This is a genomic window from Klebsiella sp. D-Nf1 (genome assembly GCF_002810515.1).
Taxonomy (GTDB): domain Bacteria; phylum Pseudomonadota; class Gammaproteobacteria; order Enterobacterales; family Enterobacteriaceae; genus Klebsiella; species Klebsiella variicola.
In genome coordinates, this window is sequence record NZ_PIOK01000003.1 from 113,566 (window position 1) to 226,174 (window position 112,609).

Genomic DNA, 112,609 nt, shown 5'->3' on the forward strand with positions numbered 1-112,609 from the left:
GCGTCCAGACTTACAACGATCCACTCACAGAAGGATGGTGCGATGAAAATAACCTTACTAATGACCCTACTGTTTGGCTTGATCTTTATCAGCGCGGTTGGCGCGGCAGAAAAAACGCCCACTCCACAGCAGCAAAAGATGACGGACTGCAATCAGCAAGCGTCAGCCAAAGCGCTGAAAGGAGATGAGCGCAAAACGTTTATGAGCCAGTGCCTGAAAAAAGAGACCACCACGTCGCAAGGAAAAGCGCTCACCCCTCAGCAGCAGAAGATGAGCGACTGCAACAAAGCGGCCTCGGCAAAATCGTTGAAGGGTGATGAACGCAGTACCTTCATGAGTACCTGCCTGAAGAAAGCCTGAAAAAAAGGGAGCGCTTATCCGCTCCCTTCTTCTTTGAACACTCAGGGCATTGCTGCCTACCCTCTCAGGCTCAGGAGCGGCTCAGTTTCTCTGATTTCTCCATACACTGCGTGATGGCTTCGATCACCGCGGAGCGGAACCCTTTCTCTTCCAGCACGCGGACGGCTTCGATAGTGGTCCCGCCAGGCGAGCAGACCATATCTTTCAGCGCCCCCGGATGCTCGCCGCTCTCCAGCACCATTTTGGCGGAGCCCATTACCGCCTGGGCGGCGAATTTATAGGCCTGGGCGCGCGGCATTCCACCGAGGACGGCGGCATCGGCCATCGCTTCGATAAACATAAAGACATAGGCCGGCGCGGAGCCGCTCACGCCCACCACCGGATGGATCATCGGCTCGGCAATTTGCTCCGCCTGGCCAAAGCAGCGGAAAATGGTCAGCACTTCGGCCACATCTTCGCTGCTCACCAGCGCGTTAGGCGTGACGGAGGTCATACCGGCGTTGACCAGTGACGGCGTATTGGGCATCGCGCGAATAATTTTGCGATCGTGACCGAGGGCGCGCGCCAGTTGCTCAAGCGTGACCCCGGCGGCGATGGAGACTACCAGCGACTCTTTATTCAGGCTTGAGGCGACGTCGCCCAGCACTTTGGTCATGATCCCCGGCTTCACCGCGCCGAAGACGATATCGGCAATCTGCGCCACTTCCTGAGCGCTCCCGGCCGCGTTAATGCCATACTGGTCGCGCAGAGCCGCAACCTTGTCCGGCGACGGGGTGTAGACCCAGATTTGTCCCGGCTGTACCTGGCCGCTGGCGATCAGTCCACCCAGAATGGCCTTACCCATATTGCCGCAGCCGATAAAGCCAATTTTCTTATCCATCACCATTCCCCTCTGCTTTTTTCGTTACGATCTGATTAGCTTACCATCCTGGCGCTTTCATGGGGGAGAAAAGCAGGTAACATTGGCGTCACTTATTGCAGGTAACAGGAGCTGGCATGGCTATTTGGGTAGATGCGGACGCGTGTCCGAACGTGATTAAAGAGATTTTGTTCCGCGCGGCAGAGCGAACCCAGATCCCGGTGACGCTGGTGGCGAATCAGCCGCTGCGCGTACCGCCGTCGCGTTTCATCCGCACTCTGCGGGTTGAACAAGGTTTTGACGTGGCGGATAACGAAATCGTCCGCCAGTGTGCGCCGGGGGATTTGGTGATCACCGCCGATATCCCGCTGGCGGCGGAAGTGCTGGCGAAGGGCGGTGCGGCGCTGAATCCGCGCGGGGAACGCTACAGTGAGGCGACGATCCGCGAGCGGCTGACAATGCGGGATTTTATGGAGACATTGCGGGCCAGCGGCGTTCAGACCGGCGGCCCGGATAGTTTATCGCAGCGCGATCGGCAACAGTTTGCCGCCGAGCTGGAGAAGTGGTTGCTGGCGGTTAAACGTCAGCAGGGTTAGACCCAGCTATCGTCGTCGCTGCCAACATCATCGTCGCCAAAGCCGGCGTCGAAGTCGTCGTTCCAGGTATTGTCGGCAAGGAACTGATCGTCTCCCTGGCGGAACGGATCGTCACCTGCGGTGGCGTCCTGCGCGGGAGTGGCATCAGGCTGCGGCTTCTCTTCGATGATATTGACGATCTCCTGCGGGTGCGAGCCGCTGAACATATTGGTCAGCATATTGCCCAGCACCACGCCGCCTGCTACGCCTGCGGCCGTTTGCAGCGCGCCCGCCATAAAGCCGCCGCCGCGTGCGGCTGCCTGCGGGGCATAGTTCTGCTGCTGTTGCGGCGGGGCATACTGCGGCTGGGCGCTGGCCTGCGGGCGTCCGTATTGCTCCGCGCCCGGGATGGGGTCAGAACCGCGTGACGAGCCGCCTCCGCCAAACAAGCCGGAGAGGAATCCGCCGCTGCTGGGCTTCGCCGCCTGTAGCTGGCTGACCTGGCTTTCCAGCGCCTGGATGCGATCGTTAAGCTGTTTAATCGCGGCTTCCTGGATAAGAATGGTTTGCGCCATATAGTAGGGTGCCGCCGGCTGCGCGCTCACATGTTGGGCAATCCGCTCCTCGGCGCTGGTATCGCGCGATGCACTGTGTGTCTCAGCCTCTTTCAGCCGGGAAAACAGCCCATCAATAAGGCGTTGTTCTTCAGATTGCATGTTACATTCCTCTGTCACACTGTTGAATTGGCATCAGGGTGCGTCTGAAACACGATGTTGTAAATATGTTGCTTCGTAAAGCTATGCATAAATGTGTTACCGTTTACGCCAGCGTTGGATAAAAAATAACGCCCAGCCGAAAGTAAAGCTGGTTAAACACTTAATGCAATGATAAGTTTACATCAAGAGCCCCTTTTCTCACTGTGGTAATAGGGGTGTAAAGAAGTTGTGTAACGTTTAATTTACGCATGCGTTGCGGAACAAACAGCGATAATACGTTCTTTCGTTTTCATTTTTTACGACAGGCGGAACCAGGGGGTCTTCGGTCATGACACAGCCAATCTTTCTCATCGGGCCACGCGGCTGCGGTAAAACCACCGTCGGCCATGCGCTGGCGCGAGCGCGGCATTTTCAGTTCTCCGATACCGATCATCGGCTGCAGGCTCATGAGCAGCGGACGGTAGCGGAGATCGTGCAGGCAGAAGGGTGGGCGCGTTTTCGCGAACTGGAAACCCTGTCGCTGAAGGCCGTGACCCTGCCGAATACGGTGATCGCCACCGGCGGCGGCATTGTGCTGGCGGAAGGTAACCGCCAGTTTATGCGGGAGAATGGCGTGGTTATCTATCTGCAGGCCTCGGTGTCGGCGCTGATTGATCGTCTGGAAGCTTACCCGAAAGCCGAGCAGCGTCCGACGCTGACCGGGAAGCCGGTGCGCGAGGAGGTGGGCGAGGTGCTGGCGCAGCGCGAAGCCTTATACCGTGACGCCGCCCATCACATCGTGGATGCCACGGCCTCCCCGGATCGGGTGGTGGAGCAGATTATGACCATGCTGTGTGGCGTGACGGCGACCCCGGTAAGTTAAGAATTTACTTACATTAAGACGGTGAGGGGCGCCTATACTTGATAGTTCTGACGCCAGAAGAAGGAAGAACTATGCCAAACAGGCCCCCTTATCCGAGAGAAGCCCGCGTTGTGGCGGTAGAGAAAGGCCCGCAGGGTCAGACCGTCACCTGGTATCAACTCCGCGCGGATTATCCTGAACCCAATTCGCTGATCAGCGAACATCCTACCGAGCAGGAAGCCGTGGATGCCAAGCGGCGCTATGAAGATCCTGACAAGTCGTAACCCCTGAGCCCGGATTGCCTGCCATACTGGCAATATCGGGCGTATCTCACATTTTTTATTTATCAGTCGTACTAATGAATATCTAACACACGGATTTTTCAGGCACGCCGCTGTCGCCCGGCAATCTTTACATTCAACGGCGGCGCGGAGCTGCTACGCTTCTCGACGGTTGATTTTTACTCAACAGGGGGGCGGATGCTGTGTGTGGTAAGTCTGTCTTGAAGCAGTGGTAGTGAAAAGGTACATGATATGAGTAGTGCAACGATGGCAATTTTGACCATCGGCGTTGTGCCGCTGGCGGGAGTGTTGCCGCTCCTGACCGAACATATCAGGGAAGAACAGATCACCCACATTAGTCTGCTGGGCGATATGACCCATGCTGAGGTAAGCAAAGAGTACACGGTGGGTGACGGCGAGCAGGGCCTGCTGACCTTGCTCAGTGATAACCAGCTGGTGATGATATCGCGGCAGAAAATTGAACGGGATATCCGCAGTGTGATCGCGATGCTGGATCGGCAGAACTATGATGTGATCCTGTTGCTCAGCTCCGAACAGTTGAGTGGTTTTACGACCCACCATGCGATCCTTCTTGAGCCGCAGCGGATCATCCCGCCGCTGGTGGCGTCGATCGTCGATGGGCATCAGGTGGGGGTGATCGTGCCGGTGGAAGAGATCATGCCCATGCAGCGGCAAAAGTGGCTCTCGCTGGAAAAGTCGCCGTACTACGCGCTGGCCAACCCCTTTACCGGCAGCGACAGTGAGCTATTAAGCGCCGGTAAAGCGCTGCTGGATCAGGGCGCCGACGTCCTGGTGCTCGATTGTCTCGGTTACTATCAACATCACCGCGATGTGTTACAAAAAGCCCTGGACGTCCCGGTTTTGCTGTCGAATGTGCTGGTTTCCCGACTGGCGGCAGAACTATTGGTCTAATGTGTTAATTTCACGTGACAGGGGCAAGGAGCGCCCCCTATATTGAGCCTTTAACCGACGATCAGAAGGGCTTGTTTATGCTTCAAAGCAATGAATACTTTGACGGAAAAGTGAAATCCATTGGCTTCACCAGCAGCAGTACCGGTCGCGCCAGCGTTGGCGTGATGGCGGAAGGGGAATATACCTTTGGTACGGCGCAGCCGGAAGAGATGACGGTGGTCAGCGGGGCGCTGAATGTCCTGCTGCCGGGTGAGACTGAGTGGAAAGTTTACGCTGCCGGCGAAGTTTTCAATGTGCCAGGCAACAGCGAATTTCATCTGCAGGTGGCTGAGCCAACCTCTTATCTGTGCCGCTATCTGTAAGCCAGTGTGACACCCGGCGCCTGCCGCCGGGTTGTTTTTTCCTTCCTGCCTGGCAGGAAGGAAAGCGGCGCTTAGTGCTGCGCTTCGCCGCCGAGCCCTTCTACCAGGCTTTGGATCAGGGCGGCCAGCTCGCCGGTCATTAAGATAAAGTCGGCGTCAAAGCGCTGGGCGAAATCTTCCCGATCGATATCTTCGTTTTGGTCACGTAATTCATCGCAGAACTTGAGGCGCTTAATTGATGCGTCGTCGCAGATCACAAACTGAATACGCTGCTGCCAGTCCAGCGCCAGCTTGGTGACGACCTTCCCGGCCTCAATGTGCACGGCGATTTCGTCGCTGACCAGATCCTGTTTCTTGGCGCGGATCACGCCGCCATCTTCCAGCATCGCTTTCAGCTCGGCTTCATCCAGCAGCTGGAAGCCCTGCGCCACGGTGCCGGAGCGGACCCACTCGGTCAGCGTCAGCTCAATCGGATTCTCCAGGGTCAGCGGCACCACCGGCAGCGAACCGAGGGTTTTACGCAGCAGAGCCAGGGTGTCTTCCGCTTTCTTCGCGCTGGCGCAGTCCACCATGATCAGGCCGTTAACGGTGTCGATCCACATCATCGTCTGGCTGAAGCGGCTGAAGGCGCGCGGCAGCAGCGAGTGCAGTACTTCATCTTTCAGGGAATCTTTCTCGGTCTTCTTCAGCTTGCGGCCCTGATCGGCTTCCAGCTTCTGGATCTTCGCTTCCAGCGCCTGCTTGATCACCGGCGACGGCAGGATCTTTTCTTCTTTACGCGCGCAAATAACGATCTGGCCGTTTGTCGTATGCGTCAGCGCGTCGCTGTGCGATCCCATCGGCGACACCCAACCGGTTTTCGCCATATCCTGGCTGCCACAAGGGGTAAATGTCAGCTCGGCCAGCTGTTTTTCCATCTCCTCGGCGCGCAATTCGATATCGCGGCTGAGACGGTAAACCATTAAATTTTTGAACCACAGCATGATAATTTCCACGGCTTTGTCGTTAAATCAGGCGGGCATGATAGCGAATTGTCGCTATGCTTGCATTGTTAATCGGGGTGAGGAGCTGAGCGTGCGTATTGGTATTGATTTAGGTGGAACAAAAACCGAAGTGATAGCCCTGAGTGACCAGGGAGAGCAGCTGTTTCGCCACCGGTTACCCACGCCGCGTGAGGACTACCGGCAAACCATCGAGACTATCGCCACCCTGGTGGCGATGGCCGAGCAGGCGACCGGACAGCAGGGTACCGTGGGGATGGGCATTCCTGGCTCAATTTCGCCCTATACCGGGGTGGTGAAAAACGCCAACTCGACCTGGCTCAACGGCCAGCCCTTTGATAAGGATCTCAGCCTGCGCCTTGAGCGTGAAGTCCGGCTGGCCAACGACGCCAACTGTCTGGCGGTGTCGGAAGCGGTGGACGGCGCGGCGGCGGGGGCGCAAACGGTGTTCGCGGTGATTATCGGCACTGGCTGCGGCGCCGGGGTGGCGCTCAACGGGCGGGCGCATATCGGCGGCAACGGTAATGCCGGCGAGTGGGGGCATAACCCGTTGCCGTGGATGGACGACGATGAGCTGCGCTATCGTGCGCAAGTGCCCTGCTACTGCGGTAAACAGGGGTGTATCGAAACCTTTATCTCCGGCACCGGCTTTGCCACCGACTACCAGCGGCTGAGCGGCAAGGGGTTAACCGGCAGCGAGATTATGCGCCTGGTGGGTGAAGGTGATGAAAAAGCCGAACTGGCGCTGAGCCGCTATGAACAGCGGCTGGCGAAATCGCTGGCTCACGTGGTGAATATCCTCGACCCGGACGTTATCGTGCTGGGCGGCGGGATGAGCAACGTCGAGCGACTGTACCAGACGGTACCGGACCTGGTGAAGCAGTGGGTCTTCGGCGGCGAGTGTGAAACGCCGATCCGCAAAGCGTTGCACGGTGACTCCAGCGGAGTACGCGGCGCGGCCTGGCTATGGCCGCTCCAGGGGACCTGAACCGTTTCCCTCACCCCGGCCCTCTCCCTGCAGGGAGAGGGAGAAAAGCGGTACGGTGCGGGTGGTTGAGGCAGTAGCCGGGAACCCCTCACCCTGCAGGGAGAGGGGAATCGCAATAGCGTGCGAAACTACAGACCGGCGCCGGACGGTTCCCTCTCCCACCGGGAGAGGGTTAGGGTGAGGGGACATCGCAATGACTCAGACCTCACTCCACGGCAAACGCTCTGTCCAGCCGACTGTAGCCCAGGCCATTTATCTTCTTCACTTTGATCTGTACCGGAATACGTTCCTTCATCGCCTCCACGTGGCTGATCACCCCGATAATTTTGCCGCTGGCGTTAAGGGCATCCAGGGCGTCCAGCGCCGTATCCAGCGTTTCGCTGTCGAGGGTGCCGAAGCCTTCATCGAGAAACAGGGAGTCAATCCGCGTTTTATGGCTCACCAGGTCAGACAGCGCCAGGGCCAGCGCAAGGCTGACGAGGAAACTTTCGCCGCCAGAGAGGGTGCGGGTGTCGCGCACGGCGTCGGCCTGCCAGGTATCGACAACCTCCAGCTCCAGCGCCTCGCTGGCCTTGCGTTGCAGCAGATAGCGGCCGTGCAGGCGGTTGAGCTGCTGGTTTGCCAGCCAGACCAGATTATCGAGGGTCAGCCCCTGGGCGAATTTGCGGAACCGGTCGCCGGTGCTGGAGCCGATCAGCGAATTCAGATAGCCCCAGTCGTCCGCCAGCTGCGTCGCCTCTGCAATCTGCTGTCCCAGCGCTTGCTGATGCTGGCGGCTTTCATTGTCCTGCCTGAGCTGCTGGCGGATCTCACCCTGGCGGGTGGTATTGTCCCGCAGCCGCTGGGCCAGGGCGTGCAGCTGCGTTTGCAGGGTGGGCCCGTCAGCGTCTGATCCTTGCGGACGCAGCGCCAGATGCGCCTGTTGTTGCTGGGTCGCTTGCTCGCAAAGCGCCGTCGCCTGCTGAAGCTGCTGCTCCAGCGTCTGTTTTAACTGCGTCAGCCGCTGGGTGGTCTCGTCATCCAGCAGCGCGGCGAGGAACGCCTCCCGATCGTTAAAGCGGCTGGCGGCCAGGGCAGCCGTGAATTGCGTCTGTGACTGGTGCACGCGCGCCGTTTCTTCAGTCTCCAGCTGCTGCTGGGCGACGAGCTGGCTGTGCAGCGACAGGCATTCCTCGTGTATTTCGCGCCAGTTGTCCGGGATAACCGGCCCAGCCTCCGCGTCATCCTCGTCACCGGGCGGCAGCGTATCGAGCAGCGGTTTCAGGGCGGCGATCTGCTCCTGAATCATGCCATGCTGCGTCTGTTGCGCCTGCCACTGTGCAAATTCGCTTTCGCGAGCGTGCAGCCAGGCGGTTTCTGCGCCTTCTTCCGGCAGGTTGAGTGACAGCGTCTGCAGGGCGTTCTCCAGTCCCTGGCGCGTGGTCTCCAGCTGCTGGTGAGCCTGGCGTTCCAGCGCCTCCTGATCGTTGAGCTGGCTCTGCAGCATCAGATGCTGACTGAGCTGATAGAGCTGCTGCTCGTAGCGCTCCTGCTCCTGCATCCAGTCGTTTATCTCTTGCGCAATATCCCGCGTGACCTGCAGCGAGGCGCAGGTTTCTTGCCACGCTTTAGTGAGCGCTTGCTCTTCCTCTGTGAGCTGCCGGGTCTCTTCGGTCTCACGCTGGATCTGCTGCGTCAGGGCGTTGACCTGCCCGAGGATCAGCAGGCCTTCTTCTTTCAGTGCAGCGACCTCTTTTTCCAGCGCATCGCGGCGACGCTGGTTATCCGTGACCGTCAGCGAGGCGTATTGCGCCATCGCCGGGTGTTCACAGGAGCCGCACAGTGGGCAGGGTTTACCCGCCTCGAGCCGGGTGCGGTAACCTTCCAGATCTTTAATCGTTTCTTCCCGCTGGCAGAGCGCCTTCAGGTCGAGATAGTGCTGGTTTTTGTCTTTATACTGTTCCCGACGTTGCGTCAGGGTGGCGTTGAGTTTTGCCTGCTCCGTCTGCGCCTGCTGGATGCTTTCGGCGTGCTGACGCAGGCGTTTGTGCAACTGCTGATGCTGTTCATGCAGGGAGATCAGCCGCTGGCGCAGCGGCCGCGACTGCGTTTGCTGCGCCATCGCCGCCGTGACTTCCTCTGCGGACAATGAGAGGGAGCTGGCCGGCAGAGCGCTCAGTTTCTGGCGCAGCGCGGCCAGGCGGGTGGTCTGAGCCGTCAGCTGTTGTTTATCCCGCGTCAGTTGCGAGAACTGCGCTCGCCAGCCGGCAATCTCCTGACCCCATAAGCGGAATCGATCATGGGCGGCCAGCCACTGCGCCAGCTCCGTCAGCTCTGTCTGACGCTGCTGCTGAGCGTGCAGGGCGCTGCGGCGGATGCGCGCGCGCTGCGCGGTGCAGGCAAGTAAGCGAGCATTTACTTCGTTGATCCGTTGCCGGGTTTGCGCCAGACCAGCCACCTGTTCCTGCTGACGCTCCCACAGGGGGCGCAGCTGGGCGGCGGGCTGAGCCAGCTCAAGCTTCGCCAGCGCCGGGGCGGCGTCGGTCAGCGCCTGGCGGGCCTGCTGCTGCCGGGTGACCGCCTGCTGGTGCTGTTGCGTCAGCTCGTCGCGGCGCGTCAGCCACTGAAGCAGCTGCTGCTGGTTTTGCTGCTGCGTCAGCAGGGTTTTCTCTTCGTCAGTGAGTACCTGCAAACTTTCCAGCAACGCCTGCTGCTGCGCTTCCGTCAGCAGGACGATGCCCGCCGCCTGGGCTTCGAATTTCTCCAGCGCGTGGCGAGCGGCTTTGTGCTGTTCGTAGACCATGGCCGAAATCTGGCCGTAGATTTCCGTGCCGGTCAGCTCCTCCAGCAGCTCCGCGCGGTCGCTCGGCTTCGCGTTCAGGAAGGCGGCAAATTGCCCCTGGGAAAGCAGCATCGAGCGGGTGAAGCGGCCATAGTCGAGGCCGGTGAGCGTCGCGGTTTGCTCCAGCTTGTCCGAGACCTTATCGGCGAGGATTTTGCCGTCTGCGCAGCGCGCCAGCTCGACGCGGGGCGCCTGCAGATTGCCATCCGGCTGGTTGCGCGCCCGGTTCTGGCTCCAGAAAGCGCGGTAGGCGATGCCTTTTACTTCAAACTCGACTTCCGCCAGACACTCGGCGGTATCGCGGGTCATCAGGTCATTTTGCGACTGGGAGACTTTATTCAGGCGCGGCGTCTCGTGATAAAGCGCCAGGCAAATGGCATCGAGCAGGGTGGTTTTGCCGGCGCCGGTAGCACCGGTAATGGCGAACAGGCCGTTGCTGGCGAACGGCTCGGCGGTAAAGTCTATCTTCCATTCACCCTTCAGGGAGTTGAGATTTTTCAGACGCAGGCTGAGGATTTTCATGCGTTTTCGTCCTCCGCGGTAAGCGTATGCAGCGTATGGGTGAACAGCTCGTGCAGCCGGGCGCGCTTGTCATCGTCAATCTCGGTCAGCGCCAGCCGGCGCTCGAACACCTCTTCCACCTTCAGTTCGCTGAGGGTCTCCCGCTGGGCGTTGAGCAATATTTTCTCGCGCTGCTCACGGCTGCGGCGCACCAGCAGCACTTCCACCGGCAGATCCTCCGTCAGCGCCTGAATATGACGCTGAATATCGTGCAGGTAGTCCTCGGTGGTGATTTCGATATCCAGCCACACCGGCGGGTCCTGCTCGACGCCGCGCCACTGCTCCAGCTGGGCGGTGATGGCGGCCAGATCGCCTTTGATCACCGCCAGCGGCTGGGTCACGGGCACCTCCAGGGTTTCCACGGCGCTGAGTCGCCCGCCGTTAAAGCTCACCAGGTGCACCGATTTCGCTTTGCCGGTTTCATCGAAGCTCAGCGGCAGCGGCGAGCCGCTGTAGCGGATGTGTTCGCAACCGCCGACCACCTGCGCGCGGTGAATATGGCCCAGCGCAATGTAGTCGGCAGGCGGGAAGTGTTGCGCCGGAAAGGCATCCAGCGTGCCGATGTAAATGTCGCGGACGGCATCGCTTTTGCTGGCGCCGACGGTGGTCAGGTGGCCGCTGGCAATGATGGGCAGCGGCCGATCGCCGCGCAGCGCGCAGGCCTGCTGATACTGCTCCTGATAATAGTCGCTGATGGCGTGCAGTAGCTGTTGCTGTTTTTCCCGACCGGAGTGGCCGGCCTGACTGGTAACCAGCTCGCGGGGGCGTAAAAACGGCACCGGGCAGAAGATGGCGCCCGGGGTGCCGTCGCGCAACGGCAGCTCAATGGGCGCGTAGCCGGCATTCGCCACCACGGTGGTGTGTAAAAAGGCGAGAATATCGCGGGACTCATTGAGCATCGCCACCGAATCGTGATTGCCCGCCAGCACGACCAGGCGACAGCCGGCCTGCTGCAGCTGGACGACAAAACGGTTATACAGTTCGCGGGCATAGCTCGGCGGCGAGCCGGTATCAAAAATATCGCCAGCCACGATAATGGCGTCGACTTCATGCTCCTGCGCGCGGTCCAGCAGCCAGGTAAGAAAAGCGTCGTGTTCGGCCGCACGGCTTTTGCTGTAAAAATTCTGGCCCAAATGCCAGTCGGAGGTGTGAAGGAGGCGCATAAATCTTCCCTAGCGAAAAAAGCATGGGCGGCAGTATATCATTTGTCGGCGGGGGGTAAGTCCGCGTCATGCTTCAAATTACCCGATCATCAGACCGTCATTTTTTTCATAAATCTGTCACAAAAGTGACGCATAATGACGCCGCACTTCTATACTGATGGCTAAAAAACACAGGGTAAATAATGGCGAGAAGAATTCTGGTCGTTGAAGATGAAGCTCCAATCCGCGAAATGGTCTGCTTTGTTCTGGAGCAAAATGGCTTTCAGCCTGTCGAGGCGGAAGATTATGACAGCGCGGTGAATCAACTCAATGAACCCTGGCCTGATTTGATTCTCCTTGACTGGATGCTGCCGGGTGGTTCGGGGCTGCAGTTTATTAAGTTGCTCAAGCGCGAGGCGATGACGCGGGATATCCCGGTCGTGATGCTGACCGCGCGTGGAGAAGAAGAGGATCGCGTTCGCGGCCTGGAGACCGGGGCGGATGATTACATTACCAAGCCTTTCTCACCGAAAGAGCTGGTGGCGCGGATCAAGGCGGTGATGCGCCGTATTTCGCCGATGGCGGTGGAAGAGGTGATCGAAATGCAGGGTCTGAGCCTCGACCCTTCGTCGCACCGGGTGATGACCGGCGACAGTCCGCTGGACATGGGGCCGACGGAATTTAAGTTATTGCACTTCTTTATGACCCATCCTGAGCGAGTGTACAGCCGCGAGCAGCTGCTGAACCACGTCTGGGGAACCAACGTCTATGTGGAAGACCGCACGGTGGACGTCCATATTCGCCGCCTGCGCAAAGCGCTGGAACACAGTGGCCATGATCGTATGGTGCAAACGGTTCGCGGCACGGGGTATCGTTTCTCCGCCCGTTTCTGAATTTTGACAGGAGTGTGACCCGTGCTGGAACGGCTGTCATGGAAAAGGCTGGCGCTGGAGCTCTTTTTAGCGTGTATTCCGGCCCTGATTCTGGGGGCATTTTGGGGGCATTTGCCGTGGTTTTTACTGGCGGCAGTGACCGGTTTGCTGATCTGGCATTTCTGGAATTTGATGCGCCTGTCGTGGTGGCTGTGGGTGGATCGGAGCATGACTCCTCCGCCTGGCCGTGGCAGCTGGGAGCCGCTGCTGTATGGTCTGCATCAGATGCAGATGCGTAATAAAAAGCGTCGACGCGAGCTGGGAAGCCTGATTAAACGTTTTCGCAGCGGAGCGGAATCGCTGCCGGATGCGGTCGTACTGACCACGGAAGAGGGGGCCATTTTCTGGTGTAATGGCCTGGCGCAGCAGATTTTAAACCTGCGCTGGCCGGACGACAGTGGCCAAAATATTCTCAACCTTCTGCGTTATCCCGAGTTCGCCAACTATCTGAAACAGCGTGATTTTTCTAAGCCACTCAACCTGGTGCTGAATAACGCTCGCCATCTGGAAATTCGCGTGATGCCTTACACCGACAAGCAGTGGCTGATGGTGGCGCGCGACGTGACGCAGATGCATCAACTGGAAGGGGCGCGGCGGAACTTTTTCGCCAACGTCAGCCATGAACTGCGTACCCCGCTGACGGTGCTGCAGGGCTATCTGGAGATGATGCAGGAGCAGGTGCTGGAGGGGGCGACGCGGGAAAAAGCCCTGCACACCATGCGGGAGCAAACTCAGCGTATGGAAGGGCTGGTGAAGCAGCTGCTGACACTGTCGCGCATTGAAGCCGCGCCGGTGCTGGTGATGAATGATCGCATTGACGTGCCGATGATGCTGCGGGTGGTGGAGCGCGAGGCGCAGACCCTCAGCCAGGAGAAACAGACGCTGATCTTCACCGTTGACGAGCAGCTCAAGGTGCTGGGTAATGAGGAGCAGCTGCGCAGCGCGATTTCTAATCTGGTCTATAACGCGGTGAACCACACCCCGCCGGGGACCGAAATCCGCGTCAGCTGGCAGCGGACCCCGCAGGGGGCGCTGTTCAGCGTTGAGGATAATGGACCGGGTATTGCGCCGGAGCACATTCCCCGTCTGACCGAGCGCTTTTATCGGGTGGATAAAGCCCGCTCCCGGCAAACGGGGGGCAGCGGCCTGGGACTGGCGATCGTCAAACACGCGGTCAACCATCATGACAGCCGGCTGGAGATCGCCAGCACGGTGGGCAAGGGAACCCGTTTTAGCTTCCTGCTCCCGGAACGATTAATTGCCAGAAACGACGCCTGAACGGCGTGCTGTCAGCTTATCTTGCCAATGACCAGCTTCGGCTGGTCATTTTCGTTGGCATCCTTTTTTTCTCGCCTATTTAATGAACGCATGCTGCTTTTTTGTTCGCATGATAAGCCACGGGTTTTCCAACAATATGGTAAATGATTCTGGGCTGTAACTGATAACCAGCATAATCATCTGCTTTTACGATCGTGCCTTGCTTTAAAACGTTATAAGCGTTTAAATTGCGCCTGCGTAGTCGATGACAGACTGCTTTTGCGTGGTAATACCAAAAACAATTCTTTCCCACGCCGCTTCGGGAGCATATCTCGCTGAGTTTACCGGCAATAGCCGCTGTATCGTCCCTGAGAGGGGAGCGCGGTATTTTTCCATTTTTTTACAACACCACATCCACAGGCAGTAATGAATTTATGACCCATCAGTTAAAATCTCGCGACATCATAGCGTTGGGCTTTATGACCTTCGCGTTGTTTGTTGGCGCAGGCAACATTATTTTCCCTCCGATGGTTGGCTTACAGGCGGGCGAGCACGTCTGGACGGCGGCGATCGGCTTCCTGATCACTGCGGTGGGTCTGCCGGTGCTGACGGTGGTGGCGCTGGCGAAAGTCGGCGGCGGCGTTGAAAGCCTGAGCACCCCCATTGGTAAAGTGGCGGGTATCCTGCTGGCTGTGGTGTGTTATCTTGCGGTGGGGCCGCTGTTCGCGACCCCGCGTACCGCGACCGTCTCCTTTGAGGTCGGTATTGCGCCGCTGACCGGCGATGGCCCGCTGCCGCTGCTGATCTACAGCGTTATCTACTTCGCGCTGGTGATTCTGGTCTCCCTCTATCCGGGCAAACTGCTGGACACCGTGGGCAATTTCCTTGCGCCGCTGAAAATTATCGCCCTGATTGTGCTGGCGGTAGCGGCCATTGTCTGGCCAGCGGGCCCGATCAGCGACGCGCTGGAAGCGTATCGCACGGCGCCATTCTCCAATGGCTTCGTTAACGGCTACCTGACCATGGATACCCTCGGCGCGATGGTGTTCGGGATCGTGATTGTCAATGCGGCACGCTCCCGCGGCGTCAGCGAAGCGCGTCTGTTGACCCGCTACACCGTCTGGGCTGGCCTGATGGCAGGCGTTGGCCTGACGCTGCTGTACCTGGCGTTGTTCCGTCTGGGTTCTGACAGCGCCACTCTCGTGGACCAGTCCGCCAACGGCGCGGCCATTCTGCACTCCTACGTGCAGCATACCTTCGGCGGGGCAGGCAGCTTCCTGCTGGCGGCGCTGATTTTCATCGCTTGCCTGGTGACGGCGGTGGGCCTGACCTGCGCCTGCGCCGAGTTCTTTGCCCAGTATCTGCCGTTCTCCTATCGCACGCTGGTCTTTATCCTTGGCCTGTTCTCGATGGCGGTCTCCAATCTGGGCCTGAGCCATCTGATTCAGGTGTCAATTCCGGTGCTGACCGCTATCTATCCGCCGTGTATCGCACTGGTTGTATTAAGCTTTACCCGCAGTTGGTGGCATAATTCGTCCCGCGTTATCGCGCCGGCCATGTTTATCAGTCTGATGTTTGGTATCATTGACGGGATTAAGTCATCGGCGTTTGCCGCGATTCTGCCGGCCTGGACCGCGCGTCTGCCGCTGGCGGAGCAGGGCCTGGCCTGGCTGATGCCCACCGCCGTGATGGTGTTCCTCGCGGTGATCTGGGATCGCGCAGCCGGACGTCAGGTGACTTCCAGCGCCCATTAACAGGCGTTAAGGAAAAGCGTTTAACCACGGGACTTCGGGTTCCGTGGTTTTTTATTTTTTGTGTTAAACGGCATTGAAAAAACCACGATGGAAAGTAGTAACAAGCTTAAGCGCGGGCTAAGCACCCGGCACATCCGCTTTATGGCCCTGGGTTCCGCCATCGGCACCGGGCTTTTTTACGGCTCAGCCGACGCCATTAAAATGGCCGGACCCAGCGTGCTGTTGGCCTACATTATCGGTGGCGTCGCGGCATATATCATTATGCGGGCGCTCGGTGAGATGTCGGTCCATAACCCTTCCGCCAGCTCATTCTCCCGCTATGCCCAGGAAAACCTCGGCGGACTGGCGGGCTATATCACCGGCTGGACCTACTGCTTCGAAATCCTGATCGTCGCTATCGCCGACGTCACCGCCTTCGGTATCTACATGGGCGTCTGGTTCCCGACGGTGCCGCACTGGATCTGGGTGCTCAGCGTGGTACTGATCATCTGCGCCGTCAACCTGATGAGCGTCAAGGTGTTTGGTGAGCTGGAGTTCTGGTTCTCGTTCTTCAAAGTGGCCACCATTATCATCATGATCCTCGCCGGGTTCGGCATTATTATCTGGGGGATCGGCAACGGCGGCCAGCCGACCGGCATTCATAACCTGTGGAGCAACGGTGGCTTCTTCAGCAACGGCTGGCTGGGGATGGTGATGTCGCTGCAGATGGTGATGTTCGCCTACGGCGGCATCGAAATCATCGGTATTACCGCCGGTGAGGCGAAAGACCCGGAGAAATCCATTCCGCGCGCGATCAACTCGGTGCCGATGCGTATTCTGGTGTTCTACGTCGGCACGCTGTTCGTCATTATGTCCATCTATCCGTGGAACCAGGTGGGAACCGACGGCAGCCCCTTTGTTCTGACCTTCCAGCATCTGGGCATTACCTTCGCGGCCAGTATTCTTAACTTCGTGGTCCTGACGGCTTCGCTGTCGGCGATTAACTCCGACGTGTTCGGCGTAGGCCGTATGCTGCACGGTATGGCTGAGCAGGGCAGCGCGCCGAAGGTGTTCGCTAAAACGTCGCGTCGCGGTATTCCGTGGGTGACGGTGATGGTGATGACCATTGCGCTGCTGTTTGCGGTGTATCTCAATTACATCATGCCGGAAAACGTCTTCCTGGTGATCGCCTCCCTGGCCACCTTCGCTACGGTGTGGGTGTGGATTATGATCCTGTTGTCACAGATTGCCTTCCGCCGCCGTCTGTCGCCCGAAGAGGTCAAGGCGCTGAAATTCAAAGTCCCCGGCGGAGTGGTGACCACGGTAGTCGGCCTGGTGTTCCTGGCCTTTATTATCGCCCTGATCGGCTATCATCCGGATACCCGTATCTCGCTGTATGTCGGTATGGCGTGGATCGGCCTGCTGCTGCTGGGCTGGGTCTTTAAGACCCGTCGCGATCGCCGCCTGGCGCAGGCTCAGTAAATGACACCGCCCCGGTCAGCATCACGCGACCGGGGCGGCTTGCAGTCCCGCGTCCTCCCCCGTTATCCTCCCCCAAAAAATCTTGTGATGATGAGTTCTGCGCCTGACGGCTATGGCAAGGTGTGCCCATTCTGCACAATGAGGATTCACGATGTTGAAGGCATGGCACCTTCCGGTTGCACCTTTTATCAAGGTGCAACAGGACCGACTGTTTATTACCCTGTGGTTAAGCGGTGAGTCGCTGCCGCAGCGGATCACGCTGCGCGCGGAAGAAGATAACGAAGAGCTGTCGCTGCCGATGCAGCGGCTCCGCCAGGCGCCGCAGCCAGGCGTGGTAGCATGGCGCGGTGAAATCTCTCTCGCCAGCGGCCAGCCGCGCCGCCGCTACAGCTTTAAGCTGCTGTGGGCTGACCATCAGCGCTGGTTTACGCCACAAGGTTTCACCCGTTTCCCGCCGGCCAGGCTGGAGCAGTTTGCCATTGACCTGCCGGACGCCGGCCCGCAGTGGGTGGCCGATCAGGTTTTCTATCAGATTTTCCCCGATCGCTTTGCCCGCAGCGCCGCACGTGAGGCTGACCAGGATGCAGTCTATTACCATCACGCGGCGGGACGGGAGATTGTGCGCAAGGCGTGGGACGAACCGCTAACCGGCGAAGCGGGCGGGTCGACGTTCTACGGCGGCGATCTCGACGGCATCAGCGAAAAACTTCCGTATCTGAAGCAGCTCGGCGTCACCGCCCTCTATCTGAACCCGGTTTTCGCCGCCCCCAGCGTGCATAAATACGATACCGAGGATTATCGGCGCGTCGATCCGCAGTTTGGCGGCGACGCGGCGCTGCTTCGGCTACGCCACAATACGCAGCGGGCGGGGATGCGTATGATCCTCGACGGTGTGTTCAACCATACCGGCGATTCCCATCCCTGGTTCGACCGACACCAGCAGGGCAGCGGCGGCGCCGGCCACTATCCGGACTCCCCGTGGCGCGACTGGTTCACCTTCTCAGAGGAGGGGCAGGCGCACAACTGGCTGGGCTATGCCAGTCTGCCGAAGCTCGACTATCGGTCGACCAGCCTGGTCAACGAGATCTATGCCGGCGAGGACAGTATCGTACGCCACTGGCTGAAAGCGCCGTGGAGCATGGACGGCTGGCGTCTGGACGTGGTGCATATGTTGGGCGAAGGTGGCGGGGCGCGAAATAACCTGCAGCATATCGCCGGCATCACTCAGGCGGCAAAGCAAACGCAGCCAGAAGCCTTTGTCTTTGGCGAACATTTTGGCGATGCGCGACAGTGGCTGCAGGCGGATGCCGAAGATTCGGCGATGAACTATCGCGGCTTTACCTTCCCGATCTGGGGATTCCTCGCCAATACTGATATTTCCTACGATCCGCAGAAGATAGACGCCCAGACCTGTATGGCGTGGATGGATAATTATCGCGCCGGGCTGTCGCATCAGCAGCAGCTGCGGATGTTCAACCAGCTCGACAGCCATGATACGGCGCGCTTTAAATCTCTCCTTGGCAAAGACGTAGCACGCCTGCCGCTGGCGGTGGTGTGGCTGTTTAGCTGGCCGGGCGTACCGTGCATCTACTACGGCGACGAGGTGGGTGTGGATGGCAATAACGATCCGTTCTGCCGCAAACCGTTCCCGTGGGATCCGGCGCTGCAGGATACCCAACTGCTGGCGCTGTATCAGCGGATGGCAAAACTGCGTAAGGCCCAGCAGGCGCTGCGCTACGGCGGCTGCCAGGTGATTTACGCCGAGGATAACGTAGTGGTGTTTGTCCGGGTCTACAAACAGCAGCGGGTGCTGGTGGCAATTAACCGCGGGGAAGCCTGCGAGGTGGTTATCGAGGATTCCCCACTGCTGAACGTGGCCGGGTGGACGCTGCTGGAAGGCGCCGGCGCCTTCCAGCACGGGGTACTGACCCTCCCGGCCATCTCCGCCAGCGTCTGGTCCGGCCGTTAACGGTAGAGCTGGCTCAGCAGGTCGTCGCGGAGGATCGCCTCCCGCCACCAGTGCTGAGCCAGCCCGTCATTCCCGCTGCGCCAGGCCATGTAGGTGATATCTTTTTCCCGCCAGCAGGCGACGCTTTTCTCCACCAGACTGCCTTTTTCCAGCCACGGGCGAGCGATATGGCGCGGCAGAAAGCCGCAGCCCAACCCGGCGCACAGCAGTTCGACTTTACTGGCGAAATCATCGACGCCGATTTGCGGCTGCTCGTCGAGGAGATTGCTGTTTAGCGGATGGCAATAACGGGCGCTGTCGCGGATCACGATGGCCCGATGTTGGCTGAGCTGTTTATTGGTCAGTGGCTCCTTCGCCTGAGCCAGCGGGTGGGCGGGGGCAACCACGAAAATATTATCCAGTGCGCCGAGGGTTTGCCATGACCACTCTGCAGAGGTCGGAGGCTCATTGATGGCGCCGAGGATAATATCCGCGCCATGGTGGGTCAGCTCTTCCCACGAACCAGCGAGGGTGTGATGACTGAAGTTCAGCCGCGTCTGCGGGTTTTGCGCATAAAATTCGGCGATCAGCGGTAGCAGGGCAGAAAAGGGAAACGAAGCATCGAGAGCGATCGCCAGCTCTCGCTCCCAGCCCGCGCTCAGCTGCTGCGCCTGCTTTTCCAGATCTCTGGCGGCGCTCAATAGCTGCCGTCCCTTCTCCAGCATCAGCCTACCGGTATCGGTAAACTTCGCCCGGTGGCCAGAGCGATCCAACAGCACAATATCCAGATCGCTCTCCAGCTTCTGGATCATATAGCTCAGGGCAGCGGGGGTTTTATACAGCGACTCCGCGGCGGTGGCGAAGGAGCCGTGTCTGTCCAGGGCATCAAGGATCATGAGTACATCAAAGTTCACGCGCATAGGGGAGCTATCCATTAATTTATTTTCCCTTGTTGTACCTAAGCGCAATAATCAATGCCAGTGAATAAATCAGAACAGTTTGGCGTAAAAATTTGATTAATACGGATGCGAGCAAATCCTTGCTACGGGCAAAAAATAAACCACAAAAAAACTTTAATAACTTGTTAGAAATAACTGGCTATACTCACCATGCTTTATCAGTCAGGATCTACACGACGCATTAACCATCATGTCATCTTTTTAACTCATTGATTAAGAAGGTATTTAATGTCTATTCGTGAACTGCTCGATCCCACTAATTCCGCACTTATCTTTATTGACCATCAGCCGCAGATGTCATTTGGCGTGGCGAATATCGATCGCCAGACCCTGAAAAATAACACCGTAGCGCTGGCGAAAGCGGGCAAAATTTTTAATGTGCCGGTGATTTATACCTCCGTAGAGACCAAAAGCTTCAGCGGTTATATCTGGCCGGAATTATTGGCCGTGCATCCTGACGTCAAGCCGATTGAACGTACCTCAATGAACTCCTGGGAAGACGACGCGTTTGTGGCGGCGGTGAAAGCGACCGGCCGTAAAAAGCTGGTGATTTCCGCCCTGTGGACCGAAGTCTGCCTGACCTTCCCGGCGCTGATGGCGCTGGAGGCGGGCTACGAGGTCTATGTGGTGACGGATACCTCCGGCGGCACCTCTGTCGACGCCCATGAGCGCTCCATTGACCGGATGGTGCAGGCGGGCGCGGTGCCGGTCACCTGGCAACAGGTGCTGCTGGAGTACCAGCGCGACTGGTCACGCAAAGCGACCTACGATGCGGTGATGGACCTCGTACGCGAACACAGCGGCGCCTACGGGATGGGCGTGGATTACGCTTATACCATGGTGCATGGCGCGCCGGAGCGCAAAGCGTAAATCACTTCATCCTTCAGGCTGCCTCTTTGTTGGCTGCGTTTGCCCGTCCCCGGTCACTGCCTCAGCTCAGCTCCGGGGACGTACCACTCTGTCGCCTCGACGCAGCATGAATGATGTTGTGTATATCATTTATGGCCAATGGCAGGGGCAATCCTGTCATTCCCCTGAAGTAAGGAACGCTTTATGGCGCAGCAAAAATCGGTAACCCTGGTCATCAGCCATCTGCTCGATCCTCAACACGGCCAGCGCTACGAAGAGTGGCTCGGTAAAATTATGCCCATTGCGGCCGAGTTTCCCGGCCATCTTGGCGCGAATGTGATCCGTCCCACCGCGGGGCAGAATCTGTGGAGCGTGATAATCCGCTTCGATACCCTGGAGCACCTCTACGCCTGGACGCAGTCGGAAACCCGTCGGCAGCTGGTGGCAGAGATTGCGCCGCTGCTGACGGAAGGCGATCGGACGGAGGTGCGGACCGAGCCGGCCTTCTGGTTTACCCCGCCGGCGGCGAACGTGCGCCAGCCGCGGCGGTGGAAACAGTTTCTGATCACCCTGCTGGTGATTTTTCCCAGCACCAACCTGGTGCCTGCTGTCACCGGCATGCTGTTGCCGTCGCTCAAAGGGAGCCTGCTGCTGCACCTGATCAATGATGCCTGCGTGGTTGCGCTGGTGGTCTGGTTCTGGATGCCCATCGTGACCCGCCTGTTTGCTGGCTGGTTAAAGAAAAACTGAGTCAGCCTCCTCAAGGAGTGCGTTATGTCGCAAACTGCCACACTGATTCTGACCCACGGTCAGATTCATACCCTCGATCGTGCGAATCCCCTGGCGGAAGCCGTGGCCATCGCCGACGGAAAAATTGTTGCTACCGGAAGTCACGATCGGATCATGAGCTTTGCCGCCGAGGGGACGCAAATCGTCGATCTCAAAGGGCATACGGTGATCCCTGGGCTCAACGATTCTCACCTGCACCTGATCCGCGGTGGGTTGAACTACAACCTTGAGCTCCGCTGGGAGGGCGTTCCCTCGCTGGCCGATGCCCTGCGAATGCTTAAGGATCAGGCCGATCGCACACCCTCCCCGCAGTGGGTGCGGGTGGTCGGCGGCTGGAGCGAATTCCAGTTCGCCGAGCGGCGGATGCCAACCCTGGAAGAGCTGAACGACGCGGCGCCCGATACACCGGTGTTTGTGCTGCATCTCTACGATCGCGCGCTGCTGAACCGCGCGGCGCTGAAAGCCGTGGGTTATACCAAAGAGACGCCGGATCCGGTGGGCGGAGAGATCGTCCGCGATAGCCGCGGCAACCCGACCGGGATGCTGATCGCCAAGCCGAACGCCATGATCCTCTACGCTACGCTGGCCAAAGGGCCGAAGCTGCCGCTGGATCTGCAGGTGAACTCTACCCGCCAGTTTATGCGCGAGCTGAACCGACTGGGGCTGACCAGCGCCATCGACGCCGGGGGCGGTTTCCAGAACTATCCGGAAGATTACGAAATTATCGAACAGCTGCATGCGAAAGAGCAGATGACCGTGCGCATCGCTTACAACCTGTTTACCCAGCGGCCGAAGCAGGAGCTGGAGGACTTCGAACGCTGGACCGATATGCTGAAGCCGGGGCAGGGCACCGACTTCTATCGCGCCAACGGCGCCGGCGAGATGCTGGTGTTCTCGGCGGCGGATTTTGAAGATTTCCTGCAACCGCGGCCGGATCTGCCGCAAGGCATGGAGGATGAGCTGGAGCGGGTGGTGCGCCATCTGGTGGAGCATCGCTGGCCGTTCCGCCTGCATGCCACCTACGACGAATCCATCAGCCGGATGCTGGACGTGTTTGAGAAGGTGAACCGCGATATCCCGTTTAATGGTCTGCACTGGTTCTTCGATCATGCCGAGACCATTACCGAGCGTAACATTGAGCGGGTGAAGGCGCTGGGTGGCGGTATTGCGGTGCAGCATCGGATGGCCTTCCAGGGCGAATATTTTGTCGATCGCTACGGCAAAGAGGCGGTGAAACATACTCCGCCGGTAGCGAAAATGCTGGAACTGGACGTGCCGGTGGGGCTGGGCACCGATGCGACCCGCGTCGCCAGCTATAACCCGTGGACTGCGCTGTACTGGCTGGTCTCCGGGCGCACCGTTGGCGGGATGGCGATGTATGACGACGACAACCGCCTGCCGCGCGATGTCGCGCTGGAGCTGTGGACGGCGGGCAGCGCCTGGTTCTCCAGCGAGCAGGGCAAGAAAGGCCGTCTGGCTGCCGGTCAGCTTGCCGATCTGGTGGTGCTGTCGAAAGACTACTTCAGTGTCGCGGAAGAGGAGATCAAAGGCATTGAGTCCGTGCTGACGGTGGTTGATGGCAAAGTGGTGTACGCCGCCGGTCACTTCTCGCCGCTGGCGCCGCCGCCCATTCCGGTGCTGCCGGAGTGGTCACCGGTGGTGAAGGTCCCGGGTCATTACCGTTCCGCTCCGCCGGCGGCGGCTAAAATCGGCGCCATGGTCCAGATGCACCAGTGCTGCGGCAGCTGCGGCGTTCACGGCCACCAACATGATATTGCGCGCAAGTCGTCGATTCCGGTCTCCGATGAGCAAGCTTTCTGGGGCGTGCTGGGCTGCTCCTGCTTTGCCTTCTGATACCTGACGCCTCCGCCCCGGCAGCTTCGGGGCGGAGGTTTCAGCCGCAGGCCCGGCGTCAATAGCGCTGCTGTGAGCCAAAAAGCGCCATGCGGCGGGCAATCATCTCGCGTACTGGCTGCAGTCCCTGGGTGATGACTTTCCGCGGATCGTTCACATCGTGCCCGGTATCGGCGGCAAAGATCGCTTTCACCTGCTGACACCAGGCGTACATGTTTTCGGTATTGACGTTAATCTTGGCGGTGCCGCAGGCAATCGCCCGGCGCATATCCTCATCGGCAATACCGGTGCCGCCATGCAGCACCAGCGGGACCTTCACGCGATCGGCAATGGCTTTCATCTCAGTAAATCCCAGCCGGGCTTTACCTTTATACAGACCATGGGTGGACCCCAGCGCGGCGGCGAGGCAATCCACCTGCGTTTCTGTCACCAGGGTGTAGCACTCTTCAGGATCGGCGTAAATGACCTCGGAGTTAACGATACCGTCTTCACTGCCGGCGATGGTCCCCAGTTCGGCTTCCACGGAGATGCCCTTGCTGTGCGCCAGCGCCACCAGGTGGCGGGTGATGGCCAGATTTTCCCTGAACGGCAGATGTGAACCATCAAACATAATGGAACTGAAGCCGGCAGCGATCGCGGCTTCGCAGGCTTCCTGGGTGGTGCCGTGATCCAGATGCAGGGCCACCGGAATATCAATATGTAAATAATCTATGGCATTAACCACAATATCATGAATACATTTTAGCCCGAGCATATGCTTAACCGTGCCGCCGGACACGCCCAAAATAACCGGTGAGCGGCACTGCTGGGCGGTGCTTAATACGGCGCCGACCCATTCCAGATTATTAATGTTGAACTGACCGACGGCGTAACCGTTCTTTAGGGCATGCTGAAGCATGTCCTTCATCGACACTAACATATTCACCTCTTGATATGTATTAAACGCAGTTATTCTTCAAAATATTGCTTTAAGTTTCTCTCGTAGCTATTTAGCGAGTGGTGGACGACCGCCAGATCCGGCATCGATTCCCGTACCCCTTTTTTCTCAATAGAAATAGCGGCGGTCAGGCTGGCAAATAAAATAATATTATCAATATGCCACGAATAATGGACGCCATAGGTAAAGGCGCCGTGAAAAACATCCCCGGCACCGGTGGTATCAACGGCATTGCACAGCCAGGAAGGGACGATCTGCAGCATACCGCTCTTTAAGAAGGCACAGCCTTTTTCACCAAGGGTGATAAACGCCTCGCCGCGGCAAATTTTATTCAGCTCAATCAGGGCTGCTTTAATTTCTGCTTCGGTGCTCAGTGAACGATAGCTCATATAATCGCGGGCGAAATGTTCGCTTACGACAAAATAGTCGGTCCAGGCCGCCAGTTTAATATTGCTGGCACGCAGTGAACCCCCGTCCATCACGACTCTGGCGGTGGGAAGTTTCTTAATTAAATATTCACTGATTTCTGCCTCGTGGCCGTCAATTAAAATGGTGACCGGCTCCTCGCTGGCAATCAATCGCTCGGCGAGGTCGTCCAGTTTGAGCTTTTGATCGTAGGTCAGGGAAGGTGGTGTTTGCATCTTGCGGGTAATAATCGTCCGCGAACCCGTTAAGCGATTGACCAGCACCGAGGCCAGCGGGGTGATCATGTCATCGGAGAAAACCACCTGGCTGGTATCCACGCCCGCCTCGGCAAACTCATCAATAATGCGCTGGCCGTAAAGGTCCTGATGCAGATGACCAATGTAATAGACCTCCTCACCCCATAATCCCAGCAGCCAGGCCGCATTGGCCGCTGGGCCGCCGCCGCTTTCTATAAAATCATGACAAAAGTTTTTGGTATTCTCCTGGGGCCATTCATTGAGAAAGAAAAACTGATCGAAACAAGCAAATCCAATGGACAAAATAGCCATAACCACTCCTGATTATTGGTCAGCGGCGGGGAGCGTGACCTCCCCGCCGGGAAAAATGACGTCGCTTATTCATTTTTCTGCTTCGCCGTGAGCTCCTCATAGCTGAGCGTATCGCCCACCACCCGTACGTGACGGAAACAGAAAGGCGCCAGCAGCGCGACGAGCAGCACCAGACAAATCAGATAGATAGTGACCTGGCCAAACTGGGTGAACGCATTGCCGATGATGATGCCCCATACCGCGAAGTCGAAATCGGCGAAGGTGCTGTTTTCAAACCCGAGATTGCCGAGCGCCGGCAGCAGCATCGCCGGCAGGAAGGCGAGGAAGATCCCACCGATAAAGGAGGCGATGATACATCCGCGCTTACCGCCCAGCTTGTCGGCGAAGACGCCGGACGTGCCGCCGCAGAAGAAGTGCGGCACCATGCCGGGAATAATCAGCGCCATGCCCAGCCCGCCGAGCAAGAGCATCCCGACCAGCCCGCCCACGAAGGAGCTGATGAATCCCACCACCACGGCGGTGGGGCTAAAGGTGAAGAATACCGCGCAGTCAACGGCCGGGATGGAGTCCGGGATCAGCTTCTGGCTGATGCCCTGGAATGCCGGCACCAGATCGCCGAGGATCAGCCGCACACCGTTGTACACAATGGCCACGCCAACGGCGAACTGCAGGCCGGTCAGCACCGAGAAGATCAGCATGTTTTGGTCGGTGATGGTGCTCAGGTATGCCGACCCGGCGACAGCGCTGCAGACAAAGTAGATAACAAACATCACGATACCGGTGGTGACTGTGGTATCGCGCAGAAAGCCCCACTTTTCTGAAATTTCGGTATCCGCGAAGGAGTTTGCCGGATTGCCGGTCCGGCTGGCGATCCAGGCCGAGAGGTAGTAGCCGAGGGAGCCGAAATGACCCATGGCGATCCCACCGTCTTCTGTAACCTGCTTGGTGTAACGCTGACCAATGGCGGGGGAGATGGCCGACCATGATCCCAGCAGGAATCCGCCAATCAGGATCAACATCCAGCCATGGAACTCCGCCGCCTGCAGGACGGCGGAAAACAGGCAGGCGAGAAAGAACGAGTGATGGCCGGTCAGAAAGATATATTTATACTTGGTACAGCGGGCGATAATCAGGTTGAAAATAAAACCTAACAGCAAAATACTCATGGTTTCCACGCCCAGCATCTTCTGGGCGACGGAGACAATGGCTTCATTGTTTGGAATAACACCGCGGATATTAAATCCGGCCTCGATAATACCGCCCAGCGGGTTGAGATTGGCAACGATAACGCCTGCGCCAGCGCTCAACATTAAATAGCCTAGAATCGGTTTTAATGTGCCGGTAAGGAGTTTATTGCCGGGGGAGCGCAGCGCCACTAAACCGACAAAAGCAATCAGCCCCATTAAAAAAGCAGGTTGACTGAATATTTCCGCTAAGAAACTAAGAATAGCCTGCATGGTCGTTCCCTCTATGTTGATTAAGAGTGAGTCGCCGCAATTTTGGTCAGCGCGTCGGTAATATCCTCGGCGATCTTCGCTTTATGGACGTAGCTGCGAATGATGGCGACATGACAGTGGGCCGGAAATTGATTTGCCAGTTCTTTGATCGTGACGTAAAGGTCGGCTTTTTCCCCGACGGCGTTAGCAAAATCGACCGAGGCGACGTCCGCTTTGATACCTAATTCTTCACAGATCTTTTTCACATTATTCGCAGCCATCAATGAACTGCCAATACCGTTACCACAAACCGTTCTGATAACTAACATAATGACTACTCCATTTGTTTTTGGATGAATTGTAAGACTGAATTGACGTCATTTTCCTGCTGAAGGAAGGTCACAATATCTGACTCGATCAGCGAGGCTATCAGTTGGATCATTTTGATATGACTGTCAGCGTCCGCGCCGGCGATAGCGATAATGACGGTAACCGGATCGAACTCATCATGGCCGAAAGTCACTGGCGTGGCGGTGGTGACAAGCGAAAATCCGGTCTGCAATGCCCCTTTTTCCGGTCGGGCATGCGGCATGGCAATCCCGTCATCTATAACGATGGCAGCGCCGAAATCTTCGTATACCGTCAGCATCTCGTTGACATATTCGGCACTGCAAATCTGGCGCCTGGCGAGTAATGAACCCGCCAGTTCGATGGCCTCTTCCGCACGGGAAATATTCTGCTTAAGGGCGATTAACGTCGGGTCAAAAATAATCTCCATTCTCTGCTCCTGAACGTATTCCTGTTCCTGAGTAAAATCATGACTAAATACATTGATGAAAATGATGGATGAGATCACATCCGGGGTTTTAAATATTGATGGCGATCACATCGGCAGGAAAGTACCGGCAGAAAACGATATAAATAATTTATATATTTTTCAGTAGATTATGCAGGTTGTGTATTTAAACGCTGAAATTTGACAGAGAAAAAGTGAGAGGTAGGGCGAATTTTTTCGGCAGAAGTGTATTGCTGGTCACAATTATCGGCGGGTCATTTTCTTAAATTTTGACGCCGTTAACAAAAAAGGCCCGCCTGAGCGAGCCTTTTATAAAAACGCGTGCCGATTACAGGCTGGAGACGTTTTCGGTCAGGTATTTTGCAACGCCTTCCGGAGAGGCAGCCATACCTTCTTTTCCTTTTTCCCACTGCGCCGGGCAGACTTCGCCGTGCTCTTCGTGGAACTGCAGCGCGTCGACCATGCGCAGCATTTCGTCGATGTTACGGCCCAGCGGCAGGTCGTTAACCACCTGGTGGCGTACCACGCCGTTAGCGTCGATCAGGAAGGAGCCGCGCAGCGCTACGCCTTCGTCCGGATGCTCGATACCGTAAGCTTTCTGGATTTCACGTTTGATGTCAGCAACCATCGCGTATTTAACCGGGCCGATACCGCCCTGGTCTACTGGGGTGTTACGCCATGCGTTGTGAACGAACTCGGAATCGAAGGATACGCCAACGACTTCTACGCCGCGTTTCTGGAATTCTTCGTAACGTTTGTCGAACGCGATCAGCTCAGACGGGCAAACGAAGGTGAAGTCCATCGGCCAGAAGAACAGAACGGTAGGTTTACCGTTGGTGTGCTGTTTGAAATTGAATTTCTCAACGATCTCACCATTACCCAGCACAGCGGCTGCAGTAAAATCCGGCGCTTGACGAGTGACCAGAACCATTTGATTCTCCTGTAATTACTAAGGTTATTTGGAACGCAACGCGGGCAAGTATAGAGCCTGCCCGGCAATAACACAAAGAGGCGCTAACAATCGTTCAGCCAGCTTTTACCTATCAATGACGCAACGATTACAGCTGTTTGTTTTCTGCCAGGCGCATCATCTGCGGATAAAAGCGCCAGAACTGCCCCTCCAGCTGGTCGTAGTGGGTATCCAGATCCTGCCAGGAGTCGCGTAGGGCGTCGAGACGCGGACGGCGGCTGGCCATGCCGTTAAGCACGCGCTGAATAAAATCCATCTCCTGATAGCGCTCCAGCCAGCGCTCCGACCACAGGTACTGATTCAGATTGACGAAGCGTGGCGGCGAGTCGGGCAGGATGGGGACGATCTGCTGCTCGGCGTAGCGCACGAACTCGTCCAGCGGCAGGTCAGGGGAGAGCTGCGCCCAGTGCTGCGACAGGAAATGATCCCACATGACATCGAGGGTGATGGGGGCGACGCGACGGGTCTGCGGGCGAAACCACTCCCGCGCCTCTTTGACTTCCGCCAGATTGTCAGTCATCACGTCAATCCGGCGATGCATATAGATGCCGTCGATGATCTCCGCCGGATAGTCGCCCTGCGGGTTGCCGCGCACAAAATCGGCCATCAGGTTGCCGGGCAGCGAACTGTCGGCGAGATGGGCCAGGTGCAGGTGGGCGAGAAAATTCATAAAACGACATCCTTTAAATACGAGCGGGCGGGTGGAATCACCGATGTCGCGCTGAACGGCGCCTCGGTGACCGAATGGCATGCTGTCTGGCCGCGCGCGGCACCTTTGCCACCGGTAAGGCATTCGGCTGCCGCATGGCGGCATTCGGAATGATTTGGAATATAGATTATGTCATTCATCCGGAGGGGTAAAGGTTGCAGGCGGAACGCCCCGGCACTAGACTACCCGCCTCTTTATTCAGTCTGAGTTACCGTCATGCGCGTTACCGATTTTGCTTTTGAACTACCCGAATCCCTGATTGCCCACTATCCGATGCCTGAGCGCAGCAGCTGCCGCCTGCTCTCCCTGGACGGGCCGACGGGCGCGCTGACGCATGGCACCTTCACCGATATCCTCGATAAGCTCAATCCGGGCGACCTGCTGGTGTTTAACAATACCCGGGTGATCCCGGCGCGTCTGTTCGGTCGCAAGGCCAGCGGCGGCAAGATTGAAGTGCTGGTGGAGCGGATGCTGGATGATAAGCGCATCCTGGCCCATATTCGCGCCTCGAAAGCGCCGAAACCAGGCGCCGAGCTGCTGCTGGGCGATGACGAGAGCATTAAGGCCACTATGCTGGCGCGTCATGGCGCGCTGTTTGAAGTGGAATTTAACGACGAGCGTCCAGTGCTGGAGATCCTCAACGGGATCGGCCATATGCCGCTGCCGCCCTACATTGATCGTCCTGACGAAGACGCCGACCGCGAGCTCTATCAAACCGTTTACGGCACCAGGCCGGGCGCGGTAGCCGCCCCGACCGCCGGTTTGCATTTCGACGAACCGCTGCTGGACAAACTGCGCGCCAAAGGCGTTGAGATGGCGTTTGTCACCCTGCACGTGGGCGCGGGGACCTTCCAGCCGGTGCGCGTCGACAGCATTGAAGAGCACACCATGCACTCTGAATATGCGGAAGTGCCGCAGGAGGTGGTCGATGCGGTGCTGGCGGCGAAAGCGCGCGGCAACCGCGTGATTGCGGTAGGCACTACCTCGGTACGCTCGCTGGAGAGCGCGGCGCAGGCGGCGAAAGACGCGCTGATCGCGCCGTTCTTCGACGATACGCAGATTTTCATCTACCCGGGTTATCAGTACCAGGTGATCGATGCGCTGGTGACCAACTTCCATCTCCCTGAATCCACACTGATTATGCTGGTGTCGGCGTTTGCGGGTTATCAGCACACCATGAACGCCTATCAGGTGGCGGTTGAGCAGAAATATCGCTTTTTTAGCTACGGGGATGCGATGTTTATCACGTACAATCCGCAGGCTATTTCTGAGCGTCCCTGAAAAGGCCGGCCCGCCGGCTTTTTGGACGCCATGACGCATTTTTTAGCCACGGAATCATTCCGTGGCGAGTATGAAAACGTCGGACTGTTTTTCTGACGCAGGAGCAAGCATGAAATTTGAACTGGATACCACCGACGGTCGCGCCCGCCGCGGTCGCCTGGTGTTTGAGCGCGGCGTGGTGGAAACACCGGCCTTTATGCCCGTTGGCACCTACGGCACCGTCAAAGGGATGACGCCGGAAGAGGTGGAAGCCACCGGCGCGCAGATTATTCTCGGCAACACCTTCCACCTGTGGCTGCGCCCAGGTCAGGAGATCATGAAGCTGCACGGCGATCTGCACGATTTTATGCAGTGGAAAGGACCTATCCTTACCGATTCCGGCGGCTTCCAGGTATTCAGCCTTGGCGATATTCGTAAGATCACCGAGCAGGGCGTCCACTTCCGCAACCCGATCAACGGCGATCCGATTTTCCTCGATCCGGAAAAATCGATGGAGATTCAGTACGATCTCGGCTCCGATATCGTGATGATCTTCGACGAGTGTACACCGTACCCGGCGGACTGGGATTACGCCAAGCGCTCGATGGAGATGTCTCTGCGCTGGGCCAAGCGCAGCCGTGACCGTTTCGATGGCCTCGGCAATAAAAACGCGCTGTTTGGCATCATTCAGGGCAGCGTTTACGAAGATTTACGTGATATCTCGGTGAAAGGTCTGGTAGAGATTGGCTTTGATGGCTACGCTGTCGGCGGTTTGGCGGTCGGTGAGCCGAAGGAAGACATGCATCGCATTCTGGAGCACGTCTGCCCGCAGATCCCGGCCGATAAGCCGCGATACCTGATGGGCGTCGGGAAGCCGGAAGATCTGGTGGAAGGGGTACGTCGCGGTATCGATATGTTCGACTGCGTCATGCCGACGCGCAACGCGCGTAACGGCCACCTGTTCGTCACCGACGGCGTGGTGAAAATCCGCAACGCGAAGCACAAAAGCGATACCGCACCGCTGGACGCCGAGTGTGATTGCTATACATGTCGCAATTATTCACGCGCTTACTTGCATCACCTCGACCGTTGCAACGAAATATTGGGCGCGCGTCTCAATACCATTCATAACCTGCGCTACTATCAGCGTTTAATGGCTGGTTTACGCAAGGCTATCGAAGAGGGTAAATTAGAGAGCTTCGTGACCGATTTTTACCAACGTCAGGGGCGCACCGTGCCTCCTTTGAACGTTGATTAATTTTAATAATGAGGGAATTTCAATGAGCTTTTTTATTTCTGATGCGGTAGCGGCAACGGGTGCACCGGCGCAGGGCAGCCCGATGTCTCTGATTCTGATGCTGGTGGTGTTCGGTCTGATTTTTTACTTCATGATCCTGCGCCCACAGCAGAAGCGTACTAAAGAGCACAAGAACCTGATGAACTCCATCGCCAAAGGTGATGAAGTGCTGACCAACGGCGGTCTGGTCGGTCGCGTGACCAAAGTAGCGGAAACTGGCTACATTGCTATCGCGCTGAACGATACCACTGAAGTGGTTATCAAACGTGACTTCGTTGCTGCCGTTCTGCCGAAAGGCACCATGAAGGCGCTGTAATCTAACTTTTCCCAAAGGGAACTGCCGTGTTAAACCGTTATCCTTTGTGGAAGTACGTCATGCTGGTCGTCGTCATTGTCGTCGGCCTGATCTATGCGCTTCCCAACCTGTATGGTGAGGATCCGGCTGTTCAAATCACTGGCGCGCGCGGCGTCGCCGCCAGTGAGCAAACGCTGATCCAGGTCCAGAAAACTTTACAAGAAGAAAAAATAACCGCGAAGTCTGTGGCACTGGAAGAGGGCGCTATTCTTGCGCGCTTCGACACCACTGATACCCAGCTGCGTGCGCGTGAAGCGCTGCTTACCGTGCTGGGTGACAAATACGTCGTGGCGCTAAACCTTGCTCCGGCAACCCCACGCTGGCTGGCGGCGATGTATGCCGAGCCAATGAAGCTGGGTCTTGATCTGCGCGGCGGCGTGCACTTCCTGATGGAAGTCGACATGGACACCGCGTTAGGCAAACTGCAGGAACAGAACATCGACAGCCTGCGCAGCGAACTGCGTGACAAAGGCATTCCTTACGCGACCGTGCGCAAGGAAGACAACTACGGTCTGAGCATCGTCTTCCGCGACAGCGCGGCGCGCGACCAGGCTATCTCTTATCTCAGCCCTCGCCATCGCGATCTGGTGATTTCCTCTCAGGGTGACAACAGCCTGAAAGCGGTGATGACCGATGAGCGCCTGAAAGAAGCCCGTGAGTACGCGGTTCAGCAGAACATTAACATTCTGCGTAACCGTGTGAACCAACTGGGCGTCGCCGAACCGCTGGTTCAGCGTCAGGGTGCTGACCGCATCGTGGTTGAGCTGCCGGGTATCCAGGATACCGCGCGGGCGAAAGAGATCCTTGGCGCAACCGCGACCCTCGAGTTCCGTCTGGTCAATACCAACGTGGACCAGTCCGCCGCCGCCTCTGGCCGCGTGCCGGGCGACTCGGAAGTGAAAGAGACGCGTGAAGGTCAGCCGGTGGTGCTGTACAAGCGGGTGATCCTGACCGGTGACCATATCACCGACTCGACCTCCAGCATGGATGAGTACAACCAGCCGCAGGTCAACATCTCGCTGGACAGCGCGGGCGGTAATATCATGTCTAACTTCACCAAGGACAATATCGGCAAGCCGATGGCGACCCTGTTCGTGGAGTATAAAGACAGCGGTAAGAAAGATGCTAACGGCCGCGCTATCCTGGCGAAAGAGGAAGAGGTGATTAACATCGCCAACATCCAGTCGCGTCTGGGTAACAGCTTCCGTATCACCGGTATCAACAACCCGAACGAAGCACGCCAGCTGTCGCTGCTGCTGCGTGCCGGTGCGCTGATTGCGCCGATTCAGATCGTCGAAGAGCGGACTATCGGCCCAACCCTCGGTATGCAGAACATCAAGCAGGGCCTGGAAGCGTGTCTGGCCGGTCTGGTGGTCTCTATCCTGTTCATGATCTTCTTCTACAAGAAGTTCGGTCTGATTGCGACCTCGGCGCTGATTGCCAACCTGGTGCTGATTGTCGGCATTATGTCCCTGATCCCGGGGGCGACGCTGACCATGCCGGGCATCGCGGGTATCGTATTAACCCTTGCGGTGGCGGTCGATGCTAACGTTCTTATCAACGAACGTATCAAAGAAGAGCTGAGCAACGGGCGTTCCGTTCAGCAAGCGATTGACGAAGGTTATCGCGGCGCGTTCAGCTCGATCTTCGATGCCAACGTGACGACGCTAATCAAAGTGATCATCCTGTACGCCGTCGGTACTGGTGCCATTAAAGGGTTTGCGATTACCACCGGTATCGGTATCGCGACCTCAATGTTTACCGCTATCGTCGGCACCCGTGCCATCGTGAACCTGCTGTACGGCGGCAAGCGCGTTAAAAAGCTGTCTATCTGAGGAGTGCGTTGTGGCACAGGAATATACTGTTGAACAATTGAACCACGGCCGTAAAGTCTGGGACTTTATGCGCTGGGACTACTGGGCCTTCGGCATTTCAGGTTTTCTGCTGATTGTGTCGATTGCCATCATTGGCGTCCGCGGCTTTAACTGGGGGCTCGATTTCACCGGTGGTACGGTGATCGAAATTACCCTTGAGAAGCCGGTCGATCTGGACCAGATGCGCGATTCCCTGCAGAAAGCGGGCTTTGAAGAGCCGCAGGTGCAGAACTTTGGCAGCAGCCGCGACATCATGGTACGTATGCCGCCGGTGCATGACGCCAACGGCAGCCAGGAGCTGGGCAGCAAGGTCGTGACGGTGATTAACGAATCGACCAGTCAGAATGCGGCGGTGAAGCGAATTGAGTTTGTCGGCCCGAGCGTCGGCGCGGACCTCGCGCAAACCGGCGCCCTGGCGCTGATTGCGGCGCTGGTCTGTATCCTGATCTACGTCGGCTTCCGCTTCGAATGGCGTCTGGCCGCCGGGGTGGTTATTGCCCTGGCGCACGACGTGGTGATCACCATGGGCGTACTGTCGCTGTTCCATATCGAAATCGACCTGACCATCGTGGCCTCGTTGATGTCGGTTATCGGCTACTCGCTGAACGACAGTATCGTGGTATCGGACCGTATCCGTGAAAACTTCCGTAAGATCCGCCGCGGTACGCCGTACGAGATCTTTAACGTGTCGTTGACCCAGACGCTGCACCGTACCTTGATCACCTCCGGGACTACCTTGATGGTGATCCTGATGCTGTTCCTGTTCGGTGGCCCGATTCTGGAAGGCTTCTCGCTGACCATGCTGATCGGTGTCTCCATCGGTACGGCTTCTTCTATCTACGTCGCCTCTGCGCTGGCGTTGAAACTGGGTATGAAGCGCGAGCATCTGATCCAGCAGAAGGTCGAGAAAGAAGGGGCGGATCAGCCGTCTATTCTGCCGTAATACGGTTCAGTTGTGATAAAGCAATCCCGGCCCAGGTGGCCGGGATTTTTTTTGTCCGCGATAAAACCTGCTGACAGTATGCTGTCAGGAGCCCTCCCATACACTACTTCTGAACTCACTAACGAGCAGGAGGAAGTATGAATAACGTGATTAACTGGTTTGAAATTCCGGTCGCCGATATGGATCGCGCCGTCGCGTTTTATGAGCCGGTGATGCAGGTGACGCTGCGTCGCGAAACCATGGACTGCGCCGAACTGGCGGTGTTCCCGCATCAGGATCCGGCCCCTGGCGGCGCGCTGGCCAAATTTGAGGGTATCGCGCCTTCAGCGCAGGGCGCTATTATTTACCTGCATACTGACCATCTTGCCGCCACGCTGGACCGCGTTGCCTCGGCGGGTGGGGCGTGTGTTTTCGGGCCGCTGACGCTGCCGAATGATATTGGCACCATCGCGCTGTTTACTGACAGCGAGGGCAACCGCGTCGGCCTGCACCAGCCGGCTTAACCTAAACTTTTTGTGAAGTGAGACATGACCCGACGCGCCGACCGTTTATTTCAGATTGTGCAGATCCTGCGCGGCAGGCGGCTCACTACCGCCGCGCTGCTGGCGGAGCGGTTGGGCGTGTCGGAGCGCACTGTGTATCGCGATATTCGCGATCTCTCCCTCTCCGGCGTGCCGGTGGAGGGCGAGGCGGGGAGTGGTTATCGCCTGCTGTCGGGTTACGATCTGCCGCCGCTGATGCTGACCACCAAAGAATCCGAAGCGCTGATCGCCGCGATTCGGCTGCTGAAAACCTGGGGTGGTGAGGCGCTGTCGCAATCACTGGAATCCGCCCAGGAGAAGATGCTGGCGATTCTGCCGGAAGCGCGCCGGCGCCAGGCGGAGCAGACCCGCCTGTTTGCCCCCGATCTCGGCGCCCATCGTTATGCCAAAACCTATTTTGACGTCATTCATCAGGCGGTCTCCGGTCAGCAGGTGCTACAGCTGCGCTATCAGGATGAGTCTGGCCGGGTGACCGAGCGCGACGTGCTGCCGCTGGGGCTGTTTTTCTGGGGGGAGCGCTGGCTGCTGGTGGCCTGGTGCGAGCTGCGTAATGATTATCGTAACTTTCGCCTCGACCGCTGTCTGGCGGTCAGGGCGACCGAGCGTCGATTCAGCGAGTGTGCCGATCGCTCATTAAGCGATTTTCTGCGCAAGGTGCGGTGCGACGTGTGGGAGAAATAAAAACGCCCGGGTGGCCCGGGCGCTGTGTTGCCGTATCAGCAATTAGAAGTTGTAACCGACCACGAAGTAACCACCCCAGCCGGTCGAGCGGACGCTGAAATCGCCATCGCCGAAGTTCAGCTTGGCATCGTCAGCCCACTGGCCGCCGTTATGGAAGTAACGGGCCACCACCGAGTAGTGCCAGTGCGCGTAGTTCAGCGCCAGGATGTGGCTGGAGGCGATGGAGTTGCTGGTGCGCGCGTGCTTCCCGTTCAGATCGTAGAAGTTGTCATCGCCGAGGTCAGAACCCCAGTCGAAGTTGGTGAAACCGATGTAGCTCAGCGAGCCGCCCCACAGGTCGGTCAGTGGCACGAAGTATTTCACTTTGAAGCGGTAGCCGTCCCACTCGTTTTCGTTGGACGCGCCGTAGTTCTGCCACTGGTATTTGGCGTAGACGTTCAGTGACAGGCTCATCGGCAGGCCGGTATCAATATCGGTACCCAGACCCATATACCAGGTGCTCTGCTCCTGAGAATCGTTGCGGCCCATATCGTAGATATAGTTGTTCGCGAAGTACCACTCTTTGAACGGCCCGAAGCTCAGATCGGTGTTGGTCAGCTTATCGATAGAGAAACGCGGTTCGATCTCCATAAACAGCGGCGAGCCGTTGTTCCAGATACCTTTTGCCGTGCTGTTGCCGCCGAAGAATACCGGAGCATCGATATAACCGTAGAAATCAAACCAGTCTTTTTTGGCGAACGCTTCATATTCCAGGTAGGTATCGTTACGGATCTGCGGTCCAAAACGGGTGTGATAGCTGCCCACCACGTTAACACTCTGGTGCCACCAGTCAGACAGGTACTGCGGTTTATCGTTTTCTGCCGCGCCCGCAGTAAAAGAAGTGGAGAGCGCCACAACCGCACCCGCTGCCAGTAATGTTTTTTTCATAGTAATGCCACTGTTTAATTTGAGCCTGAAGGCGTTAAAAGAAGTGCCGAAGCGTTTCTAAATATTTCGTCTTTCTGTGGGGGTCTATTATAGGAATCATTGCTCACAAAAATACGTGTTGTTTCACATAACCAGAACATGCGTAATCGATTGCGTTCACGATTCTATGCATTTCTTGACAAAATGCTACTGAAAATCGCGGGGCAGAACGATTTCTAATGAACTCTTGTGAAAAGTTGTAAGTGGATAAGAAAGGCGGGGCAGGACGTCGCCGGGCAGGGGCTGGCCCGGCGTGAAGGCTTACTGTGCGGCGGCGGGCTGGATATCGTGGACGCGAATAAAACCAACTTTGTCCGGCGTCACGTTCAGGCGCAGCGGGATATCCACATCGCTGGGGGCGAGGATGCTGGCCGGGGCGCTAATCAGCTGATCCTGAACATTGATTTCCTGATAGCTGTGGGTGGTGCCGGTGATCTGCCCGGAGGCGACGGTGGCGGTAAAGGCCGGCAGCGGATCGTTGGATTCACCCTGAATGCGTAAAGTCAGGCGTGACCCGTCGCCATCCGGCGTAATGCTGCCCACCGACATGCGCAGGGTGCCGATCTGGCTCTCCAGCCGCGCCGGGGTTTTGGCCTCCGGCAGCAGATAGACGCCGCGGGTGGATTTCGCGTTCAGCGCATTTTGCTGGGTGATTTTAATCGTTTGCTGATTAAGCTGGGTCATCTCCTGGCTCAGCGTACTCACGCTCTGGTGCATCTGGCGGACTTCGCTTTGCTGGGCGCAGGCGCTCAGGGTGAACAGGCTGCCAACGATGGCGAGTTTCAGGTAACGTCTTGTCATGGTCAGGATTCCGTTTGCAGAGGATGCTTAATGGTAGCCAAACCGCCTGCCTCTCCCATAGATCCTTTGTCTCAAAAGCTCTTTCTTTGTAGTCAGGTCACTTCGCGGTAAACTACCCTTCAGTTTAACTACCTGTCAGGACGCGCTATGCATTGCCCTTTCTGTTTCGCCGTGGATACCAAAGTGATCGACTCTCGTCTGGTGGGGGAAGGCTCTTCTGTGCGTCGCCGTCGGCAGTGTCTGGTCTGTAACGAACGCTTTACTACCTTCGAAGTGGCGGAGCTGGTGATGCCCCGGGTGGTGAAGAGTAACGATGTGCGCGAACCCTTCAATGAAGACAAGCTGCGCAGCGGGATGCTGAAAGCGCTGGAGAAACGCCCGGTTAGCGCCGATGACGTGGAAATGGCGGTCAACCATATCAAAACCCATCTGCGTGGCACCGGTGAGCGCGAAGTGGCGAGCAAAATGATTGGCAATCTGGTGATGGAGCAGCTGAAGAAGCTCGATAAGGTCGCCTATATTCGCTTCGCTTCCGTCTATCGCAGCTTCGAAGACATCAAAGAGTTCGGCGAAGAGATCGCCCGTTTACAGGACTAAGCCATGCAGGACGAAATGTACATGGCGCGTGCGCTTAAGCTTGCCGCGCGCGGTCGCTTTACCACCCATCCTAACCCTAACGTCGGCTGCGTCATTGTGAAAGACGGCGAGATCGTCGGCGAGGGCTTTCACTATCGCGCCGGCGAGCCGCACGCCGAAGTGCACGCGCTCCGCATGGCCGGCGAAAAGGCGCAGGGCGCCACCGCCTACGTCACCCTTGAGCCCTGCAGCCACCATGGCCGTACGCCGCCATGCTGCGATGCGCTGATTGCCGCCGGCGTCAGCCGCGTGGTGGCGGCGATGCAAGACCCAAACCCGCAGGTGGCGGGGCGCGGTCTGTATCGTTTGCAGCAGGCCGGTATTGACGTCAGCCACGGGCTGATGATGAACGAAGCGGAAGCGCTGAATAAGGGCTTCCTGAAGCGGATGCGCACCGGTTTTCCCTGGGTGCAGCTGAAGCTGGGGGCCTCGCTGGACGGCCGCACGGCGATGGCCAGCGGTGAAAGCCAGTGGATCACCTCCCCGCAGGCACGACGCGACGTGCAGCGTCTGCGCGCCCAGAGTCATGCGATCCTCACCAGCAGCGCCACCGTGCTGGCGGACGATCCGGCGCTGACCGTGCGCTGGCAGGAGCTGAGCGCCGATACCCAGGCGCTTTATCCCGAAGAGAATTTGCGCCAGCCGCTGCGCGTCGTCATCGACAGTCAGAACCGCGTCACGCCTGAGCACCGTATTGTGCAGCAGGCAGGAGAAACGCTGTTTGCCCGCCTGCGCGCAGATGAGCGCCAGTGGCCGGAAAGCGTTCGTACGCTGCTGGTGCCGGAACATAACGGCCATCTCGATCTGGTGCTGCTGATGATGCTGCTCGGCAAACAGCAGGTGAACAGCGTCTGGGTGGAGGCGGGAGCGACGCTCGCCGGGGCGCTGCTGCAGGCTGGCCTTGTCGACGAGCTTATCGTCTATATTGCGCCTAAACTGTTAGGCAATGCGGCGCGTGGATTATGTGCGCTGCCGGGGCTTGAAGAACTGAGCCAGGCCCCCCATTTCAAATTCAATGAGATACGTCAGGTTGGCCCGGATGTCTGCCTGCATTTAACCACTGCGTGAGGCTTTCCTGATTATTAGGAAGCAGCGCTCAGAATAATATGATAAAATCCGCCCCCCTTGCGGGGCACATGAACCCGAAGGAAGAGTATGAACATTATTGAAGCTAACGTTGCTACCCCGGACGCTCGCGTCGCCATCACCATTGCGCGTTTCAACAACTTTATCAATGACAGCCTGCTGGAAGGTGCGATTGACGCCCTGAAACGCATTGGTCAGGTAAAAGATGAAAACATCACCGTTGTTTGGGTTCCAGGCGCGTATGAGCTGCCGCTGGCGGCTGGCGCACTGGCGAAAACCGGTAAATATGACGCGGTGATCGCGCTGGGTACGGTGATTCGCGGCGGTACTGCCCACTTCGAATATGTGGCTGGCGGTGCCAGCAATGGCCTGGCGCATGTCGCTCAGGAGAGCGAAATCCCGGTAGCCTTTGGTGTTCTGACCACTGAAAGTATTGAACAAGCCATCGAGCGCGCTGGCACCAAAGCCGGTAACAAAGGCGCAGAAGCTGCGCTGACCGCGCTGGAAATGATTAACGTATTGAAAGCCATCAAGGCCTGATTTTTGTAAGGGGAATTCCGTGAAACCTGCTGCTCGTCGCCGCGCCCGTGAGTGTGCCGTCCAGGCGCTCTACTCCTGGCAGTTGTCCCACAACGACATCGCTGATGTCGAATACCAGTTCCTGGCGGAACAGGACGTAAAAGATGTTGATGTTCTGTATTTCCGTGAACTGCTGTCCGGAGTGGCGACTAACAGCGCGTACCTCGACGGCCTGATGAAGCCCTACCTGTCCCGTCAGCTGGAAGAGCTGGGCCAGGTGGAAAAAGCGGTGCTGCGTATCGCGCTGTTTGAGCTGTCCAAACGTGATGACGTACCGTATAAAGTGGCCATCAATGAAGCTATCGAACTGGCGAAAACCTTCGGCGCTGAAGATAGCCATAAGTTCGTCAACGGCGTGCTGGACAAAGCGGCTCCGGTAATTCGTCCCCGCAAAAAGTAAACGCCAGGCCGGGCTTTGCAGGATCTCATCCAGCGAACCCGGCCTTATTTTTTTCTTTGCTGAGGCATAACGTATGGCATGCGGCGAATTTTCCCTGATTGCCCGTTATTTTGATCGCGTTAAAAGCGCCCGCCTTGATGTTGAAACCGGCATCGGCGATGACTGCGCGCTCCTGAATATCCCCGAGAAAAAAACGCTGGCAATCAGCACCGACACCCTGGTGGCGGGCAATCACTTTTTACCCGATATCGACCCTGCCGACCTCGCTTATAAAGCGCTGGCGGTGAACCTGAGCGACCTCGCGGCGATGGGCGCGGAACCGGCGTGGCTCACGCTGGCGCTGACCTTGCCGGAGGTGGATGAAACCTGGCTGGAAGCCTTCAGCGACAGCCTGTTTGTCCAGCTGGACTATTACGATATGCAGCTGATTGGCGGTGACACCACCCGTGGCCCGCTCTCCATGACGCTGGGTATCCACGGTTTTGTGCCGCCGGGACGCGCCATGAAACGCGCTGGCGCGAAGCCAGGGGACTGGATCTATGTCACCGGCACTCCGGGAGACAGCGCCGCCGGCCTGGCCGTGTTGCAGAACCGGCTGACGGTGGATGAACCGTCTGACGCCGACTACCTGCTGGCCCGTCATCTGCGGCCGATGCCGCGCGTGCTGCAGGGCCAGGCGCTGCGTGACCTGGCGACATCGGCTATCGATCTTTCCGACGGCCTGATTTCCGATCTGGCCCATGTTCTTAAAGCCAGCGGCTGCGGCGCGCGCATCGATCTCGATGCCATGCCGTATTCCGACGCGATGCTGCGCCAGGTGGAGCCCGAGCAGGCGCTGCGCTGGGCGCTCGCCGGCGGGGAAGATTACGAACTGTGCTTTACCGTACCGGAGCTGAACCGAGGGGCGCTGGACGTGGCTCTCGGCCATCTTGGCGCGCGTTTTACCTGTATCGGACAGATTGCGCCGGAGAGCGAAGGGCTGCAATTTATCCGCGACGGTAAGCCGGTCGCGCTTGATTTAAAGGGATACGATCACTTTGCGTAGTCGAGACGAGGCGCTACGCCGCCTGAGCATGCGTAACCCGTGGCATCTGCTGGCGACTGGCTTTGGCAGCGGCTTAAGCCCGGTGGTCCCGGGGACGATGGGGTCGCTGGCGGCGATCCCATTCTGGTATCTGATGACCTTTCTCCCCTGGCAGCTCTACTCGCTGGTGGTGATGATGAGCATCTGTATTGGGGTTTATCTTTGCCATCGTACGGCCAAAGATATGGGCACTCATGACCACGGCAGTATTGTCTGGGATGAGTTTGTCGGGATGTGGATCACCCTGATGGCGCTGCCGACGCTGGACTGGCAGTGGGTGGCCGCCGGCTTCGTGATTTTCCGTATCTTCGATATGTGGAAGCCGTGGCCGATTCGCTGGTTTGACCGCAATATTCACGGCGGAATGGGGATTATGGTCGACGATATCGTCGCCGGCGTGATCTCGGCCGGCGTGCTGTATGTCATTGGCCATCACTGGCCCATCGGTCTGCTTTAATCGTCTCTCCCCGGTAGCATCCTGCTGCCGGGGAAACCACACCTGTTACTTAAATCCCACCACTGGATGCGGCTGATACGGCGCCTCCAGCTTGTCGATCTGTTCCGGAGAAAGCGTCAAATCCACCGCCTGCAGCAGGTCGTCGAGCTGTTCCTGACGCGATGGACCGATAATCGGCGCGGCAACGCCGGGTTTGCTTAACAGCCAGGCGAGGGCGACCTGAGCGCGGCTGGCGTCGAGTTCTTCCGCCACGTCCGCGAGATTCCCGGCGATCTGCGCGTCGTTTTCTTCGCTGGTGCTGTAAAGCGTTTTGCCGAACTCATCCGAAACCAGCCGGGCGGTGGTCTCTCCCCAGGGGCGGGTCAGTCTGCCGCGCGCCAGCGGGCTCCACGGGATCACCGCCACGCCGTTGTGCTGACACAGCGGCAGCATCTCATTCTCTTCTTCCCGGTAAATCAGATTGTAGTGATCCTGCATGGTGACGAAGCGCGCCCAGCCGTTCTGCTGCTGGAGCGCCAGCGCCTGGGCAAACTGTCGGGCATGCATGGACGAGGCGCCGATATAGCGCGCTTTGCCGGCTTTCACCACCTCGTCCAGCGCTTCGAGGGTCTCTTCAATCGGGGTGGTATAGTCCCAGCGGTGGATCTGCAGCAGGTCGACATAGTCCATCCCGAGACGGCGCAGGCTGTCGTCGATGGAGCGCAGGATCTGCGCCCGGGAAAGCCCTTCCGCCAGATCGCCGACCTGGTGATACACCTTGGTGGCGACAACCACCTCGTCGCGGCGGGCAAAGTCGCGCAGGGCGCGGCCGACGATCTCTTCACTGCTGCCGTCGGAGTAGCTGTTTGCGGTATCGAAGAAGTTGATGCCGCCTTCAATGGCGTGCTGGATAAGCGGGCGGCTGCTCTCTTCCGGAAGCGTCCAGGCGTGTCTGCCGCGGTCCGGCTCGCCGAAGGTCATACAGCCGAGGCAGAGTCGGGAAACACGTAAGGCAGTATCACCGAGGGGGACATAGTGCATAGTGCGCTCCTGCTATTCATCAAGGGTATCCCTTAAGCATAGCAGGAGCAGGGGGGCAATTATGCCAGCCAATCGCGGATTTTGGCTTCAATACCGGCGGCATCGAGGCCAAGGTCGGCGCGGATCTCTTCCTGAGTGCCCTGAGGAATAAAATAATCCGGCAGGCCAATATTGAGCACCGGTACCACCCGGCGATGGGCCATCAGCACTTCGTTCACGCCGCTGCCGGCGCCGCCCATGATGGCGTTTTCCTCCAGCGTCACCAGCGCGTCGTGTTCGCCGGCCAACTGCAGGATCAGCGCCGTATCCAGCGGCTTCACAAAGCGCATATCCACGAGGGTAGCGTTGAGTTTATCCGCTACCGCCGCGGCTTCCGGCAGCAGGGTGCCGAAGTTGAGGATCGCCAGCTTCTCGCCCTGGCGTTTCACCACCCCTTTGCCGATCGGCAGCGATGCCAGCGGCTCCAGCGTCGCGCCGGTGCCACTGCCGCGCGGATAGCGCACGGCGCAGGGGCCGTCACTGTAGTGGTAGCCGGTGTACAGCATCTGGCGACATTCATTTTCATCGCTCGGGGTCATCACCACCATATCCGGAATACAGCGCAGGAAGGAGAGATCGAACGCCCCCTGATGCGTCTGGCCGTCTGCGCCGACAATCCCGGCGCGGTCGATAGCAAACAGCACCGGCAGTTTCTGGATAGCCACATCGTGGATCACCTGATCGTAGGCTCGCTGCAGGAAGGTGGAGTAGATCGCCACTACCGGCTTGTAGTCGCCAATCGCCAGCCCCGCGGCGAAGGTGACCGCATGCTGCTCGGCGATGGCGACGTCAAAGTACTGATCGGGGAATTTCTTCGAAAATTCCACCATGCCTGAACCTTCGCGCATCGCCGGGGTGATCGCCATCAGCTTGCTGTCTTTGGCCGCCGTCTCGCACAGCCAGTCGCCGAAGATTTTCGAGTAGGAAGGGAGACCGCCGCTGCTTTTGGGCAGTACGCCGCTGGTATGGTCGAATTTTGGCACCGCATGGAAGGTGATCGGGTCTTTCTCGGCGGGCTCATAGCCGCGGCCCTTTTTGGTCATAATATGCAGGAACTGCGGGCCTTTCAGGTCGCGCATGTTCTTCAGCGTGCTGACCAGACCGAGCACATCGTGGCCATCGACCGGCCCGATGTAGTTAAAGCCCAGCTCTTCAAACAGCGTCCCCGGTACCACCATCCCTTTGATATGTTCTTCGGTTCGTTTAAGCAGCTCTTTAATCGGCGGCACCCCGGAGAAGACCTTTTTGCCCCCTTCGCGCAGGGTGGAGTAGAGCTTACCGGAGAGCAACTGCGCCAGATGATTGTTCAGCGCGCCGACGTTCTCGGAAATCGACATTTCATTGTCATTCAGCACGACCAGCAGGTCGGGTTTGATATCCCCGGCGTGGTTCATCGCTTCAAACGCCATGCCGGCGGTGATCGCCCCGTCGCCAATCACGCACACTGCGCGCCGCTGCTTATCCTCTTTCGCGGCGGCGATAGCCACCCCGATACCGGCGGAAATGGAGGTGGAGGAGTGGCCGACGCTCAGCACGTCATACTCGCTTTCACCGCGCCACGGGAAGGGATGCAGGCCGCCTTTCTGGCGAATGGTGCCGATTTTGTCCCGGCGGCCGGTCAGAATTTTATGCGGGTAGGCCTGGTGGCCGACGTCCCAGATCAGGCGATCGAACGGCGTGTTATACACGTAGTGCAGCGCCACGGTCAGTTCCACCGTGCCGAGGCCAGAGGCAAAGTGACCGCTGGAGCGGCTGACGCTGTCCAGCAGATAGCGCCGCAGCTCATCACACAGCTTCGGCAGGCTCTCTTTTGGCAACAGGCGCAACTCCTGGGTGGAATCTACCAGCGCCAGGGTCGGGTATTTGGCAATATCAAAACTCATCAGAGACTCATTTATTGTTTATTTATCGCGCTGAATAATGTAATTCGCGAGCGCTTCCAGTGCCGAAGTATCCAGAGATTGTGCGGCCAGCTCATCTAACGACCGGCGGGCATCAGCGATCAGGTCGTGCGCTTTCTTCCGGGCTTGCTCAAGACCCAGGAGGGCGGGATAGGTGCTTTTACCCAATTGCTGGTCGGCACCCTGACGTTTGCCAAGGGTCGCAGTATCCCCTACCACGTCGAGAATGTCATCCTGGACCTGGAAGGCCAGGCCGATATTTTCCGCATAGCGATCCAGCGCGGGCAGGGCGGCGCGGCCGCGTTCGCCGGCACTCAGCGCCCCCATCCGGACGGCGGCGCGGATCAACGCCCCCGTTTTGTGGCGATGGATACGCTCCAGCGCCTGCAGATCCACCTGCTGTCCTTCCGCCTGCAGATCCAGCGCTTGGCCGCCGCACATACCCGCCACGCCGCTGGCCTGCGCCAGTTCGGAGACCATCGCCAGCCGGTCCCGGTCAGAGACGTCGACCATCGGCGCATCACTGAGTATAGAGAACGCCAGCGTTTGCAGGGCATCTCCCGCGAGAATTGCGTTGGCTTCGCCAAATTTAATATGACAGGTCGGCAGTCCGCGACGCAGATCGTCATCATCCATCGCCGGCAAATCATCATGCATCAGGGAATAAGCATGAATACATTCGACCGCAGCGGCGGGGGCATCGAGCGTGGTGCGGCTGACGCCGAACATCGCGCCGGTGGCATAGACAAGGAAGGGGCGCAGGCGTTTACCCCCTAAGAGTGCGCCATAATGCATCGCTTCCACCAGCGGAGTGTTCTGAAAGGGCTGCGGCGCGATAAAACGGCGCAATGCCCCATTAGCCTGTTCCACACAGGCCTGCAATTGTTGCGGGAAATCCATTTTATTCAGCGTCCGGCGTAAAAGGCGTGGTCGGGGAATCTTCACTATCCGCCAGCAGGATCTGCACGCGCTGTTCGGCTTTCTGCAACTGACTTTGCCCCTGGCGCGCCAGCTGTACGCCGCGTTCAAATTCGCTTAGCGCTTCCTCTAACGGCAAATCGCCGCTTTCCAGACGGTTAACGATCTGCTCCAGTTCGCCCAGAGCAGTTTCAAAGCTGGCCGGGGCCTCATTTTTCTTTGGCATAGTGAATGTAGACTCTTGTTATGTCGCGACGGCAATACCGGGTATGGTAACGAAGTCACGCGTGTAAGCAAATAACGCGCAATGGTGATATACTCCGCGCCCAGGATGCAGGCACCGGTGTGCGCTGCTTTACAACTTTTGCTTATAGCCCTGTCGGGCTTGCCAACGAACTATTGTCGCTATGAAGTTTATCATTAAATTGTTCCCGGAAATCACCATCAAAAGCCAATCTGTGCGGTTGCGCTTCATTAAAATCTTAACCGGGAACATTCGTAACGTTCTCAAAAACTATGACGAGACGCTGGCCGTCGTCCGTCATTGGGATCATATCGAAGTTCGCGCGAAAGATGAAAATCAGCGCCCGGCTATTCGCGATGCGTTGACCCGTATCCCCGGCATCCACCATATTCTGGAAGTCGAAGACGTACCGTTCACCTCGCTGCACGATATTTTTGAAAAGACGCTGCCGCTGTGGCGCGAGGCGTTGGAAGGCAAAACCTTCTGCGTGCGTGTGAAGCGTCGCGGTAAACATGAATTCACCTCAATTGAGGTGGAACGCTACGTCGGCGGCGGTCTGAATCAGCATATTGAAACGGCGCGCGTGAAGCTGACCGACCCGGACGTCACCGTCAATCTCGAGATTGAAAACGATCGCCTGCTGCTGGTGAAAGGCCGCTATGAAGGCATCGGCGGCTTCCCGATCGGCACCCAGGAAGATGTGCTGTCGCTGATTTCCGGCGGCTTTGACTCCGGCGTTTCCAGCTATATGCTGATGCGCCGCGGCTGCCGCGTGCACTACTGCTTCTTTAACCTTGGCGGCGCCGCCCATGAGATTGGCGTCCGCCAGGTCGCACATTACCTGTGGAACCGCTTCGGCAGCTCGCACCGCGTTCGCTTTGTGGCGATTAACTTTGAGCCCGTGGTCGGCGAAATCCTTGAAAAAGTGGACGACGGTCAGATGGGTGTCGTGCTCAAGCGCATGATGGTCCGCGCCGCGTCAAAAGTCGCGGAACGCTACGGCGTGCAGGCGCTGGTCACCGGCGAAGCGCTCGGTCAGGTCTCCAGTCAGACCCTCACTAACCTGCGCCTGATCGACAATGTCTCCGATACCCTGATCCTGCGTCCGCTGATTTCGCACGATAAAGAGCACATCATCGACCTGGCGCGTGAGATCGGTACGGAAGATTTCGCCCGCACCATGCCGGAATACTGTGGCGTGATCTCGAAGAGCCCGACCGTGAAGGCGGTGAAGGCGAAGATTGAAGCGGAAGAAGAACACTTCGATTTCAGCATCCTCGATAAAGTGGTGGAAGAGGCGAGCAATATCGACATTCGCGATATCGCCCAGCAGACGGAAGCCTCTGTGGTTGAAGTGGAAACCGTGACCGGCTTTGGCGCCAACGACGCGATCCTCGACATTCGCTCCATTGACGAGCAGGAAGACAAGCCGCTGAAGGTCGAGGGCGTTGAGGTCGTTTCGCTGCCGTTCTACAAGCTGAGCACCAAATTTGGCGATCTCGATCAGAGCAAAACCTGGCTGCTGTGGTGCGAGCGCGGGGTGATGAGCCGTCTGCAGGCGCTCTATCTGCGCGAGCAGGGCTTTAGCAACGTGAAAGTTTATCGCCCGTAACGGGTTGCCATCCATATTGAAAAAGGCCTTCCCCGATGGAAGGCCTTTTTGTCATCTCCGGGTCAGCGCATTAGCGCAGGGTCATCGCCAGGTCATTCAGCTGATCGATGACGATATTCCAGCCCTCAAAAAATCCCATCTGCTCATGCTGCTCGCGAGTTTCATCATCCGCATGCAGCACCGTGGCCGTATAGCGACATCCGTCTTTTTCGTCGGCAAAGGTGATGATGGTCGTCATGGCAAAAGGGGACACGGCAGGACGATAATCCGCCGTCAGCATCGAGGTCATGACGATTTTTTGTTGCGGGATGACCTCAAGAAAACAGCCAGGGTTATCGCTGCGTTCACCGTCAGGGCCGTGCATCACGGTGTGAAAAGCCCCGCCAGAGCGAAAATCAAAGGCCAGAACCTCAGTATACCAGGGCTTCGGGCACCACCAGGTTTTGAGTAATGCCGGGTCGGCCCACGCGCGCCACAGGGCAGAGGCTGGCGCGCTGAGCAGGCGGCTGATGACAAGATCGCGAGAATCGGTTGCGCTACGGGACATGCTACGACTCCTCAGGAAAAAGGGGAACCAGTCCGCGGCGCGGACCAGCTATCAGGCTTCGTAGTAATTATAGATGCCGGCGGCCATCACCAGCTGTGAGGCGACTTCATACGCTTTCTCGCGACCCACCAACAGGTCAATCATTTTCAGAGCGAAATCAATCGATGTCCCCGGCCCCTGGCTGGTTAACAGATTCACCCGTGGATCCCAGACCACCCGTTTATCCTGCCACTGGTCGGCGGGGATATGCTCCTTCAGCGCCGGAAAACCGGTCATGTTACCGATCGGGAATAGCTGATGGGGCACCAGCACAGTCGCCGGAGCGGCACAGATGGCGGCCACAATGCGGCCAGAGAGATGGAACTGTCGGACGGTTTCCACCAGCAACGGGCTGTCGCGGAAGCACTCTGCGCCCTTGATACCGCCCGGGAGGATGATGATATCGAAATCACCATCGGCCACCTCGACCAGCGGCGCATCCGCCAGCAGTTTGACGCCGCGCGAGCAGACGATGGTCAGGCCGCCGTCGCTGGCGACGCTGGCGGTGGTCACTTTCACTCCGCCGCGGACCAGCAGGTCGATGGTGGTGACCGCTTCGGTCTCTTCGCTACCAGGGGCGAGGCAAATCAGTGCCGACGCGCTCATATTCATTCTCCTTACGCTTGATCAGTTCAAATAAGCGGGCGTTTTCCGGTACGGCAACGCCGTGGGCGCGGGCGCGGTTGAGCAGAAAACCGGTGATGTAGTCGATCTCCGTGTGCCGCTGGGCGCGAATGTCCTGCAGCATGGATGAGATGTTTTCTGCTGTACTTTCAACGACCTGCCAGACATAAAATAGCAGGTTTTCCGCCGAGGTATGAATACCTTCGCGCTCCATCACCGCCGCCACTTCCTGACAAATGGCGGCAACCTCCTGCGGAGAGTGGCGCAGATCGCCGTTTTTACACCCTTTGAGGGCGGTCAGGGGATTAATGACGCAGTTCACCGCCAGCTTGCGCCAGGTGGCCGAGTAGATATGGTTGTGCCAGGCGACATCCGGCAGTACGCTTTGCAGGACTTCCGCGAGATAGCTGTAGTCCTCCTCGTAGCTTTTCGCCGGACCGATATGGGTGGTGCCCTGGGCGACGTGGATGATCACGTTCCCGTCGCGACGCGCTGCCTGGGTGGTGGAGGCCAGCAGCAAAGGCTGTTTCACGCCGCGCAGCTCCTCGACGGTGCCCATGCCGTTATGCACCAGCACAATTGGCGTGGTGACCGGCAGGATCCCGGCCAGGTGCTTCACTGCATTCGACACCTGCCAGGCCTTTAAGGTGACGATCAGCAGCTCGCTGCTGGCGAGAAAATCGGGGTCGTTGGCCGTCAGCGACTCGTTGAACACCGAGCCGTCGGTTTCAATGACATTGACGCTACAGAATGGCTGCGGTACGCGTAGCCAGCCCTGGACTTCATGTCCCTGTTTGCACAACGCGGTCAGCCATAGTTGTCCCAGTGCACCGCATCCCAGTACGGTTACTTTCATTGTTCCTCCTCATCTGCCGCTACCCCAGGCGCTGATGGCTAAAGTATATCTCGTCGCTTTTCGCATTGTCGGACGGAAAGGGGGATTCGGCGTCGTCGGGCAGCACGGGGAAATAGCGCGAGCGTTGCGTAATCAGCTAAGCTTCCGGGATAACAAGTTGAGTTATGCCGCGTTGCAGGTATTATGCAACGCAAAAGAAACGGAAGGAGAGGAAAAGATGCCATCTTTCGATATTGTCTCTGAAGTTGATCTTCAGGAAGCCCGTAACGCGGTGGACAACGCGAGCCGCGAAGTCGAGTCGCGTTTTGATTTTCGTGGCGTTGAAGCCACTTTTGAATTAAACGACGCCAACAAAACCATAAAAGTACTGAGTGAGTCTGACTTCCAGGTGAACCAGCTGCTGGATATCCTGCGCGCCAAGCTGCTCAAGCGCGGCATTGAAGGCACCTCCCTCGACGTGCCGGAAGATATCGTGCACAGCGGTAAAACCTGGTTTGTTGAAGCGAAGCTGAAGCAGGGCATTGAAAGCGCAGTGCAGAAGAAGCTCGTCAAACTGATCAAAGACAGCAAGCTGAAAGTGCAGGCGCAGATTCAGGGCGAAGAGATCCGCGTGACCGGTAAGTCCCGCGACGATCTGCAGTCGGTGATGGCGCTGGTGCGCGGTGGCGATCTGGGGCAGCCGTTCCAGTTCAAAAACTTCCGCGACTAACGCGGCGGACAGACAGCAAAAAGCGGGGATTTCCCCGCTTTTTTTATACCCCTTTGATGAGCTGCTCTATCTCGAAGCGGTTGGTGACCTTGCTGTCGATTTTGATATACACCGAGCGCTCCTCAGGCACCACCAGCGCCTGCTGAACCCCGCTGGCGTTCAGCAGGCGCGTCTGTAGCGCGCTGTCGACCACCACGCCGTCCGGCACTTCCACCCGCAGGCTGCTGACGTACGGCGGCTCGCTCATGGTACTGGCCACCAGCAGCCACAGCATTGCCAGCAGGGCGCCCAGCAGAAAGACCGTTTGCGAATCAAAGAAACCATCGACCCAGCCGCCAAGGGCGCCGCCAATCGCCACGCCGAGGAACTGGCTGGTGGAGTAGATGCCCATTGCGGTGCCTTTATAGCCTGCCGGCGACTCCTTGCTAATTAACGATGGCAGCAGCGCTTCCAGCAGGTTAAAGGCCAGGAAGAAGAGCTGTACGCCCGCCACCAGCTCCCAGAAGTAGCCCCCGGCGCCCCAGAGAACAATTTCCGCAATCAGCAGGATGGCGACGCAGAGCAGGAAGACGCGCTTCATTTTGCGCTTCACTTCGGCATAGATGATAAACGGCACCACCGAGATGAACGAGATAACCATGGTGACCAGGTAAATCTTCCAGTGCTCGGCGGCCGGGAAGCCAGCAGCCTCCAGTTGGCCGGGCAGCGCGACAAAGGTCGACATCAGCATGATGTGCAGGCACATGATGCCAAAGTTGAGCTTCAGCAGGCGTGGTTCCACCAGTACTTTGCTAAAACAGCCCTTCACCATCCCGGATTCGCGGTTGAGCACGTGATTATGGCTGTTGGGCACCACCCACAGGGTGAGCAGGATGCCGACGGTCGCCAGAATGGCGATCATCCAGAACAGGGCGTGCAGACCCAACTGGTGGGTGACAATCGGCCCCAGCACCATGGCGATGGCGAAAGTGACGCCGAAGCTGACGCCGATAAAGGCCATGGCTTTGGTGCGGTTCTGTTCACGAGTGAGATCGGACAGCAAGGCCATGACCGCGGCGGCGATGGCGCCGGAGCCCTGCAGGGCGCGGCCAAGAATGATGCCCCAGATAGAGTCGGTGAGCGCGGCGATGACGCTGCCGAGTACAAAGATGAGCAGGCCGCCGACGATCAGCGGCTTACGGCCAATACGGTCAGATAACAGTCCGAAGGGGATTTGGAAAACCGCCTGCGCCAGGCCGTAGATACCGATCGCCAGGCCAATCAGCGCTTCACTGGCGCCCTGCAACGCCATGCCATACGTGGTCAGAACCGGCAGGACCATAAACATGCCAAGCATGCGTAGGGAGAATACCGTCCCCAAACCCCAGGTCGCGCGCAGTTCCCCTGGCGTCATTTTGTTATCGTTCATTACCACCTCAATATAAAAACTGCGCCTAGTGTAGCGGCGGGGGGTAAGAAGCGTAAATAAATGTTTGTTTAACAGATATTACGGGGCTGTTGCGCGATGAGACAAGTTGGTAAAAATCAATAAACCAGTGGAGGGGGACTCCACTGGCGAGGGGGAAAATTAAGGTAAAGTAAAGTCAACCCACTGGCTGCCAGCGTCAGCCGATTTGACGCACTGTTCGACCCAATAGACGCCGTGCAGCCCGGCTTCGACGTCCGGATACCAGAAGTCTTGCAGGAAGGCGCGATCGTCACGGTCCGTGGCGTCAATCGCCTGCGCATAGCGGCGATAGAGGTTGGCCCAGGCTTCGAACAGCCCTTCCGGATGGCCGCCGCCGATGCGGTCATCCGCCAGCGCGTTCGGCGACAGGTAGGGCATCCCGCGCTCCAGAATCCGCGCCGGCTCGCCCTGCACCTCATAGCTGAGCTGGTTAGGATGCTCATCCCACCATTCGATACTCGCTTTTTCGCCGACGATACGCACTTTTTGCGAGTGCATGGCGCCGCTGTTGACGGCGCTGGTCCACATCGAGCCAACCGCGCCGTTGTCATATTCCATCAGGACAAAGGCGTTATCTTCCAGCGGCGCGCGGGAGGGGACAAAGCTCTGGCGGGAGCACATCAGCCGTTTGATATTGAGCTGCGGCGCCATGGTTTCGGCGACAAACAGCGGATGGGTGGCCAGATCGCCCAGCACATAGCTGGGCCCGGCAAACTTCGGCGTCACGCGCCAGCGGGTGGATTCTGCCTGCAGCTCGACGGCCTGGTTATGAAAGCCGTGAGCGAACTGCATATTAACGATGCGGATCTCGCCGAGCAGCCCATCGGCAATCATCTGCCGCGCCTGCTGGATCATCTGATAGCCGGCATAGCCGTAGGTGACGCCGACGATTTTGTTCTGTTTTTTGCTCAGGTCCACCAGCTCGCGTGCTTCTTCGGCGCTAAAGCAGAGGGGTTTTTCACAGATGACGTGGAGGCCCGCTTCCAGTGCCGCTTTGGTGATAGCGAAATGGGTATTGTTCGGGGTGGTGACCGAGACAACCTCGATCCCGTCAGGGCGCTGCGCCTCTTCACGAAACAGGGTCTGGTAGTCGGCGTAGCAGCGCTCCGGCGCGATGCCCAGTTGCTCACCGAACGCGCGCCCGCGTTCGGCATCGACGTCAAGCGCGCCGGCCAGCAGGGTATAAACATTGTCACGCAGCGCTGCACAGCGGTGGCTGTAGCCGATCTGACTGGTGCCCCCGCCGCCGACCATGCCCCAACGCAGGGAGCGGGATAAGGGTTTCAGGCCGTTTAACATGGTGCTCTCCTTTTTGAAATCATTCACACTCTGAGGCGCTCAATGCCGACGCCTGCGGCAACGCGCATCCGGATAGACTGACTTAAACTTAAGGAAATATTTGTTCTGTTTCAATTGCCATATGGAATTTATTTTCCATATATGCGAGGGGGATCGAATTAACGAAAGTTTCTTTTGGGCTGCGTTGAAAAGGTGAGTGAGGGATTATCGCCCCCGTGGCAGACCAGGTTGTTGTGGGTGGCTTTTCGTTTTGGATAAATATGAAATAAATTTTCTTCTTTTAGCCGCTGAGCCCGGTGCAATCCGCAGATTGCACCGGAGGGAGAATACAGCATTACGCTCCGCGCGCAGACGCAGGGGCAGGTGAAGCGGCGGCGGGGCTACCGGCCGCAAAGATGCCTTTCGCCGCCAGGCCTGCGACGGTGAGGGCTGCCGGAATACCGAGGATCAAAAAGACGCTTTCAAAGGGCAGGTTGAGCGCCATCATCTCGGCGCCGGCAAAGGCGCTGAGAATGGCGCCGATGCGCCCGACGCCATGCATCCAGCTGGATCCCGTCGCTCGCGCCTGCGTAGGATAGTAGCGGGCGGAGAGCGCGTTCATGCCGGTATTGGCGCCGTTCAGGCAGGCGCCGCTGATAAACGCCAGCATACAGAGCAGGGCAAAGCTGCCCGCGGCGTAGCCCATCGCCATGGTGAACAGGCCGCCAACGGCGTAGATCATCCCCAGCGCGCGATGGGGGTTGATCCTGTCCATCAGCCAGCCGGCAAATAGCGAGCCGAGGGTGCCGCCCGCCTGGTAGATCGCTGTCATGATGGCCGCCTGGCTAACGGTCATTCCCACCTCTTTAACCAGCGTTGGCAGCCAGCTACCGAGGATATAGACCAGGAACAGCCCCATAAAGTAGACCAGCCATAGCATCAGTGAGCCGAAGCCGTACTGGCGGGAGAGCACAATACGCATCGCGTTGCCGGCCGCCGGCTGCGCCGGCAGGATAAACGTCACGTTGTCGCTGATTTGTCCGGGATAGAGACGGTTAAGAATGGCGCGGATGCGCGCCGCTGGCGCTTGTTTGATCACCAGAAAACGAACTGACTCCGGCAACCGCCAGATAAGCAGGGGGGCAAACAGCAGCGGCAGAATGCCGCCGAGCGCCATCAGCGAGTGCCAGCCAAACTGCGGGATCAGCCACGATGCCGAGAATCCTCCTGCCGCCGCACCGAAGGTGAAGCCGCAAAAGATGACGGTAATAATAAATGAACGCTGGCGTTCCGGGGCGTACTCCGACACCAGCGTCCCGATGTTTGGCATCGCGGCGCCCAGCCCGAGTCCGGTCATAAAGCGGAAGAACATCATCTGCTCAATGTTGTGCGAGAAGGCGGTGGCGATGGTCCAGAAGCCGAAGAAAAAGACGCTATTGATAATGATTTTCTTGCGCCCCAGCCAGTCGGCGAGCGGGCCAGAGAAAATCGCCCCCAGCGCGAGGCCGATCAGCGCGGCGCTGATCACCAGGCCCAACTGGTGGTTGCTGACTCCCCATTCCAGCTTTAGCGTCGGGGCGATAAACCCCATGATTGCGATATCAAAACCATCAAGAGCGATAACGCAAAAACCGAGAAAAATGATCTGCTTTTGAAAGCGGCTCAGCGGGTTACGGTTAATTAACTCTCTGACATCCAGGCGTTGAGTCTGTGTCATAGCGTATTCCTTATGCGCAGGAGCGCAGGTAGGGCTGCGCGGCATTGAACAGTAATTGTGCCCGCTGGAGGGGCGGCAGGGCGCCCTGCTCACCGTCGAGCGGCACTTCGAGGGAGACCGGCAGTGTCGCCGGCAGTGCCGACATCAGACCGTGCAGATCCAGACCGCCTTCCCCCGGCACGTTGCGCGCCGAGCGGGCCTGGCGGATGAGTTCCTGCTCGCTCTCCGGCCTCTGCGCCGCGCCATCGCAGAGTTGCATATAGTTGAGATGATGCGCGGGCAGGCTGGAGAGGGCGGCGAGCGATTCTCCTGCGCGCCAGAAATGAAGGGCGTCCACCAGGATACCGATATCTTCCCGCCCGCTGGCGGCGATCAGCGCCTGCGCATCGGCGATAGTGCGCAACTGGGTCCAGGGCATCGGCTCAAGGTTCATGGTCAGCCCATAGGGGCGACTGGCCGCGGCGAGGATGGCCAGGTTGTCGGCGCTACGCTGAAGGTTGTCGTCATTGCCGGCGACCAGCACCTGTCCGGCGCCAAGACGCGCCGCAGTCTCCATAAACCGCTGCAGCCGATCGTCGAGCGTAAATCCGGGGGTCAGGCGGACGATCTCTACGTCCGACACGCGGATGCCGGTTTCCATCAGCGCGGCCAGCGTCGCGCGCACGGCCGGGGTATCGCCCAGCATGTCGTAGTTCGGATCGGCCGGTGTGGCGGGAAGCAGCCGCAGACCAACGTGGGTAAAACCGGTTCTGGCCGCTATCCGCACCTGTTCGGGAGGAGGGACATCGAGCAGGGTCAGCGCGGCGAGCGATAGGGTACGCATGTTCATAAAGGGCTCCGGTACAGTTGCAGGTGAGGATAGTTATGGGTATTGCCGTCCCTGGTTGTTTTTTATTGTTTTGTTTTTATTACGTTTGCCGCCAGATTTTTGCCTACCAGATAGCCGAAGGTCATGGCCGGCCCGAGGGTGATCCCTCCGCTGGGGTAATAGCCGCGCATCACGCTCGACATGTCGTTGCCGATGGCGAACAGGCCCGGTATCGGCTGCTGCTGTTCATCCAGCACCCGGGCGTGTTCGTCGGTTTGCAATCCGCTGAAGGTGCCCAGCGAGCCGGGCAGAATGCGCACCGCGTAGAACGGCCCTTCGCGCAGCGGTCCGAGCGTCACCTGATGGTCACCCTGGGCGCGGTTATAGGCTGATGCCCCGCGGTGAAAATCGACGTCTTCGCCAGTGCTGGCGAAGTGGTTAAAGCGTTCAACGGTTTCCGCCAGCGCATTGGCGTCGATGGCGCACTGCTTCGCCAGCTCACCCAGCGTGTTTCCCCGCTGCAGATAACCGGTACGCAGCCAGGCGGTGGGGGGGAAGGGGAACGGTCTGGCATGGCCCAGGCCGTAGCGACGCAGCGCGCGACGATCGGCCAGCAGCCAGGCCTGCGGCGTGTCGCCCGCGGGTGTGGCCGCCAGCAGGGCGGCGATAAAGTCATGATAAGAGTCGGCCTCGTTAACAAAGCGTTTGCCGTTGGGCAGGATGGCGATTACCCCGGGCTTGGCGCGTTCCACCAGATGGGGAAACATCAGCTGCTGACCGCTGGCCAGGGTGACGCGGGACACTGGAGCCCAGGCCAGCGGGTGACGCAGGCGGGTGTCGAACTGGCCGCCGACGGATTCGCCAAGCCTGATCCCCTCGCCCTGATTGTCCGGCGGTGCGGCGGAAAAATGGCCGTAACCCTCCGCTGCGTGGGGCACCACCTGCGCCAGCCGCTGCCGATCGTGGGGAAAACCGCCGCAGGCCAGCACCACGGCACCTGCTTCGACGTGAATCTCCCCACCGTCGCTGCGCAGCACCGCGCCGGACACGCCCTGCGGCCCCTGCAGTAGCCGGACCACCGGGGCATTAAGCTGAAAACGCACCCCGGCGTCGAGGGCGGAACGCAGCAGACGGGCGACCAGCGCATTGCCATTGACCAGATGCTGCCCTCGTCCGGCGCGCAGCCGCTGCCAGCCGTGGCGCAGCAGGCGGCGGACGGCATACAGCGCGGAGCGCGGCGAGCGGGTGGCATTGAAAAAATGCGCCATATCCGCGCCGCCGGCGATGCCCATCCCGGCAAGGCTGATGGTCTCCAGCGGCGGACGCAGTCGGTGGAGCCAGTCGCCGAGCTGACGGCCATCGTAGGGCTGAGCGGTGACCGACCGCCCACCGCTCGCCGCACCCGGCGACGCGTGAAAGTCCGGCATGGTACTGCCCGAGAGAAACTGCACCGCCGTCCTGTGATGGAAAAAATCCACCATCTCCGGCCCGTGGCGCAGGAAGGTCTGCAGGCGAACGTCGGCGGCTTCGCCCCCCATCTCATGCTGCAGATAGGTCAGCGGCGCGTCGGCCGCTTCGTCGATGCCCTCCGCCCGCGCCAGCGGGTTGCGGGGGATCCACAGCCAGCCGCCGGACCAGGCGCTGGTCCCGCCGAGCACCGACGCTTTCTCCGCCACCATGACGCTGGCGCCGTGCATGGCCGCGGTGACCGCGGCAGAGAGTCCCGCCGCGCCGGAGCCGACCACCAGCACATCCACCTTCACAGGCCCGCTCATGATGGACTCCTTACTGCAATGGTGAAAAAGCGGTGGGGCGCATCAGCACCGACTCCAGGCGTTCAACGGCGGCCAGTTCGCGATTTTTCCGCGAAAAGGTCTGCCAGCGTTCGTCCTGCGCCATTCGCGCGCGGCGCACCAGGCGATCGTCCAGGCTTTCATAAGCCCAGATGTGCACCACCTGATTGACCACGCCGATCTCGGTAAAAAAGAAGCCGATCAGTTTGCCGAGATGGTCGGTCTGCACCGCCAGGGCATCGCTTTGGTATAGCGCCAGCCAGTCGGCCATTTTCAGCGGATTGATGGTGTACGTGCGTTTTTCGTAGATCATGATGTTTTCCTGATTAGTGGGGGGAGTGTTGTGCCAGATGGCAGCCGGCGAGGTAGCCAAACGTCAGCCCCGGGCCGAGGGTGATGCCGGGACCCGGGTAGGTGCCGGCCATCAGCGAATCCATGTCATTTCCCACCGCGTACAGCCCCGCGATAGGGTTTCCTTCCGCGTTGACGACCTGTGCATCGGCGGTGGTGACCAGGCCCCGCGACGTCCCCAGATCGCCGGTATAGAGTTTGATGGCATAGAACGGCGCGCTGAGCAGGGGGGCGTTACAGGCGTCAGGCTGATGACCTGGATCGCCCATCGCCCGGTTATAGCTGTTACCGCCTTTAGCAAATTCCCGATCCACGCCCTGCGCGGCGTCGCGGTTGTAGCGGGCAACCGTCTCGCTCAGCGTTTGGGCATCCAGACCAAGCTGTTGCGCCAGCGTCTCCAGGGTGTCGGCTTTGTACAGATAGCCGGCGGCGACCAGGGCGTCATTGTTGACCGGCGCCGGGCGCGCCAGCCCGAGGCCGTAACGCTTCATCGCCTGGGCGTCGCAGAGTAAAAAGCAGGGGGCATTTTCCGCAGCGCGCTGCATCGCGCTGGCGAAATGGTGATAGGAGTTAGACTCGTTGACGAAGCGTACCGCCCGCTGATTGACGGCAATCACGCCCGGTTTGGCCCGGTCGGTCACCAGATGGGGAAAGCGCTCCTCGCTGCCATCGGCACGGGTCAGCACTGATACAGGCGCCCAGAAAAAATTGGATTGCCGATCGGCTCCCTCGCGAGCGTTAAGCGCCGCCGCGAGACGTAGCGCGGCGCCATCGTTGGCCGGCGGTGACATGGTGAAGTGCTCGCGGGTGTGCGGCCGATAGCGCGCCGCCAGCGCGCCCGCGGCAAAGCCGCCAGCGGCCAGCACCACCCCGCGGCGGGCGTGCAGCGTCTCTTTTTGCCCCTGATACTCAATCTCCACCCCGGTGACCGCGCCTTGCGCTTCGCACAGCGCCAGAACATTGACATTCAGCCGCAGGTTCATGCCTTTACGCAGCGCCGTTGTCGCCATGCGGGCTATCAGCGCATTGCCCATCGCCAGGCGGGTGCCGCGAGGGTACTTCACCCGGTCGCGAGCGTAGCGCAGCAGCAGCCGGGTGCAATGGGCCAGGGAGCGCAGCGAGCGACGCATGTCGAGAAAATGTTGAATATCGACGCGGTTGACCATCATCCCGCCAAAGAGCAGCATCCCCGGCGGCGGCGAACGCAGGTCGCGAAACGCGTCACCCAGTTCACGGCCGTCATACTCCACCACCTCCAGCGCCCGACCGACGTCGACCGCGCCGGGTTCATCCGGATAGTAATCAGGTGAGAGCGGGCGCAGGCTGTATTTCACCGCCCCCTCGCGCTCCAGAAAGGAGAGCGCCTCCCGCCCGGCGCTGACAAACGCCTCGGCGATATCGTCCCGATAGTGGGCCTCGCCGATAATGGTCCGCAGATAGGTTTTGATCGCCTCGGTGCTGCCGCTTTTGCCCAGGGCGCGAGCCTGATCGGTATCGTGCAGCCACACGGCGCCGCCGGAAATGGCCGAGGTGCCGCCGAACTGGCCGGCTTTCTCCAGCATCAGCACCGACAGCCCTTTGCAGCTGGCGGTGACCGCGGCGGCAAAGCCAGCGGCACCGCTGCCGATGACGATCACATCCCAGCTCTTCATGCTGCCGCTCCCTGCGCCTGCGGGATGGCGCCGATAAACTGGCCCATCAGCGTCATCTGCGCCAGCGCCATTTCCGGCCCGGTCTGCACCCGACAGCCGCGAGCGGCGGCGAAAGTGAGCAACGGCGTCATCACCGGGGCGGTGACAACGTCAGCCACGTGGGTAGCGCTGTCGAGCGTATCCAGCAGCGCCTGCGGCAGGGGCAGCTCATCAAATCCGGCCATGCCCGCCGGCGAGCCATTAACCAGCAGATCGACGCCATGAAGGGTGTCCGGCAGCGCGCTCAGTTGCACCGCCGGAAAGGCCTCGGCAAGGAGATCGTGCAGGCGTTGCCGGGTGGCCGGGTTTTGATCGTGCAGGGCCAACTGACGGATCCCCGCCTCGCACAGTCCCCAGGCGATGGCGCTGCCGACGCCGCCGCACCCGGAGAGTAGCGCCTGTTTTCCTGCTGGCTGAAAACCCTGCGCTTCGGCGGCGAGCTGAAAGCCGACGCCGTCCAGCATATCGCCCTGTAACCGGCCATCCGCCAGCTTGCGGATCACATTGATGGCGTTGAGTCGGCGCGCGCGCGGTGTGAGCTCGTCGACCAGCGCGGCGGCGCGCTGCTTATGCGGCACTGTCACCAGCACGCCGGCCATGTTCTGCCAGCCGCGCAAGGCGTTGAGGTAGGCGGCCACCGCTTCCGGGGCGATATCCACCGGGATCATGACACTGTCCATGTGCTGTTCAGCAAAGTAGCGGTTGAAGTTATCCGGTGATTTCACCTGGGCGATCGGATGACCAATCACGGCGACAACCTGGGTAGTTCCACTGACCATTTCAAACCTCATTTGTTAAATGAATGTTGTGAAAGTATTTCAGTAGAAGCTGAGAGCGACAACGCAGAATTCGGACATGTCGGTTGTTAATCGCACGATCGCTGCGATAATCGCAGGAAATCGATAATGATGTTGCAAAAATGTGAGCGAATATGCAAAACACCATTCATCCACGCGATCTGATCGTCGGTTTACAAAAAGGGCTGGCGCTTATCCAGCTTTTTTCCAAAACTTGCCCAAAGCTCACCGTCGCCCAGGCAGCGAAAATGAGCGGCCTGACGCAAAGCGCCGCACGGCGTTTTCTACTGACGCTGCTGCATGAGCGCTATCTGCAAACCGACGGACGCTATTACTGGCTTACTCCGAAAACGCTGCGGCTTGGTCAGGCTTACGTTGATTCGGCGCAGTTTCCCCGCATGGTGCGGCCGATTGTCGAATACATCGCCAGCCGGACGGAGGAGCATGCCTCGGTGGGCGTGGTGGATGAAGATGAACTGGTCTATATCGCCCGCAGCCGCCATACGCCGTTCAACTCCACGTCGGTGCGACTCGGGGAGCGGGTACCCATTTTCTGTACCGCCGGGGGGCGATTGTGGCTGGCTTCGCTGCCGGAAGCCGAGTGCGAGGCGGTCTTGCAGCGCATTACCCGGGAACAACGCACGCCCTATACGGTGACCGACGTCGCGTCGCTGATGGAGAAAATCGCGCAGGTGCGGCGCCAGGGATATGCCACCATTGAACAGGAGTTTGAGATTGGCATGCTGGTGCTGGCGGTGCCGTTAACCGACAGGGAAGGGACCTGGTGGGGAGCGCTGAGTCTGACCAGCCATCAATCGCGCACCTCGCTGGAAGCGCTATGTCGCGACCACCTCGATCTGCTCTACAGTGCGCAGGCGATGCTGGTGAGCTAAACAGGGCAGCCGATGCGCTGCCCTCAGTGATGCTACTTACGCTGACGCGTTGTTCAGGAAACTATTCCAGTCGCTGGCGGCGTTATCCACGAAGATGTTCCAGTTTTTGCCAGCGGTGAGGACAAAGTTTCCCCAGTTTTCCTTACCGGTGGTCACAAAGGTTTCCCAGTTTGACTGTCCGGTCAGGAAGGAACCAAACGCCATCGCGCTGTCGCCGACGAAGGAGGCAAACGCGCTGCCGGAGGTGAGAACAAAAGAGGTGAAGCCGACGCCCGAGTTGGCAACAAAACTGGCAAAGCCGCTGGCCGCGCCGAACAGGTTAAAGCCACCGGAGATGTACTCCATTTCGTTCAGTGTTAACTCTTTCATTGCAATTCCTTGTTGTGATTATTTCCCAAATGGGCATGAGCCCGAGGCGAAAGGTAGCATCCCCATACCGTGTGGTGCGAGTGACGTCCGCTGCGTACTGGCTCAATTTTTTCTCATTTTTTGGCCGAAAAGGTAGTGAGAAGGGCACGGAAGAGGGGAGGGGAGTATGAAGTGAGAAAGAAAGCGGTGAGGAAGCAGAAAAAAAAAAGCCCCGTAAAAACGGGGCCTTATATCGCACTGGAGTGGGTGATTATCTCACGTAAGCCAGCAGACTATGTGAATCCGGCACCATAAAGTCAACGGACATCATCACGGACAGCGCGGTGATGGCAACGATGGAAAAGACGAACAGCTTACGCGCCCAGACTTTGTCATCTGCCACTTTATAGCCACGCAGCGCCATGCCCAGCCACCAGACGCTGACCGCTGCCGCCACGACCAGGTATTTATACCCGGCGTAGCCGCCCAGCGAGAGCATCAGGGTCGCCACGGCAAAGGCGACGATGTACAGCGTAATATGGTTTTTGGCGACCGAAATGCCTTTCACTACCGGCAGTACCGGAATGTTTGCCGCCTGATAATCCTTAAAGCGGAAAATCGCGATGGCATAGGAGTGAGGCATCTGCCACAGGCTAAAGATAGCCAGCAGGATCGCCGCACCGCTGTCGAAATCACCGGTGACTGCGCAGTAGCCAATCACCGGCGGCGCGGCGCCGGAGAGCGAGCCAATCAGCGTGCCGTAGACAGAGTGGCGCTTCATGTACAGGCTGTAGACGCCGACATAAACCACGAACCCCATCACCCCCAGCCAGCAGGCCAGCGGATTTGCGCCGAACCACAGCAGCATGAAGCCAGCAATACCCAGCAAGGTGGCGTACACCAGCGAAGCTTCTGGCGAGATCAGCCCTTTGACCAGCACCCGGTTTTTCGTCCGTTCCATCTTACGATCGATGTCCCGGTCGATATAGTTGTTGAATACACAACCCGAGGCGACCACCAGGGATACTCCAAGGAGCGTCCAGACGAACAGCGGATAGTCGATGTGGCCTTTGGAGGCCAACAGGAAACCGCCGATCACGGAGATCAGGTTGCCAAAAATAATGCCTGGTTTCGTTACTTGCAGGTATTGCTTAAACATACTCGCCGCTCTTAGTGCATCATCATGTTGTAGTTCAGGTTCCACATAATCCAGATGGAGCCGACAACCACGATCGCAATGATGATTACGGTGAAGATAAATGCGGTCAGGTTCCAGCCTTCATCGGACTTGCTGTTCATATGCAGGAAGTACACGAGGTGTACCACGATCTGCACCACAGCAGTCACCAGAATGGTGCCAAGAATAACCGCATGCGAGGCGGAGCCACTCATCACCATGGCGAACGGAATGGCCGTCAGGATGATGGACAGGATAAATCCTGTCATGTAGCTCTTCACGCTGCCGTGAGAAGCGCCGCTATGATCGGTAGAATGACTCATTACATCGCCCCCATCAGATAGACAACCGAGAACACGCAGATCCACACAACGTCCAGGAAGTGCCAGAACAGGCTCAGGCACAGGATACGCGTGCGGTTAGTGTTGGTCAGACCACGACGTGAAACCTGGAACATCAGCACAGCCATCCAGATCAGACCCGAAGTCACGTGCAGACCATGGGTGCCGACCAGCGCGAAGAACGCTGACAGGAAGCCGCTACGATCCGGACCCATACCTTCAACAATCAGGTGATGGAACTCATAGAGTTCCATCGCGATGAACCCTGCCCCGAAGAGGAAGGTCAGCGCTAGCCAGGAAACAACCTGGCTCTTGTTGTTTTTGTACATGGCGATAGCCGCCATGCCGTAGGTGATGGAGCTGAACAGCAGCAGTGCGGTTTCAACCAGAACGAACGGCAGTTCGAAAATATCTTTGCCCGTCGGTCCGCCGGCCGTGCCGTTCACCAGAACGGCATAGGTAGCAAACAGCGTAGCGAAGATGATGCAGTCGCTCATCAGGTAGATCCAGAAACCGAATACCTTCATCGGTCCTGTATCATGGTGCCCGTGTTCATGCGCGTGGGCAGTATGCGCAAGAGTATCAGTTGCCATTTTTCAGCCCTGCTTTGTTAATCTCATCGAAATGCTGTTTTTCCAGTTTTTCGACTTCTGCAACCGGTACGTAGTAATCCACGTCCTCGTCAAAGCTCTTAATAATCCAGGTCGCTACGATGCCGATGAAGCTTGCGATCGCCAGCCACCAGATATGCCAGATCATGGCGAAACCAAATACCGTGGCGAAGGCGGCAATGACGATACCGGCGCCGCTGTTTTTCGGCATATGAATTTCTTCATAATGGGCAGGCTGTTTGTACGCTTCACCTTTCTCTTTCATTTCCCAGAAGGCGTCACGCTCGTGAACCTGAGGAACGATAGCGAAGTTGTAGAACGGCGGCGGAGAAGAGGTTGCCCACTCCAGCGTACGACCACCCCATGGGTCACCGGTCAGGTCACGGTTCTGTTCGCGGTCGCGAATAGATACGTAGAACTGAATCAGCTGGCACAGGATACCGCAAGCGATCAGCGCCGCCCCGCAGGCTGCAACAACCAGCATCGGGTGGAACTGCGGATCGATCTGCTGGCTCAGACGACGGGTCATACCCATGAAGCCCAGCACGTACAGCGGCATAAATGCGACGAAGAAGCCGATGATCCAGAACCAGAAAGCGCGTTTGCCCCAGGTTTCGTTCAGGGTAAAGCCAAAGGCTTTCGGCCACCAGTAGGTCAGACCTGCGAAGCAACCGAATACCACGCCGCCGATGATAACGTTATGGAAGTGCGCGATCAGGAACAGGCTGTTGTGCAGAACGAAGTCCGCGCCCGGTACCGCCAGCAGCACGCCGGTCATCCCACCTACGGAGAAGGTCACGATAAAGCCGATAGTCCACATCATCGCCGAGTTGAAGACGATGCGACCCTGATACATGGTGAACAGCCAGTTGAAGATCTTAACCCCGGTCGGGATCGCGATAATCATGGTGGTAATACCGAAGAAGGCGTTAACGTTCGCACCCGCACCCATGGTGAAGAAGTGGTGCAGCCAAACGATGAACGACAGAACGGTAATACACACGGTTGCCCACACCAGAGAGGTGTAACCAAACAGACGCTTACGCGAGAAGGTCGCCGCGATTTCGGAGAAGACCCCGAACACTGGCAGAACCAGGATGTACACTTCCGGGTGACCCCAGGCCCAAATCAGGTTGATGTACATCATCATGTTGCCACCCATATCGTTGGTAAAGAAATGGGTGCCCAGGTAACGATCCAGGGTCAGCAGCGCGATGGTGACGGTCAGAATTGGGAAGGAGGCGATAATCAGGATGTTGGCGCACAGAGATGCCCAGGAGAATACCGGCATCTTGAACATGGTCATGCCCGGGGCACGCATCTTGATAATGGTCACAAAGAAGTTAATACCGGTCAGGGTAGTACCGATACCGGAGAGCTGCAGCGCCCAAATCCAGTAATCGACCCCTACGCCAGGACTGTATTCAATTCCCGACAGCGGCGGATAGGCCAGCCAACCAGTCTGCGCGAACTCACCGACGCCCAGAGACAGGTTAACCAGAATCACGCCCACAACGGTGAACCAGAAGCTCAGGTTGTTGAGGAACGGGAAGGCCACGTCGCGCGCGCCGAGCTGAAGCGGAACCACCAGGTTCATCAGACCGATAACGAACGGCATCGCCACGAAGAAGATCATGATAACGCCGTGGGCGGTAAAGATCTGATCGTAGTGATGAGGTGGCAGGAAGCCTGCTTCCCCGGCTGAGGCCAGCACCTGCTGGCTACGCATCATCACGGCATCAGCAAAGCCACGCAGCAGCATGACGATTGCCACGATAACGTACATGATACCGAGACGTTTGTGGTCGACAGAAGTCAGCCACTCGTTCCACAGGTAGGACCACTTACCGAAGTAAGTGATGGCAGCCAGAAGCGCCAGTCCCCCAATGATAATCGCAGCCACCGTAACCACGATAATGGGTTCGTGGTAGGGCACTGCATCCAGTGTAAGTTTTCCGAACATCGTTTTCTTCCTCGGCCCCTTAGTGAGCGGTTTCCGCGTGGCTCATGTCCATGCCTTCCATCCCGTCGTGAGCAGCGTGCTCGCCTTCAGGTTTGGACATGTTCATGCTCTCGTGAGACATGAATTTGTTCACAACATCTTTGAACAGATCCGGCTTCACGTTAGAGAAGTATTCCACTTTGTTGTATTCGCTAGGCACAGCCACTTTATCGAACGCGGCCATGGAGTCCATGGAGTTCGGCGACTGTTTGGCTTTTTCAACCCACTGATCGAAGGTTGCACGATCCGGGGTAGCAATCGCTTTGAACTTCATACCTGAGAAGCCCGGGCCACTGTAGCTAGCGGAGATACCGTCATAAGTACCAGCTTCGTCAGCAATGAGGTGCAGCTGAGTCTGCATCCCGGCCATTGCGTAAATCTGGCTACCTAAGCGCGGAATAAAGAACGAGTTCATCACCGAATTAGAGGTCACTTTGAAGTGTACCGGTACGTTCGCCGGGAAGGCGATTTCGTTAACGGTAGCAATACCCTGTTCCGGATAGATAAAGAACCATTTCCAGTCCATCGAAACGACTTCGATGGTGATTGGTTTCTCGTCATGGGCAAGCGGTTTGCTTGGCTCCAGTGCGTGAGTGGTTTTCCAGGTCAGAACGGCCAGGAACAGGATGATCAGAATAGGTACCGTCCAGACCACAGCTTCCACTTTGTTGGAGTGTGACCAGTTCGGGCTATACTTCGCATCTTTATTGCTCTCGCGATACTTCCAGGCAAATCCTACTGCCATCAAGACGGCGGGAATAACGACAATCATCATCAGGCCGAAAGCCGTCAGAATCAAAGAGCGTTGCTCCAGTCCAATCTGTCCTTTTGGGTCAAGGAGTGCAGAATCACAACCACTGAGTAATACAGTACTTGCGATTAATGACATCCATCCCAAACTTTTATTGTATTTCCTGAGTCTCATTGAACGACCTCAATTCCACGGGATCTGGTGGCGTTTAAAGTGTACGGGCATTTTACGGTAAGGTTGCATTACTGTAAACATGATTGGATCTCTGTCAGTTCTGTGTTAGCGGCTTCTGCTTGGTTTGTCACATATGTTACGTAGTGTTACGTAATCGCTTGCAAAGCCTGAATTTCATGGGATTGATAACGAAAGGGATAAGAAAAGGAGTACTTAGCGGCGAATGGGCATAACCACCCATAAATTAGAACAATTGTTTAACATTTAATTATCAAATAAAAGACATTGTGAAAACCTAAAATAAAATCGCTGTAGCTGAATCGGTTAAATTATTTAAAGAATCGAATGAAAACTGTCAATAATTTCCAGAAATCAAAAACGCACAAAACAACAAATAGCGCGGCGGACAATATAAAAGCGTTAATAAGCCGTTATAATTACGTTTCGTAATTACAACGGCTAATAATGATGCAGCTTCCTTAAATCAGGCGAGTTTTACGCAGCGCCAGGTAGTCGAGCAGACCGCCGAACAAAATACCGCCAACGGCAGTCAGCGCGGCAACCTCCAGCAGACCGGACAGGAAAGAGAAGGCGGTGTAATCCAGGGCGTTCATGATAAGCAAAGCCAGCCATACCGTCAGCAGCAGGCAGCCCAGTGCCAGGATCCCCAGCGCCAGCGCATAGGCCTGCGGGTATTCGCTTCGCGGCATGAAGCTTGCCGTACGTTGGGTATGCTCAAGCGTTTGCCGGCACAGCAGCAGCAGGGCAATCCCCGGCACCGCCGCGACGACCGAGAAGAGATAGAACGTCGACCAGCCGTGGGCCTCGACAAACCAGCCGGCGATTGGCCCAACGTACACGCGGCCGACCGCAGACAGCGCAGAGAGCAGCGCGAACTGGGTGGCGGAGAATGATTTATTGCACAGCGTCATCAGCAGTGCGACAAACGCCGCCGTCCCCATTCCCCCACACAGGTTTTCAAAGAACACGGCGGTTGCCATGGAATAGAGGTGCTTATCGGTAATCGACAGCAGCCAGTAGCCGGCGTTGGAGACCCCCTGCAGCACACCGAAGATCAGCAGCGCCCGAAACAGTGTCAGCCGCTGCATCAGGACCCCGCCGTACAGGGCGCCGAGAATGGTGGCAAACAGGCCCAAAGTTTTGTTCACCATCCCGACTTCTCCGGCATCAAAGCCAACGCCGCGGATGAGGAAGGTAGTGGTCAGGCTCATGGCAAACGCATCGCCAAGCTTATAAAGGACGATGAGCAGCAGAATAAGCCAGGCGTTATTGCGACCGAAAAAATCGCGCAGCGGTTCGGCGACCGCCTGCTCCAGCGACCTGGGAACCGGGATAACGTCGCTCGGCTCAGGTGCCAGCAGTGTGGCGATGATACAGGGCACCAGCAGCGCCGCCATCAGCCAGTACATCCCCTGCCAGCCGAGATAGCGGTCGGCAAGCCACAGAGCCAGACCACCGGACACCAGCATCCCGAGGCGATAGCCCAGCACGCTGATAGCGGCACCGGTACCGCGCTCTTCCGCCGGCAGAACGTCGGTTTTCCAGGCATCGAACACGATATCCTGTGACGCCGAGCAGAAGGCGATCACCACCGCCAGCGCCGCCATCCAGCGGAGCTGGGAGACGGGCTCAAGAAAGCCCATCGCCGCAATGGCCAGCAGGAGCAGGACCTGGGTAGTCAGCAGCCAACCGCGACGACGCCCAAGAAACGGCGGCGTATAGCGGTCCATCAGCGGGGACCAGAGAAATTTAAAGACATAGGCCTGGCCGACGAGTGAGAAAAAACCGATCGTTTTCAGATCGATATTTTCCACCGTCATCCAGGCCTGCAGGGTACCGGAGGTGAGGGCCAGCGGCAGGCCTGAGGCGAAACCGAGGATCAGCAAAATCGCTGATTTCGGCTGTTGAAAAATGCGTAAGTAATGACTGGACATAGCATAAAGCACGAACCCGGCTGAGGCCGGGTTCGTGGTGGCATTAACGCGCGTTTTGCTTGATGAAATCGTGGATGCTGGTGTCCTGCGCCATATCGGCGATGGTATCGGTCAGGACGCTGTTAACGGCATCAGCGATGTTCTTGTTCGAGGCCTGGAAAGCGCCTTCAATGGAGTAGCTGGCGCGGTAGTTTTTGGTCATCTTCGTGCCGTTTGCCGCGGTGGCAATGATGGCGATATCTGCTTTCGTGGCGATGTTGTAACGCACATTACCCTGGGAGACGTCAGCGTAGAGTTTGTTGACGATAATTTGCAGATCAACCGCGCCGTTCGGGCCAATCATATAACCGCGTGCGGTCATCTGTTTCTCCAGCACTTCCTGCAGCAGGAAGCGCAGATCGCGGGAGGCGGTGAGGGTGACCTGCTGATTGTCACGCGTGACTTTTGCCAGCGCCTGGTCCGGACGCTGGTCAGCGCCGTTGATGCTGACGGTCACGCCCATCAGGCTCGGATCCTGCTGCGGCAGCGTGATTTTCGGCGATACTTCAATGGTGGTCGGCGGCGTGGCGCATCCTGCCAGCATAAACATGGCGACCAACGGGAAAAGGATCTTCTTAAGCATGTTCAGGTCTCAACGCATGGTGTTGTTATAAGGAAAATTACCGCCATCATAGCATTGCCAACGGCAAGGGGAAGTGGCAACGCGTGTAAATCCATCGCCCTGGCGGTTTTCTGAGCGTCCCGCCATGGTTAATCGCTCTTTCCCCGGCAGTTCTGGCGACCAGAGCCAGTAAACGTGATACTTTTGAATGAAAATATCAGAACAATGCTAATTTTTTGTTGTTTTCTCCTAATGGAAGCGGTAAAAGCGGCTAACATTTATAGGGAGTGGCGGCATCTCAGCGTTGTCGGAGGAGAAAATTCATGATGATACGTGAACAGATCGAAGCAAAACTTAGAGCAGCGTTCGACCCGATGTATCTCGAAGTCGTGGATGAAAGTTATCGTCACAACGTCCCAGCGGGCTCTGAAAGTCATTTTAAAGTGGTGTTAGTGAGCGATCGCTTCACTGGCGAGCGTTTCCTCAATCGCCACCGTATGATCTACGGCACGCTAACTGAGGAGCTGTCGAATACGGTGCATGCCCTGGCGCTGCACACCTACACGATTAAAGAGTGGGAAGCACTACAAGATACGGTTTTCGCCTCGCCGCCTTGCCGCGGTGCGGGGAGTATCGCCTAGAAATCCCATTTGCAACCGCTGGCGCTTTTCCAGTATGTTGCTTGCAGATTTAGCAAAAACGGCCTACGGGCCGTTTTGTTTTGCCTGGAAAATGCGCAAAGTTAGCGCTTTTGCGGACAAATTTGAGCGGGAAATGTGAAAAATGCCGCAGCAGTGGGCGACAACCGTTCTCGACTCACAAAAGTGATGCCGCTATAATGCCGCGTCTTATATATGAATGTCTTCGGGATGATTCTGACGACAGGGAATGTGTTTCTGATTTGAAGAGGGCATCCCGGTTCTGCGAAGCCACCTACACGCGCTTCCAGAGTTGACCGAGCACTGTGATTTTTTTGAGGTAACAAGATGCAAGTTTCAGTTGAAACCACTCAGGGCCTTGGGCGCCGTGTAACGATTACTATCGCCGCTGACAGCATCGAGAATGCTGTCAAAAGCGAGCTGGTCAACGTAGCGAAAAAAGTTCGCATTGACGGCTTCCGTAAAGGCAAAGTGCCGATGAATGTTGTTGCTCAGCGTTATGGCGCATCCGTTCGCCAGGACGTGCTGGGCGACCTGATGAGCCGTCATTTCGTTGACGCGATCATCAAAGAGAAAATCAATCCGGCTGGTGCGCCGAACTACGTTCCGGGCGAATACAAACTGGGCGAAGACTTCACCTACGCGGTAGAGTTCGAAGTGTATCCGGAAGTTGAGCTGCAGGGGCTGGACGCGATCGAAGTTGAAAAACCGGTTGTTGACGTGACCGACGCTGACGTGGACACCATGCTGGAAACCCTGCGCAAGCAGCAGGCGACCTGGAAAGACAAAGACGGCGCCGTTGACGCTGAAGATCGCGTAACCATCGACTTCACCGGTTCCGTAGACGGCGAAGAGTTCGAAGGCGGTAAAGCCTCTGACTTCGTACTGGCGATGGGCCAGGGTCGCATGATCCCGGGCTTCGAAGACGGTATCAAAGGTCACAAAGCGGGTGAAGAGTTCACCATCGACGTGACTTTCCCGGAAGAGTACCACGCAGAAAACCTGAAAGGTAAAGCGGCTAAGTTCGTTATCAACCTGAAAAAAGTTGAAGAGCGTGAACTGCCTGAGCTGACCGAAGAATTCATCAAACGTTTCGGCGTGGAAGATGGTTCTGTCGCTGGCCTGCGCGCTGAAGTGCGTAAAAACATGGAACGCGAGCTGAAAGGCGCTGTACGTAACCGCGTGAAGTCTCAGGCAATTGAAGGTCTGGTTAAAGCTAACGAGATCGACGTTCCGGCTGCCCTGATCGACAGCGAAATCGACGTGCTGCGTCGCCAGGCTGCTCAGCGTTTCGGTGGCAACGAGAAACAGGCTCTGGAACTGCCGCGCGAGCTGTTCGAAGAGCAAGCTAAACGCCGCGTCGTTGTCGGTCTGCTGCTGGGCGAAGTGATTCGCACCAACGAGCTGAAAGCTGACGAAGAGCGCGTGAAAGGCCTGATTGAAGAGATGGCTTCTGCGTACGAAGATCCGTCAGAAGTCGTTGAGTTCTACAGCAAGAACAAAGAGCTGATGGACAACATGCGCAACGTGGCGCTGGAAGAGCAGGCTGTTGAAGCCGTGCTGGCGAAAGCCAAAGTGTCTGAAAAAGCCACTTCCTTCAACGAACTGATGAACCAGCAGGCGTAATTTCGCCGCGATTGTTTAAGGTTCGAGCAAAAACCCGTTGCCGAAAGGCGGCGGGTTTTTTTTTAGGATAATGATAGCCTCAGGCACGGTGCTAAAACGCATTTACCATGATAGCGTTACAGCAAAAGCTTGTTATGCTTGAAATATGGCAACACCATCCCCATTACCGGGGGAGGCAACTGCATCCGCAATCGCACGCGTGTTAAAGAGGCGGTGACGCGTTCAGCGGATAGAAACTGTGGCTGATAATCCGTCCGTAAGGTTACAATCAGTGCAGCAGGTATTTTAAAATTACTCCAGGAGACGGAAATGTCATACAGTGGCGAACGAGACAACTTTGCACCCCATATGGCCCTGGTGCCGATGGTCATTGAACAGACCTCACGCGGTGAACGTTCTTTTGATATCTACTCCCGTCTGCTTAAGGAACGCGTCATTTTTCTGACCGGCCAGGTCGAAGACCACATGGCAAACCTGATCGTGGCGCAGATGCTGTTTCTGGAAGCGGAAAACCCGGAAAAAGACATTTACCTGTACATTAACTCTCCGGGCGGGGTGATCACCGCCGGGATGTCGATTTATGACACCATGCAGTTCATCAAGCCGGACGTCAGCACCATCTGTATGGGCCAGGCCGCTTCCATGGGGGCGTTCCTGCTGACCGCCGGGGCGAAAGGCAAGCGCTTCTGCCTGCCGAACTCCCGCGTGATGATCCACCAACCGCTGGGCGGCTATCAGGGACAGGCGACGGATATTGAGATCCACGCCCGTGAAATCCTGAAGGTGAAAGGACGCATGAATGAGCTGATGGCGCATCATACCGGCCAGTCTCTTGAGCAGATTGAGCGTGACACCGAGCGTGACCGCTTCCTCTCTGCTGCGGAAGCCGTGGAGTACGGGCTGGTCGACTCTATTTTGACCCATCGTAATTGATGCCCGAGGCGCAAGGGTGCCGCTTTACGCTTCATTCTTCTCGCCACGTTTTCGTGAGTGGTTGGCATTTTTCCGGACGCTTGCCGGTCAGGCTTGCGGCCGGTTGCTTTGCCAGCGCCTCGATGTAGCGCGAAGGATTTTGTGTATATACTAATGAAGGGCGGCACAACGCTATATGGCGGCTTGCGCCTGAGAATGGCATTTGCGTCGTCGTGTGCGGCACAAAGAACTTAAAAAGAGGTTTGGACTCATGACAGATAAACGCAAAGATGGATCGGGCAAATTGTTGTATTGCTCTTTTTGCGGCAAAAGCCAGCATGAAGTGCGTAAGCTGATCGCCGGGCCATCCGTGTATATCTGCGACGAATGCGTTGATTTATGTAACGACATCATTCGCGAAGAGATTAAAGAAGTTGCGCCGCACCGCGAGCGCAGCGCGTTGCCGACGCCGCACGAGATTCGCCACCACCTTGATGACTACGTCATCGGTCAGGAACAGGCGAAGAAAGTGTTGGCAGTCGCGGTATACAACCACTACAAACGTCTGCGCAATGGCGATACCAGCAATGGCGTAGAGCTGGGTAAAAGTAACATTCTGCTGATCGGGCCGACCGGTTCCGGTAAAACGCTGCTGGCGGAAACGCTGGCGCGCCTGCTGGATGTGCCGTTTACCATGGCAGACGCCACCACCCTGACCGAAGCGGGTTATGTGGGTGAGGACGTCGAAAATATCATTCAGAAACTGCTGCAGAAGTGCGACTACGACGTGCAGAAAGCGCAGCGCGGCATCGTCTATATCGACGAAATCGACAAAATTTCGCGTAAATCCGATAACCCGTCGATTACCCGCGACGTCTCCGGCGAGGGCGTACAGCAGGCGCTGCTGAAGCTTATCGAAGGCACCGTCGCCGCCGTTCCACCGCAGGGCGGACGTAAACATCCGCAGCAGGAGTTCTTGCAGGTTGATACCTCCAAGATCCTCTTCATCTGCGGCGGCGCGTTTGCCGGCCTGGACAAAGTGATTTCCCACCGTGTTGAAACCGGCTCTGGCATTGGTTTTGGCGCGACGGTAAAAGCGAAGTCCGACAAAGCCAGCGAAGGTGAGCTGCTGTCTCAGGTTGAACCGGAAGATCTGATCAAATTTGGTCTGATCCCTGAATTCATCGGTCGTCTGCCGGTGGTGGCGACGCTGAATGAGCTGAGCGAAGAAGCGCTGATCCAGATCCTGAAAGAGCCGAAAAACGCCCTGACCAAGCAGTATCAGGCGCTGTTTAGCCTTGAGGGCGCAGAACTTGAATTCCGCGACGAAGCGCTGGATGCTATCGCCAAGAAAGCGATGGCGCGTAAAACCGGCGCCCGTGGCCTGCGCTCGATTGTGGAAGCGGCGCTGCTGGATACCATGTATGACCTGCCTTCGATGGATGATGTCGAAAAAGTGGTCATTGATGAGTCGGTTATCGAGGGGCAGAGCAAACCGCTGCTGATCTACGGTAAACCGGAAGCTCAGCAGGCATCTGGTGAATAATTAACCATTTCACTCAAGCAGTTAACAAAAAGGGGGGATTTTATCTCCCCTTTTATTTTTCCTGCATTCCCGCCGTTGAATGTGTGGAATACATCCCCATATACTGGATTACATATTAACGACGATGCAGTGGAGTATGGCGTCGTCGGCTACCTGGCGGACTTTAAACTAAGAGAGAGCTCTATGAATCCTGAGCGTTCTGAACGCATTGAAATCCCCGTATTGCCATTGCGCGATGTGGTGGTTTATCCGCACATGGTCATACCCCTGTTCGTAGGGCGGGAAAAATCTATTCGTTGCCTCGAAGCGGCCATGGACCATGATAAAAAAATCATGCTGGTTGCGCAGAAAGAAGCGTCGACGGATGAGCCGGGTGTAAACGATCTTTTCACCGTTGGAACCGTGGCGTCTATTTTGCAAATGCTGAAGCTGCCGGACGGTACCGTGAAGGTGCTGGTCGAAGGGCTGCAGCGTGCACGTATTTCTGCGCTGTCTGATAATGGCGAACATTTCTCGGCGAAAGCGGAGTATCTCGACTCGCCGGCGATTGACGAACGTGAGCAGGAAGTGCTGGTTCGCACCGCTATCAGCCAGTTTGAAGGCTATATCAAGCTGAACAAGAAGATCCCACCGGAAGTGCTGACGTCGCTGAACAGTATCGACGATCCGGCGCGCCTGGCGGATACCATCGCGGCGCACATGCCGCTGAAGCTGGCTGACAAGCAGTCCGTGCTCGAGATGTCCGACATCAACGAACGTCTGGAATATCTGATGGCGATGATGGAATCGGAAATCGATCTGCTGCAGGTTGAGAAGCGCATTCGCAACCGCGTCAAAAAGCAGATGGAGAAATCCCAGCGCGAGTACTATCTGAACGAGCAAATGAAAGCGATTCAGAAAGAACTCGGCGAGATGGACGACGCCCCGGACGAAAACGAAGCGCTGAAGCGTAAGATCGACGCGGCGAAAATGCCGAAAGAGGCGAAAGAAAAAACCGAAGCGGAACTGCAGAAGCTGAAGATGATGTCGCCGATGTCTGCGGAAGCGACCGTCGTACGTGGCTACATCGACTGGATGGTGCAGGTGCCGTGGAATGCGCGCAGTAAGGTCAAAAAAGACCTGCGTCAGGCCCAGGAGATCCTCGATACCGATCACTATGGTCTGGAGCGCGTGAAGGATCGCATCCTTGAATATCTCGCGGTGCAGAGCCGGGTGAACAAAATCAAGGGGCCAATCCTCTGTCTGGTGGGACCGCCGGGGGTAGGTAAAACCTCGCTGGGCCAATCCATCGCCAAAGCGACCGGACGCAAATACGTACGTATGGCATTAGGTGGCGTGCGCGATGAAGCGGAAATCCGCGGTCACCGTCGGACCTATATTGGCTCGATGCCGGGCAAACTGATCCAGAAAATGGCGAAAGTGGGGGTCAAAAACCCGCTATTCCTGCTGGATGAGATCGATAAAATGTCTTCCGACATGCGCGGCGACCCAGCTTCAGCGTTGCTTGAGGTGCTGGATCCGGAACAGAACGTGGCCTTTAACGACCACTATCTGGAAGTGGATTACGATCTCAGCGACGTGATGTTCGTGGCGACGTCTAACTCCATGAACATTCCGGCGCCGCTGCTGGATCGTATGGAAGTGATTCGCCTCTCCGGTTATACCGAAGATGAAAAGCTGAACATCGCCAAGCGTCACCTGCTGCCGAAGCAGATTGAACGTAACGCGCTGAAGAAAGGCGAGCTGACCGTCGACGATAGCGCCATTATCGGCATTATTCGTTACTACACGCGTGAAGCGGGGGTTCGAAGCCTGGAGCGTGAAATCTCCAAGCTGTGCCGTAAAGCCGTAAAACAGCTGCTGCTGGATAAAACGCTGAAACACATCGAGATTAACGGTGAGAATCTGCACGATTATCTCGGCGTACAGCGCTTTGACTATGGCCGTGCCGATAGCGAGAACCGCGTTGGTCAGGTGACCGGTCTGGCGTGGACGGAGGTGGGTGGCGATCTGCTGACCATCGAAACCGCCTGCGTACCAGGCAAAGGCAAGTTGACCTACACCGGCTCACTGGGTGAAGTCATGCAGGAGTCGATTCAGGCTGCGCTGACCGTGGTACGTTCGCGGGCGGACAAACTGGGCATTAACGCCGACTTCTACGAGAAGCGTGATATTCACGTCCACGTCCCGGAAGGGGCGACGCCGAAGGATGGTCCGAGCGCGGGTATCGCCATGTGTACGGCGCTGGTCTCCTGTCTGACCGGTAACCCGGTACGCGCTGATGTGGCGATGACCGGTGAAATCACTCTGCGTGGTCAGGTGCTGCCGATCGGCGGTCTGAAGGAAAAACTGCTGGCGGCGCATCGCGGCGGCATTAAGACTGTTCTGATTCCTGATGAGAACAAACGCGACCTTGAAGAAATTCCAGATAACGTTATCGCCGATTTGGATATCCATCCGGTGAAACGAATCGAGGAAGTTCTGACACTTGCGCTGCAGAACGAACCGTTCGGCATGCAGGTTGTGACCGCGAAATAGTGATTCTGCGCAAATTGCGCTAATAAAAATAGGGCTGGTAAGTCATTTCGGACTTGCCAGCCTTTTTTTGTGTAGCTAACTTAGATCGCTGGCAGGGGGGTCATCGACAACTGCTGTTGTAAGGGCATGACAGTCCTGATATAACTGCTGCGCGGTCGCACTATGAAGGACTCAGGTGCGATATAAATTATAAAGAGAGGAAGAGAACAGTGAATAAATCTCAACTGATTGACAAAATTGCTGCGGGTGCGGACATTTCTAAAGCTGCAGCTGGACGTGCGTTAGATGCTTTAATCGCTTCTGTTACTGAATCTCTGCAGGCTGGGGATGACGTTGCGCTGGTAGGTTTTGGTACCTTTGCTGTTAAAGAACGTGCCGCCCGTACTGGTCGCAACCCACAAACAGGTAAAGAAATTACTATCGCTGCCGCAAAAGTGCCGGGCTTCCGTGCTGGTAAAGCGCTGAAAGACGCGGTGAACTGATCGGCTTTCCCGTCAGGGAATGTGACGAAGTACAAGGGCGCATCGTGAGATGTGCCTTTTTTATTGCCTTTTCAGACCACTTTATGTGTGTTTATCGCCACTTGTGGGCTGACAATCACCCTGTTTTCTTGTCAAAATACGTCCTCACGCGCGGCGGCCATCACGTGCTATGCTGCGCGAGCTAAAGTCATCTACAGCGGAGCGTTGTTACACCATGATGGACAACCTACGCACGGCCGCCAACAGCGTCGTGCTCAAGATTATTTTCGGTATCATTATCGTCTCGTTCATTTTGACCGGGGTGAGTGGTTACCTGATTGGCGGTGGCAAAAACTATGCCGCAAAAGTGAATGGCCAGGAGATTGGCCGTGGGCAGTTTGAAAACGCCGTCGCCAGCGAACGTAACCGTATGCAGCAGCAGCTTGGCGACCAGTTCTCCGAGCTGGCGGCGAACGAAAACTACATGAAAACCATGCGCCAGCAGGTGCTGAACCGCCTGATCGATGAGTCGCTTCTGGATCAGTATGCCCGCGAGCTGGGTCTCAGCATCAGCGATGAGCAGGTGAAGCAGGCGATCTTCCAGACCCAGGCGTTCCAGACGAACGGTAAGTTCGACAACCAGCGTTTCAGCGGTATTGTCGCCCAGATGGGGATGACCACCGATCAGTACGCTCAGGCGCTGCGTAACCAACTGACCACACAGCAGCTGATTAACGCCATTGCGGGTACCGACTTCATGCTGCCGGGCGAGTCCGATCAACTGGCGGCGCTGGTGTCTCAGCAGCGTGTCGTCCGCGAAGCGACCATCAACGTGAATGCCCTGGCGGCAAAACAGACGGCCAGCGATGAGGAAATCAACGCCTTCTGGCAGCAGAATCAGGCCCGTTTTATGGCACCGGAACAGTTCCGCGTCAGCTATATCAAAATGGATGCCGCCAGTATGCAGGAGAGTGCCTCTGACGAAGAGATTCAGTCATGGTATGACCAGCACAAGGATCAGTTCACTCAGCCGCAGCGCAACCGCTACAGCGTGATTCAGACCAAAACGGAAGCCGATGCGAAAGCGGTGCTGGCCGAGCTGCAAAAAGGGGCAGATTTCGCCACGCTGGCGAAAGAAAAATCGACCGATATTATCTCTGCCCGCAACGGCGGCGATATGGGGTGGATGGAAGATGCCTCTACGGTGCCTGAGCTGAAAGATGCCGGGCTGAAAGAGAAAGGCCAGCTGTCTGGCGTGATCAAATCCTCAGTTGGCTTCCTGGTGGCCCGTCTGGACGACGTCCAGCCGGCGCAGGTGAAACCGCTGGCTGACGTGCGCAATGACATTGCGGCGAAAGTGAAGCAGGAAAAAGCGCTGGATGCTTACTACGCGCTGCAGCAGAAGGTGAGCGATGCGGCCAGCAACGATAATGAATCGCTGGCGGGCGCTGCGCAGGTCGCCGGACTGAAGGTGGTGGAAACCGGCTGGTTTGGCCGCGATAACCTGCCGGAAGAGCTGAACTTTAAACCGGTCGCTGACGCAATCTTCAACGGCGGTCTGGTGGGTGAGAACGGCGCGCCGGGCAGCAACTCCGACATCATTACCGTTGACGGCGATCGCGCTTTTGTTCTGCGCATCAGCGAGCACAAAGCCGAGGCGGTGAAACCGCTGGCCGAAGTGAAGGCGCAGGTCAGCGATATCGTTAAGCACAATAAAGCGGAACAGCAGGCGAAACTGGATGCCGACAAGCTGCTGGCGGCGCTGAAAGACGGCAAAGGCGATGAAGCAATGAAGGCGGCTGGCCTGAGCTTCGGCGCGCCGCAGACGCTTTCTCGTACCGGCCAGGATCCGCTGAGCCAACTGGCATTTACTCTGCCGCTGCCGCAGCAGGGCAAACCAGTCTATGGCGTTGGCAGCAATATGCAAGGCGATGTGGTGCTGGTGGCGCTGGATGAAGTGAAAGCAGGCAACATGCCGGAAGAGCAGAAGAAGGCTATGGTTCAGGGGATTACCCAGAACAACGCCCAAATCGCTTTCGAAGCGCTGATGAGCAACCTGCGCAAGGCGGCGAAAATTAAACTGGGCGACAGCATCGACCAGCAGCAGTAATTTCGCGTCGTCTCGCAAAAATGAGCAACACGATGTAATCCCCAAGGGCCGCTTTCGCGGCCCTTTCCATTTCTGTGATTTGCCTTTTGTCGGCCATCCGCACTGACGCTATCGTAACCTTGCTGTCTACACACAAGGAGATATCAGCATGAAATATGGAATAAAAGCACTGATGGCCGCGGGCGTACTGGTTTTCGCGGTAGGCGTACAGGGAGCGCTGGCTGCACCCGCCAGCGGCAAAGCGGCGGTGAATAAAGAAAATGTGCAGGCGACTACTTCGGCGAAGGCGGAAGCGGTACCCGGTGAGGCGGACAACGGGGTGACAAAGGTCAGCATTAACCGCGCCAGCGCCGAACAGCTGGCTCAGGCGTTGAATGGCGTGGGGTTGAAAAAAGCCCAGGCCATTGTCAGCTACCGCGAAGAGTACGGGCCGTTCAAAACCCTTGATGATCTGAAGCAGGTCCCGGGAATGGGCAGCTCGCTGGTGGAGCGCAATTTAGCCCATCTGACGCTGTAAATTTTATGCCAGACCTTGCACAGCGGTGATTTTTTGCCAGGATAAAGAGGTTGCATCAAGTGGTGTGACCTCTTACCTCACAAACAACAATAACAGAAAGGCATTGGTGCTATGCAGACACAAATTAAAGTTCGCGGCTATCATCTCGACGTCTACCAGCATGTGAACAACGCACGCTACCTGGAGTTCCTTGAGGAAGCCCGCTGGGATGGCCTGGAAAATAGCCCCGCGTTTCAGTGGATGACGGAGAAAAATATCGCTTTCGTGGTGGTGAATATCAATATTAACTACCGTCGTCCGGCGGTACTGGGCGATGTGCTGACAGTGAGCAGCAAACTGGAGCAACTCAACGGCAAAAGCGGCACGCTAAGCCAGGTGGTCACCCTCAACCCCAATGGCGAAGTGGTGGCCGATGCGCTGATTACCTTCGTCTGTATCGATTTGAAAACCCAGAAGGCGCTGCCGCTGGAAGGGGAGTTGCGCGAGAAACTTGACCAGATGAACTTGCGTTGACAACCGTCGCGTGAGTGCCGGGCCCACGCCAGGTGATGAACCCGTAGCCCCGGTAAGCGTTGCGCCACCGGGGAATTTGAACTGAAGCTTAGGGCAAAAAGCTCCCCGAGGCTATGCCTATACTAGCCCGGTTTTTTGCTTCATCACCGTCATTACGCCGACTTTGTCCCCCAGATACTGGTTGAGTCCGTTTGCACGCAGGTTACAGGCGGCGCACTGGCCGCAGCCATCGCCCTTAATGCCGTTGTAGCAGGTGAGGGTTTCCTGGCGCACCAGATCCAGCTGACCCCAGAAGTCGGCAAGCGCCCAGGTCTCGGCTTTATTCAGCCACATCAGCGGCGTCTCAAAGCGAATGTCTTTCGCCATCCCAAGGCTGACGGCGTGGTGCAGCGCTTTGACAAACTCATCGCGGCAGTCCGGGTAGCCGGAGAAGTCGGTCTCGCATACGCCGGTGATGATGGCTTCGGCTTTCACCTGATAGGCGTAGATTGCCGTCAGGGTTAAAAACAGAATATTGCGCCCGGGGACAAAGGTGTTGGGAATGCCCTCGGCATCAGGCTGATAGTCGGGTACCGGAATGTTATCGCGGGTCAGGCTGCTGACTGCCAGTTCGTTGAGCAGAGTGACGTCCAGCACTTTATGCGCGACAGCGCCCAGTTTCAGGGCGAGTTCGCGCGCCACGTCGATTTCCGCGCGGTGGCGTTGGCCATAATCAAAAGTGACGCAATGCACTTCATCATACTGCTGCAGAGCCTGCACCAGGCAGGTGGTTGAATCTTGTCCTCCGCTGAAGACAACTACGGCGCGTTTCATGGCAATTCCTGACTAAATGAGTAAAGGCGCTATGGTAGCGCCAGACGCGCGCGGCGACCAGCTCTCTCACGACGATGACGCCGGTAGCCAGGCACTGGCGAAGTCGAACCAGCCCCGGGCGTTAAGACGCAGGCCATTGACCCCCGGTGGCGCGCTGATTCGATAGTTATATTTGAACAGCGGCGTCATGATGGCGTCTTCCATCAGACTGTTGAACACGTTGCGCAGCGCATCGTTGCGACTGCGGGCGTCGGGCTGCGCCTGCACGGCGTCTAATGTCGCCTGCAGATGGGCATATTGCGCCCCGGTCAGCAAATTAGGCCACAGCATATCGCAGCGCAGCCACTGTTCGAGGGCGTATTCAGGCGCTTCGCCGATTAGCCGGTCGCCCATCATCAGATCGGCCTGCCCCAGATGCTGACAGCCTTCCCAGTTTTTGGCGTCATGAAAAATGAGCGTCAGCTCGCAGCCCAGCAGAGCCAGCCGTTGCCTCAGCTGTTCGGCCATCGCATGAAGCTCGACCGGCAGATGATAGAGCAGGGTGAGCCTGGCCGGCAGCGGTACCGCGTTGTTTTCCGGTCCCTGCGGGATGGACCATCCCGGCAGCACCTCATGGCTTGGCGTAATCAGATCCTCCTCCAGCGGCAGAGTTTCCAGCAGCGACGAGTGATGGATTATCGACACCAGCCGCTGGGCCTGCGCTTTGCTAAGACGCGGGCTGTGGCGCAGGGTGAGATAGCAGAAGCCAAGGCTGATACTGTTGCTGACCTGACGCAGATTGTGGAGCTCCTCGCGATCGCCGATGGTGATCTGCACCGGATGGCGGCAGCTGGTGCCGAGATCGCGGTCAAAGAGTTGAGGAGTGATCCAGTACTCCACCGCCTGGATCAGCGGATGCTGCAGGTGGTAACGGGGATGGTTCTCCAGCCGGACGAGTTCCGGACTGAACCGCTTCAGGCGGAATGGCCCGCAGCCGATGGCCGGATCGTCAGGATGCGCCAGCACGCTGCAGTAGCTGGCGAGACGGAACGGCAGCCAGTAGTCAGGACGATGCAGCGTGATGGTTAGACACTGGGCGTGAGTGACATCGATACGGCTAAGGCTGGCGAAGAGGGTCCGCAAGGCGGGCAGCTCAAGCAGCAGCCGTAACCGCTGTCGCAGCTGCGCGGTTTCCACCGCATCGCCATTGTGCCAGTACAGTGTAGAGCGAATATAAAAATGCCAGCGCAGGCCGTCCGGTGAGACCTGCCAGTGATGCGCCAGATCGCCGATCGGCATATTGTCGCCTTCGTCGAAGCGCGTTAGCCCGGCATAGATCTGCCCGGCCAGATGCTGCTCGGCGCGTCCGGGGAGAAAGCCAGGGCGCAGCGGCTCCAGTGGGCGATAGTAAGGAATACGCAGCGTCGGAGTATTGTTTTGCCACTGACCGCCGAGGAAGGGATGGAGCAGGGCTTTCAGCTCCACCGGGGCCAGCTGCGCCAGCTCCAGCGCGTTTTGCTGCTGACCGTTGTTCAGCGCCTGCTCCATCATCTCGTTGCGCAGACTTTCCGGGGTTTTGTGAAATGAGAGTTGCCCGCGTTTGCCGCGCCCGGAGCTGGCCTGCCAGCTTAACCACCCCGCCTCCTGCGCCTGCCGCAGCAGAGTGCGGACGTGGCGTTCGCTGCAAAAACAGCGCTCCGCCAGTTCGCCGACGGTCACCTGCTGCGGCGCCCCGGCTGAGGGTTGCCACAATCGCTGGTACTGATTTAAACGGTGTAAGAGTCGCATGGGAGCCGTCGTCCACCGGGCTGCTGTAAACCCGGAACAATTAATAATATCTATTCACTATTACTTCCGTATATCCCAGGTGATACTTCAACACAAGCGAAGCCCATCACACATCGGGGAATACATCATGGCAAAACTGGCCGCATTTGATATGGACGGCACCCTGCTGATGCCGGACCATCGTCTCGGCGAGCAAACGCTCACCGCGCTGAAACGGCTGCGGGAACGTAATATCACCCTGACGTTCGCTACCGGTCGCCATGTGCTGGAGATGCACCATGTGATTGGCGAATTTTCCCTGGACGCATTTCTGATCACTGGCAACGGGACGCGCATCCATTCGCTGGAAGGGGAGGAGCTTTATCGCCAGGATCTCGCTCCTGAGGCGGCGGAAGCGGTGCTGTACAGCAAATGGGATACTCAGGCCAGCATGCATGTGTTTAACGATGGCGGCTGGTTTACCGGTCAGGCAAGACCTGAGCTGCTGAAAGCGCATGCCTTTAGCGGCTTTCACTATCAACTGTGCGATCCGAAACGCATGCCGGCACATCATGTCACCAAGATCTGTTTCTGCGGCGATCATGACGATCTCCGCCGCCTGCGGATCCAACTGATTGAGACGCTGGGCGATCGCGCCTTTCTCTGTTTCTCGGCAATGGACTGTCTGGAAGTGCTGCCGGTTGGGTGTAATAAAGGTGCGGCGCTGGCGGTGCTCAGCCAGCACTTAGGCTTAACCCTGCAGGAGTGCATGGCGTTTGGCGATGCGATGAACGACCGCGAGATGCTGGGCAGCGTTGGGCGGGGATTTATCATGGGCAACGCGATGCCGCAGCTGAAAGCCGAGCTGCCGCATCTTCCGGTTATCGGTGACTGCCGACATCAGGCGGTCTCCCACTTTTTAACGCATTGGCTGGATAATCCTGATCTTCCTTATTCCCCCGAATAGAGAGACCCTTCCGGCAAGCCAGATAGTTTTCTATCTGGCTTTTTTTATGACCTGCCGACCAGTCTGGCGATCTCCGCCTGCCAGGGCGCGATATCGCCGATATTGGCGGCCACCCACTGCGGGTTGTAATAGGTTTCCAGGTAGCGCTCGCCGCTGTCGCACAACAGCGTGACGATGGAACCCGTTCGCCCTTCATCGCGCATCCGCGCGGCCAGCTGCAATACGCCCCACATATTGGTGCCGGTAGAAGCGCCGACCTTGCGCCCAAGCTGTGTTTCCAGCCACAGGGCGGTGGCCACGCTCGCCGCATCCGGCACGCGCAGCATCTCGTCGACGACGTCGGGAATAAATGACGGTTCGACGCGTGGGCGACCGATGCCTTCAATTTTGCTGCCGACCGGGCTGCGCAGGCTGGCATCACGGGTCTGCCAGTACTCGAGGAAGACCGAATTCTGCGGGTCAACGACCATCAACTGCGTCTCATGGCCCTGGCTGCGGATATAGCGGCCAATGGTTGCCGAGGTGCCGCCGGTGCCGGCGCTCATGACGATCCATGATGGCTGCGGGTGCGGTTCATGGCTCATCTGACGGAAAATACTGTCGGCGATATTATTGTTACCGCGCCAGTCGGTGGCCCGCTCGGCAAAGGTGAATTGATCCATATAATGGCCGTTCAGCTCGCGGGCCAGCATTTCGGAAGCGTCGTAGATTTCGCAGGCGCTCTGCACAAAATGGCAGCGTCCGCCGTAAAACTCGATCTGTTCGATTTTACGTTTGGCGGTGCAGGAAGGCATCACGGCGATAAACGGCAGCCCCAGCAGGCGGGCGAAGTAGGCCTCCGAAACGGCGGTTGAGCCCGAGGAGGATTCAATAATCGGCGTACCTTCTTTGATCCAGCCGTTGCACAGGCCATAGAGAAACAGCGACCGTGCCAGGCGATGCTTAAGGCTGCCGGTAGGGTGGGTACTTTCATCTTTCAGATACAGCTGGATGCCTGGAAACGCAGGCAGCGCCAGACGGATCAGATGCGTGTCAGCGGAGCGCTGATAGTCGGCGTTGATTTCGCTAATGGCATGTTTAACCCAGGCGCTATTCATCGTGATTTCCTGTTTGTCATTTTGTGCCTAGCTTAGCGGAAAGTCCGGGAAAAATTGTTGCTATTTAGCCTTTGGATTACCATTATGGGAGCAAAATTTTCTCTTCGGATGCCCTATGCTAGATAAAATTGACCGTAAGCTGCTGGCGCTGCTGCAGGAAGATTGCACCCTCTCTTTGCAGGCGCTGGCCGATGCCGTTAATCTGACCACCACGCCCTGCTGGAAACGCCTGAAACGACTCGAAGATGAAGGTATTTTGCGCGGGCGTGTCGCCTTACTGGATGCGGAAAAGGTGGGGCTGGGCCTGACGGCGTTTGTCCTGATCAAGACCCAGCATCACAGCAGCGACTGGTATTGCCATTTTGTGAGCGAAGTGACGCAGATGGCGGAAGTGCTCGGCTTCTGGCGGATGGCGGGGGAGTATGACTACCTGCTACGGGTACAGGTGGCTGATATGAAACGTTATGACGATTTTTATAAACGTTTAGTGAACAGCGTGCCGGGGCTGTCGGATGTCACTTCGAGTTTTGCCATGGAACAGATAAAATATACCACCGCCTTGCCTGTCGAATAACGGTATTGCGCCGTAACCCATTACAAATCAGGATTTTACTGCTTGCGATTATTTGCTCAACTCAGCTGGTACTTCCGCCGGGAGTGGCGCCGCTATCTTGGCGCGATTGCCCTGCTGGCCATTATTGCCGTCCTGCAGCTTATTCCGCCGAAGGTGGTGGGCATTGTGGTGGACGGCGTGACGCAACAACATTACACCGCCGAGAAGGTGTGGATGTGGATCGGCGCGCTGGTGCTGGTCGCGGTAATGGTCTACCTGCTGCGCTATGTCTGGCGCGTGCTGCTGTTCGGCGCCTCTTACCAGCTGGCGGTCGAACTGCGGGAAGATTTTTACCGGCAACTGAGCCGCCAGCATCCGGCATTCTATTTGCGCCATCGCACTGGCGATCTGATCGCCCGCGCCACCAACGATGTTGACCGGGTGGTATTTGCCGCCGGTGAAGGGGTGTTAACCCTGGTGGATTCGATGGTGATGGGCTGTGCGGTATTGATTGTGATGTCGACGCAGATTAGCTGGCAGCTCACCCTGCTGGCGCTGTTGCCGATGCCGCTGATGGCGCTGGCGATCAAACGCAACGGCGATGCGCTTCACGAACGTTTTCGCATGGCCCAGGCGGCCTTTTCCAGCCTCAACGATCGCACACAGGAGAGCCTGACCAGCATCCGTATGATTAAGGCTTTTGGGCTGGAGGATCGCCAGTCGGCGCAGTTTGCCGCCGATGCCGCCGATACCGGCGCGAAAAATATGCGCGTGGCGCGCATTGACGCGCGTTTCGACCCCACCATCTATATCGCCATCGGGGCCGCTAACCTGCTGGCTATCGGCGGCGGCAGCTGGATGGTGATCCACGGCAGCCTGACGCTGGGCCAGCTGACCAGCTTTGTAATGTATCTTGGCCTGATGATTTGGCCGATGCTGGCGCTGGCGTGGATGTTTAACATTGTTGAGCGCGGTAGCGCGGCCTATGGTCGTATCCGCACGATGCTCGAAGAGGCGCCAGCGGTGGACGACGGTACTGAAGCCGTGCCGGCAGGCCGCGGTGTCCTGCAGGTTGCCATCCGCAATTTCAGCTATCCGCAGGCGAGTAAACCTTCGCTGGAGCAGGTTAATTTTACCCTCCAGCCGGGGCAAATGTTGGGTATCTGCGGGCCGACAGGCGCCGGTAAAAGTACCATTCTGGCGCTGCTGCAACGTCATTTTGACGTCACCAGCGGCGAGATCCGCTTTCACGATCTGCCGCTGCCGCGTCTGCAGCTCGACAGCTGGCGCGCCCGGCTGGCGGTGGTCAATCAGACGCCATTTTTATTCTCCGACACCGTCGCCAATAATATCGCGCTGGGCAAACCGGATGCGACACCAGCGCAGATTGAACGCGTGGCACGGCTGGCCAGCGTGCATGACGACATTCTGCGCCTGCCCCAGGGGTACGATACCGAAGTGGGCGAGCGCGGCGTGATGCTCTCCGGCGGCCAGAAACAGCGCATCTCGATTGCCCGCGCTCTGCTGATGGAGGCCGAAATTTTGATCCTGGATGATGCTTTGTCGGCGGTGGATGGCCGTACGGAGCACCAGATCCTGCACAACCTGCGCCAGTGGGGGGAGGGGCGGACGGTGATTATCAGCGCCCACCGGCTGTCGGCGCTGACCGAGGCCAGCGAAATTCTGGTACTGCAGCACGGACATATTGCCCAGCGTGGCCGCCATGAGGCGCTGGCCGTGCAGCCAGGCTGGTACCGCGACATGTATCGTTATCAGCAGCTGGAAGCCGCGCTCGACGAGGTTCCGCAGGCGCAAGAGGAGGCCCTGGATGCGTAGCTTTACCGAACTCTGGCCGACGCTTAAACGCCTGCTGGCCTATGGTTCACCGTGGCGTAAGCCGCTGGCCATCGCGGTGGGGATGATGTGGATCGCGGCGGCGGCGGAAGTGAGCGGTCCGCTGCTCATCAGCTATTTCATCGATAATATGGTGGCGAAACATACGCTGCCGCTGAAGCTGGTGGCAGGCCTGGCGGTAGCCTATATCGGCCTGCAGCTGCTGGCGGCGTTACTGCACTATAACCAGTCGTTACTGTTTAACCGCGCCGCGGTCGGCGTCGTCCAGCAGTTGCGCAGCGACGTGATGGATGCCGCCCTGCATCAGCCGCTCAGCGAGTTTGATACCCAGCCGGTTGGGCAGCTTATCTCACGGGTGACCAACGATACCGAAGTCATTCGTGACCTGTACGTGACGGTGGTGGCAACCGTGCTGCGCAGCGCCGCGCTGATCGGCGCGATGCTGGTGGCAATGTTCAGCCTCGACTGGCGAATGGCGCTGGTGGCGATCGCGATTTTCCCGGCGGTACTGATCGTGATGATTATCTATCAGCGCTATAGCACGCCGATTGTGCGCCGGGTGCGCGCCTGGCTTGCTGATATCAACGATGGTTTCAACGAAGTGATCAACGGCATGGGGGTCATCCAGCAGTTCCGCCAGCAGGCGCGCTTTGGTGAGCGGATGCGCGAGGCCAGCTACGCCCACTACCTGGCGCGAATGCAGACGCTGCGCCTCGACGGTTTCCTGCTGCGCCCGCTGCTGAGCCTTTTTTCTTCGCTGGTGCTGTGCGGGCTGCTGATGCTGTTTGGCTTTAGCGCGGTGGGCACGATCGAGGTCGGTGTCCTGTACGCGTTTATCAGCTATCTCGGACGCCTCAATGAGCCACTCATTGAGCTGACCACCCAGCAGTCGATGCTGCAGCAGGCGGTGGTCGCCGGCGAACGCGTTTTTGAGCTGATGGATCGCCCGCGCCAGGCGTGGGGCTCGGATGACGCGCCGCTGCGCAGCGGTCGGGTGGAAATTGACCATCTCTCTTTTGCCTACCGGGGTGATCGACTGGTCCTGCAGGATATCAGCCTGGACATTCCCTCGCGCAGCTTCGTGGCGCTGGTCGGGCATACCGGCAGCGGGAAGAGTACCCTCGCGAGTCTGATGATGGGCTATTACCCGTTAACCCACGGGGAGATCCGCATCGATGGCCGGCCGCTCGCTTCCCTCAGCCACAGCGCGTTGCGTCGGGGCATCGCGATGGTGCAACAGGATCCGGTGGTGCTGGCGGATACCTTCTATGCCAACGTCGCGCTGGGTCGGGACATCAGTGAGACGCAGGTCTGGGAAGCGCTGGAGGCGGTGCAACTGGCGGAGGTGGCGCGCAGCATGAGCGATGGCCTGTACACCCAGTTGGGCGAGCAGGGCAATAACCTCTCCGTCGGGCAGAAGCAGCTGCTGGCGCTGGCGCGCGTACTGGTGGAGACTCCGCAGGTGTTGATTCTGGATGAGGCGACGGCCAACATCGACTCCGGCACCGAGCAGGCGATTCAACTGGCGCTGGCGAAAGTCCGTCAGCATACCACCCTGGTGGTCATCGCCCATCGGCTGTCAACCATCGTTGAGGCCGATACCATCCTGGTTCTGCATCGCGGACAGGCTGTCGAGCGAGGTAATCATCAGCAGCTGCTGGCGGCGAAAGGGCGATACTGGCAGATGTATCAGCTGCAGCTGGCTGGCGAAGAGCTGGCGGCCAGCGCCAGAGAAGAATCGCTCAGCGCCTGATGCACCACCAGCAGGCAGCGAAGAAAGCGTGGCCTGCCGTGGTGCAAAAACGTTACATCAAATGCACTGTTGTGGTGCATTTTTGCGCTGCAAACGCGTTTCAGCAGGCAATTGTCTGACCTGTACCCTGTTTTTTGCCATCAAAGGGCCGCTCTGCGGCCTTTTTTCATTTCTGGCATAGCCCTTGCTTTATATCCATCGTGTTAGCTGCGGCCATTACCGAATACTGACTGGAGGGGACTTATGAAGCTGGTTACCGTGGTAATCAAACCATTCAAACTGGAAGACGTGCGTGAAGCCTTGTCTTCCATCGGCATTCAGGGCCTGACGGTCACTGAAGTCAAGGGCTTTGGCCGTCAGAAAGGTCATGCGGAGCTCTACCGCGGCGCCGAGTATAGCGTCAACTTTCTGCCAAAAGTGAAGATTGATGTGGCGATTGCCGACGATCAGCTGGATGAAGTCATCGATGTGATCAGCAAAGCGGCTTACACCGGAAAAATTGGCGACGGCAAAATTTTCGTCGCTGAATTGCAGCGCGTCATTCGCATCCGTACCGGCGAAGCTGACGAAGCGGCACTGTAATTTCCAGACCACACAGTGATGGGGAACGAAACAATGAAAATGGCAACAATGAAATCGGGTCTGGGGGCATTGGCCCTTCTTCCGGGACTGGCAATGGCCGCGCCCGCAGTGGCGGACAAAGCCGATAACGCGTTTATGATGATTTGCACCGCGTTGGTTCTGTTTATGACTATCCCGGGGATCGCGCTGTTTTACGGCGGCCTGATCCGCGGCAAAAACGTTCTTTCCATGCTGACCCAGGTGATTGTGACCTTTGGCCTGGTCTGTGTACTGTGGGTGATTTATGGCTATACCCTGGCCTTCGGCACCGGCGGCAGCTTCTTCGGTAGCTTTGACTGGGTGATGCTGAAAAATATTGAACTGAAAGCGCTGATGGGCACCTTCTATCAGTACATCCACGTGGCCTTCCAGGGATCGTTCGCCTGTATCACCGTCGGGCTGATCGTGGGGGCGCTGGCTGAACGTATTCGTTTCTCCGCCGTGCTGATTTTTGTGGTGGTGTGGATGACGCTCTCTTATGTTCCGATTGCGCACATGGTCTGGGGCGGCGGTCTGCTGGCGACCCACGGCGCACTGGACTTCGCGGGCGGTACCGTTGTACACATCAACGCCGCCGTCGCCGGGCTGGTGGGTGCGTACATGATGGGCAAACGTGTGGGCTTCGGCAAAGAAGCGTTCAAACCGCATAATCTGCCGATGGTGTTCACCGGCACTGCCATCCTCTACGTGGGCTGGTTCGGCTTCAACGCCGGCTCTGCCAGCGCAGCGAACGAAATTGCCGCACTGGCTTTCGTCAACACCGTCGTCGCCACAGCGGCAGCCATCCTGGCCTGGACCTTTGGCGAATGGGCCCTGCGCGGTAAGCCTTCTCTGCTGGGCGCCTGCTCCGGTGCAATTGCCGGTCTGGTTGGCGTCACCCCGGCGTGCGGGTATATCGGTGTCGGTGGGGCGTTGATTGTGGGTATCGCATCTGGTCTGGCGGGTATTTGGGGCGTAACAGCGCTGAAACGCTGGCTGCGGGTTGATGACCCTTGCGACGTCTTCGGCGTCCACGGCGTCTGCGGCATCGTCGGCTGTATCCTGACCGGTATCTTCGCGGCCACCTCTCTGGGCGGCGTGGGTTATGCAGAAGGCGTCACCATGGGCCATCAGCTGCTGGTGCAACTCGAAAGTATCGCCATCACCATCGTCTGGTCGGGCGTCGTGGCTTACATTGGCTACAAAGTGGCTGACATGACCGTAGGGCTGCGCGTACCGGAAGAGCAGGAGCGCGAAGGGCTGGACGTCAACAGCCATGGCGAAAACGCCTACAACGCCTGATAGAAAACCCTTCTCCCTGTAGCAAAAAGCCTCCCGTCCGGGAGGCTTTTTTTATGCGTTGCGGTTGCGCATCACCCCTTCCTGGACCGTTGAAGCTACCAGCGTTCCATCCTGAGTGTAGAACTCGCCGCGGACGAAGCCACGGGCGCTGGAGGCCGAGGTGCTTTCGACACTGTACAGCAGCCATTCATTGATATTAAACGGCCGGTGGAACCACATTGAGTGGTCGATGGTGGCGACCTGCATGCCTGGCTCAAGGAAGCCGACGCCGTGCGGCTGCAGTGCGACTGGCAGGAAATTAAAGTCCGAGGCATAGCCCAGCAGATACTGATGAATACGTAGATCGTCGGGAACGGCGCCGTTGGCGCGCAGCCACACCTGGCGCACCGGTTCGGCGATATGGCCTTTCATCGGGTTATGAAATTCAACCGGGCGGATCTCCAGCGGTTTATCACAGAGGAATTTATCTTTCACCTGCGGCGGCAGAAGGTGTGCCAGCTTGCGGGCGATATCGGTTTCCGAGTGCAGGCCGTCAGGAGAGGGGGCGGGAGGCATCGCTTTCTGATGCTCATAGCCGTGCTCTGGTGCCTGGAAGGAGGCGGTCATATAGAAGATCGGCTTCCCGTTCTGAATGGCGGCCACTCGCCGGGCGCTAAAGCTGTTGCCATCGCGCAGCACTTCCACATCGTAGACGATCGGTTTCTGGCTGTCGCCGGGGCGCAGAAAATAGCTGTGAAATGAATGCACCAGACGTTCAACGGGCACGGTCTCTTTTGCCGCATACAGCGCCTGGCCCACCACCTGGCCGCCAAAAACCTGGCGCAATCCCAGGTCTTCGCTCTGTCCGCGGAATAACCCTTCCTCAATTTTTTCCAGATCTAATAATGCCAGCAGGTTAGAGAGTGCCTGACTCATACTTATCCTCAATTAATGATGGCGGCGCAGCGCGTTGCTGTGCGCGTGATGTGGCAAAGTATAACCTGGAATCGCAAGTGGTCCGATGGGTGTAATAATCTGAATAACGAGCGGTCAACAGGAACAAATCTGAGATCTGTGCCACACTTATTGACGACACGAAAGTTCCTGCCGGCGAAGCGGCGGAACATCCTCCTGGGTATTAAGGGATGATAAGGAGAACATCATGAAATTTGCCTATATGTTTAGTGCCTTAGCCGTCGCCACGACGCTAACCGCCTGTGCTAATCACCACTCTGCCAGTTCTTCGACTCAGGCTGCCGCGCCCGACCCTTACGGCATCGCGACGCTGAGTGTGGCACAGCAGCAGCCGAGCGTTACGGGGACGATTAATATCCGCCAGAGAATCGCTTTACCGCCGGATGCGGTACTGACGGTGACCCTGTCGGATGCTTCTCTGGCAGATGCGCCAGCCCGCGTATTGTCGCAAAAAGCGGTGCGTACCGAAGGCAAGCAGGCGCCATTTAACTTTGCACTGCCTTATAACCCGGCAGACATTCAGCCGAACGCCCGTATTCTGCTGAGTGCCGCGATCGCGGTGAATGGCCAGTTGATGTTCATTACCGATACCGTGCAGACGGTGATAAACCAGGGGGGGACGCATGCCGACCTGACGCTGGTTCCGGTCACGCAGACCGCCGTTCCCGTTGCGCAATAAGCTCGCCGAGCCCCCTGACGGGGGCTTTTTTTTACCTTCAGTAAACCCAGCGATAATGCTGAAGATCGATATGGCCGCTGCCGGAGACCTGAACCCCTTCGGCCAGCAACGCCTGACGCTGCCGCTGAAGATCGGGCCCGGTGAGGGAGATATCGCCATGGCGATTGACCACCCGATGCCAGGGCAGGGTGGACCCTTCCGGCAGGCGCTTCAGTACGCCGCCTACCTGGCGCGCGGCGCGCGGTGAACCGGCCAGGCGGGCGATATCGCCGTAGGTGGCGACATAGCCTTCCGGTATCGACGCCACGATGTGCCAGACGCGTTGGGGGAATGTGTCGTGCGGATCCATGTTCAGCCCTGTTAACCGGAAAACGCCAGCATAAGCGCTGAGCCGCAGGCTGTACAGCCTGCCTCGGTTCAGGCGGATTGTTCGATGGTGAAAGTCAGGGCCAGGCCGAGGATCTGCATGCCATGGACATTGTCAGACGGTGAACTGGCGATGAGGCTCTCAAGAAATTTCAAACGCTGCGAGGTGGCGTTAATGATTAGCTTCGCGCGCAGGCCCGGCATGGTCAGCGACGAAATGGGATAAACCACCCGACCGCTGATGTAGACGGGCAGCTTGCGCAGTTCCACCTGGCGCAGCACGCCGACGGTGGAATAGAGCAGCGCCAGCGGTGTGACCGCTCGCACTGGTGCCTGACTGATGGTCACGAAGTCGAGCATTTTTTCCGGGCGCAGATAGTTCACGCCATGAAAGGCGATGGTCATCCCTTCAATAGCGGGTAAAGGCAGAGTGATGGTCTGTGGTGATGAGTCAGTCATTCGATTACCGTCGAGACAAGGTGCTGATGATAAAAGGGGACGCAAGGTGGCTAAGTATGGTGGATAACCCGCCTGTGTGCTGAGCGCGCGCTCGCAATCTTACCGGTTGACCGTGAGTTGCTGGTTTTATTGGCGTATTGTGCAATAAACCGGCAGGTGAGCGGGGCGAGCTTGCAATTCACCAGGTCAGCAGGGATAATGCGCCAGCGCGTTAGGTAACTAGCGCTCTCAATGGGGGCTCTGTTGGTTCTCCCGCAACGCTACTCTGTTTACCAGGTCAGGTCCGGAAGGAAGCAGCCAGAGCAGACGACGTGTGTGCCGGGATGTAGCTGGCAGGGCCCCCACCCATTTCGCCCTTCTGATATCTCCCTTATATTTGTCCGGTCTTTACTTCTGCTATAATTAATTTCTGATACAGGTCACATATTATTTTTGGTTGTTAAAACACCCCATTCTTATTCCATAATATTCACTTGTCATAAATATGAAATGCTACTGAAATATTAATGTCATTTGTATGTCATAAATAAAGGGCATCTTACTGATGGGAATTTGTTGCCAGAGCCATGCTATAAAATATATCTCTGGATCAGCATGTTAACTTCGTGTATTAATTATGATGATTTTATTGCACGGGAAGCGTAGCTATGACCACAGTGGTTTTGAATGTAAAAATTGACGCCGAGTTAAAAGAGAAGCTGCGTCATTATGCGGAAGTGAATAACGAGAACCTGGGTACAGCAACGGAAAAGCTGCTGCAGCTGGCTTTTCAGCTGGAGGAGTCAGCAGGTGAGGCGGGGGTGACGGAAGAGGACATTGACAGCCAGCATACCGAAGAGGAAGCGACCCCATTAACCCCTAAAGAAATCAAAGCATTAAGAAAACTTCTGAAGAAGAAAAAATGAAACAACAATTCTCTACGGCCAGCAACTATAGCGAAGCTTGCGATATGTTGCGCTCAGGATACGTAAAACACGTGCGCCTGAACTGGAATATCGGTAGTGATGAGTTTTTTCGCATTGCCTCCGACTGGTGTGACACCGGCGCAAAAATAAAAAAAGATGAAGATGGCTTTATTATTTCCCTGAAAGGGTTTCCTATTCCGCGCCAGCATTAATGAAATTGCCTTTTTTCTGTCACCGGGTTGCCATAACCAGAGGGCAGGATAGGCAGGCAATTTTATAAAAACATCTCATATACCTCATGGATGATGGTCATTTGACGGGCTGAAGCCAGCCCGTCGATATTTTCTTATATTATTTTCCGCAAACGCGTATTTTCCTTCTGCTCTGCAAGGCTTTGCCACAGCGGTTGTAGCGTGGAGAAGGCCTGGCGCAATGCTTCGTCTGGCAGTGTAAATGGCAGACGCAAATAGCGATCAAATGCTCCCTCAAGACCAAAACGTGTACCGGTGCCGATATGGATCCCCTGACTTTCCGCGCGCGCAGAGAACAGCGTGGCCAGCATGTCAGGAAGTTCCACCCAAAAAGAGAGGCCGCCTTCCGGCGGTGAAAATCGCCAGCGGGGAAAATATTCCGCCATTAGCGTTTCGCACATGTCCCGGCGCGCCTTCAGCATTTCCCGCCGCGGCGGCAGCAGCGTGGCGGCATTGGCCAGCAGCCAGCTGCAGGCCAGTTGCTCCAGCAACGGCGTACCTAAATCCAGGGAATCGCGTGCCTGAATAAGGGAGGCGATGGTTCGCGAACTGGCGCGGATCCAGCCGATGCGTAGTCCTCCCCAGAAACTTTTCCCGGCTGAACCAATGGTGATCACCGCGGCATCGGGATTAAAGCAGGCCAGCGGCGGGGGCGGTGGCGCGTTATACCAGAGATCAACCATGGTCTCGTCGATCACCAGCGTCGTCCGCGTCCTGGCGGCGATGTCAGCGACCCGTTGGCGGGTGGGAGCATCCATACAGCGCCCGGTGGGATTGTGAAAATCCGGCATCAGCCACGCCAGACGCGGCGCGGTCTGCGCAATAGTCGCTGCGAGTCCATCACAGTCCCATCCCTGCTGCGGAAGCGCAACGCCGACCGGGCGGCAGGAGGCACCCTGAATGGCGCTAATCGCCATCGGATAGGTGGGGGCGTCAATGACCACCCGGTCACCCGGGCCGGTAAACAGGCGCAGGATCAATGCGAAGGCGCTAAGGGCGCCGTTGACCACCATCACCTCATCGGGTCGCGTCGGCAGGCCGCGTTCGCTGTAGCGCCGGGCAATGGCCTCCCGTAGCACCGGCAATCCATGCTGATCGTAGCCAGTTTGCGTCAGGTAGGGGGGTAGCAGCGTCATGGCATGCTGGAAGGCCTGATGGACTTCCGGTCCGGCGCTGAGGGCGGCGGTAGAGAGATTCAGCGTGGAGGGGATGCCTGAGGGCGGCGGCAGGTCGGCGGGGCGCTCTGGCAAGACAATGCGCGAACCGCTTCCCTGACGGCTGTAGAGAAAACCTTCCTCCCGCAGCTGACCGAGCGCGCTGGCGATGGTCGTCCGGCTGACGTTCAGTGCCGTCGCCAGCTCGCGCTCGCCGGGCAGGCGCGTTTGCAGCGTCAGTCGACCATCGAGGATCAGCAGGCGGAGCGCTTCCGCCAGCTGACGCCATAGCGGCGTGCGTGAAGTGGACTCCTGCCAGTTGCCGAGCAGGCGTACCAGCGATTGCGTTCCAAAGCGTCGGGTTGACATAGCGATCCACTTTTCCAAAACTGGCCATTAATTATCAGTCCATTTTTGCTGATGATGAGGGCATTCGCAATGATGTAGAGGAAAAAATATGCTTCGTCGCCTGCTGCAGTTATATATTGGTCTGGTGCTTTATGGGGTATCCACGGCGCTCTTCGTGCATGCCAATCTTGGCGCCGATCCGTGGGATGTTTTCCATCTCGGGGTGGCTAAACAGCTGGGTATCAGTTTCGGTACGGTGATTATCCTGACCGGCGCGGCGGTGCTGCTGCTGTGGATCCCGATCCGGCAAATGCCGGGGCTCGGCACGGTGAGCAACGTCATCGTGCTGGGGCTGGCGGCGGATGCCACGCTGGCCGTCCTGCCGCCGCTGGAGTCGCTGGTGGCCCGCAGTGTGCTGCTGGTGGGGGCGATTGTGCTGAATGCTATCGCCACCGGGATGTATATCGGCGCGGGCTTTGGCCCCGGGCCGCGCGATGGCCTGATGACTGGTCTGCACGCTCGTACCGGCTGGTCATTACGCGGTATCCGTACGGCTATTGAGCTCACCGTGCTGGTGATTGGCTGGCTGCTGGGCGGTAAGTTTGGCGTCGGCACCGTGATTTACGCGCTGTCGATTGGGCCGCTGATCCAGCTGTGCCTGCCGTGGTTTCGCCAGCCCGTCAGCCGCAAAGCGGTCAGCACTCCGCAGGAGATAGTTTCCTGAATTAACGACTCGCCCTCTGCGTCGTGAAGAGGGCGAGCCGCCGCTTACAGGCCGCTCAGGCCGTGAAGCATCATGTAGATCCCCACCACGATAATCAGTAAACCTGAGAACCAGGGCGCCTTGCGCGAGACATCGTTAAGCCAGGGCCAGCGGCGGGTGGCCTGTTTAAGACTCAACGCGGCGATGGCTCCGGAAGCCACCAGCGTCAGCGCCAGACCAACGCTAAAACCCAGCACCAGCGTGGCGCCAAGGGAGAATTTCTTCAGCTGTAAACAAATAAGCAGCACGGTAATGGACGCCGGGCAGGGGATCAGCCCGCCGGTCAGGCCAAACAGCACGATCTGCCCGGTTGTCACCTGGCGACCATCAAAGCGCCGGTTGATCTCCAGCGCATGAGCTCGCTGGTGCGCGTCCTGCCACTCCGCCACCACCAGCGGCGCAGCGGATGAGGGCGTATGGTGATGGTCATGGTGGTGCTCATGTTCGTGGTGATGCTCATGTTCATGGTGGTGATCATGATGCGTGTGGGGCTGCGATTCTCGCCAGGTGCGCCAGAGCATCCAGCAGGCAATCAGTACAATCGCTATCCCCGAGAACAGTTGAAACCAGGGCTCTGACGTCTGCGCGTTCCAGCCGCGGCCAAACCACAGGCCGGCCATGGCGATCAGCCAGACCACCGCCGTATGCGAAACCGTCGCCGCCAGCCCCAGCAGTACCGCCTGCTTTAAGGTTCCCCGCACCGCCACGATAAAGGCGGCCATCATTGTTTTTGAGTGCCCGGGTTCAAGGCCATGCAGCGCGCCGAGCAGTATTGCGCTGGGTATAAACAGCCAGGCATTGCCCTGCTGCAGAAGGGAAGTGAAATCGTTCATATCGGGATCCTTGCCAAAAGTGCGTTCATCCTACTCCCCCCCAGTAGTGAAATACTACCCCCCAGTAGAAAAAGCGGCGGGCAAAAAGGATCATGCTATGCTGGCAGGCGTTGCCGGCGACGAGGGCCGGGCAATGACGGACAGAATGAAACGGTGGATCGTGCAATGTCACATACAGTTCGACACAAGAAGATGTTACTGACCCGGCTGAAGAAAATTCAGGGGCAGAGTTCCGCGTTAGAGAAAATGCTTAATCGCGAGCATGAGTGCGCTGAGGTGCTACAGCAGCTGGCGGCGATCCGCGGCGCGGTCAACGGCATGATGCTGCAGGTTATTCAGGGGCATCTGACCGACCATGTGGTGAAAGAGCCAGACGAGACGCAGCGTGAAGCGGATCTGGAAACGGTGATGCAGGTCATTAAATCCTATCTGAAGTAGCACCTGGCAGCGGGCGGCCAAGAGGCCGCTCCCGCTGGTGTTCCGCTCAACGCTCCTGTCGCTTAATGGGCATGGAGGTTATTTTCCGCCCACAGAATGAACTTCTCTTTCGGCAGCGCCTTGCTGTACAGCCACCCCTGGGCGTACTGGACGCCATGCTGTCGCAGCCAGTCGCGCTGGCTTTCAGTTTCCACCCCTTCGGCGACGGTGGCCAGATTGAGCGCTTTGGCCATTTCAATAATGTGCGGCGTCAGTGGCCGGTATTCGAGGGTATCGACAAAGGATTTATCGATTTTCAGCGTGTCGACGTCCAGCTTCTGCAGATAGCTGAGGCTGGAGTAACCGGTACCAAAATCGTCAATCGAGATGCGGTGCCCGGCCTGGCGGTAGTGAGCGATCACCGGCATGGTGGTCTCCGGGTCGACAAACCCGCGCTCGGTAATTTCAAGGATGATCTGTTCGGCGGCGATTCCCCAATGCTGAAGCTGATCCCGCAACAGCGTGGGCAGGGTGGAGGAACGTAAATCATCTACTGAGAGATTGATGGAGATATGCACTTCCGGCCGCTGCCGCAGCCAGGGGCCCAGGTCGGTAAAAATTTTCCTGACGATATCTTCCGTCAACTGCGTAATCAGCCCGGTCTGCTCGGCCAGGGGAATAAAAATATCCGGTGATAAAAAGGTGCCGTCGGGTTGCTGCCAGCGCGCCAGCGCCTCGGCCCCGGCGATTTTCCCATCCTGCAACGAGATTATCGGCTGATAGTAAACCTGAATCGCTTCGGAGTTGAGTGCGTCCAGCATGCTGTTACGCGGTGAGCGCAGATGCCTGAGCAGGCGCAGCAGCAACCAGGTGGCAAGCAGGCTGGTGAAGATGCCGACAGGGAGCCAAAAGATCAGCTGTTGTCGAATGCGCTGCTGCAGCGGCAGTGTGGACGACCAGGTCACGATGCCGGAGCCTAGCTCGGGAATGCGCTGGATCCGATAGACCGTGTTATCCAGCGTCAGCATATTAACATGCGGATCTTTAATGCGTTGCCAGACCGTGTCCGGCAGCGGTTGGCTGCTGATCACCATTTTCAGGTGGTCCAAACCAAACAGCATGGTATGGATCTTCTCCTCGCTGGCAGGAACCACATCGATAAAAGAGATGGGATCGATCATTACCATATGCTGTTGACTGCCCATGGCCGTCATCTGGTGATCGAGGCCGAGATCGTTAATCGAGGTCAGCCAGGTGCGATAGCCGTCGGCGGCAATGTGATCCGGCGGGGGAAAAGTGACCGCGACGCTATGATCTTCCAGCGAGGAACATTGCGGCACGGAATCACGCAGCCAGAGCACTTCCTGCACGTAGCGATGGGTATAGGCGATGCGACGGAGCGTGAGCAGATGCTCAGGGCTACAGGAGGCGGCAGTGTGTGAGTCGGCCTCGCGCAGCGCTTCCCGCGCCTGATCGGCGACCTGCAGCGTGCGGACGACGATACGATTGGAATAATCATCCAGTTCACGATAAAACTGCATTTTGGCCTGTCGCGCTGCCTGCCAGATGCTGAGTGAGATGGGCAGGATGATGGCCAGTATCAGCACCCCTGTAAACAGCGCCACCAGATGCCGGGTCCTCATGCCTGTGTCCTTATCGTTCGCCGGGTGTCATCAGTATATGCGAAAGATAAACCGGGCGCAGCGAGAGAAGTGACCCGAGGTCGCGAAAAAACCGGCATCGCGAGAGGCTGCGATGCCGGGAGAGAAGGATGATTCCGATGCAGCAGAATAAAAAATGAGGGTGTGAATGCCGGGCAGGGTGTGTTCCGGCATTCAGTCGCAGCATACGCTGCGCAGATGACAGCAATATGTTAGCTAGTGCGCATCTGGAGCCGGGATATCGGCGCTGATACGCAGGTCGTTCTCATCAAATACCATGCAGAAGCGCTCATCGAAGGCCAGATTTATTTTCTGCCACGGGCGGAAATGGACGTCGCCTGGCAGCAGGACCTTGACGTTATCGTGGCCGTAGCACTGGCCGAACAGATAGGTATTGTTACCCAGACGCTCCACCACTTCACATTGAAACTCCACCACGGTACCGGTAGTGACGTCGGGCGTGAGATGCTCTGGCCGGATCCCCAGCGTCACCGCGGCGCCGGGCTTCAGCGGCTGGGTAGCGATATTGAGGGCCAACTGATGGTCCTGCGCGAGGGTGACCGTTAAGCGTTCCGGCTGCCAGTCGCTGACGATGGCCGGCAAAAAGTTCATCTTCGGCGAGCCGATAAAGCCGGCGACGAATTTGTTGACCGGATTGTAATACAGCGCCATCGGCGAACCCATTTGTTCGACCTTCCCGTAGTTCATGACCACGATTTTATCGGCCAGCGTCATCGCCTCTACCTGATCGTGCGTGACATACACCATGGTGGTCTTCAGCTCCTGGTGCAGACGGGCAATATGCAGGCGCATATCGACGCGCAGCTCCGCATCGAGGTTAGAGAGCGGCTCATCGAACATAAACACCCGGGGATTCCGTACGATCGCGCGGCCAATAGCCACGCGCTGCCGCTGGCCGCCGGAGAGCTGCTTCGGTTTACGATCCAGCAGGTGCGAGAGCTGCAGCGTTTTGGCTACCATTTCCACCTGGCGGCGGATCTCCGTTTTCGGCACTTTGTTAACCTTCAGCCCGTAGCCCATGTTCTCTGCCACCGTCATGTGCGGGTAGAGCGCATAGGACTGGAAGACCATCGCCACGCCGCGGCGGGCGGGCACCACATCATTCATCACCTCATCGCCGATCAGCACTTCACCCTCGCTGACCTCTTCCAGACCGGCAATCATGCGCAGCAGCGTCGATTTTCCACAGCCGGAAGGACCGACGAAGACGGCAAACTCGCCATCTTCAATATCGAGATTGACCTGGTGCAGCGTCACCGTGCTGCCGAACCTTTTGGTGACATTCCTCAGTCGTATATTGGACATCCACATTCCCCGAAGTGAGTAGCTGTTGTTTGCCGTTGGTATGCCGCTGTGTTTAGTATGAATTGTATTACGTGTAACAATTCAGCGTGGCGATGTTCAACAGCAGTAAAACCATGTCCTGACTATAACTTCCGCGGTTTTAGCGCCATACAGCGGCGTTTCATTTCTGCAAGGATGATCACACAACTGGCAGCTTATGGTAGTTTTGTCAGCAATCTACGGGTAGCGTATAACAAAAGAGAGCTGGAACCTTTTTCTCATATAACTCGGCAGTTTGAAGTGATTTGTTTTTCTGACTGGCAGAGATAAGTCCAATAAAAACCATTAAATTGTTATACCTTCACATGAGGTTGATAATGAAAAAGAACACGCTTGCTGCACTGATCCTTACCACCCTGGCGGCGGGGCAACTTACCAGCCTGCAGGCGCACGCCGCCGGGCAGCTCAACGTCTGGGAAGACATTAAAAAATCCACCGGCATCAAAACCGCGGTTAGCGATTTTGAAAAGCAGTACAACGTGAAGGTTAATCTCCAGGAGATGCCTTATGCCCAGCAGCTGGAAAAACTGCGCCTCGACGGCCCGGCGGGCATTGGGCCGGACGTGCTGGTGATCCCGAATGACCAGCTCGGCGGCGCCGTGGTTCAGGGACTTCTCTCGCCGCTCAGCGTCGATCAGGCGAAACAGGATGCCTTTACGCCAGCCTCCATCAATGCCTTCCGCATGGACAACGCGTTGTACGGGATCCCGAAGGCGGTGGAAACCCTGGTGCTTATCTACAACAAAGACCTGATCGACAAGCCGCTGGACAGCCTGCAGGCCTGGCTGGATTACTCGAAAACCCAGCGCGAGCAGAACAAATACGGCCTGCTCGCCAAGTTTGACCAGATCTATTACAGCTGGGGGGCGATTGGCCCGATGGGCGGTTATATCTTTGCTAAAAACGACAGCGGCGGCTTTAACCCGCAGCAGGTGGGTCTCAATACCCCCGGCGCCGTGGAAGCCGTCACCTTCCTGAAAAAATTCTATGCCGAGAAGGTCTTTCCGGCGGGGATCCTCGGCGATAACGGGCTGAATGCCATCGACTCGCTGTTTACCGAGAAAAAAGCGGCGGCGGTGATCAACGGCCCCTGGGCCTTCCAGCCGTATGAAGCCGCTGGCATTAACTATGGCGTGGCGCCTCTGCCGACCCTGCCGGACGGCAAGCCGATGAGCTCCTTCCTGGGCGTCAAAGGCTATGTGGTATCGACCTGGAGTAAAGACAAAGCGCTGGCGCAACAGTTTATCGAGTTCATCAACCAGCCGCAGTATGTGAAAGCCCGCTATGTCGCCACCGGCGAAATTCCGCCGCTGAAGGCGATGATTGACGATCCGGTGATTAAAAACGACCAAAAGGCCAGCGCCGTTGCCATCCAGTCGGCGCGGGCGGTGGCGATGCCGGGCATTCCGGAGATGGGGGAAGTGTGGGGGCCGGCCAACGCCGCGCTTGAACTGAGCCTCACCGGTAAGCAGGCGCCGCAGGCCGCACTTGATAATGCGGTGAAACAGATCACGATGCAGATCGAAGCAATGCAGGCCAGCAATCAGTAATTCACCGTTACGTGAAGTCACCGAGCGGGAGGGGGACCTCCCGTTTGTAGAAGGAGTTGAGTGTGAGCATCCATTCCAGCGAAAATTTTAGCGACGCGCGCGGGCCCGGGCGTCATGCGTGGTGCGGCCTGCTGCTGGCAATCGTGCCGGGTTTCGGTCAGTTTTATCATCGCCAGTGGCTGAAAGGGCTGGTCTTCCTGGTGCTGCTGAGCAGCTTTCTGGGCATTTTTTATGATTTCCTGCGCGAGGGGCTGTGGGGGTTATATACCCTGGGCGAAGAGGTGCCCCGGGATAACTCTATCTTCCTGCTAGCGGAGGGGATTATCAGCGTGCTGATTGTCGCCTTCGGCGTGCTGATCTATTTTCTCTCGCTGCGGGATGCGTGGCTGAATGGCAAAAAACGCGATGAGGGGATCGCCCTGAACAGCGTGCGTAAGCAGTACCAGATGCTGCTGAGCGACGGATTTCCGTATCTGATGATCACCCCGGGCTTTATTCTGCTGGTGTTTGTAGTGATCTTTCCGATTCTGTTCGGTTTCGCCATCGCCTTCACCAACTACAACCTGTACCACACGCCGCCGGCGAAGCTGGTGGACTGGGTGGGCCTGAAAAACTTCGTCAATATTTTCACCCTCTCCATTTGGCGCTCCACCTTCCTGGATGTGCTGCAGTGGACCGTGGTGTGGACGCTGCTGGCGACCACCCTGCAGTGTACGGTGGGCGTGCTGCTGGCGATTCTGGTGAACCAAAAAGATCTGCGCTTTAAGCCGCTGATCCGCACCATCTTTATTTTGCCGTGGGCGGTGCCGGGGTTTGTCACCATCCTCGTCTTTGCCGGGATGTTTAACGATTCATTCGGGGTCATCAACAACGCGATCCTGTCGTTCTTCGGCATCAGCCCGAAGGCATGGTTGACCGACCCATTCTGGACCAAAACGGCGCTGATCATGATGCAGACCTGGCTTGGCTTCCCGTTTGTCTTTGCCATGACCACCGGCGTGCTGCAGGCGATCCCGGACGATCTGTATGAAGCGGCGACGATGGACGGCGCCAGCGCCTTTACTCGTCTGCGCACCATCACCCTGCCGCTGGTGCTGTACGCGATCGCGCCGATCATTATCACCCAGTACACCTTCAACTTTAATAACTTCAACATCATTTATCTGTTTAACAACGGCGGTCCTGCGGTGGCGGGCTCCAACGCTGGTGGGACGGATATTCTGGTGTCGTGGATCTATAAGCTGACGATGTCCTCGTCGCAGTACGCCATCGCGGCGACCATCACGATCCTGCTGTCGATCTTCGTCGTCGGCCTGGCGCTGTGGCAGTTCCGCGCCACCAAATCCTTCAAAAATGACGATATGGCGTAAGGGAAGCAACATGGCTCAATCACCCAGTATTAAACGCGAAAAGTGGATCCGACTCTCTCTTACCTGGCTGGTGGTTATTCTGGTCTCGGTGGTGATTATCTATCCGCTGGTCTGGACGGTCGGGGCATCGCTGAACGCCGGCAATAGCCTGCTCAGTACCTCGATCATTCCGGAAAACCTGTCGTTCCAGCACTATGCCGATCTGTTCAATGGCAATGTGAATTACCTCACCTGGTACTGGAACTCGATGAAAATCAGCTTCCTGACCATGGTGCTGACCCTGATTAGCGTCAGCTTTACCGCTTACGCCTTCTCCCGCTTCCGCTTTAAAGGGCGGCAGAACGGGCTGATGCTGTTCCTGCTGCTGCAGATGATCCCGCAGTTTTCCGCGCTGATTGCGATCTTTGTGCTGTCGCAACTGCTTGGCCTGATTAACAGCCATCTGGCGCTGGTGCTGATCTACGTCGGGGGGATGATCCCGATGAATACCTGGCTGATGAAGGGGTATCTCGACGCGATCCCCAAAGATCTGGATGAGTCCGCCCGCATGGATGGCGCCAGCAGCTTTCGCATCTTTATCGAGATCATCATGCCGTTGTCGAGGCCTATCCTCGCGGTGGTGGCGCTGTTCTCTTTCACCGGTCCGCTGGGGGATTTCATCCTCTCCAGCACCATCCTGCGCACCCCGGATAAATACACGCTGCCTATTGGTCTGTATAACCTGGTGGCACAAAAAATGGGTGCCAGCTACACCACCTACGCGGCGGGGGCGGTGTTGATTGCCGTACCGGTGGCGATCCTCTACCTGGCGTTACAAAAATACTTTGTCTCCGGCCTGACCTCGGGCAGTACTAAAGGATAAGCACATGAAAAGATTCACACCCGCATGGCTTGCGGTTTGTCTGGCATGCAGTTTCTCCACCCCTTCTCTGGCCGCGGACGCACTTGAAACCCGCGCGTTTCAGGGCATGCCGGCGGACTTTATCAAAGGCGCGGATATCTCCACGCTGCTGGATGCCGAAAAGCACGGGGCGACGTTCTACGACCAGAATAATCAGCGCAAGGATCCGATCGCGATTCTGAAAGAGAACGGCGTCAACTATGTTCGCCTCCGTCTGTGGGTGGATCCGAAATCGGCGAGCGGCGAGGACTATGGCGGCGGAAATAACGACCTGGCCACCACCCTGACCCTCGCGAAACGGGCGAAAGCCCAGGGGATGAAACTGCTGCTCGATTTTCATTACAGCGATTTCTGGACCGATCCCGGCAAGCAGTTCAAACCGAAAGCCTGGGAAAAGATGGATTATCCGCAGCTGAAAACGGCGATTCATGACTATACCCGCGATACCATCGCCCGCTTTAAGCAGGCGGGCGTCCTGCCGGATATGGTGCAGATCGGCAACGAAATCAACGGTGGCATCCTGTGGCCGGAAGGGAAAAGCTGGGGGCAGGGCGGCGGAGAGTTCGACCGTCTAGCCGGGCTGCTGAACGCGGCTATTGATGGCCTAAAGGAAAATCTGCATCACGGCGAGCAGGTGAAAATCATGCTGCATCTGGCCGAAGGGACCAAGAACGATACCTTCCGCTGGTGGTTTGATGAGATTGATAAACGCCATGTGCCATATGACGTGATTGGTCTGTCGATGTACACCTACTGGAATGGCCCGATCAGCGCCCTGAAGGCTAACATGGATGACATCAGCAAACGCTATAACAAAGACGTTATCGTCGTCGAGGCGGCCTATGCCTATACCCTGGCCAACTGTGATAACGCGGAAAATAGTTTCCAGGCGAAAGAGGAAAAGGACGGGGGTTATCCCGCCACCGTGCAGGGGCAATATCACTATATTCACGATCTGATGCAGGCCGTAATAGATGTTCCCGATCAGCGCGGCAAGGGTATTTTTTACTGGGAGCCCACGTGGATTGCCGTGCCGGGAAATACCTGGGCTACCCCGGCGGGGATGAAATATATCCACGACGAGTGGAAAGAAGGCAATGCACGTGAAAATCAGGCGCTATTTGATTGCCAGGGAAAAGTATTGCCGTCGGTAAAAGTTTTTAATTAATTTTTTGTCGTCTTTTTCAGGAAGTTTATTATGAATAAATTTGCACCTTTACATCCGAAGGTTAGTACGCTGCTGCATGGCGCGGATTATAATCCGGAGCAATGGGAGAATGACCCCGATATTATTGATAAAGACATTGCCATGATGCAGCAGGCAAAATGCAATGTGATGTCGGTGGGAATATTTAGCTGGGCGAAACTGGAGCCACGCGAAGGGGTATTTGATTTCGCCTGGCTGGATACTATCCTCGATAAACTGTATGCCGCCGGCATTCATGTTTTTCTGGCCACGCCGAGCGGCGCGCGTCCGGCGTGGATGTCTCAGCGCTATCCGCAGGTTCTGCGGGTGGGACGCGATCGGGTGCCGGCACTGCACGGTGGCCGTCATAACCACTGTATGTCGTCACCGGTCTATCGCGAGAAGACCCTGAAAATCAATACCCTGCTGGCGGAGCGTTATTCCTCACACCCGGCGGTGCTGGGCTGGCATATTTCCAACGAATATGGCGGCGAATGCCATTGCGATCTCTGCCAGAACCGTTTTCGCGACTGGCTGAAGGCGCGTTACCAGACCCTGGAGAACCTCAACCAGGCCTGGTGGAGCACCTTCTGGAGTCATACCTATACCGACTGGTCGCAGATTGAATCGCCTGCGCCGCAGGGCGAGGTGTCAATCCACGGTCTCAATCTTGACTGGCATCGCTTTAACACCGCTCAGGTGACCGATTTCTGCCGCCATGAAATTGCCCCGCTGAAGGCGGCGAACGCCTCCCTGCCGGTGACCACCAACTTTATGGAGTATTTCTACGATTACGACTACTGGCAACTGGCGGAGGCGCTGGACTTTATCTCGTGGGACAGCTATCCAATGTGGCACCGCGATAAAGACGAAACCGCGCTGGCCTGCTACACCGCGATGTATCACGACATGATGCGCAGCCTGAAGGGCGGCAAACCGTTTGTGCTGATGGAGTCCACACCGGGCGCCACCAACTGGCAGCCGACCAGCAAACTGAAGAAGCCGGGAATGCATATTCTCTCCTCACTGCAGGCGGTGGCGCATGGCGCCGACTCGGTGCAGTATTTCCAGTGGCGGAAAAGTCGCGGTTCGGTTGAGAAATTTCACGGCGCGGTGGTCGACCACGTCGGGCACATCGATACCCGTATTGGACGTGAAGTCAGCCAGCTCGGTGAGATACTGAGCAAGCTGCCGGAGGTCCGGGGCTGTCGCACCGAGGCGAAAGTAGCGATTATCTTCGACCAGCAAAACCGCTGGGCGCTTGATGACGCCCAGGGGCCGCGCAATCTGGGTATGGAGTATGAGAAGACGGTCAACGAGCACTACCGCCCGTTCTGGGAGCAGGGCATTGCCGTCGATGTGATTGACGCTGATGTCGATTTAACGCCGTACCGGTTAGTGATTGCTCCGATGTTATATATGGTGCGCGATGGCTTTGCCGGGCGGGCAGAGGCGTTTGTCGCCAGCGGCGGCCACCTGGTGACCACCTACTGGACCGGCATCGTCAATGAGTCCGATCTCTGCTATCTCGGTGGCTTCCCGGGCCCGCTGCGCAATCTGCTGGGGATCTGGGCGGAAGAGATCGACTGCCTGAATGACGGCGAGTTTAATCTTGTGCAGGGGCTTGCCGGGAATCAGTGCGGTCTGCAGGGCCCCTATCAGGTGCGCCATCTCTGTGAACTAATCCATACCGAGAGCGCTCAGACGCTGGCCACCTACCGGGATGATTTCTATGCCGGACGGCCGGCGGTGACGGTGAACGGCTTCGGGAAAGGTAAAGCCTGGCATGTGGCTTCCCGCAACGATTTAGCCTTCCAGCGCGACTTCTTTGCCGCCCTGAGCAGGGGGCTGGCTCTGCCGCGGGCGATAGCGGCGGATTTACCACCCGGCGTAGTGGCTACCGCGCGCACCGACGGTGAGAGCACGTTTGTCTTCCTGCAGAACTACAGCGCGCAAAGTCATACCCTGACTCTACCGCCTGGGTATCGGGATTGCCTGACCGACGCGGCGATGTCGGACCCGCTGACCCTGACAGCATGGGATTGCCGTATTCTTCGTCGTCACGCCTAATCCTTTTTTCTCCACGCCTGCTCTGCTGAGCAGGCTTTTTTTTATCTTAAACCTGGAGTTTATGATGGTGAGTTTAAAATCTTTCCTGCACTATTTCTCCCCTGCGCGTCCGGCACAGCCATTAAGCGAGGCGGAAAAACAGCAAATCGAGGCGCTTATTCAGGCCTTTGGTGGCGAAGCGAATATTACGCAAGTGGATGCCTGTATTACTCGTCTGCGGGTGACGGTTCGTCATCTTGCGGCCGTGGATACTGACGCATTACAGCAGCAGGGCGCGCTGGGCGTCATTATTCTCGGTCAGCAGGTTCATGCTATTTTCGGTAAGCAGTCCGATGCGCTGCGTCAATTGCTGGATGAGCATTTTGCCACCCGGAAATAAATAAAAAGGGATAACCTGAAAACAGGTTATCCCGAAAATAAGACAAAGACAGCAGTGGCAATAATGATTACCGGAGGGGTAATTAACGACCTTACAGTTGGAGATAAAAATAATGTACTTGTTTTACCAGCGCGATATTACCACCAGGCCTCAACCTGCACGCCGAAATTCCAGGTATTATTCGCCGTCTGGTCTTCAAACGGTTTACCATCTTCGGAATCATTCAGGTATGAAGCAAAAATGCGTAATTCCGGGCGTGACATAAAGTCCGGCCCGTCCGCGAGGCCCAGCGCAATGGTATATTTCTCACCGGCCTGTTTGTAGCTGGTGCCATTGTTATAGCTGTCTTTCTGATAGAAACCGCCGACTTCGCCAATCAGGCGGACGTAGTCGGTGAACTGATACTGCCCACGGGCAACCAGCGACAGCATCCGCGTTTTGTCGGTGTAGTCGGTAATGTCATCCGCCGAGCCCCAGGTCAGGACGTGGTTGATGGAGAACTTTTCGGTAATCGGGATCAGGCCGGTGTTAATCACGCGATAGCCGGTGGCATCGTTCACGTAGTTCCACATATCGTACCAGCCGCCGCCCTGGGAGACCATGTTCTGCGCCAGCCCTTTGTTGGCATACTGAAGCACGGTTTTGTTATAGCCGCCCAGCATATCCTGACTGATTTCACCGGTCAGCATCACGCCATTATCGGCATCGTACAGCCCGCCGTAGCTGTCCTGTTTTTTGGTGGTGTTCGGCATGGCGTAGTCGATGCCGAATTCGGTCCACGAACCTGACCACGGCTTCCAGCCTGCGTAGCGTAAATCGATATAGTTAATATTGACGTTGCTGTCGCCATCGACGCGATAGTCGACGTCGTTGGCATCGCCGCGGATCCAGGCCAGCGAGACGGCGCCCGGGCCAAGGGTGTAGTTTTCCACCCCGGCTCCTGAGCCGGAAATATTCCAGTATTTAGTATCGATGATGTGCAGATCGTGACGCTGATAGTAACGTTTTCCGCCCCAGATCACCGCATTCGGATCGCCCGGGATCAGCCCTTTGATCTGCAGGTTCAACTGACGTAAGCCGAACTGCGCATCATCATTCAGCGTGGTTTCATTATCGTTAGAGCCGTCGGACACCATGCTGACCATGCTGTCGAGATAGAAGCTGACGTCATCTTTCTTGTAGACCTCGGAGCCCAGCTCTAACTCACCATAGGTATCCGATTCGTTACCCAAACGGCCCAGCTTGTTCTTTTGCCATTCCGCTTCGCTACCGTCGCCGGAGACCCCAACCCCGGCGCGCATATAGCCATGGAAATCGATAGTCGGGATCGCGGCGGTCGCCGCAAGCGCGGAAGGGGCGATTAGCGCAGCGGCTAACGCGGCGGAAAGGGCGCGCAGTGTCGTATTCATCTCTATCCTCTTATTGTTTTGTATTACGTTCACATAACTGATGTCATAAAATGCCTAAATGTAACTTCACGCAAATGAGATATGATTATTGTGTGATTAAGTGCAAATAATTATGCTGGTTTTTGTTGTGATGGGTGAGGTGATTCACAATTAACTGTATTGTGAACGTAATACTTTTTTGGGTATGATTTTGCGATGGAAGGTGGCGGTGAGCGTTTTTTCAAATGGCCCCTGTTACAATCATGGGATAACAACATAAGGAACCGGACCATGAAGTCTAAAAGCGCTACTCTGGAAGACGTCGCACGCCATGCAGGCGTCTCTTACCAGACCGTGTCCAGGGTACTCAATAAATCTGCCAATGTATCCGAAGCGACGCGCCGCAAGGTGGAGAAATCGATAGAGGCCTTACGCTATGTGCCAAACCGGCTGGCGCAGCAGCTGGTGGGGAAGGAGAGCCAGACGGTCGGGCTGGTGACGATTTCGCTGGCCTGGCATGCGCCTTCCCAGGTGGCGGCGGCGGTAAAACGCTATGCCAATCTGGAAGGTTACCAGGTCCTGATTTCGATGATCGATGAGAGCGTCAACCAAAGTATTCAGGATTCCATCAATGAGCTGAAGTCTCAGCGGGTGGATAAAGTCATTATCAACGTGCCGCTGGAGACCGAGCAGGCGCAGAAAATCGCCGCTGACAACGATGATATCGTCTGCCTTTTTCTCGATGTCGATCCTTATAGTTCCGTGTTTAACGTTTCGTTTAATCCGGCAGATGGCACCCGGGCCAGCGTCAAATATCTTTATGAGATGGGGCATCGGGAGATCGCGCTGCTGGCGGGGCCGGACAGCTCTGTATCGGCCAAACTCCGGCTGAAAAGCTGGCTGGAGACCCTGGAGGGCTATGGCCTGAAGCCGGTGACCGTCCTGCACGGCAACTGGGATGCGCAAAGCGGCTATGCCGGTGCGCTGCAGATGCTGCGCGAAACGCCCAATTTCAGCGCCGTGCTGGTGGGGAATGACCAGATGGCGCTGGGGGTGCTCAGCGCCTTCCATCAGCACCAGGTGGCGGTGCCGGGGGAGAAGTCCGTTATTGGCTATGACGATACCTACGAAAGCTCCTTTTTCTATCCAGCGCTGAGTACGGTGTCGCTGGACCTCGATCTGCAGGGGAAAGAGGCGGTGCGGCGGATCCTCGCCAGCACCAGCGGTGCGCCACATACTTCATCCATCCTGCCGGCGCGTCTGGTGATACGCCATTCCAGCGGCGCCAGAACCGAGCAAGGCAAAGATCTGCAGGCCATCGCGGAACAGCTGCGCGCTATCGCCCACCGTCTGGCCCCCTGAAGCCAAAGGCGGGGAAACTCGCCTTAGGCCATTACCCTTTATTTGAACATGGTTGATCTTTGTCGTGGAACGGCGTAATTTAAATGTTATGTTATAACATAATGACGAGGTCATCATGAAAGCCCATATCCATCCCCCCTATCGCACGGTGGTGTTTCACGACACCAGCGTTAATGAGTATTTTAAAGTCGGTTCCACCATCCGCACCGATCGCGTAATTGAACTCGACGGCGAAACTTTTCCATATGTGACGATCGAGGTCTCCTCGAAATCGCATCCGTACTACACCGGCAAACAAAAAACCTTCGCCAGCGAGGGCAGCGCGGCCCGGTTCCGTCAGCGCTTCGGCAGCTTTATTGATGCGAAAAGGAAGGCATGATGCAGGTCGTTAACTCATTACGCAGCGCCAAACAGCGCCACCCGGATTGTCAGCTGGTCAAGCGCAAAGGGCGGCTGTACGTTATCTGTAAGAGCAACCCCCGCTTTAAAGCGGTGCAGGGGCGCAAAAAACGTCGTTAACGGAAACTCTCCAGGGTGCGGCGCTGCTGACCGTCGGCGGTAAAATTGTCGGCGGCCAGCCATTGCCGCATGGCGTTATCCAGCGGCGGCCATTCGCCGTCTATCACCGAAAACCAGTCCGTATCCCGGTTATGTCCTTTGCTCACCAGCGCCTGGCGAAAACGTCCTTCGTACTGAAAACCCAGCCGTCTTGCCGCCCGGCCCGACGGCGTATTGAGACTATTACATTTCCATTCATAGCGACGATAGCCGAGCGTATCAAACACATACTGCATCAACAGCCAGTGCGCTTCGGTGGCCATAGCCGTTCGGCTCAGCAACGGTGAAAAATGCACATGTCCCACCTCTACCACACCGTGGGTGGCGTCGATGCGCATTAACGCCAGCGAGCCAACCGCTTTCCCTTGCCGCTGGTCAACGACGGCAAAATGGATCGGGTCTGCCAGCGTGGCGACCTGCTCCACCCAGGCACTGAATTCTGCAAGGTTGCTCTCAGGTTCACGCAGCAGCCACGTCCAGCTCCGGGCGTCTGGCGCCAGCTGGTGAGCAGCAAACAGATCGCTGGCATGAGCAAGAGTCAGCGGTTCGAGCTGGCAGCGGCTGCCCTGTAATACCTGCCGTGCTGGCCATGGACGCGGTTGCCAGTCAGGCAACGCGGCGCCGAGCGCTTGTCCAAACTGATTGTATTCACACATTGCGGTTTCCTTAGCGGGGTATTTCAGGCAGCGTACTCGTTCACTGGTTCCATAAAAAGTGCCACAGGAGTATGTTTTTATAGGGCCACGAGGAGGTGAAATGAACATACCGGACGATGGGTTTTTTACGCTGGTGACGCAGGGGATGCGTGACCGAATGGACGAGACCCTGCAGCGGGCCCTTTACCACACATTGC

113 protein-coding genes and 1 other RNA gene (1 of these 114 cut by a window edge) are annotated in these 112,609 nt (G+C 57.4%); 64 read left to right on the forward strand and 50 right to left on the reverse strand.

Going from position 1 to position 112,609, the window contains the following annotated elements:
* Positions 1–42 precede the first annotated feature (42 nt).
* Positions 43–360, forward strand: a complete 318-nt coding sequence (locus CWM54_RS14245; protein ID WP_008805345.1) for a PsiF family protein — start codon at positions 43–45, stop codon at positions 358–360.
* Positions 361–430: 70 nt separating this feature from the next.
* Here the strand turns inward: CWM54_RS14245 and proC are convergent, their stop codons facing one another.
* Entirely contained in the window at positions 431–1,240 is an 810-nt protein-coding gene (gene proC / locus CWM54_RS14250; protein ID WP_008805346.1) for a pyrroline-5-carboxylate reductase, read from the reverse strand.
* A gap of 116 nt (positions 1,241–1,356) precedes the next feature.
* On the opposite strand from proC, the gene CWM54_RS14255 reads away from it, so the two are divergent.
* Positions 1,357–1,815 carry a YaiI/YqxD family protein gene (locus CWM54_RS14255; protein ID WP_061155601.1) on the forward strand — a complete coding sequence of 153 codons (459 nt, stop codon included), beginning with the start codon at positions 1,357–1,359 and terminating at the stop codon, positions 1,813–1,815.
* Here the strand turns inward: CWM54_RS14255 and CWM54_RS14260 are convergent.
* The gene (locus CWM54_RS14260) at positions 1,812–2,510 is read right to left on the reverse strand and encodes a DUF2076 domain-containing protein (RefSeq protein ID WP_061155600.1); all 699 of its coding nucleotides are present in this window, start codon (positions 2,508–2,510) and stop codon (positions 1,812–1,814) included. The two genes, CWM54_RS14255 and CWM54_RS14260, sit on opposite strands and share 4 nt — an antisense overlap.
* A gap of 328 nt (positions 2,511–2,838) precedes the next feature.
* Here CWM54_RS14260 and aroL point away from each other — a divergent pair, with 328 nt between their 5' ends.
* From aroL to ppnP, 4 genes are all read left to right on the forward strand, one after another.
* A complete protein-coding gene (aroL, locus tag CWM54_RS14265; RefSeq protein WP_061155599.1) occupies positions 2,839–3,372 on the forward strand; it encodes a shikimate kinase AroL in 534 nt (177 codons plus the stop codon).
* Between the two features lie 71 nt (positions 3,373–3,443).
* Positions 3,444–3,635, forward strand: a complete 192-nt coding sequence (locus CWM54_RS14270; RefSeq protein ID WP_008805350.1) for a YaiA family protein — start codon at positions 3,444–3,446, stop codon at positions 3,633–3,635.
* A 249-nt stretch (positions 3,636–3,884) separates the two neighbouring features.
* Positions 3,885–4,565 carry an AroM family protein gene (locus CWM54_RS14275; protein WP_077274702.1) on the forward strand — a complete coding sequence of 227 codons (681 nt, stop codon included), beginning with the start codon at positions 3,885–3,887 and terminating at the stop codon, positions 4,563–4,565.
* Positions 4,566–4,642: 77 nt separating this feature from the next.
* On the forward strand, positions 4,643–4,927 hold the full coding sequence (gene ppnP / locus CWM54_RS14280; RefSeq protein WP_002890284.1) for a pyrimidine/purine nucleoside phosphorylase: 285 nt from the start codon (positions 4,643–4,645) through the stop codon (positions 4,925–4,927).
* A gap of 71 nt (positions 4,928–4,998) precedes the next feature.
* Here the strand turns inward: ppnP and rdgC are convergent, their stop codons facing one another.
* Positions 4,999–5,910 carry a recombination-associated protein RdgC gene (rdgC, locus tag CWM54_RS14285; RefSeq protein WP_100697552.1) on the reverse strand — a complete coding sequence of 304 codons (912 nt, stop codon included), beginning with the start codon at positions 5,908–5,910 and terminating at the stop codon, positions 4,999–5,001.
* A gap of 91 nt (positions 5,911–6,001) precedes the next feature.
* Here rdgC and mak point away from each other — a divergent pair, with 91 nt between their 5' ends.
* Positions 6,002–6,916: a fructokinase gene (gene mak, locus CWM54_RS14290; protein WP_100697554.1), complete on the forward strand. Its 915-nt coding sequence runs from the start codon at positions 6,002–6,004 to the stop codon at positions 6,914–6,916.
* Positions 6,917–7,121: 205 nt separating this feature from the next.
* Here mak and sbcC read toward each other — a convergent pair whose 3' ends face one another.
* Both sbcC and sbcD read right to left on the reverse strand, forming a co-directional pair.
* Positions 7,122–10,259, reverse strand: coding sequence for an exonuclease subunit SbcC (gene sbcC, locus CWM54_RS14295; protein ID WP_100697556.1), 3,138 nt, complete (start codon positions 10,257–10,259; stop codon positions 7,122–7,124).
* Entirely contained in the window at positions 10,256–11,461 is a 1,206-nt protein-coding gene (gene sbcD, locus CWM54_RS14300; protein ID WP_100697558.1) for an exonuclease subunit SbcD, read from the reverse strand. The genes sbcC and sbcD overlap by 4 nt, the downstream gene beginning before the upstream one ends.
* Positions 11,462–11,643: 182 nt before the next feature.
* Between sbcD and phoB the strand changes: the two genes are divergently transcribed.
* From phoB to malZ, 5 genes are all read left to right on the forward strand, one after another.
* Positions 11,644–12,333, forward strand: a complete 690-nt coding sequence (phoB, locus tag CWM54_RS14305; RefSeq protein WP_002890343.1) for a phosphate response regulator transcription factor PhoB — start codon at positions 11,644–11,646, stop codon at positions 12,331–12,333.
* Between the two features lie 21 nt (positions 12,334–12,354).
* Entirely contained in the window at positions 12,355–13,650 is a 1,296-nt protein-coding gene (gene phoR, locus CWM54_RS14310; RefSeq protein ID WP_100697560.1) for a phosphate regulon sensor histidine kinase PhoR, read from the forward strand.
* A gap of 413 nt (positions 13,651–14,063) precedes the next feature.
* Complete coding sequence (gene brnQ, locus CWM54_RS14315) at positions 14,064–15,383, forward strand: branched-chain amino acid transporter carrier protein BrnQ (protein ID WP_061155592.1); 1,320 nt, start codon at positions 14,064–14,066, stop codon at positions 15,381–15,383.
* Between the two features lie 87 nt (positions 15,384–15,470).
* Positions 15,471–16,844, forward strand: a complete 1,374-nt coding sequence (gene proY, locus CWM54_RS14320) for a proline-specific permease ProY (RefSeq protein ID WP_061156408.1) — start codon at positions 15,471–15,473, stop codon at positions 16,842–16,844.
* Between the two features lie 151 nt (positions 16,845–16,995).
* A complete protein-coding gene (gene malZ, locus CWM54_RS14325) occupies positions 16,996–18,813 on the forward strand; it encodes a maltodextrin glucosidase (RefSeq protein WP_100697562.1) in 1,818 nt (605 codons plus the stop codon).
* On the opposite strand, the gene CWM54_RS14330 is transcribed toward malZ, so the two are convergent.
* Positions 18,810–19,712, reverse strand: coding sequence for a LysR substrate-binding domain-containing protein (locus CWM54_RS14330; RefSeq protein WP_061155590.1), 903 nt, complete (start codon positions 19,710–19,712; stop codon positions 18,810–18,812). The genes malZ and CWM54_RS14330 overlap by 4 nt on opposite strands.
* A 267-nt stretch (positions 19,713–19,979) precedes the next feature.
* Here CWM54_RS14330 and CWM54_RS14335 point away from each other — a divergent pair, with 267 nt between their 5' ends.
* The 3 genes from CWM54_RS14335 to CWM54_RS14345 all read left to right on the forward strand — a co-directional run bounded on the left by CWM54_RS14335 (position 19,980) and on the right by CWM54_RS14345 (position 23,243).
* Entirely contained in the window at positions 19,980–20,621 is a 642-nt protein-coding gene (locus CWM54_RS14335) for a hydrolase (protein WP_002890357.1), read from the forward strand.
* A gap of 183 nt (positions 20,622–20,804) precedes the next feature.
* Positions 20,805–21,350 carry an antibiotic biosynthesis monooxygenase gene (locus tag CWM54_RS14340; protein ID WP_074386758.1) on the forward strand — a complete coding sequence of 182 codons (546 nt, stop codon included), beginning with the start codon at positions 20,805–20,807 and terminating at the stop codon, positions 21,348–21,350.
* 24 nt (positions 21,351–21,374) lie between these two features.
* A complete protein-coding gene (locus tag CWM54_RS14345) occupies positions 21,375–23,243 on the forward strand; it encodes an amidohydrolase (protein ID WP_100681344.1) in 1,869 nt (622 codons plus the stop codon).
* 58 nt (positions 23,244–23,301) lie between these two features.
* Here CWM54_RS14345 and fba read toward each other — a convergent pair whose 3' ends face one another.
* The 5 genes from fba to CWM54_RS14370 form a co-directional block, all read right to left on the reverse strand.
* Positions 23,302–24,156, reverse strand: a complete 855-nt coding sequence (fba, locus tag CWM54_RS14350) for a class II fructose-1,6-bisphosphate aldolase (RefSeq protein WP_165785814.1) — start codon at positions 24,154–24,156, stop codon at positions 23,302–23,304.
* 35 nt (positions 24,157–24,191) lie between these two features.
* Positions 24,192–25,154, reverse strand: coding sequence for a carbohydrate kinase family protein (locus tag CWM54_RS14355; protein ID WP_061155587.1), 963 nt, complete (start codon positions 25,152–25,154; stop codon positions 24,192–24,194).
* Between the two features lie 65 nt (positions 25,155–25,219).
* On the reverse strand, positions 25,220–26,611 hold the full coding sequence (locus CWM54_RS14360; RefSeq protein ID WP_012542705.1) for a PTS ascorbate transporter subunit IIC: 1,392 nt from the start codon (positions 26,609–26,611) through the stop codon (positions 25,220–25,222).
* Positions 26,612–26,631: 20 nt separating this feature from the next.
* Entirely contained in the window at positions 26,632–26,919 is a 288-nt protein-coding gene (locus tag CWM54_RS14365; RefSeq protein ID WP_061155585.1) for a PTS sugar transporter subunit IIB, read from the reverse strand.
* Positions 26,920–26,924: 5 nt separating this feature from the next.
* On the reverse strand, positions 26,925–27,368 hold the full coding sequence (locus tag CWM54_RS14370; protein WP_061155584.1) for a PTS sugar transporter subunit IIA: 444 nt from the start codon (positions 27,366–27,368) through the stop codon (positions 26,925–26,927).
* Positions 27,369–27,423: 55 nt separating this feature from the next.
* Between CWM54_RS14370 and CWM54_RS29285 the strand changes: the two genes are divergently transcribed.
* Complete coding sequence (locus tag CWM54_RS29285) at positions 27,424–27,534, forward strand: hypothetical protein (protein WP_227509568.1); 111 nt, start codon at positions 27,424–27,426, stop codon at positions 27,532–27,534.
* A gap of 180 nt (positions 27,535–27,714) precedes the next feature.
* On the opposite strand, the gene CWM54_RS14375 is transcribed toward CWM54_RS29285, so the two are convergent.
* Positions 27,715–28,317: a peroxiredoxin gene (locus CWM54_RS14375; RefSeq protein ID WP_004178733.1), complete on the reverse strand. Its 603-nt coding sequence runs from the start codon at positions 28,315–28,317 to the stop codon at positions 27,715–27,717.
* A gap of 127 nt (positions 28,318–28,444) precedes the next feature.
* Positions 28,445–29,026, reverse strand: coding sequence for an ACP phosphodiesterase (acpH, locus tag CWM54_RS14380; RefSeq protein ID WP_008805369.1), 582 nt, complete (start codon positions 29,024–29,026; stop codon positions 28,445–28,447).
* 74 nt (positions 29,027–29,100) lie between these two features.
* On the opposite strand from acpH, the gene CWM54_RS28655 reads away from it, so the two are divergent.
* The 8 genes from CWM54_RS28655 to CWM54_RS14415 all read left to right on the forward strand — a co-directional run bounded on the left by CWM54_RS28655 (position 29,101) and on the right by CWM54_RS14415 (position 36,017).
* Entirely contained in the window at positions 29,101–29,217 is a 117-nt protein-coding gene (locus tag CWM54_RS28655) for a hypothetical protein (protein WP_004218831.1), read from the forward strand.
* 64 nt (positions 29,218–29,281) lie between these two features.
* Positions 29,282–30,346 (forward strand): tRNA preQ1(34) S-adenosylmethionine ribosyltransferase-isomerase QueA, encoded by a 1,065-nt coding sequence (gene queA, locus CWM54_RS14385; RefSeq protein ID WP_074386753.1) that lies wholly within the window; start codon positions 29,282–29,284, stop codon positions 30,344–30,346.
* A gap of 109 nt (positions 30,347–30,455) precedes the next feature.
* The gene (gene tgt / locus CWM54_RS14390) at positions 30,456–31,583 is read left to right on the forward strand and encodes a tRNA guanosine(34) transglycosylase Tgt (RefSeq protein ID WP_032732595.1); all 1,128 of its coding nucleotides are present in this window, start codon (positions 30,456–30,458) and stop codon (positions 31,581–31,583) included.
* Between the two features lie 22 nt (positions 31,584–31,605).
* Positions 31,606–31,938: a preprotein translocase subunit YajC gene (gene yajC, locus CWM54_RS14395; protein WP_002890398.1), complete on the forward strand. Its 333-nt coding sequence runs from the start codon at positions 31,606–31,608 to the stop codon at positions 31,936–31,938.
* A gap of 26 nt (positions 31,939–31,964) precedes the next feature.
* Entirely contained in the window at positions 31,965–33,812 is a 1,848-nt protein-coding gene (gene secD, locus CWM54_RS14400) for a protein translocase subunit SecD (protein ID WP_071839113.1), read from the forward strand.
* A gap of 10 nt (positions 33,813–33,822) precedes the next feature.
* A complete protein-coding gene (gene secF, locus CWM54_RS14405; RefSeq protein WP_002890403.1) occupies positions 33,823–34,794 on the forward strand; it encodes a protein translocase subunit SecF in 972 nt (323 codons plus the stop codon).
* A 137-nt stretch (positions 34,795–34,931) separates the two neighbouring features.
* Positions 34,932–35,297 (forward strand): VOC family protein, encoded by a 366-nt coding sequence (locus CWM54_RS14410; protein WP_016160371.1) that lies wholly within the window; start codon positions 34,932–34,934, stop codon positions 35,295–35,297.
* A gap of 24 nt (positions 35,298–35,321) precedes the next feature.
* Complete coding sequence (locus CWM54_RS14415) at positions 35,322–36,017, forward strand: helix-turn-helix transcriptional regulator (protein ID WP_100697564.1); 696 nt, start codon at positions 35,322–35,324, stop codon at positions 36,015–36,017.
* 42 nt (positions 36,018–36,059) lie between these two features.
* Here the strand turns inward: CWM54_RS14415 and CWM54_RS14420 are convergent, their stop codons facing one another.
* Both CWM54_RS14420 and CWM54_RS14425 read right to left on the reverse strand, forming a co-directional pair.
* Positions 36,060–36,944, reverse strand: a complete 885-nt coding sequence (locus tag CWM54_RS14420) for a nucleoside-specific channel-forming protein Tsx (protein WP_004204836.1) — start codon at positions 36,942–36,944, stop codon at positions 36,060–36,062.
* A gap of 300 nt (positions 36,945–37,244) precedes the next feature.
* Entirely contained in the window at positions 37,245–37,784 is a 540-nt protein-coding gene (locus CWM54_RS14425; protein ID WP_100697566.1) for a DUF3251 domain-containing protein, read from the reverse strand.
* Between the two features lie 147 nt (positions 37,785–37,931).
* On the opposite strand from CWM54_RS14425, the gene nrdR reads away from it, so the two are divergent.
* The 6 genes from nrdR (at position 37,932) to pgpA (ending at position 42,026) form a co-directional block, all read left to right on the forward strand.
* On the forward strand, positions 37,932–38,381 hold the full coding sequence (nrdR, locus tag CWM54_RS14430) for a transcriptional regulator NrdR (RefSeq protein WP_002890417.1): 450 nt from the start codon (positions 37,932–37,934) through the stop codon (positions 38,379–38,381).
* 3 nt (positions 38,382–38,384) lie between these two features.
* On the forward strand, positions 38,385–39,488 hold the full coding sequence (gene ribD, locus CWM54_RS14435) for a bifunctional diaminohydroxyphosphoribosylaminopyrimidine deaminase/5-amino-6-(5-phosphoribosylamino)uracil reductase RibD (protein WP_016160372.1): 1,104 nt from the start codon (positions 38,385–38,387) through the stop codon (positions 39,486–39,488).
* Between the two features lie 87 nt (positions 39,489–39,575).
* Positions 39,576–40,046 carry a 6,7-dimethyl-8-ribityllumazine synthase gene (ribE, locus tag CWM54_RS14440; protein ID WP_046476205.1) on the forward strand — a complete coding sequence of 157 codons (471 nt, stop codon included), beginning with the start codon at positions 39,576–39,578 and terminating at the stop codon, positions 40,044–40,046.
* A 19-nt stretch (positions 40,047–40,065) separates the two neighbouring features.
* Positions 40,066–40,485 (forward strand): transcription antitermination factor NusB, encoded by a 420-nt coding sequence (gene nusB / locus CWM54_RS14445; protein WP_008805376.1) that lies wholly within the window; start codon positions 40,066–40,068, stop codon positions 40,483–40,485.
* Positions 40,486–40,558: 73 nt separating this feature from the next.
* The gene (thiL, locus tag CWM54_RS14450) at positions 40,559–41,530 is read left to right on the forward strand and encodes a thiamine-phosphate kinase (protein WP_100631427.1); all 972 of its coding nucleotides are present in this window, start codon (positions 40,559–40,561) and stop codon (positions 41,528–41,530) included.
* Positions 41,523–42,026, forward strand: a complete 504-nt coding sequence (gene pgpA / locus CWM54_RS14455) for a phosphatidylglycerophosphatase A (RefSeq protein WP_008805378.1) — start codon at positions 41,523–41,525, stop codon at positions 42,024–42,026. Before thiL ends, pgpA begins: the two co-directional genes overlap by 8 nt.
* Positions 42,027–42,071: 45 nt before the next feature.
* Here the strand turns inward: pgpA and CWM54_RS14460 are convergent, their stop codons facing one another.
* From CWM54_RS14460 to xseB, 4 genes are read right to left on the reverse strand one after another with little or no spacing between them, the layout of a single operon-like run.
* Positions 42,072–43,046 carry an aldo/keto reductase gene (locus tag CWM54_RS14460; RefSeq protein ID WP_061155575.1) on the reverse strand — a complete coding sequence of 325 codons (975 nt, stop codon included), beginning with the start codon at positions 43,044–43,046 and terminating at the stop codon, positions 42,072–42,074.
* A gap of 59 nt (positions 43,047–43,105) precedes the next feature.
* Positions 43,106–44,968: a 1-deoxy-D-xylulose-5-phosphate synthase gene (gene dxs / locus CWM54_RS14465; protein ID WP_100697568.1), complete on the reverse strand. Its 1,863-nt coding sequence runs from the start codon at positions 44,966–44,968 to the stop codon at positions 43,106–43,108.
* Between the two features lie 18 nt (positions 44,969–44,986).
* A complete protein-coding gene (ispA, locus tag CWM54_RS14470) occupies positions 44,987–45,886 on the reverse strand; it encodes a (2E,6E)-farnesyl diphosphate synthase (RefSeq protein ID WP_061155573.1) in 900 nt (299 codons plus the stop codon).
* A 1-nt stretch (position 45,887) separates the two neighbouring features.
* On the reverse strand, positions 45,888–46,130 hold the full coding sequence (xseB, locus tag CWM54_RS14475) for an exodeoxyribonuclease VII small subunit (RefSeq protein WP_002891398.1): 243 nt from the start codon (positions 46,128–46,130) through the stop codon (positions 45,888–45,890).
* A 181-nt stretch (positions 46,131–46,311) separates the two neighbouring features.
* On the opposite strand from xseB, the gene thiI reads away from it, so the two are divergent.
* Positions 46,312–47,760, forward strand: a complete 1,449-nt coding sequence (thiI, locus tag CWM54_RS14480; protein WP_061155572.1) for a tRNA uracil 4-sulfurtransferase ThiI — start codon at positions 46,312–46,314, stop codon at positions 47,758–47,760.
* Between the two features lie 70 nt (positions 47,761–47,830).
* On the opposite strand, the gene CWM54_RS14485 is transcribed toward thiI, so the two are convergent.
* Genes CWM54_RS14485 through panE form a run of 3 tightly spaced genes read right to left on the reverse strand, consistent with a single transcriptional unit; the run spans position 47,831 to position 49,826 of the window.
* The gene (locus CWM54_RS14485; protein WP_100681340.1) at positions 47,831–48,307 is read right to left on the reverse strand and encodes an SRPBCC family protein; all 477 of its coding nucleotides are present in this window, start codon (positions 48,305–48,307) and stop codon (positions 47,831–47,833) included.
* Between the two features lie 51 nt (positions 48,308–48,358).
* On the reverse strand, positions 48,359–48,952 hold the full coding sequence (gene yajL / locus CWM54_RS14490) for a protein deglycase YajL (protein ID WP_100681339.1): 594 nt from the start codon (positions 48,950–48,952) through the stop codon (positions 48,359–48,361).
* Positions 48,915–49,826, reverse strand: coding sequence for a 2-dehydropantoate 2-reductase (gene panE, locus CWM54_RS14495; protein WP_061155569.1), 912 nt, complete (start codon positions 49,824–49,826; stop codon positions 48,915–48,917). The genes yajL and panE overlap by 38 nt, the downstream gene beginning before the upstream one ends.
* Positions 49,827–50,043: 217 nt before the next feature.
* Here panE and CWM54_RS14500 point away from each other — a divergent pair, with 217 nt between their 5' ends.
* Positions 50,044–50,535, forward strand: a complete 492-nt coding sequence (locus CWM54_RS14500; RefSeq protein ID WP_061155568.1) for a YajQ family cyclic di-GMP-binding protein — start codon at positions 50,044–50,046, stop codon at positions 50,533–50,535.
* A gap of 43 nt (positions 50,536–50,578) precedes the next feature.
* Here the strand turns inward: CWM54_RS14500 and CWM54_RS14505 are convergent, their stop codons facing one another.
* The 8 genes from CWM54_RS14505 to CWM54_RS14540 all read right to left on the reverse strand — a co-directional run bounded on the left by CWM54_RS14505 (position 50,579) and on the right by CWM54_RS14540 (position 60,399).
* On the reverse strand, positions 50,579–51,943 hold the full coding sequence (locus tag CWM54_RS14505; protein WP_074386744.1) for an MFS transporter: 1,365 nt from the start codon (positions 51,941–51,943) through the stop codon (positions 50,579–50,581).
* 159 nt (positions 51,944–52,102) lie between these two features.
* Entirely contained in the window at positions 52,103–53,281 is a 1,179-nt protein-coding gene (locus CWM54_RS14510) for a Gfo/Idh/MocA family protein (RefSeq protein ID WP_008805388.1), read from the reverse strand.
* 334 nt (positions 53,282–53,615) lie between these two features.
* Positions 53,616–54,977, reverse strand: a complete 1,362-nt coding sequence (locus CWM54_RS14515; RefSeq protein WP_100681337.1) for an MFS transporter — start codon at positions 54,975–54,977, stop codon at positions 53,616–53,618.
* 10 nt (positions 54,978–54,987) lie between these two features.
* A complete protein-coding gene (locus tag CWM54_RS14520) occupies positions 54,988–55,806 on the reverse strand; it encodes a sugar phosphate isomerase/epimerase family protein (RefSeq protein ID WP_100681336.1) in 819 nt (272 codons plus the stop codon).
* A 62-nt stretch (positions 55,807–55,868) separates the two neighbouring features.
* On the reverse strand, positions 55,869–57,560 hold the full coding sequence (locus tag CWM54_RS14525; RefSeq protein WP_100697570.1) for an FAD-dependent oxidoreductase: 1,692 nt from the start codon (positions 57,558–57,560) through the stop codon (positions 55,869–55,871).
* A 10-nt stretch (positions 57,561–57,570) separates the two neighbouring features.
* Complete coding sequence (locus CWM54_RS14530; protein WP_004204812.1) at positions 57,571–57,891, reverse strand: NIPSNAP family protein; 321 nt, start codon at positions 57,889–57,891, stop codon at positions 57,571–57,573.
* A 13-nt stretch (positions 57,892–57,904) separates the two neighbouring features.
* Positions 57,905–59,581, reverse strand: a complete 1,677-nt coding sequence (locus tag CWM54_RS14535; RefSeq protein WP_100681334.1) for an FAD-dependent oxidoreductase — start codon at positions 59,579–59,581, stop codon at positions 57,905–57,907.
* Positions 59,578–60,399 carry a shikimate dehydrogenase family protein gene (locus CWM54_RS14540; protein WP_100681333.1) on the reverse strand — a complete coding sequence of 274 codons (822 nt, stop codon included), beginning with the start codon at positions 60,397–60,399 and terminating at the stop codon, positions 59,578–59,580. The genes CWM54_RS14535 and CWM54_RS14540 overlap by 4 nt, the downstream gene beginning before the upstream one ends.
* Before the next feature lie 152 nt (positions 60,400–60,551).
* Here CWM54_RS14540 and CWM54_RS14545 point away from each other — a divergent pair, with 152 nt between their 5' ends.
* Positions 60,552–61,310, forward strand: a complete 759-nt coding sequence (locus CWM54_RS14545) for an IclR family transcriptional regulator C-terminal domain-containing protein (protein WP_061155560.1) — start codon at positions 60,552–60,554, stop codon at positions 61,308–61,310.
* Positions 61,311–61,346: 36 nt separating this feature from the next.
* Here the strand turns inward: CWM54_RS14545 and CWM54_RS14550 are convergent, their stop codons facing one another.
* From CWM54_RS14550 to CWM54_RS14585, 8 genes are all read right to left on the reverse strand, one after another.
* On the reverse strand, positions 61,347–61,679 hold the full coding sequence (locus CWM54_RS14550; RefSeq protein ID WP_061155559.1) for a hypothetical protein: 333 nt from the start codon (positions 61,677–61,679) through the stop codon (positions 61,347–61,349).
* 250 nt (positions 61,680–61,929) lie between these two features.
* Entirely contained in the window at positions 61,930–62,817 is an 888-nt protein-coding gene (gene cyoE, locus CWM54_RS14555; RefSeq protein WP_002891629.1) for a heme o synthase, read from the reverse strand.
* 11 nt (positions 62,818–62,828) lie between these two features.
* On the reverse strand, positions 62,829–63,158 hold the full coding sequence (locus tag CWM54_RS14560; protein WP_032732610.1) for a cytochrome o ubiquinol oxidase subunit IV: 330 nt from the start codon (positions 63,156–63,158) through the stop codon (positions 62,829–62,831).
* Positions 63,158–63,769, reverse strand: a complete 612-nt coding sequence (locus CWM54_RS14565; protein WP_061155558.1) for a cytochrome o ubiquinol oxidase subunit III — start codon at positions 63,767–63,769, stop codon at positions 63,158–63,160. Before CWM54_RS14565 ends, CWM54_RS14560 begins: the two co-directional genes overlap by 1 nt.
* A complete protein-coding gene (cyoB, locus tag CWM54_RS14570; RefSeq protein WP_061155557.1) occupies positions 63,759–65,750 on the reverse strand; it encodes a cytochrome o ubiquinol oxidase subunit I in 1,992 nt (663 codons plus the stop codon). Before cyoB ends, CWM54_RS14565 begins: the two co-directional genes overlap by 11 nt.
* 19 nt (positions 65,751–65,769) lie before the next feature.
* Positions 65,770–66,714, reverse strand: a complete 945-nt coding sequence (gene cyoA, locus CWM54_RS14575; RefSeq protein WP_074386735.1) for a cytochrome o ubiquinol oxidase subunit II — start codon at positions 66,712–66,714, stop codon at positions 65,770–65,772.
* Between the two features lie 479 nt (positions 66,715–67,193).
* Positions 67,194–68,669 (reverse strand): muropeptide MFS transporter AmpG, encoded by a 1,476-nt coding sequence (gene ampG, locus CWM54_RS14580; RefSeq protein ID WP_100681330.1) that lies wholly within the window; start codon positions 68,667–68,669, stop codon positions 67,194–67,196.
* 43 nt (positions 68,670–68,712) lie between these two features.
* Complete coding sequence (locus CWM54_RS14585; RefSeq protein WP_061155554.1) at positions 68,713–69,291, reverse strand: lipoprotein; 579 nt, start codon at positions 69,289–69,291, stop codon at positions 68,713–68,715.
* 302 nt (positions 69,292–69,593) lie between these two features.
* On the opposite strand from CWM54_RS14585, the gene bolA reads away from it, so the two are divergent.
* The 9 genes from bolA to CWM54_RS14640 all read left to right on the forward strand — a co-directional run bounded on the left by bolA (position 69,594) and on the right by CWM54_RS14640 (position 80,152).
* Entirely contained in the window at positions 69,594–69,911 is a 318-nt protein-coding gene (gene bolA / locus CWM54_RS14590; RefSeq protein ID WP_002891649.1) for a transcriptional regulator BolA, read from the forward strand.
* Positions 69,912–70,256: 345 nt separating this feature from the next.
* Positions 70,257–71,555 (forward strand): trigger factor, encoded by a 1,299-nt coding sequence (tig, locus tag CWM54_RS14605; RefSeq protein ID WP_061155553.1) that lies wholly within the window; start codon positions 70,257–70,259, stop codon positions 71,553–71,555.
* 309 nt (positions 71,556–71,864) lie between these two features.
* Positions 71,865–72,488, forward strand: a complete 624-nt coding sequence (clpP, locus tag CWM54_RS14610; protein WP_002891804.1) for an ATP-dependent Clp endopeptidase proteolytic subunit ClpP — start codon at positions 71,865–71,867, stop codon at positions 72,486–72,488.
* 250 nt (positions 72,489–72,738) lie between these two features.
* Positions 72,739–74,013 carry an ATP-dependent protease ATP-binding subunit ClpX gene (clpX, locus tag CWM54_RS14615; protein ID WP_061155552.1) on the forward strand — a complete coding sequence of 425 codons (1,275 nt, stop codon included), beginning with the start codon at positions 72,739–72,741 and terminating at the stop codon, positions 74,011–74,013.
* Between the two features lie 183 nt (positions 74,014–74,196).
* The gene (gene lon / locus CWM54_RS14620) at positions 74,197–76,551 is read left to right on the forward strand and encodes an endopeptidase La (protein ID WP_061155551.1); all 2,355 of its coding nucleotides are present in this window, start codon (positions 74,197–74,199) and stop codon (positions 76,549–76,551) included.
* Between the two features lie 209 nt (positions 76,552–76,760).
* Complete coding sequence (hupB, locus tag CWM54_RS14625; RefSeq protein WP_002444653.1) at positions 76,761–77,033, forward strand: nucleoid-associated protein HU-beta; 273 nt, start codon at positions 76,761–76,763, stop codon at positions 77,031–77,033.
* Positions 77,034–77,247: 214 nt separating this feature from the next.
* Positions 77,248–79,122, forward strand: a complete 1,875-nt coding sequence (gene ppiD, locus CWM54_RS14630; RefSeq protein WP_061155550.1) for a peptidylprolyl isomerase — start codon at positions 77,248–77,250, stop codon at positions 79,120–79,122.
* Positions 79,123–79,270: 148 nt separating this feature from the next.
* The gene (locus CWM54_RS14635) at positions 79,271–79,639 is read left to right on the forward strand and encodes a helix-hairpin-helix domain-containing protein (RefSeq protein ID WP_061155549.1); all 369 of its coding nucleotides are present in this window, start codon (positions 79,271–79,273) and stop codon (positions 79,637–79,639) included.
* 111 nt (positions 79,640–79,750) lie between these two features.
* Complete coding sequence (locus CWM54_RS14640; RefSeq protein WP_023288617.1) at positions 79,751–80,152, forward strand: YbgC/FadM family acyl-CoA thioesterase; 402 nt, start codon at positions 79,751–79,753, stop codon at positions 80,150–80,152.
* Positions 80,153–80,269: 117 nt separating this feature from the next.
* On the opposite strand, the gene queC is transcribed toward CWM54_RS14640, so the two are convergent.
* Both queC and CWM54_RS14650 read right to left on the reverse strand, forming a co-directional pair.
* Positions 80,270–80,965: a 7-cyano-7-deazaguanine synthase QueC gene (queC, locus tag CWM54_RS14645; RefSeq protein ID WP_100697572.1), complete on the reverse strand. Its 696-nt coding sequence runs from the start codon at positions 80,963–80,965 to the stop codon at positions 80,270–80,272.
* A 66-nt stretch (positions 80,966–81,031) separates the two neighbouring features.
* A complete protein-coding gene (locus CWM54_RS14650) occupies positions 81,032–82,732 on the reverse strand; it encodes an SgrR family transcriptional regulator (protein WP_061155547.1) in 1,701 nt (566 codons plus the stop codon).
* Positions 82,733–82,859: 127 nt separating this feature from the next.
* Between CWM54_RS14650 and cof the strand changes: the two genes are divergently transcribed.
* Positions 82,860–83,678, forward strand: a complete 819-nt coding sequence (gene cof, locus CWM54_RS14655; protein WP_100697574.1) for an HMP-PP phosphatase — start codon at positions 82,860–82,862, stop codon at positions 83,676–83,678.
* A gap of 44 nt (positions 83,679–83,722) precedes the next feature.
* Here cof and CWM54_RS14660 read toward each other — a convergent pair whose 3' ends face one another.
* The gene (locus CWM54_RS14660) at positions 83,723–84,775 is read right to left on the reverse strand and encodes a PLP-dependent cysteine synthase family protein (protein ID WP_100697576.1); all 1,053 of its coding nucleotides are present in this window, start codon (positions 84,773–84,775) and stop codon (positions 83,723–83,725) included.
* A 115-nt stretch (positions 84,776–84,890) separates the two neighbouring features.
* On the opposite strand from CWM54_RS14660, the gene CWM54_RS14665 reads away from it, so the two are divergent.
* The 5 genes from CWM54_RS14665 (at position 84,891) to amtB (ending at position 90,837) form a co-directional block, all read left to right on the forward strand.
* The gene (locus tag CWM54_RS14665) at positions 84,891–85,349 is read left to right on the forward strand and encodes an Lrp/AsnC family transcriptional regulator (protein ID WP_004204786.1); all 459 of its coding nucleotides are present in this window, start codon (positions 84,891–84,893) and stop codon (positions 85,347–85,349) included.
* A 42-nt stretch (positions 85,350–85,391) separates the two neighbouring features.
* On the forward strand, positions 85,392–87,164 hold the full coding sequence (locus CWM54_RS14670; protein WP_100697578.1) for a SmdA family multidrug ABC transporter permease/ATP-binding protein: 1,773 nt from the start codon (positions 85,392–85,394) through the stop codon (positions 87,162–87,164).
* Entirely contained in the window at positions 87,157–88,935 is a 1,779-nt protein-coding gene (locus CWM54_RS14675) for a SmdB family multidrug efflux ABC transporter permease/ATP-binding protein (protein ID WP_061155543.1), read from the forward strand. Before CWM54_RS14670 ends, CWM54_RS14675 begins: the two co-directional genes overlap by 8 nt.
* Before the next feature lie 243 nt (positions 88,936–89,178).
* Positions 89,179–89,517, forward strand: a complete 339-nt coding sequence (glnK, locus tag CWM54_RS14680) for a P-II family nitrogen regulator (protein WP_002891893.1) — start codon at positions 89,179–89,181, stop codon at positions 89,515–89,517.
* Between the two features lie 33 nt (positions 89,518–89,550).
* Entirely contained in the window at positions 89,551–90,837 is a 1,287-nt protein-coding gene (gene amtB, locus CWM54_RS14685) for an ammonium transporter AmtB (protein WP_061155542.1), read from the forward strand.
* A gap of 51 nt (positions 90,838–90,888) precedes the next feature.
* On the opposite strand, the gene tesB is transcribed toward amtB, so the two are convergent.
* Positions 90,889–91,752: an acyl-CoA thioesterase II gene (tesB, locus tag CWM54_RS14690; protein WP_008805414.1), complete on the reverse strand. Its 864-nt coding sequence runs from the start codon at positions 91,750–91,752 to the stop codon at positions 90,889–90,891.
* Positions 91,753–91,978: 226 nt separating this feature from the next.
* On the opposite strand from tesB, the gene CWM54_RS14695 reads away from it, so the two are divergent.
* A complete protein-coding gene (locus tag CWM54_RS14695; RefSeq protein ID WP_100697580.1) occupies positions 91,979–92,470 on the forward strand; it encodes a YbaY family lipoprotein in 492 nt (163 codons plus the stop codon).
* A gap of 37 nt (positions 92,471–92,507) precedes the next feature.
* On the opposite strand, the gene CWM54_RS14700 is transcribed toward CWM54_RS14695, so the two are convergent.
* Together CWM54_RS14700 and CWM54_RS14705 are read right to left on the reverse strand one after the other, a co-directional pair.
* Positions 92,508–92,819 (reverse strand): MGMT family protein, encoded by a 312-nt coding sequence (locus CWM54_RS14700; protein WP_061155540.1) that lies wholly within the window; start codon positions 92,817–92,819, stop codon positions 92,508–92,510.
* Positions 92,820–92,887: 68 nt separating this feature from the next.
* Positions 92,888–93,295, reverse strand: coding sequence for a dTDP-glucose pyrophosphorylase (locus CWM54_RS14705; RefSeq protein ID WP_100697582.1), 408 nt, complete (start codon positions 93,293–93,295; stop codon positions 92,888–92,890).
* Positions 93,296–93,536: 241 nt separating this feature from the next.
* Here CWM54_RS14705 and ffs point away from each other — a divergent pair.
* The 3 genes from ffs to CWM54_RS14720 all read left to right on the forward strand — a co-directional run bounded on the left by ffs (position 93,537) and on the right by CWM54_RS14720 (position 94,412).
* An RNA gene (ffs, locus tag CWM54_RS14710) (signal recognition particle sRNA small type) lies at positions 93,537–93,633 on the forward strand.
* Between the two features lie 309 nt (positions 93,634–93,942).
* Complete coding sequence (locus CWM54_RS14715; RefSeq protein ID WP_002891977.1) at positions 93,943–94,200, forward strand: hypothetical protein; 258 nt, start codon at positions 93,943–93,945, stop codon at positions 94,198–94,200.
* Entirely contained in the window at positions 94,197–94,412 is a 216-nt protein-coding gene (locus CWM54_RS14720; protein WP_004142688.1) for a hypothetical protein, read from the forward strand. The genes CWM54_RS14715 and CWM54_RS14720 overlap by 4 nt, the downstream gene beginning before the upstream one ends.
* 134 nt (positions 94,413–94,546) lie before the next feature.
* Here the strand turns inward: CWM54_RS14720 and CWM54_RS14725 are convergent, their stop codons facing one another.
* Positions 94,547–95,974, reverse strand: a complete 1,428-nt coding sequence (locus CWM54_RS14725) for a PLP-dependent aminotransferase family protein (protein ID WP_061155538.1) — start codon at positions 95,972–95,974, stop codon at positions 94,547–94,549.
* 88 nt (positions 95,975–96,062) lie between these two features.
* On the opposite strand from CWM54_RS14725, the gene CWM54_RS14730 reads away from it, so the two are divergent.
* Positions 96,063–96,677, forward strand: coding sequence for a YczE/YyaS/YitT family protein (locus CWM54_RS14730; RefSeq protein WP_008805419.1), 615 nt, complete (start codon positions 96,063–96,065; stop codon positions 96,675–96,677).
* A 44-nt stretch (positions 96,678–96,721) separates the two neighbouring features.
* On the opposite strand, the gene CWM54_RS14735 is transcribed toward CWM54_RS14730, so the two are convergent.
* Positions 96,722–97,549 (reverse strand): nickel/cobalt efflux protein RcnA, encoded by an 828-nt coding sequence (locus tag CWM54_RS14735; protein ID WP_100697584.1) that lies wholly within the window; start codon positions 97,547–97,549, stop codon positions 96,722–96,724.
* 165 nt (positions 97,550–97,714) lie between these two features.
* Between CWM54_RS14735 and CWM54_RS14740 the strand changes: the two genes are divergently transcribed.
* Positions 97,715–97,987, forward strand: a complete 273-nt coding sequence (locus tag CWM54_RS14740; RefSeq protein WP_061155535.1) for a metal/formaldehyde-sensitive transcriptional repressor — start codon at positions 97,715–97,717, stop codon at positions 97,985–97,987.
* A 62-nt stretch (positions 97,988–98,049) separates the two neighbouring features.
* Here the strand turns inward: CWM54_RS14740 and CWM54_RS14745 are convergent, their stop codons facing one another.
* Positions 98,050–99,609, reverse strand: coding sequence for an EAL domain-containing protein (locus CWM54_RS14745; RefSeq protein WP_061155534.1), 1,560 nt, complete (start codon positions 99,607–99,609; stop codon positions 98,050–98,052).
* A gap of 234 nt (positions 99,610–99,843) precedes the next feature.
* Positions 99,844–100,953: an ABC transporter ATP-binding protein gene (locus tag CWM54_RS14750; RefSeq protein WP_016160387.1), complete on the reverse strand. Its 1,110-nt coding sequence runs from the start codon at positions 100,951–100,953 to the stop codon at positions 99,844–99,846.
* Between the two features lie 356 nt (positions 100,954–101,309).
* Between CWM54_RS14750 and CWM54_RS14755 the strand changes: the two genes are divergently transcribed.
* From CWM54_RS14755 to CWM54_RS14780, 6 genes are all read left to right on the forward strand, one after another.
* The gene (locus CWM54_RS14755) at positions 101,310–102,542 is read left to right on the forward strand and encodes a maltodextrin ABC transporter substrate-binding protein (RefSeq protein ID WP_100697586.1); all 1,233 of its coding nucleotides are present in this window, start codon (positions 101,310–101,312) and stop codon (positions 102,540–102,542) included.
* Positions 102,543–102,604: 62 nt separating this feature from the next.
* Complete coding sequence (locus CWM54_RS14760; RefSeq protein WP_008805425.1) at positions 102,605–103,912, forward strand: carbohydrate ABC transporter permease; 1,308 nt, start codon at positions 102,605–102,607, stop codon at positions 103,910–103,912.
* Between the two features lie 10 nt (positions 103,913–103,922).
* Positions 103,923–104,774, forward strand: coding sequence for a sugar ABC transporter permease (locus CWM54_RS14765; RefSeq protein ID WP_004204761.1), 852 nt, complete (start codon positions 103,923–103,925; stop codon positions 104,772–104,774).
* Between the two features lie 4 nt (positions 104,775–104,778).
* On the forward strand, positions 104,779–105,981 hold the full coding sequence (locus CWM54_RS14770; RefSeq protein ID WP_100681320.1) for an arabinogalactan endo-beta-1,4-galactanase: 1,203 nt from the start codon (positions 104,779–104,781) through the stop codon (positions 105,979–105,981).
* Positions 105,982–106,011: 30 nt separating this feature from the next.
* Positions 106,012–108,069, forward strand: coding sequence for a beta-galactosidase (locus CWM54_RS14775; protein ID WP_100697588.1), 2,058 nt, complete (start codon positions 106,012–106,014; stop codon positions 108,067–108,069).
* Positions 108,070–108,133: 64 nt separating this feature from the next.
* Positions 108,134–108,448, forward strand: a complete 315-nt coding sequence (locus CWM54_RS14780; protein ID WP_012542670.1) for a glucose PTS transporter subunit EIIB — start codon at positions 108,134–108,136, stop codon at positions 108,446–108,448.
* 137 nt (positions 108,449–108,585) lie between these two features.
* On the opposite strand, the gene CWM54_RS14785 is transcribed toward CWM54_RS14780, so the two are convergent.
* Complete coding sequence (locus tag CWM54_RS14785) at positions 108,586–109,857, reverse strand: maltoporin (RefSeq protein WP_061155530.1); 1,272 nt, start codon at positions 109,855–109,857, stop codon at positions 108,586–108,588.
* A gap of 270 nt (positions 109,858–110,127) precedes the next feature.
* Here CWM54_RS14785 and CWM54_RS14790 point away from each other — a divergent pair, with 270 nt between their 5' ends.
* The 3 genes from CWM54_RS14790 to ykgO all read left to right on the forward strand — a co-directional run bounded on the left by CWM54_RS14790 (position 110,128) and on the right by ykgO (position 111,717).
* Complete coding sequence (locus CWM54_RS14790; protein ID WP_008805430.1) at positions 110,128–111,198, forward strand: LacI family DNA-binding transcriptional regulator; 1,071 nt, start codon at positions 110,128–110,130, stop codon at positions 111,196–111,198.
* Positions 111,199–111,313: 115 nt separating this feature from the next.
* Positions 111,314–111,577: a type B 50S ribosomal protein L31 gene (locus CWM54_RS14795; protein WP_100681316.1), complete on the forward strand. Its 264-nt coding sequence runs from the start codon at positions 111,314–111,316 to the stop codon at positions 111,575–111,577.
* Positions 111,577–111,717, forward strand: a complete 141-nt coding sequence (gene ykgO / locus CWM54_RS14800) for a type B 50S ribosomal protein L36 (protein WP_002892018.1) — start codon at positions 111,577–111,579, stop codon at positions 111,715–111,717. Before CWM54_RS14795 ends, ykgO begins: the two co-directional genes overlap by 1 nt.
* Here ykgO and CWM54_RS14805 read toward each other — a convergent pair.
* Positions 111,714–112,412: a GNAT family N-acetyltransferase gene (locus tag CWM54_RS14805; RefSeq protein ID WP_100681315.1), complete on the reverse strand. Its 699-nt coding sequence runs from the start codon at positions 112,410–112,412 to the stop codon at positions 111,714–111,716. The two genes, ykgO and CWM54_RS14805, sit on opposite strands and share 4 nt — an antisense overlap.
* Before the next feature lie 100 nt (positions 112,413–112,512).
* Here CWM54_RS14805 and CWM54_RS14810 point away from each other — a divergent pair, with 100 nt between their 5' ends.
* Positions 112,513–112,609, forward strand: partial view of a PLP-dependent aminotransferase family protein gene (locus tag CWM54_RS14810; RefSeq protein ID WP_100697590.1) — the 5' portion only. Its footprint extends 1,361 nt past the window's final position; only the first 97 of its 1,458 coding nucleotides appear in the window; the start codon lies at positions 112,513–112,515; the stop codon falls past the right edge of the window.

Coding starts and splice junctions, on each gene's coding strand:
- CWM54_RS14565 (WP_061155558.1), bottom strand. CDS start 63,769: ATGGCAACTGATACTCTTGCGCATACTGCCCACGCGCATGAACACGGG.
- tig (WP_061155553.1), top strand. CDS start 70,257: ATGCAAGTTTCAGTTGAAACCACTCAGGGCCTTGGGCGCCGTGTAACG.
- CWM54_RS14485 (WP_100681340.1), bottom strand. CDS start 48,307: ATGTCCCGTAGCGCAACCGATTCTCGCGATCTTGTCATCAGCCGCCTG.
- CWM54_RS14785 (WP_061155530.1), bottom strand. CDS start 109,857: ATGAATACGACACTGCGCGCCCTTTCCGCCGCGTTAGCCGCTGCGCTA.
- CWM54_RS14245 (WP_008805345.1), top strand. CDS start 43: ATGAAAATAACCTTACTAATGACCCTACTGTTTGGCTTGATCTTTATC.
- panE (WP_061155569.1), bottom strand. CDS start 49,826: ATGAAAGTAACCGTACTGGGATGCGGTGCACTGGGACAACTATGGCTG.
- CWM54_RS14640 (WP_023288617.1), top strand. CDS start 79,751: ATGCAGACACAAATTAAAGTTCGCGGCTATCATCTCGACGTCTACCAG.
- CWM54_RS14805 (WP_100681315.1), bottom strand. CDS start 112,412: ATGTGTGAATACAATCAGTTTGGACAAGCGCTCGGCGCCGCGTTGCCT.
- ribE (WP_046476205.1), top strand. CDS start 39,576: ATGAACATTATTGAAGCTAACGTTGCTACCCCGGACGCTCGCGTCGCC.
- cyoA (WP_074386735.1), bottom strand. CDS start 66,714: ATGAGACTCAGGAAATACAATAAAAGTTTGGGATGGATGTCATTAATC.
- CWM54_RS14255 (WP_061155601.1), top strand. CDS start 1,357: ATGGCTATTTGGGTAGATGCGGACGCGTGTCCGAACGTGATTAAAGAG.
- CWM54_RS14780 (WP_012542670.1), top strand. CDS start 108,134: ATGGTGAGTTTAAAATCTTTCCTGCACTATTTCTCCCCTGCGCGTCCG.
- yajL (WP_100681339.1), bottom strand. CDS start 48,952: ATGAGCGCGTCGGCACTGATTTGCCTCGCCCCTGGTAGCGAAGAGACC.
- CWM54_RS14505 (WP_074386744.1), bottom strand. CDS start 51,943: ATGAACGATAACAAAATGACGCCAGGGGAACTGCGCGCGACCTGGGGT.
- CWM54_RS14420 (WP_004204836.1), bottom strand. CDS start 36,944: ATGAAAAAAACATTACTGGCAGCGGGTGCGGTTGTGGCGCTCTCCACT.
- clpX (WP_061155552.1), top strand. CDS start 72,739: ATGACAGATAAACGCAAAGATGGATCGGGCAAATTGTTGTATTGCTCT.
- CWM54_RS14795 (WP_100681316.1), top strand. CDS start 111,314: ATGAAAGCCCATATCCATCCCCCCTATCGCACGGTGGTGTTTCACGAC.
- CWM54_RS14535 (WP_100681334.1), bottom strand. CDS start 59,581: ATGAAGAGCTGGGATGTGATCGTCATCGGCAGCGGTGCCGCTGGCTTT.
- phoB (WP_002890343.1), top strand. CDS start 11,644: ATGGCGAGAAGAATTCTGGTCGTTGAAGATGAAGCTCCAATCCGCGAA.
- CWM54_RS14500 (WP_061155568.1), top strand. CDS start 50,044: ATGCCATCTTTCGATATTGTCTCTGAAGTTGATCTTCAGGAAGCCCGT.
- clpP (WP_002891804.1), top strand. CDS start 71,865: ATGTCATACAGTGGCGAACGAGACAACTTTGCACCCCATATGGCCCTG.
- brnQ (WP_061155592.1), top strand. CDS start 14,064: ATGACCCATCAGTTAAAATCTCGCGACATCATAGCGTTGGGCTTTATG.
- CWM54_RS14275 (WP_077274702.1), top strand. CDS start 3,885: ATGAGTAGTGCAACGATGGCAATTTTGACCATCGGCGTTGTGCCGCTG.
- queA (WP_074386753.1), top strand. CDS start 29,282: ATGCGCGTTACCGATTTTGCTTTTGAACTACCCGAATCCCTGATTGCC.
- CWM54_RS14755 (WP_100697586.1), top strand. CDS start 101,310: ATGAAAAAGAACACGCTTGCTGCACTGATCCTTACCACCCTGGCGGCG.
- CWM54_RS14765 (WP_004204761.1), top strand. CDS start 103,923: ATGGCTCAATCACCCAGTATTAAACGCGAAAAGTGGATCCGACTCTCT.
- queC (WP_100697572.1), bottom strand. CDS start 80,965: ATGAAACGCGCCGTAGTTGTCTTCAGCGGAGGACAAGATTCAACCACC.
- CWM54_RS14740 (WP_061155535.1), top strand. CDS start 97,715: ATGTCACATACAGTTCGACACAAGAAGATGTTACTGACCCGGCTGAAG.
- bolA (WP_002891649.1), top strand. CDS start 69,594: ATGATGATACGTGAACAGATCGAAGCAAAACTTAGAGCAGCGTTCGAC.
- CWM54_RS14715 (WP_002891977.1), top strand. CDS start 93,943: ATGACCACAGTGGTTTTGAATGTAAAAATTGACGCCGAGTTAAAAGAG.
- amtB (WP_061155542.1), top strand. CDS start 89,551: ATGAAAATGGCAACAATGAAATCGGGTCTGGGGGCATTGGCCCTTCTT.
- acpH (WP_008805369.1), bottom strand. CDS start 29,026: ATGAATTTTCTCGCCCACCTGCACCTGGCCCATCTCGCCGACAGTTCG.
- CWM54_RS14340 (WP_074386758.1), top strand. CDS start 20,805: ATGGCGCAGCAAAAATCGGTAACCCTGGTCATCAGCCATCTGCTCGAT.
- CWM54_RS14260 (WP_061155600.1), bottom strand. CDS start 2,510: ATGCAATCTGAAGAACAACGCCTTATTGATGGGCTGTTTTCCCGGCTG.
- ampG (WP_100681330.1), bottom strand. CDS start 68,669: ATGTCCAGTCATTACTTACGCATTTTTCAACAGCCGAAATCAGCGATT.
- ppiD (WP_061155550.1), top strand. CDS start 77,248: ATGATGGACAACCTACGCACGGCCGCCAACAGCGTCGTGCTCAAGATT.
- CWM54_RS14650 (WP_061155547.1), bottom strand. CDS start 82,732: ATGCGACTCTTACACCGTTTAAATCAGTACCAGCGATTGTGGCAACCC.
- CWM54_RS14705 (WP_100697582.1), bottom strand. CDS start 93,295: ATGACTGACTCATCACCACAGACCATCACTCTGCCTTTACCCGCTATT.
- CWM54_RS14355 (WP_061155587.1), bottom strand. CDS start 25,154: ATGGCTATTTTGTCCATTGGATTTGCTTGTTTCGATCAGTTTTTCTTT.
- CWM54_RS14520 (WP_100681336.1), bottom strand. CDS start 55,806: ATGAACATGCGTACCCTATCGCTCGCCGCGCTGACCCTGCTCGATGTC.
- aroL (WP_061155599.1), top strand. CDS start 2,839: ATGACACAGCCAATCTTTCTCATCGGGCCACGCGGCTGCGGTAAAACC.
- CWM54_RS14545 (WP_061155560.1), top strand. CDS start 60,552: ATGCAAAACACCATTCATCCACGCGATCTGATCGTCGGTTTACAAAAA.
- dxs (WP_100697568.1), bottom strand. CDS start 44,968: ATGAGTTTTGATATTGCCAAATACCCGACCCTGGCGCTGGTAGATTCC.
- ppnP (WP_002890284.1), top strand. CDS start 4,643: ATGCTTCAAAGCAATGAATACTTTGACGGAAAAGTGAAATCCATTGGC.
- CWM54_RS14635 (WP_061155549.1), top strand. CDS start 79,271: ATGAAATATGGAATAAAAGCACTGATGGCCGCGGGCGTACTGGTTTTC.
- malZ (WP_100697562.1), top strand. CDS start 16,996: ATGTTGAAGGCATGGCACCTTCCGGTTGCACCTTTTATCAAGGTGCAA.
- CWM54_RS14270 (WP_008805350.1), top strand. CDS start 3,444: ATGCCAAACAGGCCCCCTTATCCGAGAGAAGCCCGCGTTGTGGCGGTA.
- ykgO (WP_002892018.1), top strand. CDS start 111,577: ATGCAGGTCGTTAACTCATTACGCAGCGCCAAACAGCGCCACCCGGAT.
- CWM54_RS14770 (WP_100681320.1), top strand. CDS start 104,779: ATGAAAAGATTCACACCCGCATGGCTTGCGGTTTGTCTGGCATGCAGT.
- CWM54_RS14720 (WP_004142688.1), top strand. CDS start 94,197: ATGAAACAACAATTCTCTACGGCCAGCAACTATAGCGAAGCTTGCGAT.
- CWM54_RS14335 (WP_002890357.1), top strand. CDS start 19,980: ATGTCTATTCGTGAACTGCTCGATCCCACTAATTCCGCACTTATCTTT.
- yajC (WP_002890398.1), top strand. CDS start 31,606: ATGAGCTTTTTTATTTCTGATGCGGTAGCGGCAACGGGTGCACCGGCG.
- CWM54_RS14540 (WP_100681333.1), bottom strand. CDS start 60,399: ATGGTCAGTGGAACTACCCAGGTTGTCGCCGTGATTGGTCATCCGATC.
- nrdR (WP_002890417.1), top strand. CDS start 37,932: ATGCATTGCCCTTTCTGTTTCGCCGTGGATACCAAAGTGATCGACTCT.
- glnK (WP_002891893.1), top strand. CDS start 89,179: ATGAAGCTGGTTACCGTGGTAATCAAACCATTCAAACTGGAAGACGTG.
- CWM54_RS14695 (WP_100697580.1), top strand. CDS start 91,979: ATGAAATTTGCCTATATGTTTAGTGCCTTAGCCGTCGCCACGACGCTA.
- CWM54_RS14660 (WP_100697576.1), bottom strand. CDS start 84,775: ATGAATAGCGCCTGGGTTAAACATGCCATTAGCGAAATCAACGCCGAC.
- CWM54_RS14730 (WP_008805419.1), top strand. CDS start 96,063: ATGCTTCGTCGCCTGCTGCAGTTATATATTGGTCTGGTGCTTTATGGG.
- CWM54_RS14525 (WP_100697570.1), bottom strand. CDS start 57,560: ATGAGCGGGCCTGTGAAGGTGGATGTGCTGGTGGTCGGCTCCGGCGCG.
- proY (WP_061156408.1), top strand. CDS start 15,471: ATGGAAAGTAGTAACAAGCTTAAGCGCGGGCTAAGCACCCGGCACATC.
- CWM54_RS14460 (WP_061155575.1), bottom strand. CDS start 43,046: ATGCACTATGTCCCCCTCGGTGATACTGCCTTACGTGTTTCCCGACTC.
- CWM54_RS28655 (WP_004218831.1), top strand. CDS start 29,101: ATGGCATGCTGTCTGGCCGCGCGCGGCACCTTTGCCACCGGTAAGGCA.
- CWM54_RS14585 (WP_061155554.1), bottom strand. CDS start 69,291: ATGCTTAAGAAGATCCTTTTCCCGTTGGTCGCCATGTTTATGCTGGCA.
- ispA (WP_061155573.1), bottom strand. CDS start 45,886: ATGGATTTCCCGCAACAATTGCAGGCCTGTGTGGAACAGGCTAATGGG.
- ribD (WP_016160372.1), top strand. CDS start 38,385: ATGCAGGACGAAATGTACATGGCGCGTGCGCTTAAGCTTGCCGCGCGC.
- lon (WP_061155551.1), top strand. CDS start 74,197: ATGAATCCTGAGCGTTCTGAACGCATTGAAATCCCCGTATTGCCATTG.
- CWM54_RS14745 (WP_061155534.1), bottom strand. CDS start 99,609: ATGAGGACCCGGCATCTGGTGGCGCTGTTTACAGGGGTGCTGATACTG.
- cyoE (WP_002891629.1), bottom strand. CDS start 62,817: ATGTTTAAGCAATACCTGCAAGTAACGAAACCAGGCATTATTTTTGGC.
- CWM54_RS14675 (WP_061155543.1), top strand. CDS start 87,157: ATGCGTAGCTTTACCGAACTCTGGCCGACGCTTAAACGCCTGCTGGCC.
- xseB (WP_002891398.1), bottom strand. CDS start 46,130: ATGCCAAAGAAAAATGAGGCCCCGGCCAGCTTTGAAACTGCTCTGGGC.
- tesB (WP_008805414.1), bottom strand. CDS start 91,752: ATGAGTCAGGCACTCTCTAACCTGCTGGCATTATTAGATCTGGAAAAA.
- CWM54_RS14510 (WP_008805388.1), bottom strand. CDS start 53,281: ATGTTAAACGGCCTGAAACCCTTATCCCGCTCCCTGCGTTGGGGCATG.
- sbcC (WP_100697556.1), bottom strand. CDS start 10,259: ATGAAAATCCTCAGCCTGCGTCTGAAAAATCTCAACTCCCTGAAGGGT.
- CWM54_RS14370 (WP_061155584.1), bottom strand. CDS start 27,368: ATGGAGATTATTTTTGACCCGACGTTAATCGCCCTTAAGCAGAATATT.
- CWM54_RS14560 (WP_032732610.1), bottom strand. CDS start 63,158: ATGAGTCATTCTACCGATCATAGCGGCGCTTCTCACGGCAGCGTGAAG.
- CWM54_RS14665 (WP_004204786.1), top strand. CDS start 84,891: ATGCTAGATAAAATTGACCGTAAGCTGCTGGCGCTGCTGCAGGAAGAT.
- CWM54_RS14425 (WP_100697566.1), bottom strand. CDS start 37,784: ATGACAAGACGTTACCTGAAACTCGCCATCGTTGGCAGCCTGTTCACC.
- CWM54_RS14700 (WP_061155540.1), bottom strand. CDS start 92,819: ATGGATCCGCACGACACATTCCCCCAACGCGTCTGGCACATCGTGGCG.
- CWM54_RS14515 (WP_100681337.1), bottom strand. CDS start 54,977: ATGACACAGACTCAACGCCTGGATGTCAGAGAGTTAATTAACCGTAAC.
- CWM54_RS14725 (WP_061155538.1), bottom strand. CDS start 95,974: ATGTCAACCCGACGCTTTGGAACGCAATCGCTGGTACGCCTGCTCGGC.
- CWM54_RS14530 (WP_004204812.1), bottom strand. CDS start 57,891: ATGATCTACGAAAAACGCACGTACACCATCAATCCGCTGAAAATGGCC.
- thiL (WP_100631427.1), top strand. CDS start 40,559: ATGGCATGCGGCGAATTTTCCCTGATTGCCCGTTATTTTGATCGCGTT.
- sbcD (WP_100697558.1), bottom strand. CDS start 11,461: ATGCGCCTCCTTCACACCTCCGACTGGCATTTGGGCCAGAATTTTTAC.
- CWM54_RS14750 (WP_016160387.1), bottom strand. CDS start 100,953: ATGTCCAATATACGACTGAGGAATGTCACCAAAAGGTTCGGCAGCACG.
- cyoB (WP_061155557.1), bottom strand. CDS start 65,750: ATGTTCGGAAAACTTACACTGGATGCAGTGCCCTACCACGAACCCATT.
- CWM54_RS14775 (WP_100697588.1), top strand. CDS start 106,012: ATGAATAAATTTGCACCTTTACATCCGAAGGTTAGTACGCTGCTGCAT.
- CWM54_RS14330 (WP_061155590.1), bottom strand. CDS start 19,712: ATGCGCGTGAACTTTGATGTACTCATGATCCTTGATGCCCTGGACAGA.
- CWM54_RS29285 (WP_227509568.1), top strand. CDS start 27,424: ATGAAAATGATGGATGAGATCACATCCGGGGTTTTAAATATTGATGGC.
- rdgC (WP_100697552.1), bottom strand. CDS start 5,910: ATGCTGTGGTTCAAAAATTTAATGGTTTACCGTCTCAGCCGCGATATC.
- CWM54_RS14410 (WP_016160371.1), top strand. CDS start 34,932: ATGAATAACGTGATTAACTGGTTTGAAATTCCGGTCGCCGATATGGAT.
- CWM54_RS14375 (WP_004178733.1), bottom strand. CDS start 28,317: ATGGTTCTGGTCACTCGTCAAGCGCCGGATTTTACTGCAGCCGCTGTG.
- CWM54_RS14735 (WP_100697584.1), bottom strand. CDS start 97,549: ATGAACGATTTCACTTCCCTTCTGCAGCAGGGCAATGCCTGGCTGTTT.
- CWM54_RS14345 (WP_100681344.1), top strand. CDS start 21,375: ATGTCGCAAACTGCCACACTGATTCTGACCCACGGTCAGATTCATACC.
- CWM54_RS14415 (WP_100697564.1), top strand. CDS start 35,322: ATGACCCGACGCGCCGACCGTTTATTTCAGATTGTGCAGATCCTGCGC.
- CWM54_RS14360 (WP_012542705.1), bottom strand. CDS start 26,611: ATGCAGGCTATTCTTAGTTTCTTAGCGGAAATATTCAGTCAACCTGCT.
- proC (WP_008805346.1), bottom strand. CDS start 1,240: ATGGATAAGAAAATTGGCTTTATCGGCTGCGGCAATATGGGTAAGGCC.
- thiI (WP_061155572.1), top strand. CDS start 46,312: ATGAAGTTTATCATTAAATTGTTCCCGGAAATCACCATCAAAAGCCAA.
- CWM54_RS14550 (WP_061155559.1), bottom strand. CDS start 61,679: ATGAAAGAGTTAACACTGAACGAAATGGAGTACATCTCCGGTGGCTTT.
- CWM54_RS14790 (WP_008805430.1), top strand. CDS start 110,128: ATGAAGTCTAAAAGCGCTACTCTGGAAGACGTCGCACGCCATGCAGGC.
- cof (WP_100697574.1), top strand. CDS start 82,860: ATGGCAAAACTGGCCGCATTTGATATGGACGGCACCCTGCTGATGCCG.
- CWM54_RS14365 (WP_061155585.1), bottom strand. CDS start 26,919: ATGTTAGTTATCAGAACGGTTTGTGGTAACGGTATTGGCAGTTCATTG.
- tgt (WP_032732595.1), top strand. CDS start 30,456: ATGAAATTTGAACTGGATACCACCGACGGTCGCGCCCGCCGCGGTCGC.